Annotated in this window: 104 protein-coding genes and 8 pseudogenes (2 of these 112 cut by a window edge); 54 read left to right on the forward strand and 58 right to left on the reverse strand. The window is 72.2% G+C overall.

Annotated elements, in window-relative coordinates:
- The 3 genes from IE142_RS23550 to IE142_RS23560 form a co-directional block, all read left to right on the forward strand.
- A protein-coding gene (locus tag IE142_RS23550; protein WP_191887596.1) for an MMPL family transporter crosses the window boundary here: on the forward strand, positions 1-1,999 show its 3' portion. The gene continues 239 nt to the left of window position 1, outside the view; the window shows 1,999 of its 2,238 coding nt (coding positions 240-2,238); its start codon lies beyond the left edge, outside the window; its stop codon occupies positions 1,997-1,999.
- 94 nt (positions 2,000-2,093) lie between these two features.
- The gene (locus IE142_RS23555; RefSeq protein WP_191887698.1) at positions 2,094-3,278 is read left to right on the forward strand and encodes a sensor histidine kinase; all 1,185 of its coding nucleotides are present in this window, start codon (positions 2,094-2,096) and stop codon (positions 3,276-3,278) included.
- Positions 3,275-3,952: a response regulator gene (locus IE142_RS23560; protein WP_191887597.1), complete on the forward strand. Its 678-nt coding sequence runs from the start codon at positions 3,275-3,277 to the stop codon at positions 3,950-3,952. Before IE142_RS23555 ends, IE142_RS23560 begins: the two co-directional genes overlap by 4 nt.
- Before the next feature lie 372 nt (positions 3,953-4,324).
- Here the strand turns inward: IE142_RS23560 and IE142_RS23565 are convergent, their stop codons facing one another.
- From IE142_RS23565 to IE142_RS23575, 4 genes and pseudogenes are all read right to left on the reverse strand, one after another.
- A complete protein-coding gene (locus IE142_RS23565) occupies positions 4,325-6,181 on the reverse strand; it encodes a TolB family protein (RefSeq protein ID WP_229830815.1) in 1,857 nt (618 codons plus the stop codon).
- 253 nt (positions 6,182-6,434) lie between these two features.
- Positions 6,435-6,554, reverse strand: a pseudogene (locus tag IE142_RS36895) (WhiB family transcriptional regulator); the annotation flags it as partial.
- 160 nt (positions 6,555-6,714) lie between these two features.
- Positions 6,715-6,945: pseudogene (locus tag IE142_RS23570) on the reverse strand (zinc finger domain-containing protein); the annotation flags it as partial.
- A 421-nt stretch (positions 6,946-7,366) separates the two neighbouring features.
- Complete coding sequence (locus IE142_RS23575; protein ID WP_229830819.1) at positions 7,367-8,857, reverse strand: SulP family inorganic anion transporter; 1,491 nt, start codon at positions 8,855-8,857, stop codon at positions 7,367-7,369.
- 420 nt (positions 8,858-9,277) lie between these two features.
- Between IE142_RS23575 and IE142_RS23580 the strand changes: the two genes are divergently transcribed.
- Together IE142_RS23580 and IE142_RS23585 are read left to right on the forward strand one after the other, a co-directional pair.
- Positions 9,278-9,781: a MerR family transcriptional regulator gene (locus IE142_RS23580; RefSeq protein WP_229830820.1), complete on the forward strand. Its 504-nt coding sequence runs from the start codon at positions 9,278-9,280 to the stop codon at positions 9,779-9,781.
- Between the two features lie 483 nt (positions 9,782-10,264).
- Complete coding sequence (locus IE142_RS23585; RefSeq protein ID WP_191887599.1) at positions 10,265-12,385, forward strand: PQQ-dependent sugar dehydrogenase; 2,121 nt, start codon at positions 10,265-10,267, stop codon at positions 12,383-12,385.
- A 108-nt stretch (positions 12,386-12,493) separates the two neighbouring features.
- Here the strand turns inward: IE142_RS23585 and IE142_RS36905 are convergent.
- A pseudogene (locus IE142_RS36905) lies at positions 12,494-12,679 on the reverse strand (SDR family oxidoreductase); the annotation flags it as partial.
- A gap of 309 nt (positions 12,680-12,988) precedes the next feature.
- Between IE142_RS36905 and IE142_RS23595 the strand changes: the two are divergent.
- Positions 12,989-13,582 (forward strand): TetR/AcrR family transcriptional regulator, encoded by a 594-nt coding sequence (locus IE142_RS23595; protein WP_191887601.1) that lies wholly within the window; start codon positions 12,989-12,991, stop codon positions 13,580-13,582.
- Between the two features lie 7 nt (positions 13,583-13,589).
- Here the strand turns inward: IE142_RS23595 and IE142_RS23600 are convergent, their stop codons facing one another.
- Complete coding sequence (locus IE142_RS23600) at positions 13,590-14,615, reverse strand: SMP-30/gluconolactonase/LRE family protein (RefSeq protein WP_191887602.1); 1,026 nt, start codon at positions 14,613-14,615, stop codon at positions 13,590-13,592.
- 173 nt (positions 14,616-14,788) lie between these two features.
- Here IE142_RS23600 and IE142_RS23605 point away from each other — a divergent pair, with 173 nt between their 5' ends.
- Positions 14,789-16,591, forward strand: a complete 1,803-nt coding sequence (locus tag IE142_RS23605; protein WP_191887603.1) for a flavin-containing monooxygenase — start codon at positions 14,789-14,791, stop codon at positions 16,589-16,591.
- A 150-nt stretch (positions 16,592-16,741) separates the two neighbouring features.
- Here IE142_RS23605 and IE142_RS23610 read toward each other — a convergent pair whose 3' ends face one another.
- Entirely contained in the window at positions 16,742-17,503 is a 762-nt protein-coding gene (locus IE142_RS23610) for an SDR family NAD(P)-dependent oxidoreductase (protein WP_191887604.1), read from the reverse strand.
- Positions 17,504-17,644: 141 nt separating this feature from the next.
- Between IE142_RS23610 and IE142_RS23615 the strand changes: the two genes are divergently transcribed.
- Positions 17,645-18,271: a TetR/AcrR family transcriptional regulator gene (locus IE142_RS23615; protein ID WP_191887605.1), complete on the forward strand. Its 627-nt coding sequence runs from the start codon at positions 17,645-17,647 to the stop codon at positions 18,269-18,271.
- Positions 18,272-18,977: 706 nt separating this feature from the next.
- Here IE142_RS23615 and aztA read toward each other — a convergent pair.
- The gene (aztA, locus tag IE142_RS23620) at positions 18,978-19,721 is read right to left on the reverse strand and encodes a zinc ABC transporter ATP-binding protein AztA (RefSeq protein WP_191887606.1); all 744 of its coding nucleotides are present in this window, start codon (positions 19,719-19,721) and stop codon (positions 18,978-18,980) included.
- Between the two features lie 14 nt (positions 19,722-19,735).
- Here aztA and aztB point away from each other — a divergent pair, with 14 nt between their 5' ends.
- The 6 genes from aztB to IE142_RS23650 all read left to right on the forward strand — a co-directional run bounded on the left by aztB (position 19,736) and on the right by IE142_RS23650 (position 25,477).
- Positions 19,736-20,593: a zinc ABC transporter permease AztB gene (gene aztB, locus IE142_RS23625; RefSeq protein WP_191887607.1), complete on the forward strand. Its 858-nt coding sequence runs from the start codon at positions 19,736-19,738 to the stop codon at positions 20,591-20,593.
- Between the two features lie 15 nt (positions 20,594-20,608).
- Positions 20,609-21,853, forward strand: a complete 1,245-nt coding sequence (locus tag IE142_RS23630) for a hypothetical protein (protein WP_191887608.1) — start codon at positions 20,609-20,611, stop codon at positions 21,851-21,853.
- Positions 21,850-22,818 carry a zinc ABC transporter substrate-binding protein AztC gene (aztC, locus tag IE142_RS23635; protein WP_191887609.1) on the forward strand — a complete coding sequence of 323 codons (969 nt, stop codon included), beginning with the start codon at positions 21,850-21,852 and terminating at the stop codon, positions 22,816-22,818. Before IE142_RS23630 ends, aztC begins: the two co-directional genes overlap by 4 nt.
- Before the next feature lie 91 nt (positions 22,819-22,909).
- The gene (aztD, locus tag IE142_RS23640) at positions 22,910-24,109 is read left to right on the forward strand and encodes a zinc metallochaperone AztD (protein ID WP_191887610.1); all 1,200 of its coding nucleotides are present in this window, start codon (positions 22,910-22,912) and stop codon (positions 24,107-24,109) included.
- A gap of 123 nt (positions 24,110-24,232) precedes the next feature.
- Positions 24,233-25,174 (forward strand): TerC family protein, encoded by a 942-nt coding sequence (locus IE142_RS23645; protein WP_191887611.1) that lies wholly within the window; start codon positions 24,233-24,235, stop codon positions 25,172-25,174.
- A 105-nt stretch (positions 25,175-25,279) separates the two neighbouring features.
- A complete protein-coding gene (locus IE142_RS23650; protein ID WP_191887707.1) occupies positions 25,280-25,477 on the forward strand; it encodes a hypothetical protein in 198 nt (65 codons plus the stop codon).
- A 303-nt stretch (positions 25,478-25,780) separates the two neighbouring features.
- Here the strand turns inward: IE142_RS23650 and IE142_RS23655 are convergent, their stop codons facing one another.
- Complete coding sequence (locus tag IE142_RS23655; protein WP_191887612.1) at positions 25,781-26,137, reverse strand: DUF6479 family protein; 357 nt, start codon at positions 26,135-26,137, stop codon at positions 25,781-25,783.
- A gap of 37 nt (positions 26,138-26,174) precedes the next feature.
- Positions 26,175-26,579 (reverse strand): ChaB family protein, encoded by a 405-nt coding sequence (locus IE142_RS23660; RefSeq protein ID WP_191887613.1) that lies wholly within the window; start codon positions 26,577-26,579, stop codon positions 26,175-26,177.
- Positions 26,580-26,731: 152 nt separating this feature from the next.
- On the opposite strand from IE142_RS23660, the gene IE142_RS23665 reads away from it, so the two are divergent.
- From IE142_RS23665 to IE142_RS23685, 5 genes are all read left to right on the forward strand, one after another.
- Positions 26,732-27,109 carry a four-helix bundle copper-binding protein gene (locus IE142_RS23665; RefSeq protein ID WP_100046063.1) on the forward strand — a complete coding sequence of 126 codons (378 nt, stop codon included), beginning with the start codon at positions 26,732-26,734 and terminating at the stop codon, positions 27,107-27,109.
- 49 nt (positions 27,110-27,158) lie between these two features.
- The gene (locus tag IE142_RS23670) at positions 27,159-28,028 is read left to right on the forward strand and encodes an oxygenase MpaB family protein (protein ID WP_191887614.1); all 870 of its coding nucleotides are present in this window, start codon (positions 27,159-27,161) and stop codon (positions 28,026-28,028) included.
- Between the two features lie 70 nt (positions 28,029-28,098).
- Positions 28,099-30,354: a serine/threonine-protein kinase gene (locus IE142_RS23675; protein ID WP_191887615.1), complete on the forward strand. Its 2,256-nt coding sequence runs from the start codon at positions 28,099-28,101 to the stop codon at positions 30,352-30,354.
- 330 nt (positions 30,355-30,684) lie between these two features.
- A complete protein-coding gene (locus tag IE142_RS23680; protein WP_191887616.1) occupies positions 30,685-32,262 on the forward strand; it encodes a phytoene desaturase family protein in 1,578 nt (525 codons plus the stop codon).
- An 81-nt stretch (positions 32,263-32,343) separates the two neighbouring features.
- On the forward strand, positions 32,344-32,535 hold the full coding sequence (locus IE142_RS23685) for a DUF2795 domain-containing protein (RefSeq protein WP_043376070.1): 192 nt from the start codon (positions 32,344-32,346) through the stop codon (positions 32,533-32,535).
- A gap of 30 nt (positions 32,536-32,565) precedes the next feature.
- Here the strand turns inward: IE142_RS23685 and IE142_RS23690 are convergent, their stop codons facing one another.
- Both IE142_RS23690 and IE142_RS23695 read right to left on the reverse strand, forming a co-directional pair.
- A complete protein-coding gene (locus IE142_RS23690) occupies positions 32,566-34,341 on the reverse strand; it encodes a serine hydrolase domain-containing protein (protein WP_191887617.1) in 1,776 nt (591 codons plus the stop codon).
- Between the two features lie 163 nt (positions 34,342-34,504).
- A complete protein-coding gene (locus IE142_RS23695) occupies positions 34,505-36,922 on the reverse strand; it encodes a penicillin acylase family protein (protein ID WP_191887618.1) in 2,418 nt (805 codons plus the stop codon).
- Positions 36,923-37,062: 140 nt separating this feature from the next.
- Here IE142_RS23695 and IE142_RS23700 point away from each other — a divergent pair, with 140 nt between their 5' ends.
- The 6 genes and pseudogenes from IE142_RS23700 to IE142_RS23725 all read left to right on the forward strand — a co-directional run bounded on the left by IE142_RS23700 (position 37,063) and on the right by IE142_RS23725 (position 41,802).
- Complete coding sequence (locus IE142_RS23700; RefSeq protein WP_191887619.1) at positions 37,063-38,568, forward strand: acyl-CoA synthetase; 1,506 nt, start codon at positions 37,063-37,065, stop codon at positions 38,566-38,568.
- Positions 38,569-38,761: 193 nt separating this feature from the next.
- Positions 38,762-38,979, forward strand: a pseudogene (locus IE142_RS38800) (alpha/beta fold hydrolase); the annotation flags it as partial.
- A 140-nt stretch (positions 38,980-39,119) separates the two neighbouring features.
- On the forward strand, positions 39,120-39,362 hold the full coding sequence (locus IE142_RS23710) for a DUF397 domain-containing protein (RefSeq protein WP_191887620.1): 243 nt from the start codon (positions 39,120-39,122) through the stop codon (positions 39,360-39,362).
- Positions 39,363-39,447: 85 nt separating this feature from the next.
- A complete protein-coding gene (locus IE142_RS23715; RefSeq protein WP_191887621.1) occupies positions 39,448-40,353 on the forward strand; it encodes a universal stress protein in 906 nt (301 codons plus the stop codon).
- A gap of 294 nt (positions 40,354-40,647) precedes the next feature.
- Entirely contained in the window at positions 40,648-41,247 is a 600-nt protein-coding gene (locus IE142_RS23720) for an ABATE domain-containing protein (RefSeq protein ID WP_191887622.1), read from the forward strand.
- 57 nt (positions 41,248-41,304) lie between these two features.
- A complete protein-coding gene (locus tag IE142_RS23725) occupies positions 41,305-41,802 on the forward strand; it encodes a hypothetical protein (protein ID WP_191887623.1) in 498 nt (165 codons plus the stop codon).
- An 8-nt stretch (positions 41,803-41,810) separates the two neighbouring features.
- On the opposite strand, the gene IE142_RS23730 is transcribed toward IE142_RS23725, so the two are convergent.
- Positions 41,811-43,727, reverse strand: coding sequence for an N-acetylmuramoyl-L-alanine amidase (locus tag IE142_RS23730; RefSeq protein ID WP_191887700.1), 1,917 nt, complete (start codon positions 43,725-43,727; stop codon positions 41,811-41,813).
- A gap of 310 nt (positions 43,728-44,037) precedes the next feature.
- Entirely contained in the window at positions 44,038-45,180 is a 1,143-nt protein-coding gene (locus IE142_RS23735; protein WP_191887624.1) for an aminoglycoside phosphotransferase family protein, read from the reverse strand.
- 287 nt (positions 45,181-45,467) lie between these two features.
- On the opposite strand from IE142_RS23735, the gene IE142_RS23740 reads away from it, so the two are divergent.
- Positions 45,468-46,976, forward strand: a complete 1,509-nt coding sequence (locus IE142_RS23740) for a DNA-binding protein NsdB (RefSeq protein ID WP_191887625.1) — start codon at positions 45,468-45,470, stop codon at positions 46,974-46,976.
- Positions 46,977-46,988: 12 nt separating this feature from the next.
- Here the strand turns inward: IE142_RS23740 and IE142_RS23745 are convergent, their stop codons facing one another.
- From IE142_RS23745 to IE142_RS23760, 4 genes are all read right to left on the reverse strand, one after another.
- On the reverse strand, positions 46,989-48,323 hold the full coding sequence (locus IE142_RS23745) for a PAS domain-containing protein (RefSeq protein ID WP_191887626.1): 1,335 nt from the start codon (positions 48,321-48,323) through the stop codon (positions 46,989-46,991).
- Between the two features lie 273 nt (positions 48,324-48,596).
- Complete coding sequence (locus IE142_RS23750) at positions 48,597-49,616, reverse strand: Gfo/Idh/MocA family protein (protein WP_191887627.1); 1,020 nt, start codon at positions 49,614-49,616, stop codon at positions 48,597-48,599.
- 113 nt (positions 49,617-49,729) lie between these two features.
- Complete coding sequence (locus IE142_RS23755) at positions 49,730-50,824, reverse strand: baeRF3 domain-containing protein (protein WP_191887628.1); 1,095 nt, start codon at positions 50,822-50,824, stop codon at positions 49,730-49,732.
- Positions 50,825-50,874: 50 nt separating this feature from the next.
- Positions 50,875-52,485: an alpha/beta hydrolase gene (locus IE142_RS23760; protein ID WP_191887629.1), complete on the reverse strand. Its 1,611-nt coding sequence runs from the start codon at positions 52,483-52,485 to the stop codon at positions 50,875-50,877.
- Positions 52,486-52,745: 260 nt separating this feature from the next.
- Between IE142_RS23760 and IE142_RS23765 the strand changes: the two genes are divergently transcribed.
- A complete protein-coding gene (locus IE142_RS23765; protein ID WP_191887630.1) occupies positions 52,746-53,450 on the forward strand; it encodes a chaplin in 705 nt (234 codons plus the stop codon).
- Positions 53,451-53,779: 329 nt separating this feature from the next.
- On the opposite strand, the gene IE142_RS23770 is transcribed toward IE142_RS23765, so the two are convergent.
- A complete protein-coding gene (locus IE142_RS23770) occupies positions 53,780-54,265 on the reverse strand; it encodes a nucleoside deaminase (protein WP_191887631.1) in 486 nt (161 codons plus the stop codon).
- Positions 54,266-54,420: 155 nt separating this feature from the next.
- Between IE142_RS23770 and IE142_RS23775 the strand changes: the two genes are divergently transcribed.
- On the forward strand, positions 54,421-55,380 hold the full coding sequence (locus tag IE142_RS23775) for an NAD-dependent epimerase/dehydratase family protein (protein WP_191887632.1): 960 nt from the start codon (positions 54,421-54,423) through the stop codon (positions 55,378-55,380).
- A 31-nt stretch (positions 55,381-55,411) separates the two neighbouring features.
- Here IE142_RS23775 and IE142_RS23780 read toward each other — a convergent pair whose 3' ends face one another.
- Together IE142_RS23780 and IE142_RS23785 are read right to left on the reverse strand one after the other, a co-directional pair.
- Positions 55,412-55,681, reverse strand: coding sequence for a GlsB/YeaQ/YmgE family stress response membrane protein (locus IE142_RS23780; protein ID WP_191887633.1), 270 nt, complete (start codon positions 55,679-55,681; stop codon positions 55,412-55,414).
- Positions 55,682-55,819: 138 nt separating this feature from the next.
- Positions 55,820-56,260 carry an SPW repeat protein gene (locus tag IE142_RS23785; protein ID WP_043376102.1) on the reverse strand — a complete coding sequence of 147 codons (441 nt, stop codon included), beginning with the start codon at positions 56,258-56,260 and terminating at the stop codon, positions 55,820-55,822.
- Positions 56,261-56,464: 204 nt separating this feature from the next.
- Here IE142_RS23785 and IE142_RS23790 point away from each other — a divergent pair, with 204 nt between their 5' ends.
- The 4 genes from IE142_RS23790 (at position 56,465) to IE142_RS23805 (ending at position 60,114) form a co-directional block, all read left to right on the forward strand.
- Positions 56,465-56,632 carry a DUF8839 family protein gene (locus IE142_RS23790; RefSeq protein ID WP_167343756.1) on the forward strand — a complete coding sequence of 56 codons (168 nt, stop codon included), beginning with the start codon at positions 56,465-56,467 and terminating at the stop codon, positions 56,630-56,632.
- Between the two features lie 124 nt (positions 56,633-56,756).
- Positions 56,757-58,079 carry an aldehyde dehydrogenase family protein gene (locus tag IE142_RS23795; protein WP_191887634.1) on the forward strand — a complete coding sequence of 441 codons (1,323 nt, stop codon included), beginning with the start codon at positions 56,757-56,759 and terminating at the stop codon, positions 58,077-58,079.
- Positions 58,080-58,293: 214 nt separating this feature from the next.
- On the forward strand, positions 58,294-59,184 hold the full coding sequence (locus IE142_RS23800) for a glycoside hydrolase family 19 protein (protein ID WP_191887635.1): 891 nt from the start codon (positions 58,294-58,296) through the stop codon (positions 59,182-59,184).
- A gap of 30 nt (positions 59,185-59,214) precedes the next feature.
- The gene (locus IE142_RS23805) at positions 59,215-60,114 is read left to right on the forward strand and encodes an aldo/keto reductase (protein WP_191887636.1); all 900 of its coding nucleotides are present in this window, start codon (positions 59,215-59,217) and stop codon (positions 60,112-60,114) included.
- On the opposite strand, the pseudogene IE142_RS23810 reads toward IE142_RS23805, so the two are convergent.
- Positions 60,068-60,917, reverse strand: a pseudogene (locus IE142_RS23810) (transposase family protein). The gene IE142_RS23805 and the pseudogene IE142_RS23810 sit on opposite strands and share 47 nt — an antisense overlap.
- 126 nt (positions 60,918-61,043) lie before the next feature.
- The gene (locus IE142_RS23815) at positions 61,044-61,502 is read right to left on the reverse strand and encodes a pyridoxamine 5'-phosphate oxidase family protein (RefSeq protein ID WP_191887637.1); all 459 of its coding nucleotides are present in this window, start codon (positions 61,500-61,502) and stop codon (positions 61,044-61,046) included.
- A gap of 145 nt (positions 61,503-61,647) precedes the next feature.
- On the opposite strand from IE142_RS23815, the gene IE142_RS23820 reads away from it, so the two are divergent.
- Both IE142_RS23820 and IE142_RS23825 read left to right on the forward strand, forming a co-directional pair.
- Positions 61,648-62,040: a VOC family protein gene (locus IE142_RS23820; RefSeq protein ID WP_191887638.1), complete on the forward strand. Its 393-nt coding sequence runs from the start codon at positions 61,648-61,650 to the stop codon at positions 62,038-62,040.
- A gap of 44 nt (positions 62,041-62,084) precedes the next feature.
- Positions 62,085-63,164 carry an adenosine deaminase gene (locus tag IE142_RS23825; protein ID WP_191887639.1) on the forward strand — a complete coding sequence of 360 codons (1,080 nt, stop codon included), beginning with the start codon at positions 62,085-62,087 and terminating at the stop codon, positions 63,162-63,164.
- Here IE142_RS23825 and IE142_RS23830 read toward each other — a convergent pair.
- Positions 63,146-63,661: a mycothiol transferase gene (locus IE142_RS23830; RefSeq protein ID WP_191887640.1), complete on the reverse strand. Its 516-nt coding sequence runs from the start codon at positions 63,659-63,661 to the stop codon at positions 63,146-63,148. The genes IE142_RS23825 and IE142_RS23830 overlap by 19 nt on opposite strands.
- A 25-nt stretch (positions 63,662-63,686) precedes the next feature.
- The gene (locus IE142_RS23835; protein WP_191887641.1) at positions 63,687-64,571 is read right to left on the reverse strand and encodes a LysR family transcriptional regulator; all 885 of its coding nucleotides are present in this window, start codon (positions 64,569-64,571) and stop codon (positions 63,687-63,689) included.
- A gap of 127 nt (positions 64,572-64,698) precedes the next feature.
- Here IE142_RS23835 and mgrA point away from each other — a divergent pair, with 127 nt between their 5' ends.
- The gene (gene mgrA / locus IE142_RS23840; RefSeq protein WP_191887642.1) at positions 64,699-65,691 is read left to right on the forward strand and encodes an L-glyceraldehyde 3-phosphate reductase; all 993 of its coding nucleotides are present in this window, start codon (positions 64,699-64,701) and stop codon (positions 65,689-65,691) included.
- 56 nt (positions 65,692-65,747) lie between these two features.
- On the opposite strand, the gene IE142_RS23845 is transcribed toward mgrA, so the two are convergent.
- A complete protein-coding gene (locus IE142_RS23845; RefSeq protein WP_191887643.1) occupies positions 65,748-66,128 on the reverse strand; it encodes a nuclear transport factor 2 family protein in 381 nt (126 codons plus the stop codon).
- A 375-nt stretch (positions 66,129-66,503) separates the two neighbouring features.
- On the opposite strand from IE142_RS23845, the gene IE142_RS23850 reads away from it, so the two are divergent.
- Positions 66,504-66,914, forward strand: coding sequence for a hypothetical protein (locus IE142_RS23850; protein WP_191887644.1), 411 nt, complete (start codon positions 66,504-66,506; stop codon positions 66,912-66,914).
- A 25-nt stretch (positions 66,915-66,939) separates the two neighbouring features.
- On the opposite strand, the gene IE142_RS23855 is transcribed toward IE142_RS23850, so the two are convergent.
- The 3 genes from IE142_RS23855 to IE142_RS23865 all read right to left on the reverse strand — a co-directional run bounded on the left by IE142_RS23855 (position 66,940) and on the right by IE142_RS23865 (position 69,414).
- Complete coding sequence (locus IE142_RS23855; protein WP_191887645.1) at positions 66,940-68,226, reverse strand: streptophobe family protein; 1,287 nt, start codon at positions 68,224-68,226, stop codon at positions 66,940-66,942.
- Between the two features lie 187 nt (positions 68,227-68,413).
- Entirely contained in the window at positions 68,414-68,833 is a 420-nt protein-coding gene (locus tag IE142_RS23860; RefSeq protein ID WP_191887701.1) for a PRC-barrel domain-containing protein, read from the reverse strand.
- Positions 68,830-69,414, reverse strand: coding sequence for a PRC-barrel domain-containing protein (locus IE142_RS23865; protein WP_191887646.1), 585 nt, complete (start codon positions 69,412-69,414; stop codon positions 68,830-68,832). Before IE142_RS23865 ends, IE142_RS23860 begins: the two co-directional genes overlap by 4 nt.
- A 156-nt stretch (positions 69,415-69,570) precedes the next feature.
- On the opposite strand from IE142_RS23865, the gene IE142_RS23870 reads away from it, so the two are divergent.
- Positions 69,571-70,026 carry an ATP-binding protein gene (locus IE142_RS23870; protein WP_191887647.1) on the forward strand — a complete coding sequence of 152 codons (456 nt, stop codon included), beginning with the start codon at positions 69,571-69,573 and terminating at the stop codon, positions 70,024-70,026.
- A gap of 68 nt (positions 70,027-70,094) precedes the next feature.
- Here IE142_RS23870 and IE142_RS23875 read toward each other — a convergent pair whose 3' ends face one another.
- Positions 70,095-70,982 carry an RNA polymerase sigma factor SigF gene (locus IE142_RS23875; protein WP_191887702.1) on the reverse strand — a complete coding sequence of 296 codons (888 nt, stop codon included), beginning with the start codon at positions 70,980-70,982 and terminating at the stop codon, positions 70,095-70,097.
- 246 nt (positions 70,983-71,228) lie between these two features.
- On the opposite strand from IE142_RS23875, the gene IE142_RS23880 reads away from it, so the two are divergent.
- The gene (locus tag IE142_RS23880; protein WP_229830826.1) at positions 71,229-71,657 is read left to right on the forward strand and encodes a helix-turn-helix domain-containing protein; all 429 of its coding nucleotides are present in this window, start codon (positions 71,229-71,231) and stop codon (positions 71,655-71,657) included.
- Positions 71,658-71,706: 49 nt separating this feature from the next.
- Here IE142_RS23880 and IE142_RS23885 read toward each other — a convergent pair whose 3' ends face one another.
- Positions 71,707-72,309, reverse strand: coding sequence for a ClpP family protease (locus IE142_RS23885; protein WP_191887648.1), 603 nt, complete (start codon positions 72,307-72,309; stop codon positions 71,707-71,709).
- A complete protein-coding gene (locus tag IE142_RS23890; protein ID WP_191887649.1) occupies positions 72,309-72,965 on the reverse strand; it encodes an ATP-dependent Clp protease proteolytic subunit in 657 nt (218 codons plus the stop codon). The genes IE142_RS23885 and IE142_RS23890 overlap by 1 nt, the downstream gene beginning before the upstream one ends.
- 238 nt (positions 72,966-73,203) lie before the next feature.
- Between IE142_RS23890 and IE142_RS23895 the strand changes: the two genes are divergently transcribed.
- The 4 genes from IE142_RS23895 to IE142_RS23910 all read left to right on the forward strand — a co-directional run bounded on the left by IE142_RS23895 (position 73,204) and on the right by IE142_RS23910 (position 76,889).
- On the forward strand, positions 73,204-73,686 hold the full coding sequence (locus IE142_RS23895; RefSeq protein WP_191887650.1) for a VOC family protein: 483 nt from the start codon (positions 73,204-73,206) through the stop codon (positions 73,684-73,686).
- A gap of 124 nt (positions 73,687-73,810) precedes the next feature.
- Positions 73,811-74,506, forward strand: coding sequence for a ribonuclease H family protein (locus tag IE142_RS23900; protein ID WP_191887651.1), 696 nt, complete (start codon positions 73,811-73,813; stop codon positions 74,504-74,506).
- Between the two features lie 123 nt (positions 74,507-74,629).
- Positions 74,630-75,844, forward strand: coding sequence for an FAD-dependent monooxygenase (locus IE142_RS23905; RefSeq protein WP_191887652.1), 1,215 nt, complete (start codon positions 74,630-74,632; stop codon positions 75,842-75,844).
- A 61-nt stretch (positions 75,845-75,905) separates the two neighbouring features.
- Entirely contained in the window at positions 75,906-76,889 is a 984-nt protein-coding gene (locus IE142_RS23910) for an aldo/keto reductase (RefSeq protein WP_043376149.1), read from the forward strand.
- Between the two features lie 16 nt (positions 76,890-76,905).
- On the opposite strand, the gene IE142_RS23915 is transcribed toward IE142_RS23910, so the two are convergent.
- Entirely contained in the window at positions 76,906-77,250 is a 345-nt protein-coding gene (locus IE142_RS23915; RefSeq protein WP_043376151.1) for a hypothetical protein, read from the reverse strand.
- 153 nt (positions 77,251-77,403) lie between these two features.
- Here IE142_RS23915 and IE142_RS23920 point away from each other — a divergent pair, with 153 nt between their 5' ends.
- Positions 77,404-77,901, forward strand: a complete 498-nt coding sequence (locus IE142_RS23920; RefSeq protein WP_191887653.1) for a DUF6328 family protein — start codon at positions 77,404-77,406, stop codon at positions 77,899-77,901.
- Positions 77,902-77,911: 10 nt separating this feature from the next.
- Here the strand turns inward: IE142_RS23920 and IE142_RS23925 are convergent, their stop codons facing one another.
- The 6 genes and pseudogenes from IE142_RS23925 to IE142_RS36910 form a co-directional block, all read right to left on the reverse strand.
- On the reverse strand, positions 77,912-78,337 hold the full coding sequence (locus IE142_RS23925; RefSeq protein WP_191887654.1) for an SsgA family sporulation/cell division regulator: 426 nt from the start codon (positions 78,335-78,337) through the stop codon (positions 77,912-77,914).
- Positions 78,338-78,446: 109 nt separating this feature from the next.
- The gene (locus tag IE142_RS23930) at positions 78,447-79,424 is read right to left on the reverse strand and encodes an LLM class F420-dependent oxidoreductase (RefSeq protein WP_191887655.1); all 978 of its coding nucleotides are present in this window, start codon (positions 79,422-79,424) and stop codon (positions 78,447-78,449) included.
- A gap of 300 nt (positions 79,425-79,724) precedes the next feature.
- Positions 79,725-80,684, reverse strand: coding sequence for a threonine/serine dehydratase family protein (locus tag IE142_RS23935; RefSeq protein WP_191887656.1), 960 nt, complete (start codon positions 80,682-80,684; stop codon positions 79,725-79,727).
- A 148-nt stretch (positions 80,685-80,832) separates the two neighbouring features.
- A complete protein-coding gene (locus IE142_RS23940; RefSeq protein ID WP_191887657.1) occupies positions 80,833-81,510 on the reverse strand; it encodes an AIM24 family protein in 678 nt (225 codons plus the stop codon).
- Between the two features lie 130 nt (positions 81,511-81,640).
- Positions 81,641-81,934: pseudogene (locus tag IE142_RS23945) on the reverse strand (CAP domain-containing protein); the annotation flags it as partial.
- Positions 81,933-82,097, reverse strand: a pseudogene (locus IE142_RS36910) (VOC family protein); the annotation flags it as partial. The pseudogenes IE142_RS23945 and IE142_RS36910, both read right to left, overlap by 2 nt.
- Before the next feature lie 63 nt (positions 82,098-82,160).
- Between IE142_RS36910 and IE142_RS23955 the strand changes: the two are divergent.
- Entirely contained in the window at positions 82,161-83,036 is an 876-nt protein-coding gene (locus IE142_RS23955) for a universal stress protein (RefSeq protein ID WP_191887659.1), read from the forward strand.
- A gap of 96 nt (positions 83,037-83,132) precedes the next feature.
- On the opposite strand, the gene IE142_RS23960 is transcribed toward IE142_RS23955, so the two are convergent.
- The 3 genes from IE142_RS23960 to IE142_RS23970 form a co-directional block, all read right to left on the reverse strand.
- The gene (locus tag IE142_RS23960; protein ID WP_191887660.1) at positions 83,133-84,365 is read right to left on the reverse strand and encodes a DUF4032 domain-containing protein; all 1,233 of its coding nucleotides are present in this window, start codon (positions 84,363-84,365) and stop codon (positions 83,133-83,135) included.
- A 9-nt stretch (positions 84,366-84,374) separates the two neighbouring features.
- Entirely contained in the window at positions 84,375-85,121 is a 747-nt protein-coding gene (locus tag IE142_RS23965) for an MBL fold metallo-hydrolase (RefSeq protein ID WP_191887661.1), read from the reverse strand.
- 77 nt (positions 85,122-85,198) lie between these two features.
- Positions 85,199-85,828: an alpha-ketoglutarate-dependent dioxygenase AlkB gene (locus IE142_RS23970; protein WP_191887662.1), complete on the reverse strand. Its 630-nt coding sequence runs from the start codon at positions 85,826-85,828 to the stop codon at positions 85,199-85,201.
- Between the two features lie 125 nt (positions 85,829-85,953).
- Here IE142_RS23970 and IE142_RS23975 point away from each other — a divergent pair, with 125 nt between their 5' ends.
- Both IE142_RS23975 and IE142_RS23980 read left to right on the forward strand, forming a co-directional pair.
- Entirely contained in the window at positions 85,954-86,577 is a 624-nt protein-coding gene (locus tag IE142_RS23975; protein ID WP_191887663.1) for a TetR/AcrR family transcriptional regulator, read from the forward strand.
- A 23-nt stretch (positions 86,578-86,600) separates the two neighbouring features.
- Positions 86,601-88,274 carry an FAD-binding dehydrogenase gene (locus IE142_RS23980; protein WP_191887704.1) on the forward strand — a complete coding sequence of 558 codons (1,674 nt, stop codon included), beginning with the start codon at positions 86,601-86,603 and terminating at the stop codon, positions 88,272-88,274.
- Between the two features lie 55 nt (positions 88,275-88,329).
- Here IE142_RS23980 and IE142_RS23985 read toward each other — a convergent pair whose 3' ends face one another.
- A complete protein-coding gene (locus tag IE142_RS23985) occupies positions 88,330-88,683 on the reverse strand; it encodes a DUF488 domain-containing protein (RefSeq protein WP_191887664.1) in 354 nt (117 codons plus the stop codon).
- Positions 88,684-88,849: 166 nt separating this feature from the next.
- On the opposite strand from IE142_RS23985, the gene IE142_RS36915 reads away from it, so the two are divergent.
- Complete coding sequence (locus tag IE142_RS36915) at positions 88,850-89,143, forward strand: DUF6098 family protein (RefSeq protein WP_368857240.1); 294 nt, start codon at positions 88,850-88,852, stop codon at positions 89,141-89,143.
- Positions 89,144-89,303: 160 nt separating this feature from the next.
- Here the strand turns inward: IE142_RS36915 and IE142_RS23990 are convergent, their stop codons facing one another.
- Positions 89,304-89,555 carry a WhiB family transcriptional regulator gene (locus tag IE142_RS23990; RefSeq protein ID WP_191887665.1) on the reverse strand — a complete coding sequence of 84 codons (252 nt, stop codon included), beginning with the start codon at positions 89,553-89,555 and terminating at the stop codon, positions 89,304-89,306.
- Positions 89,556-89,668: 113 nt separating this feature from the next.
- Positions 89,669-90,568: a LysR family transcriptional regulator ArgP gene (locus tag IE142_RS23995; protein WP_043376174.1), complete on the reverse strand. Its 900-nt coding sequence runs from the start codon at positions 90,566-90,568 to the stop codon at positions 89,669-89,671.
- 84 nt (positions 90,569-90,652) lie between these two features.
- Here IE142_RS23995 and IE142_RS24000 point away from each other — a divergent pair, with 84 nt between their 5' ends.
- Both IE142_RS24000 and IE142_RS24005 read left to right on the forward strand, forming a co-directional pair.
- Complete coding sequence (locus tag IE142_RS24000; protein ID WP_191887666.1) at positions 90,653-91,267, forward strand: LysE/ArgO family amino acid transporter; 615 nt, start codon at positions 90,653-90,655, stop codon at positions 91,265-91,267.
- A 95-nt stretch (positions 91,268-91,362) separates the two neighbouring features.
- On the forward strand, positions 91,363-92,661 hold the full coding sequence (locus IE142_RS24005) for an MFS transporter (protein WP_191887667.1): 1,299 nt from the start codon (positions 91,363-91,365) through the stop codon (positions 92,659-92,661).
- A gap of 7 nt (positions 92,662-92,668) precedes the next feature.
- Here IE142_RS24005 and IE142_RS24010 read toward each other — a convergent pair whose 3' ends face one another.
- The 3 genes and pseudogenes from IE142_RS24010 to IE142_RS24020 all read right to left on the reverse strand — a co-directional run bounded on the left by IE142_RS24010 (position 92,669) and on the right by IE142_RS24020 (position 95,186).
- Positions 92,669-93,124: a cyclic nucleotide-binding domain-containing protein gene (locus IE142_RS24010; protein WP_191887668.1), complete on the reverse strand. Its 456-nt coding sequence runs from the start codon at positions 93,122-93,124 to the stop codon at positions 92,669-92,671.
- A gap of 300 nt (positions 93,125-93,424) precedes the next feature.
- A pseudogene (locus tag IE142_RS24015) lies at positions 93,425-94,922 on the reverse strand (aminotransferase class I/II-fold pyridoxal phosphate-dependent enzyme).
- A gap of 48 nt (positions 94,923-94,970) precedes the next feature.
- A complete protein-coding gene (locus IE142_RS24020) occupies positions 94,971-95,186 on the reverse strand; it encodes a hypothetical protein (RefSeq protein ID WP_191887669.1) in 216 nt (71 codons plus the stop codon).
- A 126-nt stretch (positions 95,187-95,312) separates the two neighbouring features.
- On the opposite strand from IE142_RS24020, the gene IE142_RS24025 reads away from it, so the two are divergent.
- The 5 genes from IE142_RS24025 (at position 95,313) to IE142_RS24045 (ending at position 98,613) form a co-directional block, all read left to right on the forward strand.
- Complete coding sequence (locus IE142_RS24025; RefSeq protein WP_191887670.1) at positions 95,313-95,750, forward strand: ATP-binding protein; 438 nt, start codon at positions 95,313-95,315, stop codon at positions 95,748-95,750.
- Positions 95,751-95,928: 178 nt separating this feature from the next.
- Positions 95,929-96,795: a SigB/SigF/SigG family RNA polymerase sigma factor gene (locus tag IE142_RS24030; RefSeq protein WP_191887671.1), complete on the forward strand. Its 867-nt coding sequence runs from the start codon at positions 95,929-95,931 to the stop codon at positions 96,793-96,795.
- A 31-nt stretch (positions 96,796-96,826) separates the two neighbouring features.
- A complete protein-coding gene (locus IE142_RS24035) occupies positions 96,827-97,060 on the forward strand; it encodes a DUF5133 domain-containing protein (RefSeq protein WP_043376187.1) in 234 nt (77 codons plus the stop codon).
- Positions 97,061-97,316: 256 nt separating this feature from the next.
- Positions 97,317-98,150: a DUF1206 domain-containing protein gene (locus tag IE142_RS24040; RefSeq protein WP_191887672.1), complete on the forward strand. Its 834-nt coding sequence runs from the start codon at positions 97,317-97,319 to the stop codon at positions 98,148-98,150.
- Between the two features lie 28 nt (positions 98,151-98,178).
- Complete coding sequence (locus tag IE142_RS24045) at positions 98,179-98,613, forward strand: hypothetical protein (protein WP_100048081.1); 435 nt, start codon at positions 98,179-98,181, stop codon at positions 98,611-98,613.
- 3 nt (positions 98,614-98,616) lie between these two features.
- On the opposite strand, the gene IE142_RS24050 is transcribed toward IE142_RS24045, so the two are convergent.
- The 10 genes from IE142_RS24050 to IE142_RS24095 form a co-directional block, all read right to left on the reverse strand.
- Entirely contained in the window at positions 98,617-100,863 is a 2,247-nt protein-coding gene (locus IE142_RS24050) for an FUSC family protein (protein WP_191887705.1), read from the reverse strand.
- A gap of 102 nt (positions 100,864-100,965) precedes the next feature.
- The gene (locus tag IE142_RS24055) at positions 100,966-102,342 is read right to left on the reverse strand and encodes an NAD(P)/FAD-dependent oxidoreductase (protein WP_191887673.1); all 1,377 of its coding nucleotides are present in this window, start codon (positions 102,340-102,342) and stop codon (positions 100,966-100,968) included.
- 237 nt (positions 102,343-102,579) lie between these two features.
- On the reverse strand, positions 102,580-104,319 hold the full coding sequence (locus IE142_RS24060; RefSeq protein ID WP_043376196.1) for a PP2C family protein-serine/threonine phosphatase: 1,740 nt from the start codon (positions 104,317-104,319) through the stop codon (positions 102,580-102,582).
- Positions 104,316-105,380, reverse strand: a complete 1,065-nt coding sequence (locus IE142_RS24065; RefSeq protein ID WP_191887674.1) for an ATP-binding SpoIIE family protein phosphatase — start codon at positions 105,378-105,380, stop codon at positions 104,316-104,318. The genes IE142_RS24060 and IE142_RS24065 overlap by 4 nt, the downstream gene beginning before the upstream one ends.
- A complete protein-coding gene (locus IE142_RS24070; protein WP_191887675.1) occupies positions 105,380-105,820 on the reverse strand; it encodes an anti-sigma regulatory factor in 441 nt (146 codons plus the stop codon). Before IE142_RS24070 ends, IE142_RS24065 begins: the two co-directional genes overlap by 1 nt.
- Positions 105,820-106,251 carry an STAS domain-containing protein gene (locus IE142_RS24075; RefSeq protein ID WP_052412121.1) on the reverse strand — a complete coding sequence of 144 codons (432 nt, stop codon included), beginning with the start codon at positions 106,249-106,251 and terminating at the stop codon, positions 105,820-105,822. The genes IE142_RS24070 and IE142_RS24075 overlap by 1 nt, the downstream gene beginning before the upstream one ends.
- Positions 106,248-107,144, reverse strand: a complete 897-nt coding sequence (locus tag IE142_RS24080) for an STAS domain-containing protein (protein WP_191887676.1) — start codon at positions 107,142-107,144, stop codon at positions 106,248-106,250. The genes IE142_RS24075 and IE142_RS24080 overlap by 4 nt, the downstream gene beginning before the upstream one ends.
- 157 nt (positions 107,145-107,301) lie before the next feature.
- On the reverse strand, positions 107,302-107,694 hold the full coding sequence (locus IE142_RS24085) for an STAS domain-containing protein (RefSeq protein ID WP_043376202.1): 393 nt from the start codon (positions 107,692-107,694) through the stop codon (positions 107,302-107,304).
- A 114-nt stretch (positions 107,695-107,808) separates the two neighbouring features.
- Positions 107,809-110,301 carry a SpoIIE family protein phosphatase gene (locus IE142_RS24090; RefSeq protein WP_191887677.1) on the reverse strand — a complete coding sequence of 831 codons (2,493 nt, stop codon included), beginning with the start codon at positions 110,299-110,301 and terminating at the stop codon, positions 107,809-107,811.
- 97 nt (positions 110,302-110,398) lie between these two features.
- A protein-coding gene (locus tag IE142_RS24095) for a HAMP domain-containing hybrid sensor histidine kinase/response regulator (RefSeq protein ID WP_191887678.1) crosses the window boundary here: on the reverse strand, positions 110,399-112,708 show its 3' portion. Its footprint extends 1,689 nt past the window's final position; only the last 2,310 of its 3,999 coding nucleotides appear in the window; its start codon lies beyond the right edge, outside the window — the gene reads right to left on this strand; its stop codon occupies positions 110,399-110,401.

The following is a 112,708-nucleotide window of genomic DNA, read 5'->3' on the forward strand; positions in this document are numbered from 1 at the left end:
CCCCGATGGGGAGAAGGTGACAGCCGAGGACAAGCGCGCCGCCATCGATGAGCTGGTGTCCACGGCGGCCGAGGGCTCTCAGGTGGACAGCGCCGTCAATCCCTTCAAGGCCGGCGCGGTCAGCAAGGACGCCTCGACCGCGTACGCCACGGTCAATTACAAGGTCGAGTCCGGTGACCTGACCGACACCAGCAAGGACAGCCTCGAGAAGGCCATCGAGAAGGCTCGCGGCTCGGGGCTCACTGTGGAGGTGGGCGGCACGGCTCTTGCCTCGCAGCCGGCCGCGGGAGGCTCTGCCGAGGCGATCGGCATCGCTCTGGCCGCCGTCGTCCTGTTGATCACCTTCGGCTCTCTGGCCGCGGCCGGGCTGCCGCTGCTCACCGCCGTCATCGGCGTTGGTGTCAGCATGTGCGCGATCCTTGCTCTCGGTAGCACCCTCGGCCTGTCCATGACCACCGGCACGCTCGCCTCCATGCTCGGGCTCGCGGTCGGTATCGACTACGCCCTCTTCGTCGTCTCCCGTTACCGCGAGGAGCGCGCGAACGGGCACGATCCGAGGGAAGCGGCGGGCCTCGCGGTCGGCACGGCCGGATCCGCCGTGGTCTTCGCCGGCCTGACCGTGATCATCGCGCTCGCCGGCCTGTCCGTGGTCGGCGTGCCAATGCTGACCAAGATGGGCCTGTGCGCCGCCGGAGCGGTCGCCATCGGCGTCCTGGTCGCCCTGACCCTCGTACCCGCCCTGCTCGGCATGTGGCCGAACGCCGTCCTTTCCCGGAAGGTCCGCAAGACAGGGAAGCGGGGCGGCGGCACCGGATCCCGTTCCGGGTCCGCTGTCAACGGCGGCACCCGTTGGGCTCGCTTTGTGATGAGGCGGCCCGTGGCGGTCCTTGTGCTGGGTGTGGCCGGTCTGGGAGCCCTGGCACTGCCCGCCGCTCAGCTGGAGATGGGCATGCCCGGCGCCGAGGCGAAGCCCACGTCGACGACGGAGCGACGTGCCTACGACGCGCTGGCCGACGGCTTCGGTGCGGGCTTCAACGGACCGCTGACCATCGTCGCCGACGTCAGGGGAGCCACCGACCCACAGAGGGCCGCAACCGCGATGGCCGAGCAGATCGAGGGCACTGACGGCGTCGTGTCCGTCACGCCCCCGCGGTTCAACGAGGCCGGGGACACCGCACTCTTCTCCGCTGTGCCCGCCACCGGACCGAACGAGGAGGCCACGAAGGACATCGTCCAGACCATCCGGGCGGAGCGTCCCGGTCTGGAGGGGGACACAGGTGCGACCTTCGAGGTCACCGGCAGCACCGCGATGGACATCGACGTCGCCCAGGCCCTGCAGAACGCTCTCGTGCCCTACCTGGCCGTCATCGTGCTGCTGTCCCTGCTGCTGCTCCTGGTGATCTTCCGGTCCGTACTCGTGCCCGTCAAGGCGGCTCTCGGGTTCCTGCTGTCGGTACTCGCCTCGCTCGGCTCGGTCGTCGCGGTCTTCCAGTGGGGCTGGGGTGCCGAACTGCTGGGCGTGGAGCAGACCGGCCCGATCATGAGCCTCATGCCGATCTTCCTGGTGGGCATCGTGTTCGGCCTGGCCATGGACTACGAGGTCTTCCTTGTCGCCCGCATGCGCGAGGCGTACGTCCACGGTGAGCGCCCCGGCCAGGCGGTGGTGAGTGGCTTCCGGCACAGCGCCCGGGTCGTCGTCGCCGCGGCCGTGATCATGATGGGGGTCTTCTCCGGCTTCATCGGGTCCGGAGAGTCCATGATCAAGACGATCGGGTTCGGGCTCGCCGTCGCGGTCCTCTTCGACGCCTTCGTCGTCCGCATGGCCCTGGTGCCCGCCGTACTCGCCCTGCTGGGCGACAAGGCATGGTGGCTGCCCGGGTGGCTCGACAAGGCGCTCCCCCGAGTCGACGTCGAGGGCACCGGACTCACCTCGCAGGCCCAGGCGCCGACCCCGACGGGCCCTGAGGCTCACCCGCGGGAGTCGGCCCGCACGTTCTGAGACGAATCAGGCGCAGACGCGCCGCGGTGCCGTGCATCGGTGCCGCGGCGCTTCTGTCACCCTGAACCGGCTGGTCTCACCTGGGAGTATGACGATGAGTGCACGATGGGAAAGCCGCGTCGCTGACCGTCCCTACACGGTTCAAGTGGTGACTACGGGCTTGCTGCTCGCCTTCACTGTGAGTGGTGTCTTCCTCACCCGGGCGGTCGCGGCCGAGGAGCCGCTCGTCCTCTGGCCCGGCCTAGTGCTGTCCGTCTTGGCCTGCGCGACTTTGCTGCGCCGCCGCAGGCACCCGCTTCTCGTACTTCTGGTGACCACGGTATGCATCATGACCGAGGGGTTCCTGGGGTATCTCATGACGCCGCTACTCATGGGGCCGATGCTGCTCGCGCAGTACACCGTGAGTCTGCGTCCTGATCGTAGGACCACCTGGTACACCGCCCTGGCAGCCGCCGCCGGAATCGCGCTCACCGGCTTCATCACCACGGACTGGCCGCACGAGTGGATCATCGGCTTGGTCAATCCGGCGGCCTGGGTCCTGATGGTCGCGTCCTTCGGCAGCTACGTGCGCGTGCGCCGAGAGTACGCCGTCGCCCGCGCCGACCATGCTGCCCAGGAGCGCGACGAGGAGGCGCGCCGGCGGGTGATCCAGGAGCGCATGCGCATCGCACGCGAACTGCACGACGTGGTCGCCCACCACCTCGCTCTGGCCAACGCCCAGGCCGGCACCGCCGCCCATCTGGCCCGGTCCCGTCCCGACCAGGCCATCGCCATGATCGAGAAGTTGCCGGAAGTGACCGCCTCGGCTCTCCGCGAACTCAAGGCCACCGTCGGCCTGTTGCGTCAGGAAACCGACTCGCAGGAGCTGGCTCCCGCACCGGGCCTGGATCAGCTGCCGCAGCTCGTCGAGACCTGCGCGTCAGCGGGTCTGGCCGTCTCCGTCAGCACCGAGGGCCAGCCAAAAGCACTTACGCCCGGCCTGGACCTGACGGCCTACCGGATCGTCCAGGAAGCACTGACCAATGTCACCAAGCACGCCGCCACACCCTCCGCGCGGGTGCGGCTGGACTACACCGCTCACTATTTGACACTCACCATCACCAATGAAGCCGGCTCACCTCCCTCGGCTGCTGCCGCCTCCCGTGGCTTCGGACTGCTCGGCATGCGCGAACGCGCCTTGTCGGCAGGCGGAACGTTCCACGCCGGCCCGCGGCCCGGAGGCGGTTTCGAAGTCGCCTGCGCGCTTCCCCTTCCCAGCTCCAAGGAGAGCACCTCATGACCATCCGCGTTCTGCTCGCCGACGACCAGGCGCTGCTCCGCGCCACCTTCCGCATCCTTATCGACTCCGACCCGGACATGACGGTCGTAGCAGAGGCAACTGACGGGCAGCAGGCAGTACAACTGACCCTCGAACACCACCCCGACGTCGTCCTCATGGACATCCGCATGCCCGGCACCGACGGACTGGCCGCCACGGCCGACATCTGTGCCCGGACCGAAGCGTCGAGCACCCGGGTCCTGATCCTCACCACGTTCGAGAACGACGAGAATGTCGCCGTCGCCCTGCGGTCCGGGGCGAGCGGCTTCCTCGGCAAGGACGTCGGCCCCGACGTCCTGCTGGCGGGCATCCGCACCGTGGCGGCGGGAGACTCCCTGCTCTCCCCCATGGCCACCCGGGCATTGATCACCCGCTTCCTGGCCTCCCCGGCCGACCGCATGCACCTCACCGCGCCAGAACGTCTCACCCTGCTCACCGAACGTGAACGTGAGGTCATGGCACTGGCCGCGCTGGGCAAGTCGAACCACGAGATCGCCGACCAGCTGGTCCTCAGCCATCTGACGGTACGCACCCATATCTCCCGCGCGATGACCAAGCTCAACGCACGCGACCGGGCTCAACTGGTCGTGATCGCCTACCAGAGCGGCCTTGTCCGACCGAGCCTCGGCGGTTGACCGCCCCTCGCACGTTGTTGCCCGGTCGCCCCGATGACACGGCCGTGCTGCGCTACGTGGGCCGGACTGTCCCGCTCGCCCGGGCGTCGGCCGCCGCGTTCGCGGGGGTGCGGTGCCGGGACTGTAAATCGTTCAGTGTAACTCCCGATCATGGAGGATGCATCGATGACCAGTGAGAACGTGGCTGAGCTCGAGGCCGTTGAGCCCTGATACTTCCGAGGGCCTGCAGCTGGCCGGCGAGGGCGGGCTGCTGCAGCAGTTGACCTCAACCACCCTGATTACCCCCGCTCGTTCTACAGACCCTCCCTGGTGGACCGGGGGGTGCGTGCCCGGACGGTGACTTCACAGTCCGGGCACGCTCGACTGGTGTGCTCAGGTGCCGTTGGCCGGCTGGGTGTACGTGCGGCCGTTCACGGTGGTGGTGAGGGTGCCGGTCGCTTCGAAGTAGGTTTGGAAGAGGTCGATGGTCAGATGGAATCCGTCAGGGCTTGTCTTCTTCTCCGCCTGGACGGCGCCGGTCTGGACGAGGTCGGAGTGCCAGTCCAGGCGGTGCTTGGTAAGGCTCAGATTGGTGCGCGTCACGCTCTCCTTGCCGTTGAGGAAGGTCTTGCCGTCGTCGGAGAAGTTCCGGTACGACACCGCGACGGTCCGCGGCTCGGGCCCGTCCCGCACGATCTCCACCGTCGCCTTGCCGCTCTTCACGCCGCGCATGGTGTAGGTACCCTCCGGCGGGTACGGACGATGCGGGGCCGGGGTGCCCGGCACGTGCTCCTCGCCCCAGTGGATGCGCTTCGGTGCCGGGACGACGTGCCGGGTGCGCGTCGGCTCGCGGTCCGTAAGGTGGGCGATCATGATGCGCGTGTGGCGGCCGCCCGGTTCGGTGGACTCCGGGCACGGCAAGGGGTTGATGCCGCCGCAGGACGGGGCGGACACGAGACGCTGGGCGTAGGCGACGCGGGTGCCGTCCGGTGACCACTGCGGGTTGGCGATCGCGTTCCAGTTCGGGTCACTCACGCTGCCGGGGCTCCCGTCACCGGCGTTGAGCTGCTGGCCGGCGTAGTCGCCTCGGTCGCCGTACCGGTCGATCAGATACGGCTGGAAGAAGCGCCGCTGCTGGTTGTTGCGGACGGAGGAGACCGCGCTGGTGGTCAGCAGATCGGTGACCGGCGGGACGCCGCGCATCGCTGCCAGGAACATCTGGCGGTCCGAACCGCGGGTGTCCAGCGCCACCACCCACTTGTCGTCGGGGGAGGAGTCCATGGGGTCGGTGTACTCGGGGTGCGCGGTGACCCGGCGGACCTTGCCCGTCCTGAGGTCGGCCGCGAACAGGTCGATGTGGGCCGACTCGTGGGAGTAGCCGACGTAGAACACCTCGCGGCCGTCCTTGCTGAAGCCGCGCAGCTCGCCAACGGACTGCGCCCGGGGGTCGAAGACCAGCCTGTCCGGGTGTTTGGGGTCGACGTGCACCGGCTGCTTGTCCGGAGCACGGTCGAACAGCCGGGTTACCCGGGTGACGTCGTAGCGGGGAACGCGCGGCGTGCCGGTGGCGGGCTGCGGGTTGAACTCCAGTCGCCCCAGATAGCCGTACTGGCCGAATCGCCCGCCGGTGCCGGAGACGCTGCTGAAGCCGATGTGGACGCCGTCCGGGTGCAGGCGCACCTCGCGCATGCTGCCGCCGTCGCCGGATCCGTCCGCGGCCGTGTTCCAGCGGATGGGGTACAGGTGTGTGCGCTGCGGGGTGCAGCGTGAGCTGGTGACGGGGTAACGGCCACAGTCAAGGACTGTGGAGCCGAACCTGATGCGGCGGCCGTCGGGGAAGGGCTCCGGCTCGGCCTGGTTGCTCGAGATGCCCTGCCGGTTCTCGACGGGTATGCCGCAGGTCATGCACTTCCACGAATCGCCGCCCGGGAAGGTGCGTCCGTCCGTCTTGATGAGGACGATCTGCCGGCCCTGATAGATGCTCGCCGGGTCGGGCGCCGCCGGAGCGCCGGCGAACTCCATGGACACGGTGACGTGGCGGCCGTCGCGAGTGTGCGCGCCGAGCTGCGTCGCGTCCCAGTGGGCGACGATGCAGCCGGTGCCGCGGGGGTTGACCGCCCGGCTGCATGCGCCTTCGTCCTCCGACGGCGCCGTGGGCGGCAGCGGCAGCTGCTCGACCTTGATCCGCTCGGGCGCGGGCGGCGGCGGGACCCGCTCCCCGGCCGATGAAGGCACCTGCAGCAGAGCCACAGAGGCCAATAACGCGGTGACGAGCGCGAATACACGTCTGACGGTCGTTCGCATGGTGGCCATACGGGTCGGTGCTCCTTCCATGGTTACGTCTCCGGGGCAGCCGTCCATCGTCGGCGGCGTTCCGTCATGGCCGGCTCGTAGCACACCACCATTTTCATTTTGAGAAAGCAAGAGTCTTGGCGGAGGGAAAGCCAATTCTCGGAGATGGAATCATACTTCTCCGATCCTGCCGAGAAGCACACCGCAGCCCGAACGCGGCGTCGGCGTCCTCGACGTCCATGCCGTGGCACGCTCCGCGGGTGTGCCAGCTGATGTCTCCGATGCCGCGCAGGCCGGTGGCCGGCGCGTCGTGGGTGGTGATGTGGCGCAAGGCGAGTCTCCGATGTGCTGCCACACCGGCCGGCTAGCGCGGTGCTCGGCGGGTGGGGCGTCGGGTGCCGGCTGCGGCGCGTGGGCGTGCGCCGCAGCCGGTGCGGGACGGTGATGTTGCGGCGGTGCAGTGGACGGGATGCACGCGCCGGGTGCACCGGTCAGGCCAGGGCGGGCTGCTGGGCCTGCTGGGCGGCGGCGAGGACGAGGCGGCCGGGGTGCGGGGTGGCCCGCGACGTGATGGTGCGTACCCCGTCGTTGGGGCCGATCCGACGGCGGCGACACGGCTCGCCGACCGGAACCAGACACCACTCGCATCGCACGCTCAGGGCATCGGGCAGCCCTTGCGCGACGGCGGCTTCACGTGCTGCCCGGGCGGGCCGGAACGGTGCGCGTACGGGTGGGCGCAGCGGTTCTGCCGGGCGCAAGCGCAGCTCTTCAAGAAGCTGCCCATTCCGTGGACGAGCTGGGTCGCCAAGGACATGTCTCCTGACACATGCTGGGAGTTCGGTGGCCAAGTGCCTCCGAGCATGGGCTTGACCTGCGGCCGCGCCAAACTACGAGACGTTGATGGGTATCCTCATGGGCCAGCGGTGTACCCGGCGGGGCCCCGGAGCCGATGATGACGACATCGCGACTCCGTGGTCGGTCGCCGAGGTCACGCCTCCCGCTTCGCGTCGATCTCGGTGATGAGAACCTCGGTGCGGGTTCTCGTCGCGGATGGGGCGGACGGCGTCCATCCCCTTGCCGACAGGGTCTTCGAGAGCCCAGTCGACCCCGGCCTGACCGGCCGGGGTCCTCCGGTGCTGGGTGTCAGTGGCTGCCGGCGAGTTCGCCGGTGAGCTTGCCGTGGAGGTCGGCGCTCGGGTCGTTCAGACCGATGATCTCCACACTCTTGCCGCGCTGGGCGTACTTGGTCTCGATGGCGTCCAGGGCTGCGACGGAGGAGGCGTCCCAGATGTGGGCGTCCGAGAGGTCGATGACGACCTTCTCCGGGTCGCCCGCGTAGTTGAACTGGCCGACGAGGTCGTTGGAGGAGGCGAAGAACAGCTCGCCGGTGACCCGGTAGACGACCGTGGTGTCGTCGGGGTCGGTGACGGCGGTGACGTCGGCGAGGTGAGCGACGCGCTTGGCGAAGATGACCATAGCGGTGACGGAGCCGACGACGACGCCGATGGCGAGGTTGTCGGTGGCCACCACGACGATCACCGTGATGACCATGACGGCGATCTCACCGGCGGGCATCCGCTTCAGTGTCTTGGGTGCGATGGAGTGCCAGTCGAAGGTGCCGAAGGCGACCATGACCATGACGGCGACCAGGGCGGCCATGGGGATGTCCGAGACGACGGGGCCGAAGGCGATGCAGAGCACCATGAGGAAGCTGCCGGCGAGGAAGGTGGAGACGCGGGTGCGGGCGCCTGAGACCTTCACGTTGATCATCGTCTGGCCGATCATGGCGCAGCCGCCCATGCCGCCGAAGAAGCCGGTGACGATGTTGGCGATGCCCTGGCCGATGGACTCGCGGGTCTTGGATGAGTGGGTGTCGGTGATGTCGTCGACGAGCTTGGCGGTCATCAGCGACTCCATCAGGCCGACCAGCGCCATGGCGAGGGCGTATGGAGCGATGGTGGTCAGGGTGTCGAGGGTGAAGGGTACGTCGGGCAGTCCGGGCACCGGTAGGGAGGAGGGCAGTTCGCCCTTGTCACCGACGGTGGGGACGGCGATGCCGGCGGCAACGGTGATCACGGTGAGGATGACGATGGACACCAGGGGTGCCGGAATCACCTTGGTGACCTTGGGGAAGAACACCATCAGCGCCAGGCCGCCGATGATCAGCGGGTAGACCGGCCAGGGCACGTCGTGCATCTCCGGCACCTGTGCCATGAAGATCATGATGGCGAGGGCGTTGACGAAGCCGGTCATCACCGAGCGGGGCACGAACCGCATGAGCTTGGCCACGCCCACGGCACCCAGGACGATCTGGAAGACGCCGGCCAGGATGACGGTCGCGACCAGGTAGCCCAAACCGTGTTCGCGGTTCACGGGGGCGATGACGAGCGCGACGGCGCCGGTGGCGGCGGAGATCATCGCCCGTCGGCCGCCGACGATGGAGATCGTGACGGCCATGGTGAAGGACGCGAACAGGCCGACCGCCGGGTCGACGCCGGCGATGATCGAGAAGGAGATCGCCTCGGGGATCAGGGCTAGGGCGACGACCAGGCCGGCCAGGATCTCGGTGCGCCAGACCTTCGGGTTGTTCAGCCAGTCGGGCTTGAGATCGCGCAGCCGCGCGGCAGGACTCACAGCAGCAGAAGACAAGGAGATGCGTACCTGTCGTGCTCGGGCACACCCGCCGGCAGGCCGGGCGTGCGGGAGGGACGCGCGGGAGCCGGGCCGGCGCCCCGCGGGCGACCCGCAGGGCGGGCCGGAAGTCAGGGGGAAGGAGGCAAGGCGACGCCGGCGCGGGCACGCGGAGCCGGACGCCTCACATCCAGCGGCGAAGGGTCACGGCGGGCAGGCGGCGGCGATCGGCGTCGTGGGCTCGCGCACGCTCTCTCCTGCAACGATCGAATCTTCGCCGGGGGCGTCATCGGCCCCGGAACGGCATCGGCAGGGGCAGCCGGGCCGCCCTCACCGTCGTCAACTCTACCCTAACGTTAGAGTAGACGTCGGCGGGTCGCACGGGACGCGGTTGCCACGAAGAGAAGGGCCAGGGACACAGGCGTGGACGCCAAGCACATGCAGATCGGCGAGGTCGCCACGCGGACGGAGCTGTCCCTGCGCACCATCCGGCACTACGAGGAGGCCGGCCTGGTCATCCCCTCCGCCCGGTCCCAGGGTGGCTTTCGCCTCTACACGGAGACCGACGTCGCCCGGCTCATGGTCATCCGCCGGATGAAGCCGCTCGGCTTCACCCTGGAGCAGATGCGCGACCTGCTGGACGCCACCGACCGCCTGGACTGCGACGAGGCGCTCGACTCCGGTGAGCGAGAGGCCCTGCTGGAGCGCGTCCGTACGTACCGGCAGGCCGCCGCCGAACAGGTGGAGAAACTGCGGGTCCAGTTGTCCCGCGCCGAGGACTTCGCCGCCACCCTGGGCGCCCGCCTGGAACGGAACGCTTCCCCCGCCCGCGTCCATGCGTTCGCCGGGCAGGAAGGCGAGCCCCGTCAAGTCGCGGAAGCTGAGGGGGTCCGTGCGGGGCTCGCTGCCGGTGAGCGCTTCGCGTAGCTGACGCCTTCGAGCTTCCAGCGGCTCAGAAGCAGGGGACAGGCTCTCCGGCGGCGCGTCAGGTCGGTCGGACCGCCGAACGGGTCCCGGTCGGAGTGTCGCTGTCGTCGGTGTCGGCCTTGCGGCAGCGAAGGTCACGCGCGAGAACGTCATGGGCGCACCCCGAATGTGGGTGCCTTGGTGCCAACGGCTGTTCCAGGCTCCCCGAAGCCGAACTCGATCTGATGCAGGCGCTGTCCGTCGCGGAGAACGTCAGAACCGCCACAGCTCGATGGCCGAACAGGGCTGCGCGCCCGCCCCCGACTAGCGAGCGTCACTCGCAACCCCTCCCGAAAAGGGCCGGACTCGCACTTGCACGGGAAAACTTTCTTCGAGAAAGTTGAAACTTTGTCCTTGACGAGTTGAAAGTGAACGCTCTAGCGTCCAACCGACTTACAACGCACGGGCTTTCACCTGGTTTCACCAAGGCCAAAGGAGTTTCCAGTGCGCAACAAGCGGATCGTCACCCTCGTGGGGGCGGCCACCCTGGCCGGAGCCGTCGGGCTCCTGCCTCTGTCCCCGGCCCAAGCCGCGAAATCCGACCCAGCACCACCGGCCCCGTCGGCCTTCCAGAAGGTCACCCTCAACGACCGTCCGGGCGAGCCCATGGCCCTCGCCGTCCTGCCCGACCGGCGGGTGCTGCACACCGCGCGTACCGGCGAGGTACGCATCAACGACCCGAAGAGCGGCGTGAACTTCCTCGCCGCCGACATGAAGAAGAGCCCCGCCGGGCTCTACCAGCACGACGAAGAGGGCGTGCAGGGCATCGCGGTCGACCCCGACTTCGGCAAGAACCACTGGGTCTACCTCTACTACTCGCCCCGCCTCGACACGCCCGTGGACGACCCGGCCACCCCGGGCGTCAACGAAGGGGACGCACCGGAGTACGGCACCGCCGACGACTTCGCCAAGTACAAAGGCGTCACGCGGCTGTCGAGGTTCAAGCTCGAGGGCAACAAGCTCGACTTCGCCACAGAGCAGAAGATCCTCGACGTGCCGGCCGACCGAGGCGTCTGCTGCCACGTCGGCGGCAAGATCGACTTCGACGGCAAGGGCAACCTTTTCCTGTCGACCGGTGACGACTCCAACCCGTTCGCCTCGGACGGCTACGCACCGCTCGACGACCGCCCCGACCGCAACCCGGCCTTCGACTCGCGACGCACCTCGGGCAACACCGACGACCTGCGCGGCAAGGTCCTGCGCATCAAGGTCAAGAAGGACGGGTCGTACACGGTCCCGAGAGGCAACCTCTTCGAGCCGGGCACGCCGAAGACCCGCCCCGAGATCTACGCCATGGGCCTGCGCAACCCGTTCCGCTTCTCGGTGGACGACAAGACCGGCGACGTCTACGTCGGCGACTACTCGCCCGATGCCGACGAGGCGAACCCCGACCGCGGCCCCGCCGGCCACGGCCGCTGGATGGTCATCGACCGCCCCGCCAACTACGGCTGGCCGTTCTGCGTGACCCGGGACATGCCGTACCAGGACTACGACTTCGCCACCCAGAAGTCGAGCGGCGCGTTCAACTGCGCCAAGCCGGTCAACGACTCGCGCCACAACACCGGCCTGAGCAAGCTGCCGCCGGTCACGGACGCGGAGATCGTCTACGGCTACGGCGCCTCGGAGGCGTTCCCGGAGCTCGGCACGGGTGGCATCGCCCCCATGGGCGGCCCGGCGTACGACTACGACAAGCGGAACAAGGCCGAGAACCGCTGGCCCGAGTACTTCGACGGCAAACCGCTCTTCTACGAGTGGACCCGCGACCAGATGCTCGCCCTCACCCTCGGCAAGAGGAACGAGGTCGACAGGATCGAGAACGCGATCCCCACGATCACGACGGACGGCCCGATCGACGCCGAGTTCGGCCCGGACGGCGCGCTCTACGTCCTCGAGTACGGCACCGGGTACTTCGCGGAACTGCCCGAGGCCCAGCTCTCCCGCATCGACTTCACGCGAGGCAACCGCACCCCGGAGCCCAAGGCCGCCGCGGACGTGACCAACGGCACCAGCCCGCTGACGGTCCAGTTCTCCAGCGCCGGCACGAAGGACGCCGACGGTGACGCCCTCAGCTACGCCTGGGACTTCGATGCCGACGGCACCGTGGACTCCACGGAGGCCAACCCGGAGCACACGTTCACCGAGAACGCCGTCTTCGACGCCACGCTGAAGGTCACCGACAGCACCGGCCGTTCGGCTGCCGCCTCGGTTCCCGTCGTCGTCGGCAACAAGGCGCCGGTCGTCTCACTCACCACCGACCCCGCTCCGCACGGCGGTACGGCGTTCCACTGGGGTGACACGGTCACCTGGGAGGTGACCGTCACCGACGACCAGCCGGTGGACTGTTCGAAGGTCACCGTCTCGTTCATCCTGGGCCACGACACGCACGGACATCCGCTCTCCTCGAGCACCGGCTGCTCCGGATCGTTCAAGACCTTCGTGGACGGCGGTCACGCCGGTGCGGACAATCTGAAGGCGGTCTTCAACGCCAGTTACACGGACTCTCCTCCGGACGGCCTGCCGCCCCTCTCGGGCAGCGCCGAGGTCGCGCTGACGCCGGCCGACTGACCGGCGGCGAAGCCAAGGAGGCGGAGTTACGGAGGCGGGGTGCCATCCCGGGGGGATGGCGCCCCGCCCGTCGGCCGGTTCACCGCCCGCCCGTGCCACCCCCTTCGGCGCGCCCCGACTCGTGAGGCGGCCGGAGCGGAGGGCGGCCACGACGCCGCCGTCCACCAGCAGGCCGCCGGTGATGAAGGTGGCGTCGGGGCCGAGCGGGAACGCGGCCGCGGCGGCGATGTCGTCGGGGGCGTCCACGCGTCCGGCTCCCGACACGGCGATCATGGCGCGCATCGTCTCGCGGGAGTCTGCTCGTCGAAGTCGGAAGCCGTCGCCGACGCCCTCATCGGTGCCGCCCTCTACCAACTCCTCACCCGCACCACCGAGACGTCGCCCACGCGCATGGTGAACCTGGTGGGCATCCTGCTGCGCGGGGGGCTGCGTCCGTGACGGGGCCCGCCCGGCCCGTCGGCGGGTGCGCGGGCGAGCTTGTCCTGCGTGGCGCAAGGCGGACCGCTCGGGACGCCCCGGCCGTGCCGGAGGGCGAACACGCTCGTCCGCGAGGAGCAGGGGCCGTGAACAGGGCGTGCCGTCGTCGGGCGATACGCTCAGGGGATGACTCAGCGACCCGTACCCGAGGAGCGGCGGCCCACGAACGACGGGCGCAGGGTCGCCGCCCGCAACCGGGCCGCCCTCGTCGCCGCCGCGCGCGAGATCTACGCGGAGTACGGTCTCGACGCACCGTTGTCCTCGATCGCGCGCCGCGCCGGAGTGGGTCAGGGCGTTATGTACCGGCACTTTCCCGACCGGGCGGCCGTCGCCACCGCGGTCCTGGACGAGAACGTCCGTCAGATAGAGCAGGCGGCGGCGGCGCCGGACGCGGACATCGCGGGCGTCCTCGGTGTACTGACCTGGCACCAGACCGAGTCGGCGGCCTTCATCAGCGTGTTGCACACCGACGCGGCGGCCGGCCGTACCGACATCCCCGCGTACGCCGCGGCACTGTCCGGGCGGGTCGAGCGGGCCCTGCGGGCACACCTGCCGGACGGCCATCGGCTGGCCGCGGCGAAGGACGACCTGATGATCGCTGTCGCCATGGTGTCGGGCGCCGTCACCGGCCCCACTCGCGAGCAGCGGGAACACCGGGCACGGGCGGCATGGCGGTTGCTCGGTGTCGAGGTGGGACCGGTGCGCCCCTTCGGCGAGTGAGGGGCGGTCAGCCGCCGTTGGACTGACGTACGCCTTCCGCCAGCGCGTCGAAGGTGTACAGGTACCCTCCGGCGGGCCCGCTGACGGTCATGTACGCCTTGGTCCCTCCGGGTGTGATGGCCACGTTGGTCGCCGACGCGAGCCCCTCGGCGGCGCGGGCGGGGACCTCGACGGTCGCCAGGCGCTCACCGTGCCGGTCGTACACCGCCATGGCGGGTCGGCCGTGCAGGGCCTGATAGAGGTTGCCGTCCGCGTCCACGGCGATCGAGTCGGTCTGGGCGACCCCGCCGTCCACCCTGATCGCCGTGTGCCGGGACGCGACCTGGTCCTCGCCGTCGAGGAGAAGGTAGGACACGCGGTTCTGCGTGAGCTCGCTGACCCACAGGCCGCGATACTCCGAGTCGAACGAGATGCCGTTCGGCGCCGCCAGCCCGTCGGCCAGGACGGTGGCGTTCTTCCCTTCGCGGTCGATCCGCACCACGCGCCCCTTGGCCTCGCCCTCTGACATGCCGCGCGAGTCGCTGACGTACAGGTTGCCGTCCTGGTCGAAGGCGAGGTCGTCGGGGTTCATCGCCGCTCCGACGACCTCGCCCGAGAAGAAGGTCCGCGGGTCGCTCCCGTCGGGGGCCAGGCTGACGATCTCGCCGTGGGCGAAGTCGGTCAGGTAGACGCGCCCGTCGTAGGGGCTGAACTGAGCGGAGGTGTAGGCGCCGCGGTCGTCGGTGTGGACCTGGGCCGACGTCTTCCTGCGCACATCGACGCGCAGCACCTTCGGTGCGCCGGCCGGTGCTGTGACGTCAACGACGAGCAGATTGCCGTCCGCGTCGAAGGTCGGGCCCTCGAGCAGGGTCATGCCCGTCTCGGGGTGCACCTTCGTCAGCCGCATCACCTCCTGGGCACGGACGGTTCGGTCCGCGCCACCGGGCGCCGCCTCCTCCGGGCCGCCGCTGCCCGTGTCCGTACCGCATCCGGTGAGGGTCAGCAGGCCGATCGCGGCGAGGCCGGTGAGGGATCGGATCGGGAGTCGTCGCATGGGGGTCACTCTTCCTGTCCGAAGTGTGCGGAATCTGTCTCCACCGCAACCGGACAGTGTTGTCCGGTTCTTGTTACGGTAGTGCATGCCCGCTCAAGTCCGTTGACCGCGTGCGCCTTTGCCGGACGGAGCGGCTTCCTGGCAGCGAACCGGAAGAATCGAGGTCCCCCCACATGACAAACCCGGAAGCACCCTCCTCCGAGGAACTGGCCGAGCTGAGGCGCCGTTATCGCCTGGAGAGGGAGCGACGTGTGCGCCCCGACGGCGCTCGGCAGTACTTGACCGCCGACGCCGAATTCGGCTACTACGCCGACGACCCGTACGCGGCCGAAGCAGGTGAGCGTGCGCCCGTGCGGGACAGGGTGGACGTCGCGGTCGTCGGCGGAGGGTTCGGCGGCATCCTGGCGGGCGCGCGGTTGCGTCAGCAGGGCATCGGGCGGATCCGCGTCCTGGAGAAGGGCGGCGACTTCGGAGGGACCTGGTACTGGAACCGGTACCCGGGCATCCACTGCGACATCGAGTCGCACGTGTACCTGCCGATGCTCGACGAGACCGGTTACGTTCCGGAGTGGAAGTACTCTCCCGGAGAGGAGATCCGCCGACACGCGGTACGGATCGCGGAAAAGTTCGACCTCTACGCGGATGCCCTGTTCTCCACGTCGGTCACCTCCCTGACCTGGGACGAGACCTCGCAGGCATGGATCGTCACGACCGACCGGGGCGACAAGTTCCGGGCCACGTACGTCATCACGGCGACGGGCACCCTCTCCGAACTCAAGCTCCCCGGCATCCCCGGGATCGAGAACTTCGAGGGACACACCTTCCACACGTCGCGCTGGGACTACGGCTACACCGGCGGCACGCCGGACGGCGGTCTCACCGGTCTCGCGGGCAAGCGCGTGGGCGTCGTCGGCACCGGTGCCACCGGCGTCCAGGTCATCCCGAAACTGGCCGAGGACGCGGGACACGTCTACGTCTTCCAGCGCACCCCCTCCACCGTCGACGTACGCGCCAACCGCCGTACCACTGCGCGGGACGTCGGCGCCGACCGCGACGGCTGGGCTCGGGAGCGCCGCGACAACTTCCTGCGCATCGTGTCCGGCGAGTCTGTCGAGGACGATCTCGTGGCGGACCGGTGGACGTCGTCGGCCGGCCTCCTGGAGAAGCTTCTGCCGAGCTTCCGCCGTCCGGCGGACCGGCGGGCCTTCGAAGCGGCCTACGAGATCGCGGACGCGGCGAAGATGAACGAGGTCCGTGCCCGCGTCGAGCGGATCGTCGCCGACGCGGACACGGCGGAGAAGCTCAAACCCTGGTACCGGTACGCCTGCAAGCGCCCCACCTTCTCCGACAGCTACTTGCAGGCGTTCAACCGCGACAACGTCACCCTGGTCGACACCGCGGACACCCACGGGATCGAGCGGATGACCGAGCGCGGTGTCGTGGTCGGCGACAGCGAGTACGAACTCGACTGCCTGGTCTTCGCGACCGGGTTCTCCGTCGGAGTCTCCGGCGTCCATTCCGGGAAGCTGTCCGTCCGCGGCCGGGACGGCGTCCAGTTGCTGGACGCGGTGCGGCAGCGGGGACCGCGGTCCCTGCACGGCTTCACCAGCAACGGCTTCCCGAATCTGATCCGGTTGGGGGCCATGCAGAGCGCACCCAGCGTCAACTTCACGCACGTGCTCGACGAGCACGCCGTGCACGCGGCGGCGCTCGTCGCGGCCGCCGAGGCCGAGGGCGCCGTCATCGAACCGTCCCGAGAGGCCGAGGACGCCTGGATCGCGGTCCTGGCCGAGGGCGCGCCCGACCACGAGTGGTTCCACGCCGAGTGCACCCCCGGGTATTACAACGGTGAGGGACGTGGCCGCCCGAACGCGCCGAGCGCCTACCCGCATGGCGCGGCTGCCTTCCACGACCTGCTGAAGCGCTGGCGCGAGGAATCCATGGACGAAGTCCTGAAGGCCGGTCAGGCTTCCTGAGCCGGGCGTACCGACCGCGAGTCGGTTCGGTTCGGGGGTCCGGTCGTCGTCGACCGGGCCCCGAACGGCTTCGCTTCGGCCGTAGCCGAGTGAGGTGCCGTGCGCTCTGACGGGGCGGCGGAGCCTCGCCGGAAGCGGCCGACGGCCGAGTCAGACGGCGGACCAGCCGTCGTCGACGGGCAGAATCGCGCCGTTGATGTTGTTCGCGGCGTCCGAGGCGAGGAACAGGATCGCGGCCGCCTGCTCCTCCGGCTGCGACACGCGGCCGAGGTTGACGAAGTGCGGGCCGATCGCCGTCGGCCCGTGCGCCGTGCGGTCGGCTTCCACCGCGATGGCGGTGGCGGTGCCGCCCGGGCAGATGGCGTTGGTGCGGATGCCGTTCTTGCGGTACATCACCGCCAGCGACTTCGTCAGTCCCACCACACCGTGCTTGGAAGCCGTGTAAGCGGCGCCTGCCGCGCTGCCGCGCAGGGCTGCCTCGGAGGCGGTGTTCACAATGACACCGCGGCCCGCGGCCAGCATGTGGGGCAGCACCGCGCGGGTGAGCATGAACGGCGCGGTCAGGTTGACCCGGAGGACCCGGTTCCACTCGGCGTCGCTCACGTCGGCCGGTGCCGACATGCTGTCCATGATGCCGGCGTTGTTCACCAGGACGTCCACGCCGCCGAACCGCTCCACCGCCGTCGCCGTCACCCGGTCCACGACGTCCTGCTCGCCCAGGTCGCCCGTGACGGTCACCGCGGTGCCGCCGGCCTGCTCGATCTCCGTGACGATCGCGTCGGCTCCGTCGGCGTTGAGGTCCGCCACCACGACACGGTCGCCCTGAGCGGCGAAGGCGAGGGCCGCAGCGCGCCCTATGCCCGATCCCGCGCCGGTGACGATCACGCTGCGTCCGTTCAGGTCGCCGGTCATGAAGTGCTCCGTCCAGGAAGTGCTGACGCGGCGGACCGGTGTCGCACCGCACCGACACCCTACTAGTTTATGTCTCCGAGTGACATAAAGTCGTGTGAGGGAGAATGCCCATGGCATTGATCGCCGGCGCCGGAGGGGCAGATGACCGCAGCTCGCGGACGGACGGGGCGGCCACCCCTGACCGAAGAGCGCAAGACCGCCATCAGGCTGGAGATCGCACGGGCCGCGGTCGACCTGTTCATCGCCCAGGGCGTCGCCGCGACGACGGGGGAGCAGATCGGACAGGCGGTCGGCGTCTCGGCGCGCACGGTGTGGCGCTACTTCCCGACCAAGGAGAGCTGCGTACGGCCGCTCTTCTCCACCGGCATCGACACGATCGCCGACGCACTGCGGCAGTGGCGTCCCGGCCGGCCCCTCGAGGAAGCCCTCGACGAACTCTGGACCCTCGACGCGCCCCTGCCCGGCCCGGACGTGGGCGCCCTGCTGCGGCTGACCCGGACCGAACCGGGGCTGCGCGCGGTCTGGCTGCAGACCCACGACGAGGCGGAACCCGCCTTCGCGCGCGCCCTCGCCGAGCGGGCGGGGCTGCCCGCCGACGACGTACGGCCCGCGATCTGGGCCGCCATGCTCAACGCGGCGCTCCGCGCGGCGGTCGAGCACCACGCCTACCGGTCGACCGAGCCGGGCACCGACCCCGCGACCGCCCGGGCCGCCCTCGCGGATACCTTGCGCACCGCCCTGGCCGTCACGGCGGCCGGCCTCGCCTGAGCCACCGCGGTGGCCCTTCGCTCCGCGCGGTGGAGAGGCTGTCAACCGGTGGCTGGAGGCGGCGACGTCATGAGGGGCGATGGCCCGACACCAGCCGGGTGGTGTGCCGAGCGACGTCGAGGAGCGTCCGCTCCTCGTGGGGGCGGGCCACGATCTGATGACCGAGGGGTGCCCTTGCGCGGTGCTCCCCGCGGGCGGACTGAGCGCCGGATGCCCGCTGATGTTGAACGCCCACGCCAGGGCGACGCTCATCCGATCCCCAGGGCCGTCGTGGCCGTGCGGCGGATGCGGGTCGTGGGGGGTGAGGATCAGGTCGGCTTCCTCGAAGCACCGACGCAGCAGCCTGTCGTTGGTGTCGCTGTCGTCCACTCCGGTGGGGCTGGACGCCTCCGCGCGGAGCGAGGTCCACGCATCCGCGCGGTCGACGAGTACGAGGCAGGTGGAGCTAGTCAGGGTGATCAACCGGCCACGGGCCAGTCGCAGAGCCGCCTGACGGGCGACGGCGGTGACCGCCGGGTCGGTGTCCGCGTAGCCCAGGTCGGCGGACCGGACGGCGACGAGTGGGTACGCCGGGCGGCCGCTCCGCGCGGGCGCCCCGTCGACCGCCCGGAGGTGGGTGAGGGCGTCGGCCGGGTCGCGGACGAGGACGCCGGGCGGGCACTGATCGGTGGCGCGTCAAGCGGTCGGTGCCGTGAGGCGTCGTGTGTCAGGCGGGCTGCCAGGCCTCGGCGAGCGCCGCCGTGGTCAGCACGCCGTCGGGGTGGCCCTGTCCCGCCAGGCTGCCGTCGCGGAGCAGGAGGCACGCGTCCGCCGAGCGCGCTGCCTCCAGGTCGTGGGTGGCCTGGACGACGGTCACCCCGTCGGCGACCAGCTCCGTCAGCAGCGTCGAGATGCGCTCCCTGGCCTCGGGGTCGAGCCCCGTGGTCGGTTCGTCCAGCAGCAGGAGATCCGACTCCTGGGCCAACCCCTGAGCGATGAGGGCGCGTTGACGCTGACCGCCCGACAACTCCCCGAGCTGGCGCCGGGCGAGGTCGGCGATGTGCAGCCGGTCGAGGGCCGAGTCCACGGTCGCGCGGTCCCGGCGGGTCGGCCGGCGCCACGGGCCGCGCTCTCCCCAGCGCCCCATCTCCACGGTCTGCCGGACGGTCAGCGGCAGGGTGTCCGCGACGGCGCCGCGCTGCGGCACGAAGGCGGGCGGCCGGCCCCCGTCGTGGTGCAGGTCTCCCGCCGTCGGCCGGATCACGCCGGCCAGGACGCCGAGCAGCGTCGACTTCCCGCTGCCGTTCGGGCCGACGAGGGCCGTGGTGGCCGACGCCGGTATCTCCGCGGTCAGTTGGTGGAGCACCGGCCGCCCGGGGTAGCCGGCGCTCAGCCGGGTGAATCGGACGCGCGCCGTCCGGTGGGTGGGAGCAGGCGGCGAGGGGAGCGGTTTATTGAACATGATTTTCATTGTAGTGTCCTCGCATGGAGTGGTTGACAGCCCCGTTCGAAGTGACGTTCGTCCAGCGCGCCCTGTGGGGCGGCATCCTCGTGTCCGCGATCTGCGCGCTGGCCGGTACCTGGGTGGTGCTCAGGGGGATGGCCTTCCTCGGGGACGCCATGTCCCACGGGCTGCTGCCGGGGGTCGCGCTGGCCGCGCTCCTCGGCGGCAACCTGCTGGTGGGCGCGGTGGCGAGCGCGGCCGTCATGACGGTGGGCGTCACGGCGCTCGGGCGCGCGCCGAGGCTGTCCCAGGACACCGGGATCGGGCTGCTGTTCGTGGGGATGCTGTCGCTGGGTGTGATCATCGTCTCCCGGTCGCAGTCCTTCGCCGTGGACCTGACCGGTTTCCTCTTCGGTGACGTCCTCGCCGTCCGGGAACAGGACCTGCTCCTGCTGGGTGTCGCCCTGCTGGTGTCTCTGGTCGTCTCGGTCCTCGGCCACCGGGCCTTCCTGGCCCTCGCGTTCGACCCGCGCAAGGCCCGCACCCTCGGCCTGCGCCCCCGGCTCGCACACGCGGTGCTGCTCGGCCTGCTGGGCCTGGCGATCGTCGCCTCGTTCCACATCGTGGGGACCCTGCTGGTCCTGGGACTGCTCATCGCCCCGCCGGCGGCGGCGCTGCCCTGGGCGCGCGGCGTTCGCGGCGTCATGGCACTGGCCGCGCTCCTCGGCGCCACCGCCACCTTCGGCGGGCTGCTTCTGTCCTGGCACCTGAGCACCGCCGCCGGCGCGACCGTCTCGGCGCTCGCGGTGAGCCTCTTCTTCGTCTCGCACGTGGCGTCCGGTCTCCTCCGCCACCACCGGGCCCGCCCCGCCGCCCCCACCCCGACACCGGTCAACTGAAGGAATACAGACGCGATGGTCCTGACCGTCCGAACGAACACGACGACCTCACGGGCATCGGCCGTACTCGTCCTCACCGCGCTGCTCGCCGCCGGCTGCGCCGGGGGAGCCGACGACACGTCCGGCCCGGCCGAGGACCCACCGTCCGCCACCCCCCACGGATACGTCGAGGGGGCGAAGGAGGCCGCCGAGCAGCAGACCCGTCTGCTGCTCGGCGACCCCGGCAGCGGCCACAGCCGGGTCCTCGACCTCATCACCGGCAAGGTGCACAGGACGGCGGACACGGCGGGTGCGACCCGGCTGACCAACGACGGCCGTTTCGGCTACTTCGACACCCCCCGCGGTACGCACGTGGTCGACACCGGTGCCTGGATGGTCGACCACGGCGACCACGTGCACTACTACCGGGCGGCGATACGCGACGTCGGCGACCTCCCCGTGGGCCCGCACGCCGAGGTCCGCAGCGACGCCACCGTGACCGCGGTGACCGACCGGGACGGCCGGACCAGGCTGTACGACCGGACGGGACTGGAGGACGGCGGGGTCCCGGCCGCCCGGACCCTCGACGGGGTGCACTCCGGCGCCGTCGTGCCCTACGAGGAACACCTGCTCGCGCTCACCGGTGACGACGGCTCCGCGAAGGTCACGGTGTACGACCGCGAGGGCAAGCGCGTCGCTTCGCCGGACGCGGAGTGCGACGAACCCCGGGGCGACGCGGTCACCCGGCGCGGAGTCGTCCTCGGTTGCGCCGACGGTGCCCTGCTCGTCAGCGCGGACGACGGCGTGTTCACCGCGCTAAAGATCCCGTACGGCGAAGAGACACCCGCGAAGGAACGCGCCACGGCCTTCCGTCACCGGGCCGGCAGCGACACCCTCGCGGCACCGGCCGGTGACCGCGCCGTGTGGGTCCTGGACGTCACCGACCGCACGTGGACCCGGGTGGAGACCGGGCCGGTCGTCGCCGCCAACACGGCGGGGGAGGGCTCCGCGCTGCTCGTCCTGGAGACCGACGGCGCGCTGCACGGGTACGACATCACCACCGGGAAGGAAGTCGCCGCGACCGAACCCCTCCTGGTTGCGCCCGGCAGGACCGGCACCGGCGGCAGCGGCCCCGTCATCGAGGTGGACCGCAGCCGCGCCTATGTCAACGACCCCGAGGGCCGGCGGGTGTACGAGGTCGACTACAACGACGACCTGCGCGTCGCCCGCACCTTCGGCCTGGACATCGAGCCCGGCCTGATGACGGAGACCGGCCGATGAGGGGCACGACGCGCGCACGGGTGCGGATGGCCCGGCTGCGCAGTCTGCTGATGGGCCTGCTCGCCCTGACCACGGCCGCGGCCGCCACGGCGTGCGCCACCACCGACGACAAGGCCGGCATCGTCGTCACCACCAACATCCTCGGGGACGTCACCCGGCAGATCGTCGGCGACGAGGCCGAGGTAACCGTCCTGATGAAGCCGAACGCGGACCCGCACTCCTTCGGCCTGTCCGCCGTACAGGCAGCCGAACTGGAGGGAGCCGACCTGGTGGTCCTCAACGGCCTGGGACTGGAGGAGAACGTACTGCGGCACGTGGACGCGGCCCGTGAGGCCGGCGTGGCCACCTTCGAGGTGGGCAAGGCCGTCGGCCCCATCAGCTTCCACACGAGTGACGACGGCGGTCCCGCCGACGAGGCCGGCCGGCCCGACCCGCACTTCTGGACCGACCCCGACCGGGTGCGCAAGGCGACCGGCCTCATAGCCGACCAGGTGGTGAAGCACGTCGACGGCGTGGACGAGACCGCGATACGCGCCAACACCGCCCGCTACGACGGGCGACTCGCGGAGCTGTCCACTTGGATGGCCGACTCCTTCGACCGCGTCCCCAACGACAAGCGCGCCCTGGTCACCAACCACCACGTCTTCGGCTACCTCGCCGAACGGTTCGGCTTCCGCGTCATCGGCGCCGTGATCCCCAGCGGTACGACGCTGGCCTCGCCCAGCTCCTCCGACCTGCGCTCGCTCACCCGGGCCATGGAACGGGCCGGAGTGCGTACCGTCTTCGCCGACTCCTCCCGGCCCAAGCGGCTCGCCGAGGTGCTGCGCACGGAGATGGGCGGCGACGTACGGGTCATCGAGCTGTACTCGGAGTCGCTTACGGCGAAGGGCGAGGGCGCCGACACCTATCTGCGGATGATGCGCGCCAACACCACCGCCATGACCGACGGACTCGCCGGCGGCTGATGCCGCTCCCGGCTCTCCAGTTTCCGGCCGACCGGCCGGCACCCTTCCTCATCACACGCCGCCGCACCGCGGCCCGGAAAGGAACACACCGGTGAACAAATCGATACGCAACAGGACGCTCACGGGGACGGCACTCGCCCTGGCGGTGTCCACGGTGCTGACCGCCTGCGGCGGCGACAGCTCCTCGTCCGACGCGAAGACGCGGGACACCGCGAGCGCCACCCCCGCCGCCACGGTCACGGACCCGCTGGTGGCCACCTTCGACGGCGGGCTGTACATCCTGGACGGCAAGAGCCTGAAGCCGGCCAGGACCATCGAGCTGCCCGGCTTCAACCGGGTCAACCCCGCCGGGGACGAGGACCACGTCATCGTCTCCACCGACAGCGGCTTCCGCGTCCTGAACGCCGCAGGCCAGACCCTCACCGACATCGAGTACCCGGGGGCCAAGCCCGGCCACGTCGTGCGCCACGCCGGGAAGACGGCGCTCTTCACCGACGGCACCGGCGAGGTCAACGTCTTCGACCCCGCCGACCTGAGCACCGGCAAGAAGCCGAAGGGCCGCACCTACACCTCGGCCGAGGCCCACCACGGGGTCGCCATCGAACTGGCGAACGGCGAACTCCTCAGCACGATCGGCAACGAGGAGAGGCGCACCGGCGCCCTCGTCCTGGACGAGAACGGCGAGGAGATCGTCCGCAACGAGGACTGCCCCGGCGTGCACGGCGAAGCGGCGGCCGAGGGCGAGGCGATCGCGGTCGGCTGCGAGGACGGGGTGCTGCTCTACAAGGACGGGAAGTTCACCAAGGTGGACGCTCCCGACGACTACGGCCGGATCGGCAACCAGGCCGGCAGCGATGCCTCGCCCGTCCTGCTGGGCGACTACAAGACCGACCCGGACGCGGAGCTGGAGCGGCCCACGCGGGTGTCGCTGATCGACACGGAGAAGGCGGAACTGCGCCTGGTCGACCTCGGCACCAGCTACTCCTTCCGCTCGCTCGCCCGCGGACCGCACGGCGAGGCACTCGTCCTCGGCACGGACGGCGCGATCCACGTCATCGACCCGGTCAGCGCCAAGGTCACCGAGAAGATCCCCGCCGTGGGTGAGTGGCAGGAGCCGCTGGACTGGCAGCAGCCGAGGCCCACGCTCTTCGTCCGTGACCACACCGCCTACGTCTCCGATCCGAGCACGCGCGGCCTGCACGCCATCGACCTGGAGTCGGGGAAGAAGGTCACGTCCGTGACGCTCCCGAAGGGCACCAACGAACTGTCGGGCGTCGTCGCCGGTCACTGACCCGGCACTCCCGCGCGGTGACGAACGCGGGTGGGTCGCCCGGTCTCCGGGCGACCCACCCGCTTGCGTAGGGCACACTCGGATGGAGGGGGGCCGTCCCAAGCGGATCACTGCGAGGCCCGCATGTTCGATGTGCCGTTCTGGCTCTGGGCGGTTTTCGCCGCCACGGTGGTCGTGTCACTCGTCGTCGACCTGCTGGCCCACCGCAGCGCCCACGTCATCGGCTTCAAAGAAGCCGCCGCCTGGAGCGGACTGTGGGTGGGACTCGCCCTCGTCTTCGGCGCGGTCGTCTTCCTCGTCCTCGGCGGGACGGCGGGAACGGAGTACACCACCGCGTGGCTGCTGGAGAAGAGCCTCTCCGTCGACAACCTCTTCGTCTTCGCCCTGATCTTCGCCTATTTCAAAGTGCCCCGCGAATACCAGCATCGCGTCCTGTTCTTCGGAGTCATGGGCGCACTGGTGTTCCGCGGCATTTTCCTGGCCGCAGGCGTGGCCGTGGTCAGCCGGTTCACCGCCGTCCTCTTCGTCTTCGCGGCGATCCTCTTCTACAGCGTATACAAGATCCTCAAGGGTGAGGAGGAGAGTTTCGACCCGGGCCGGAGCTTCGCCGTCCGCCTGCTGCGCCGGTTTGTTCCCGTACGGGAGGAGTACGCGGGCCACAAGTTCTTCGTCAAGGAGGCGGGAAAGCGGGTGGCGACGCCCCTGCTGGCCGTCGTCGCCGCGATCGAGGCGGCCGACCTGATCTTCGCCGTGGACAGCGTGCCCGCCGTGCTCGCCGTCAGCGACGACACCTTTATCGTCTACACCAGCAACGCCTTCGCCATCCTCGGCCTGCGGGCCCTGTACTTCATGCTGTCGGGCCTGCTGGACCGCTTCCACTACCTGAGCACGGGACTGGCGGTCATCCTCGGCTTCATCGGCGTCAAGCTCATCCTCCAGGCGAGCCACAAGATGATCAGCCCCTCCGTGCCGGAGATCCCGTCCACGGTGAGTCTTGCGGTCATCGTCGTGATCCTGACGATCTCGGTGATCATGAGCCTGCGGCGCCCTGAGAAATCCCGGTGAGGCCGGATCGGCGCTCCGCTGTCCCCGTCGCACATTTGACCGTAAAGTGGGGGCAAAGGCTTTTCAGAACTCTCGCTGGTGTCGGTGAGCATCATGGCCAGTCACATGCAGAAGACGAAAACCCAAGGCGCGAAAGCGCAGCACACGAAATCGCCGCGCGAGGACATCTGCCCCCACTGCGGCCACCATGTGCCCCCGGAGGTCACGCGCCACAAGACACTCGGCATCTACGTCCCGGTCTGGCACCCGGGCACCTGCCTGAACCCCGACTGCGGCGCGTCCGACGAGGAGCGGCGCCGCTAGGGACCCGGGGGCCGCAAACGTTCCGCGCGGTCCCGGCGCCGTCCGGCCCGCAGCCGCGGGCACGCGGAGCAGGTCATTCGTGAGAGATCCGCGGGACGCGCACCATCACGCCATGCCCGTTGACACCACGCTCACCGACCACGGGGCAGACAGCACGGCGGCCCTCGAAGGGCTGCGGATCGCCGACTTCTCCCGCGTGCTCGCCGGACCGTACGCGACGATGCGACCTCGCCGACCCGGCATGGTGTTGCGAGCAGGGCCGGCCACGGTCCTCTTTCCCTCTGTACGGCTTCCTCGGGGGCGTCAGCGTCCGCCCGGCCCGCCGCTGCCGAACGAGCCGCTGCTCCCCTCGTCCCAGCGGGGCCGCTCCTGCCCGGGGGCGGTGCGGCTGCCCTGGTGGCCGAGATCGTGCGGCAGCGTCCGGTCGTCGCTGCGGGGCATCGCGTCGGGTTCCCGCCGCTCACGCACCTCGCGGACGGGCCCCTCGTCGGGCATGCGGGGCTGCTCCTCCGGGGTCGGCGGCGGCGACTCCTTGCGCTTCTGCCTGCTGCCGAAGGCGAACGCCCCGATCAGCAGGGCCACGACCACGACCGCTGCGACACCGATGCCGATGCCGATGCCGCCGCCACCGGCGGCCAGGTCCATCCATGCGTTCGTCATGGAGCGCGGGTACCCTCGGTCCACGCCACCAACCAGCTCAGCTCGACCGGGCGGACCGCGTCCGGGAGCGGTTCGCCTTCCGGATCGCCGCGAGCAGATCCGCCTTCGACATCCGCGACCGGCCCTCCACCCCGAGCTCCTTGGCGATGCCGTACAGGTGCTCCTTGGAGGCCTTCTCGTCGACGCCCTCACCACTGCGCCCGCCCTGTCCGCGGGGCTGCCCGGACTGCGGGTCGGACGGGCCCTTGCGACCGCCTTCCTTGCGCTGCCAGTGATCGCCGACCTTCTCGAACTTGTGCTTCAGCGCCCCGTACGCCACCCGGTGCGCCCGCTCGCCCTCGCCGTACTCCTCCACGGCCGAGTCGTGCGCCTTGATCCAGGTCCGCTGGGCCTCCCGGGGCGAGCGCTCCAGCGTCGACGGCAGTTCCTGTCGTCCCGGCATGTCCTGCACCTCCGCAAGTCGTGGACGGTCTCGCTGTCACCAGCGTCGGGAGAGCGCCCGGGTGCCCGCCGGGCCACCTGGAAAACGGCCGGAACCCTTGGGAACACCGGGCCCGGCGGTTTGGCGCCGTCCACAGCGGCAACCCGCGCGGTGTGACATCGACGACGACTTCCCAGCAGGAGCTGTTCCGCTTCCTCGAGGACCGCTTCGCCTGCGCACAGGCGTGCACCGAGTGCGCGCGGGCCTGCGCCCTGCGGGCGAGCCTCGTGGACCCGGACGGGACCGAGAACCAGGAACTCGTACGACGCAAGGGCATCATGTGCGCGGAGGTCTGCGACGCGACCTGCCGGGTGCTGTCCGAACAGAACCAGGTGGACGAGACCGCCATCCGCGTCCAGCTGGAGTGGTGCCGGCAGGTGTGCCTGGAGAGCGCCCACGTCTTCGACGCCCACCCGGGCGCCGAGGAGAGCGCCGAGGCCTGCCGCGCCTGCGCCCGTGCCTGCGGAGAGTTCCTGGCCACTCTGCGCTGACCACCGCCGCACCCTGGGGCCGCGGCGCGCGGGGCGTTAGCCTGCCGGTATGACGCTCACGCGGGCGGGCGATCCGGCGGGCGACCCGGGACTGTTCGGCCCCGGGTCGGTGACCTGGCAGGCGCACGGCGACCCGATGATGTGGATCGCCGGAATCCGCGCCCTGTACCTCCAGGCGCTGCACCCGCGCGCCGTGCGCGGCGTCATGCAGAACAGCGACTTCCGGCGCGACGCCTGGGGCCGCCTGATGCGCACCGCGGGTTTCGTCGGCACGACGACGTACGGCACCACCGAGGCAGCCGAGCGGGCCGGGGCCCGCGTACGGAAGATCCACCGCATGCTGGGCGCGACGGACCCCGACACGGGGGAGCGCTACGGCGTCGACGAACCCGCACTGCTGCTGTGGGTGCACTGCGCCGAGATCGACTCCTACCTGCACGTCCTGCGCCGATCGGGACTCCCGCTCACCGACGCCCACGCCGACCGCTACCTCGCCGAACACCGGCACAGCGCCCGCCTGGTCGGCCTCGACCCCGCCACCGTGCCCGCGGACCGCGCCGCACTGGCCGCCTACTTCGCGGGCGTCCGGCCCGAGCTGGCCGCCGACGACGACGCGCACGAGGTCGACGACTTCCTGCGCCGCCCGCCCGTGCACCCCCTCCTGGTCCCCGCACGCGCGCTGCTGTGGCACCGGGTGGCGCAACTGGCGTACGACTCCCTACCGCCGTACGCGCACGAGCTGTACGGCAGACCGGCCCCCGATCCCGCCACCGTCACCCGGCGACTGCGCGCCACCGGCACCGCGCTGCGCACGATCCCCGCACGTCTGCGCTGGCAGCTGCCGCCCAAACACATCCTGCGCGCCGTGACACGACTCGGACCGGCCGCGCGCCCGGCACCGTACAAATTCGGACCATGAACAGCCATACTGGACCCGCCAGGGGAGGGCGCAGCTGACGGGACGCATCACTACGGGGGCGGGCGTAGTCATGGGGGACAGCACGCTGATCCAGGGCCGGTACCGGCTGCTGGAGCGGATCGGGCGCGGCGGCATGGGCGAGGTGTGGCGGGCGCGGGACGAGTCACTGGGGCGCCGCGTCGCCGTCAAGTGCCTCAAACCGCTGGGCGCGCAGCACGACCACGCCTGCACCCGTGTCCTGCGGGAGAGGTTCCGGCGCGAGGCCCGGGTGGCCGCCGCGCTCCAGCACCGGGGAGTGACCGTCGTGCACGACTTCGGCGAGAGCGACGGCGTGCTCTTCCTGGTCATGGAGCTGCTGGAGGGGCGCGACCTGAGCCGGCTGCTGGAGGACAACAAGCACCATCCGCTGCCGGTCGCGGACGTCGTCGACATCGCCGAACAGGTCGCTGCCGCGCTCGCGTACACCCACGACCAGGGCATCGTGCACCGTGACCTGAAGCCCGCGAACATCGTGCGGCTCGCCGACGGCACCGTGAAGATCTGCGACTTCGGCATCGCGAGGCTCGGCCACGACGTCGGGTTCACCGCCCGGCTGACCGGCACCGGCATCGCCATGGGCACCCCGCACTACATGTCGCCGGAGCAGATCGGCGGCGACGAGGTGGACCGGCGCAGCGACCTGTACTCGCTGGGCTGCGTGCTCTACGAGATCGCCACCGGGGTGCCGCCGTTCGACCTCGACGACGCCTGGGCGATCCTCGTCGGCCACCGCGACACCGAGCCTGAGCCACCTCGCACCCACCGTCCCGAACTGCCCGCCTACCTGGACCGGATCATCCTGGACCTCCTGGCCAAGCGGCCGGACCGGCGTCCGGACGACGCCCGGGAACTGGGCCGGAGGATCGCCGCCGGCCGCACGTCACCGGCGTACGCGCCGGCCGTGGTGGCGCCCCGGACCCGGACGCTCCAGCCGGTCGGCGGTGGCCGGGCCGTGCTGCCGTCCTGGACCGGCGGCATGACCACCGGCCACAAGGCGACCGACACCGGCCTGCGCACCACGCCGCCGGACCCCGCCTCCGGGCTGTCCGCCGACTGGGTGCCGCGGCCCGTCGGTTCCGGGGCCGCCCCGCCCGCTCCCGCAGTCCGCCCAAGCCCGGCACCCGAGGCGGCCGCCGCGCTGGCCGGGCGGCACAAAGCCGGACTGAGCCTGGGACGGCTCGGCCGCTGGGAGGAGGCCGGCGAGATCCACCGCGCGGTGGCCGAGGAACGCGAGCGCCTGCTCGGCCCCGACCACCCGGACACGCTCGCCAGCCGCTACGAGACCGCCTTCACCCTCAGCCGCACCGGTCACGCGGCCGACGCACTGCGCGCCTACAAGCGCGTCGCAGAGGCCCGCATCAGGGTGCTGGGCGCCGACCACGCCGACACCCTCGCCGTCCGTCAGGAGATGGCCTACACCCTCGGTCGGCTGGGCCGGCACGCCGACGCCCACCAGATCTACGCGTCGGTCCTCGCGGCCCGCGAGCGCGTCATGGGCCCCGACCACCCCGACACCCTCCGCTGCCGGCACAACCTGGCCTTCAACCTCGGCCGGCTGGGCCGGACGGAAGACGCCCACCGCATGGCGCGTGAGGTCGCCGAGGCCCGCGCCCGGGTGCTCGGCCCCGACCATCCCGACACTCTGGTCACCCGCTACGAGGTGGCCTACGAACTCGGCCGGCTGGGCCGCTGGCAGGAGGCCCTCGCCACCTACCGGGAGGTCGCCGAGGCCCGCGAGAGGGCGCTCGGCCCCGACCACCCCGACACCCTCGCCGCCCGCTATGAGATCGGCATCAGTCTCGGGCGTCTCGGCCGCAGCGCGGAAGCGCTGACCCTGTACGAGGGGCTGATCGACGACCGGACCCGCGCCCAGGGATCCGAGCACCCCGAGACCCTGCGCGCCCGCCACGGCCTGGGAGTCAACCTCGGCCGCCTCGGCCGCTGGGAGGAGGCCTTCGCCGAGTCCCGCGAGGTGTGCGCGATCCGTGCCCGCGTCCTCGGCCCGGATCACCCGGACACCCTCGTCAGCCGCCGCGAGATCGCCGTCGCCCTCGGCTGGCTGGGCCGCTGGTCCGCCGCCCTCACCGAGTACCGCGCAGTCGCCACCGCCCGCGAGCGCGTCCTGGGCCCCGACCACCCCGACACCCTGGCCGGCCGCGACGACGAGGCCCACTGCCTCGAACAACTCGGCCGCGCGGCCGAGGCCGTGGAGCTGTACCGCAGGGTGGCGGTCCTGCGCAGGTCGGGAGCGCACCGGTCCGGGACGGCACACGCGGCCGGTCACTGAAGCCCGCAGCGCCGGCCGACGACGCGGCGCGCGTCGGTCCCGGGCGCGGACGTGTGACGTGGTGTTGCGGCCGTACGGGGACGGGACGGCCGTCGCCCCGCGGCGCCTGCTGGGGAAGGTGCGGACACGTGACGGGACGCCGCGACCGGGCGCGAGGGTGCCGCGTCGGTAACCGGGCGGTACGCCGTCCCCGGGCCGGGCAGGGCGTATCGACGCCCGGCGACCGCTCATGCGGCCGGGCTGCCGACCGGCGGCGGGCTGCCGGCAGCGTACCGCCCGGGTGACGGACCGCCTCTGGCAGCCCGCCGCAGCACCGTGCTAACAAGAGCCATGACGTCGCCCACGCCGCCCCCCGCCTCCCGTACATACGACGCCGTCATCGTCGGCGGTGGCCACAACGGGCTGGTCGCCGCCGCCTACCTGGCCCGCGCCGGGTGCTCCGTGCTGGTGCTGGAGCGGCTCGACCACACGGGCGGGGCCGCCGTGTCCACCCGGCCGTTCGCCGGGGTCGACGCGCGGCTGTCGCGGTACTCGTACCTGGTCAGCCTGCTGCCCGAGAAGATCGTGCGGGATCTGGACCTGGACTTCCGGGTGCGCGGGCGCACCGTCTCCTCGTACACGCCCGTGGAGCGGAACGGCCGGCCCACCGGCCTCCTCGTCGGCGGGGGCGAGCGGCGGACCCGGGAGTCCTTCGCCCGGCTCACCGGCTCGGACCGGGAGTACGCGGCCTGGCAGCGGTTCTACGGCATGACCGGACGCGTCGCCCGGCGGGTCTTCCCGACCCTCACCGAACCGCTGCCCACCCGGGAGGAACTGCGCCGCAGGATCGACGACGAGGCGGCCTGGCGTGCCCTGTTCGAGGAGCCGATCGGCGTCGCGATCGAGGAGCACTTCGCGGACGACCTGGTACGCGGAGTGACCCTCACCGACGCGCTGATCGGCACCTTCGCCGACGCCCACGACCCCTCCCTGAGCCAGAACCGCTGCTTCCTCTACCACGTGATCGGCGGCGGCACCGGCGCCTGGGACGTTCCGGTCGGCGGCATGGGAGCCCTCACCGACGCCCTGGCCGGCGCGGCACGCTCGGCGGGCGCCGTCCTCGCCACCGGACACGAGGCCGTGCGCATCGACACCGACGGACGAGCCGCCGAGGTCACCTACCGCTCGGCCGACGGCGAGGGCGTCGCCGCCGCACACCACGTCCTGGTGAACGCCTCCCCGCAGGACCTGGCCGCGCTCACCGGTCGGACACCGCCACCGCCCGCCGAGGGCGCCCAGCTCAAGGTGAACATGCTGCTGTCCCGGCTCCCCGCCCTCCGCGACCCCGCCGCTGACCCCCGCGAGGCCTTCGCCGGGACCTTCCACATCGCCGAGGGCTACGCGCAACTGGCCGCCGCGCACGCCAGTGCCGCCGCGGGCGAGCTGCCCGCCGCCCCGCCCTCCGAGATCTACTGCCACTCCCTGACCGACCCCACCGTCCTGGGTCCGGAACTCGCTGCCGAGGGCATGCACACCCTCACCCTGTTCGGCCTGCACACCCCCGCCCGTCTGTTCGCGCGGGACAACGAAGCCGTACGCGACGAACTGTTGAAGTCGACCCTCGCCCAGCTCGACGCCCACCTGGCCGAACCCCTCGAGGACTGCCTGGCGACCGACGCCGACGGACGACCCTGCATCGAGGCCAGGTCGCCGCTGGACCTGGAGCGCGACCTGCGCCTGCCCGGCGGCAACATCTTCCACCGCGAGCTGTCCTGGCCCCACACCCAGCACGGCACCGGCCGCTGGGGCGTGGAGACCGGGCAGGCGAACGTCCTGCTGTGCGGAGCGGGCGCGGTGCGCGGCGGCGGGGTCAGCGGGGTGCCGGGGCACAACGCGGCGATGGCGGTGCTGGAGCGGACGCGGAGCTGACGCACGCATGTGCCGGACGGGGCTGGGTACCGCGACATAACAGACATTCCGTACGCGCGATCAGTACACAAGGAGCCTGCCATGGCGGACCTCAGCCCCATCGACCTGCAGAAGGCCCTCAGCGGCATGGACTACCCGACGGACAAGAAGTCGCTCGTCGAGTGCGCCCGCAAGAACAAGGCCGACGACAAGGTCGTGAGCCGTCTCGACGGCCTCAAGGAGAACAGCTTCGACGGCCCGAACGAGGTGCAGAAGGCCGTCTTCAGCGACTAGCGGGACACCCCCGGACGCGTGTACGGCCCGTCAGTCGGCCGACATCGTCCACCCCACCGCCTCGATCCGCGCCGCGTCCGCCGGGCGCGCGTCGTGGAACAGCACGTCGCCCGCGGCCTCGGCGCGCAGCCGGTCGACGTACGCCCCGCGGCCCACGTACAGCCGGTCGGTCGTGTACCGCCAGCGCAGGGTGAGGCCGCGGGCGGCCGGCAGTGCTGCCGTCAGTGCGTGCCAGACGCGGCCCGACCAGCCGGTGACCGAACCCGCCGGGTGCTCCCGCGGCTCCTCGCCGGGGCTCTGGGTCGTGAACGGCACCGGCGTCCACGTGGTGCCGCCGTCGGCGGAGGCCTGCAGGACGAGGGCGTCCGAACCGGGCTCCGTGTCCCACCACAGCGCGCAGCGCAGCCGCGCCGCGCCGCCGGACGTGTCCAGGGCGGGCAGGGTCAGCGTGGCCGTGGTGGAGCCCGCCGTTCCGGAGAACCACGCCGTACGCCCGTGCGCGGGACGGACCGGTACGGCCCGCGCCATGTTCGTTCCCGCGGCGACCCGGGGGGCCGACCCCGAGCGCCAGCCGCGCACCGGGTGCACCGAGTTGCCCAGCACCACCAGAAACGAGTCGGTCGTCGGGTCGAGCACCAGCGAGGTCCCGGTGAAGCCGGTGTGCCCGGCCGTGCGCGGAGTGGCCATCGCGCCCATGTACCAGTGCTGGTACAGCTCGAAGCCGAGGCCGTGCTCGTCGCCCGGGAAGTCGGTGTTGAAGTCGGTGAACATCAGCTCCACCGACTCCGGCCGCAGGATGCGCGCCCGCCCGTAGGATCCGCCGTTGAGCAGCGTCCGGCCGAGCACCGCCAGGTCCCAGGCGCAGGAGAACACCCCCGCGTGGCCGGCGACGCCGCCCAGGCTGAACGCGTTCTCGTCGTGCACCTCGCCCCACACCAGCCCCCGGTCCAGACCCGACCAGGGCTGCCGGGCGTCTTCGGTGGCCGCGATCCGCGGTCTCCAGGAGGCGGGCGGGTTGTAGCGGGTGCGGTCGAGACCGAGCGGGGCGGTGATCTCGTCACGCAGCAGGACGTCCAGGGTGCGGCCGGTGACCTCCTCCAGCAACAGCTGGAGGGAGATCATGTTCAGATCCGAGTACAGGTACGCCGTGCCGGGCGGGCTGACGGGCGCCTCGTCGTAGACGAGCTGGACCTTCCCCTCGTACGTGGGCACCCGGTACAGCGGGATCCACGCCCGGAAGCCGGAGGTGTGCGTCAGGAGCTGCCGGACCGTCACGTCCTGCTTGCCGGAGCGGCCGAAGTCCGGCAGGTACGAGGCGACCGGCGCCTCCAGCTCCAGCGCGCCGCGCTCCAGTTGCTGCACGACGAGGATCGACGTGAACAGCTTCGAGATCGACGCGAGGTCGAACACCGTGTCCCCGGCCATGGGGATCTGCTCCCCGGCCGGGAACTCGATCCCGGTGTCGGTCACCTCGTCGTACGCCCGGTAACGCACCGCCATGCCGATCGGCTCGTGCAGCGCCACCGTCCCGCCCCGGCCGGCGAGCAGCACGGCGCCCGCGTACCAAGGGTGCTTCGGCGAGGGGGCCAGGAACGCCTCCGCGTCGGTGACCAGCCGGCGCAGATGGCCGGGCAGGAGGCCGGCGCGCTCGGCGGAACCGCGCCGCAGGGTGGGGCGGCGACCCCGGTCCGCGACGGCCTCGGCCGGTCCGGCCGCGAACGGGGCGATGGCCAGGGCACCGCCCAGGGCCAGGGCACCGGCGCCCAGTTGACGTCGTGTGAATCCGCTCGTCACCTGACCGGCCATCTAAGAGCCTCCCGCCGTCGAAGCTGAAAGTATCTTTCCTGGATCGCCGTGCGGGGTGAAACTTTCCTGTCAGGATGCGGGTCGTGTCAATGGGGCGTACGGAGTCGACGGAGCGCCGGAAGCCGCCCGGCAGAGCGCCGGGCGGCTCGCGGGGCGGCGTGGTTCAGCGTTCGCGTACCCGGACGACGCGGAGATCGGGAGACGACCGGATGTCGCGCTCACAGAAGCGGGACGTCACCCACCTTTCGCCGGAGAACAGCCGGGTCTGGTCGGCGTGGTGCGGCGAGGCGGGGTTGGACGACTGGGAGTAGGTCAGCAGCGTACGCGCCACGGGGCAGCGGCTGCCGTCCCAGCCCACGGCCTGGATGTAACTGGAGCCGGTGGTCACCTCCGTGTACCCGCCCCCGGCCGGGTCCCACACCGGCTCGATCTTGTTCCACACACCCAGCGACTCCGTACCCCCGCCCACGGGTACGCGCTCGCCGCCCCGCACCACGAACTGGTGCTCGCCGAGACGGGCGTCGAGCGGGATGCCCGCTGCCCGCAGTTCGCCGACCGTGTCCGCCAGTGCGGTGGCGAAGCCCGGCGCGCCGGTGTTCAGCGTGTTCGGCGTGCCGACCGGGTCCGCGGCCGAGAACGGCATCTTCCACAACTGCCCGGCGGGCACCCTCCTATTGAGCGCCCGCCAGAACCGGTCGAAGAGCAGTGCCCCGCTGCTGTCGGTGTCGACCGTGCGGTCCCAGCCGGCGATCACGTCGCAGGCCTCCCGCACGTCCACGGGCCTGCCCTCGCCGTCCTTCGCCGTGCCGCCCGGCAGCGCGGCACAGGCCCGTGCCACATCCTCCGCGGCCAGGTCACCGGCGGGCACGCGATCGGCGAACTGCTGCCGTTCCAGGTCGCGTACGGTCAGCCCGCCCCGGTCCGCCATGGCCGCCACGTCCTCGATCGCGCCCCGCGTCCGCATCGACCGCTGGGTGCCGACCGTGCCGAAGACCCGCTCGTAGCCGGTCAGCGGCCGGTCCGCGTTGGTCAGCCAGGCACTGTCGTTGGAGTTCTCCGCGTACGGCGCGTCCTTCAGCGTCGGCATGTGCGAGGGGCCGAAGATCCCGGGCCGTACGGCGTCCCGGTCACTGCCGAGCGCGCACTCGCCGCGCGAGCCGTCGAGCACCGCGAGCCCGGAGGACGGGTAGGTGACCTTGCCGAGCTCCGTCGAACAGCGTTCGGCGAGCTCGTCGGTGATGCGGGGGAGCACCTGCGACTGCGTGAACAGCGTCCGGCCCCGCGAGTCGGAGGCGATGGTGTTCACCCACGGCAGCCCCTGCGTGCGGCGCAGCGATTCCAGTACGTGGTCCGTGCCGCGGGCCCGGCTGAAGCCGAGCGCGGTGTCGGAGGCGCGCAGGTTGGCGGCGTTGGGGTCGTTGAGGGCGTATGCCGTGGTGGACGTCCAGGGCAGCGGCAGCGAGGTGCCGAGCGAGGTCACCACCGGGCCGTACCGGGTCCACCACTGGCTCCTCGTCACAGGGGCGCCGTTCCGCACCGGGACGGTGACGGACCGTTTCGTCATCCGTTCGCGCCGGCCGTCCACCAGGTAGACCGTCGGGTCGGCCCGATCCAGCGTCAGCCGGTGGAGGTTGAGGGTGACGCCGGTGGCCACGGTGTGGCTCCAGGCGACGTGCGCGTTGTGGCCTATGGAGATCGTGGCGGAGCCGAGCAGGGAGCCGCCCGCCACGTTCAGCCGTCCCGGAATCGTCTGCTGCGACTGCCAGAAGCGGCGCCCGCCGTGCCACGGGTAGTGCGGGTTGCCCAGCAGCAGGCCGCGGCCGTTCGCGGTGGTGCGCCCGCCGAAGGCGACTGCATTGGAGCCCATGTCGGCGTCGTCGGCGGCGAAGAGCTCCCGTGCGGCGCGCGCGACCGCGTCGGCGCCGGGCTCCGGCACCTGCCCGGATCCGTCGGCCGGCGGCTGTGCGGCCGTGATGCCGTCGACGGCGCGGCCCTGCCCGCCGAGCACGGAGAGGGCGAACCCGCGCGCGGCCACGTCCAGCGCGGTGACCGGGCGCACCCACGCGGCGCCCCGGCACGCCGGGTCGGTGATCCGGTTCTGCTCCAACCAGGCGTTGTAGCCCGCCGCGAAGCCCCGCATCAGCTCCTTCGCGTCCCGGCTGGGGCCGCGCGGCGCCGGCTCGGCGAGCAGCTTCTCGACGGTGCCGGCCCGGCGCACGCCCCGGAAGTACAGGTCGCTGGAGAGGTTGGTGCCGGCCGACGAGAGCGAGAGGTCGGACGCCGCGTCGGCGCCGAAGAAGCGGGAACGCTCGCCGCGCACGGTCACGAAACCGTCGGCCAGCGTGCAGACCTGGTCCGCGGCCTGCGCCCAGCCGGTGCCGAAGCCGAGGTCGGCGTAGTCATTGCCGACGATGTGCGGGATGCCGTACTCGGTGTAGCGGATGACGGCGGACAGTCCGCCGTGGGACGGCCGTTCGTGCCGGCCGCGGGCGGGTCCGTCGGCGGCGGCCGCGGGCAGTGCGGTCGCCGCGGTCAGCAGCGCGACGGCCACGGCGACGAGCCGTCTCGGGCGGATGCGCATCGTGCCTCCCGACGTCTTCGTGGGAAAGGGGCGGCCGAGCGTACCAGTCGGTATGTGTAGGTGTCAGTGGCATGACATGACGGTCTTCGGTGTCACGCACATGACTTGACCCGCCCCGCCCACCGGCCGAGGATCGGGCCATGACGCTGACGCCCGGACACGACAGCACGGTCGACGGGGTGCTGCGGCGCAGTGCCCGGCGCACTCCGGCCCGCGTCGCGGTGGAGTACCGCGACCGTGCCTGGACGTACGACGAACTCGACACCGCGGTCTCCCGCGCGGCGAGCGTCCTGCTTGCCGAGGGCCTGTCCCCGGGCGACCGGGTCGGCGCCTACGGGCACAACTCCGACGCCTACCTCATCGCCTTCCTGGCCTGCGCCCGCGCGGGCCTGGTGCACGTCCCGGTCAACCAGAACCTGACCGGCGACGACCTCGCCTACATCGTCGGCCAGTCCGGCAGCGCCCTCGTCCTCACCGACCCGGACCTGGCGGCGAGGCTCCCACGGGGCGTGCGCACACTGCCCCTGCGCGACGCCGACGGCTCACTGCTCGCCCGGCTGGCCGAGGCGCCCCCGTACGACGGCCCCGAGCCGGGCGGCGAGGATCTGGTGCAGCTCCTCTACACCTCGGGAACCACCGCCCTGCCCAAGGGCGCGATGATGACCCACCGGGCGCTGGTGCACGAGTACCTGAGCGCCATCACCGCCCTCGACCTGCGCGTCGGCGACCGCCCCGTGCACGCCCTGCCGCTCTACCACTCGGCGCAGATGCACGTCTTCCTGCTGCCCTACCTCGCCGTCGGGGCGACGAACATCGTCCTCGACGCACCCGACGGCGACCGCCTCCTCGACCTCATCGAGGCCGGCCGCGCCGACAGCCTGTTCGCACCGCCCACCGTGTGGATCGGCCTCGCGAACCGCGCCGACTTCACCACCCGCGACCTCGGCGGCCTGCGCAAGGCCTACTACGGCGCGTCGATCATGCCCGTCCCCGTCCTGGAGCGACTGCGCGCCCACCTGCCCGAGCTCGCGTTCTTCAACTGCTTCGGCCAGAGCGAGATCGGCCCCCTCGCCACCGTCCTCGGCCCGGACGAGCACGAGGGCCGCATGGACTCCTGCGGCCGGCCCGTCCTCTTCGTCGAGGCACGGATCGTCGACGAGGGCGGCAAGGACGCCCTCGACGGCACCCCCGGCGAAGTCGTCTACCGCTCCCCGCAGTTGTGCCAGGGCTACTGGGACAAACCCGAGGAGACCGAAGCCGCCTTCCGCGACGGCTGGTTCCACTCCGGCGACCTCGCCGTACGGGACGCGGACGGCTACTTCACGATCGTCGACCGGGTCAAGGACGTCATCAACTCCGGCGGCGTACTGGTCGCCTCCCGCCAGGTCGAGGACGCCCTCTACACTCACGAGGCGGTCGCCGAGGCCGCCGTCATCGGCCTGCCCGACGAACGGTGGATCGAGGCGGTCACGGCGGTCGTCGTCCCGCGCGGCGACGTGACCGAGCGCGAGCTGATCGCCCACGCCCGCGAGAAGCTCGCCCCGTTCAAGGCACCCAAGCGGGTGCGCTTCGTGGACGCGCTGCCGCGCAACGCCAGCGGAAAGATCCTCAAGCGGGAGCTGCGCGACCGGTTCACCGCTTCGTGACCCGGCAATCGCGTTGCGACGCCGGTCACCCGCGTCGATGACCGGCGCCATACCGACCCTCACCGCGAACGACGGGACCGAACTCGCCTGCCACGTCAGGGGCGACGGCCCGCCGTTGGTCGTCCTGCCGGGCGGCCCCATGCGGGCCTTCGCCTACGCACTGTCGGCCCACCGCACCCTCGACCTGCTCGCCCCGCCCGCCACCCGCACCGCTTCGGCCGGCCTCGCCGCCCCGGTCCTCGTCCTCGCCTGCGCGCTCCACGGAGGCCCCCGCCCGCCCTCGCCCGCCGCTGCGCCGACGCCTTCCCGCGCGCCGAGGCGGTCGTCCAGCCCGGCGCCGGGCACTGTGCGTGGCTGGACGACCCTCGTTGGTTCGTACGGCGTGTCGCCGCTCTCCTCGGACAGGGCTGAGGCCACCGGATGACGATCACCGTGCGGGGCCCGTGGCAACCGCCGAACCGATCTCCGGGAAGGCCCCCCGCGTGGCCTGTCGGTGGTCGGAACCGATCGCTAGGCTGACCGCGGACGACGACATCGGGAGGAGCACGGACGTGGCCGAGAGCACCACCCACCAGCGCCCGCTCATGGGCTGGGACAAGCCGGAGCTGGACCTCAGCAACGCGCAGTGGCAGTCCAGCAGCCGAGGCCTGGGGGATGTCCAGATCGCCTTCGTCGACGGGTTCATCGCCATGCGCAACAGCGGCAGCCCGGAAAGCCCCTCCCTGATCTTCACCCCCGCGGAATGGGGCGCGTTCGTGTCGGGGGCACGCGAAGGGGAGTTCGACCTCACCTGAGCCGCCGGAAGCTGGGCCGACCGGCCGAACCGGGGTGTTCCCTCCGTCCACGGGGGGAAGTCGGTCCTGCGGAGGTGAGGCACCCATGAGCACCCTGCCGGTCATCGCGGCGGTCGACGGATCGGACGACAGCCTGCGCGCCCTGGACTGGGCGCTGGAGGCCGCCCACCGGCGCGAAGCACCCCTGCGGGTGGTGCACGTACGCCAGTACGCCTCCTGGGCCCAGACCGACGTCCTGGTCGCGGGCCCGCCGGACACCGGCGACAACCCGGTACTCGACCGGGCCCGCGGGCACCTGGCGGGGCGGTCCTACGCGGTCTCCACGGAGTACGTCGGCATGGAGGGCGTGCCGGGTGCCGTACTGCCGGAACTCGGAGCCGACGCCCAACTGCTCGTGCTCGGCTCCCGGGGCCGGGGCGGCTTCGCCAGTCTGCTGCTCGGCTCCAACGGAATGGCCGCGGCCCGCGATGCCGAGTGCCCCGTCGTCGTGGTGCCGCGCCCCGGCCGCGAGGCCAACGGCGAGACCTCGGACGAGCCCGGCGCCCGGGTGGTCGTCGGCCTTCACGTGGACAGTCCCGACGACGCCACCCTGTCCTTCGCCTTCGCCGAGGCCGCCCGGCTGGGCGCCCGCCTCCAGGTGGTCGCCGCCTACCCGTGGCCCGTTCACACCTGGGCCGCGGCGGGGCAGATGATGCCGTTGGTGATCGACGAGGTCTCCGTCGAGAGCGAGACCCGCGTACTGGCGGACGGTCACCTGGCCCCGTACCGGGGGCGCCACCCCGACGTCCGGGCCGACTCGCACGTCCTGCCCGGCGACGCCGCCGGACACCTGGTCGCCGCCTCGCGCGACGCCGCCCTGGTCGTCGTCGGCCGACACCGCCGGCGCCTGCTGGCTCCCGCCCGCATGATGGGCTCCGTCGCCCACGCTGTCCTGCTGCACGCGGCCGCCCCGGTCGCGGTCGTACCGCCGGCCCCGCCGGACGAGGGCTGAGGGACGCGGGGCGACGGGCCCGAGCGCGGAACGCCCGCCCCATGTCCGGGAAGTGTTCGCCGCGCGGGCGATCGCGGCGGTGGCTCCACCGGACGGTGCGAGGGGTCGAACCGGACGGGCGCCGGTCGGATCGTCGCTCGCCGCGTACGAGTCCGCGCCGCCAGGGGGGACCGGTGCCGTCGTGCTCGCCGCCCGGGGAGAAGGACTGGACCGACGAGTGGCCGGCACCGGTCCCGTCGCGAGGCGTGACGCACCCCGGCCGCCGGGCCGGGCCGCCTGCCTATCATCGGCCCCATGCAGCAGGACTCCACCAGCAAGGACAGCCGGATCGCCCTCGACCTCGCGCTGACCGTCCGGCACGACGGACACGGCGGGGTCGCCGACGACCTGGCCGACCTCGCCGGGCTCGGCGCCTGGCTCCGCGCGCACCCCGGCACCGTGCCGGACACCGAGCGGTACCGCGCCGACGAGCCGGACCTGGCCGCCGTCCGCGCGGTGCGTGCCGCGGCCCGAGCCCTCTTCGCCCGCGCCGTGCGACCCGGTGAACCGAGCCCCGCGGACGCAGCCCGGCTGCTGCCCGTTCCCGAGGCCCTGCGGTGTCTCAACCAGGCAGCCGCGCGCACGCCGACCGTCCCCGTGCTGGACTGGGCCGATGCCGGTCCCGTGCTGCGCAGGGAGCCCGCCGACGACCGGGCCGACCTCGCCGCGGCGCTCGCCCACGCCGTGATCGGCTTCCTCGCGGGCCCTGACCGGCCACGGCTGCGGGCCTGCCACGCACCGCGCTGCGTGCGCTACTTCCTCAAGGAGCACCCGCGCCAGGAGTGGTGCAAGCCGTCCTGCGGCAACCGGGCCCGGGTGGCCCGCCACCACGAACGGCAGAAGCGGACCGCGTAGCTTGGCCGGACACCGCCCGCACGCCGTTCGCGGGCCCGGGCCACGTACCATGGCGGCATGTCGTTCCTCCGCCGCCGCAGCGCCACGCCCGCCGGGCCCGACTTCGACGTACTGGCCATGGACCCGGGCGACTGGCCCGGCAATCTGGGCGCCGGCCTGCTGCCCGCGCCCGACGGCACCTGCCAGGGCGTCTTCCTGCGCTACGACCTGTTCGGCGGCCGCGGCCCCGCGATGATCATCGGCAATCTGCCGGAGGGCTCCCCGGCCCGCGAGGTCCCCGAGGGCGAGATCCCCTTCGAGGTGGCCCAGCTGCTGCTGGCCCTGGAGAACGACGAGGAGGTGAAGGTCGTCGGCGCCGAGGACGTGCCGGTGATGCAGGGCGACAACCTGCTCGTCGTTCGTCGCCTCAAGCTCTCCGAGGGCCGGATCTCCTGCGTGCAGTTCGACCGCAGCGACGGCGTCCTGGTGACCATCGCCGCCTGGGACCGCCCCATCACCGACGACCTGTACGCCCTGCTGAAGCCGCTCCCGGCGGAGCTTTTCCAGCAGGGCTGACCCGGCGGCTACCGCACGGTGGAGAGCGTGACGTCGGCGGCGCGCACGTACCCGACCCGGTGGCCGTACTGGATCTGGTAGTACATGTCCCGCCCGGTCACCACCCTGTGGGAGGCCTCGTCGAAGGTCACCGCGTAGTAGTACTCGCCGGGCACCTTCTCACCGACCACGTACTCCTGGCCCGCGAGCACCCGGTAGGGCAGTGGTGAGACCGCCTGGGCCGGTACGCCCGCCGGGTAGGCCGCCTGCTCGGGGTAAGCGCGGCCGTAGACCGGGACGCTGTCCAGGCCCTTCCTCGGCGTGATCACCCGGCCCGAGGCGGGGACCGCCGCCGGGCTGTTCTTCGAGTTCCGGAACCAGGCCTTCTGTCCCAGGTACCAGATGGCCGTCCAGTCGCCCCACCGGTCGGCCACCGCGTACTGCTGGCCCGTGGAGGCCCGGGAGGACAGGTCGTTCACACCGGTCGTCGGGGCGGTACCCAGACCGATGTCCCGGATCAAGGGCGCGTTCACGTCGTGGTCCGAGTACAGCCGGACCGCGCTGGAACCGTGCGCCGCGCAGGGCTCGCCCCTCGTCTCGCAGCCCGTGTACTCCGGGCGGTTGGCGGCGTACTCGGGGCGGATCGTCACCAGGCCGGACCTGCCGCCGGCGGTCGGCTCGAAGGGGCGGCCCAGCAGCTCGAAGTAGTGGCTCCAGTCCCAGTACGGGCCGGGGTCGGTGTGCATGCCGGGGATCGTCGCGGTGGTCGTGCCGGGGACGTTGTCGTGACCCAGGATGTGCTGCCGGTCCAGCGGGATGTCGTACTTCTTCGCCAGGTACTTCACCAGCCGCGCCGACGAGCGGTACATCGCCTCCGTGTACCAGGCGTCCGGCTCCGCCAGGAAACCCTCGTGCTCCAGGCCGATCGACTTCGCGTTGACGTACCAGTTGCCCGCGTGCCAGGCCACGTCCTTTGCCTTCACGTGCTGGGCGATGTGGCCGTCGGTGGAGCGCAGGGTGTAGTTCCAGGAGACGTAGGTGGGGTCCTGGACCATGTTGAGCACGCCGTTCCAGGCGCCCTCCGTGTCGTGCACGACGATGTACCGGATGCGCTGGGAGGCCGGCCGGTTCCCCAGGTCGTGGTTGCCGTAGTCGCCGTCGCCGAGCTCCTCGTACGGCGCCGGGATCCACTCGCAGGACACCGACTTCGGGCACTCGGTGCCGGCGGCCTTAGCGGGCCGCAGACCCGCGCCGTTCAATTGCGAGGCGTCGGGGGCCACGTCGGGGCGGGCCGCCAGGGTGACCCGCTGCCCGGCGTCCGTGGTCCGCCGCTCGCCCGCGCGGATCACCTCGAACACGTCGTTCGCGTACGCCGCCGCCGTCGTGGAGTCCTCGGCGCCCGAGAAGCGGGCCACCGCCCCGTACCAGTCCGCCGGGTCCGAACTGAGCGGCTCGCCCAGGTCCCGCTGGGCGGCGGCGAGCAGTGCGGCGCCGCCGGACACGTTCGCCGCCGGATCGGTGCGCAGCGTCTCCTCGCTCAGACCGGTCAGCTCGGCCGCCCTCGACAGCGTGGTGAGCCGCGCCGGCAGCTCGGCGGGCGGGGAGGCCTCCGCCTTCGGGTGGAGCGGGGCGCGGGCGTCGTCGCCGCGTGGGTCCTCGGTGCCCTCGCCGTGATGCGTCGCCCCGGCCAGGGCCGTGCGCGCGTCGGTGAGGTGCAGCGGGCCGTAGCCACCGGTCACGCTCGGCGCGCCGCCGTGTGCGTCCCAGCGCGACTGGAGGTAGGACACGCCGAGCAGGACGCTCTGCGGCACGTGGTACTCGGCCGCCGCGTCGGCGAACGCCCGCTGCAGGCGGTCCGGGGCGGGCGGCGCGTCCGGCGGCCGGGCGGTGGACGGCGCCGCGCCGAGCAGCGGCAGCAGCAGGGCCGCGGTGGCCAGGGCGGGCACGACGGGGGAGCGGCGCAAAGCGGCCTCCTGTGTCGGTCGGACGTGGCGGGGACGTGTCGGAGCGTGAGCGACGGGACGTGCGGGGCCGGGCGTGGGTCAGTGGTACCCGTCGGTCGGACGATCCGTCAATCATGCCGCCACAGTGGCGATTGCCCACGTCAGCAGGGGGCCGGGCGAGTTTCGGGGCGGCGGCTCACGGGCCTGCGCGGCGTCAGTGGCGTACACCAATGACCACCCTGAGCGGTCCGGGCACACGAAATCCGCGGTGCACCCTCGTCGAAGGGCGCACCGCGGACCGTCGTCCTGTTCCTCAGCGCGTGCCGACCGCCGCGCGCACGGCCCTGCGGGCCATCTGGCAGTCGTCGTGCAGCCGGCGCAGCAGCAGCCGCTGCTCCTCGCCGGACGGCACGGCACCCGGCTGGGCGGGCACCGGCTGCGCCGGAACCGTGTCCTGCATCGAGCGATGCACGGCCGTCTCGTACGTACGGATCTCCCGGGTGAGCACCAGCATCAGGTTCACCAGGAAGGCGTCCCGTGCCGCGGTGCCGCCCGACTGGGCGATCTGGCTGATCTGGCGGCGGGCCACCGGCGCGTCGCCGAGGACCGCCCACAGGGTCGCCAGGTCGTAGCCGGGCAGGTACCAGCCCGCGTGCTCCCAGTCCACGAGCACCGGACCGGCCGGGGACATGAGGATGTTGGACAGCAGCGCGTCACCGTGGCAGAACTGGCCCGTGCCCTGGCGCCCGCCCGCGTGGGCGATGCCGTGCAGCAGCTTCTGCAGGTCCCCCAGATCCCGGTCGGTGAGCAGCCCCAGCTCGTGGAACCGGGAGATCCGGGCCGCGTAGTCCAGCGGGGCGTCGAAGGTGCCGGTCGGCGGCCGCCAGGCGTTGAGCCGGCAGACCGCGCCGAGCGCCGCCCTGATGTCCGCCCGGGGCGGAGCCTCCAGCGGGTGCCGCTGGAGCGCCGCCGACCGTCCCGGCATCCGCTCGATCACCAGCGTGCAGTTGTCCGGGTCCGCCGCGATCAGCCTCGGCACCCGCACCGGGGGGCGATGCCGGACGAACGAGCGGTATGCCCCTATCTCGTGCCGGATGCGCTCCGCCCACGTGGGGGAGTGGTCCAGTAAACACTTGGCGACCGCGGTGCTGCGCCCGGTCGTGCCGACCAGGAGCACGGACCGACCGCTGCGGCGCAGCACCTGCACCGGGGAGAACTCCGGGCAGATCCGGTGCACGGAGGCGATGGCCGTGCGCAGTTGCGCGCCCTGCGGGCCGGACAGGTCGATTCTTCCGCTGAGCGGCTGGGTGCCGGGGCCCGCGCCGCGCCGCGTCTTGCCCGCCCCGAGCACCGGGGCCGCCGGACGCGCGGGGGCGAGATAGGGGCCACCGCCCGCCGCCGGGCGGGGGTGCAGCGAGCGCTGCGGGGCGGACACGGGGGACGATGCTGCGTACATGGGCGAGACAGATCCCTTCGTGTGCCTGCTGTGCCTGCCTGAAGAGGTGTGCCCGTCCGTTCAGGAGGCGGGATCCTCTTCCGAAAGCCGTCGCGCTGCCCGACCGGCCGCCTGGAGCCACCCTGGGGAGTAACCCCGCGGCGACCGGGTCGGGGTGGCGCATTCCTACCTGACACCCCACCGCCCGTGGCACACCATCTGGCGCACCCTGGCGAACGGTGGCGAATAGTCACCCGGCCACCCGCACGGGGCTACTGTCAACTCAGCCGAGAACCTGGGGGCTTGACGTGAGCAAAGAACCCAACACCCGTCTGTCGGACCTGTTCGGCCTGGCCGGCTGGTCCAAGGGCGAGCTCGCGAGGCTGGTCAACCGGCAGGCGGCGGCCATGGGCCACCCCCAGCTGGCGACCGACACCTCGCGGGTGCGGCGGTGGATCGACATGGGAGAGATCCCGCGCGATCCGGTGCCGCGGGTGCTGGCGGTTCTGTTCACCGAGCGTCTCGGCCGTGTCGTGACCATCGAGGACCTCGGTCTGGTCCGGCACGGGCGTGCGGGGAAACGGCAGGGCGGCGGGAGCGAGGAGCATCCCGACGGAGTGCCGTGGGCGCCCGAGCGGACCGCGGCGGTCCTCACCGAATTCACGGGAATGGACCTCATGCTCAACCGACGCGGCTTGGTGGGCGCGGGCGCCGCGCTCGCCGCGGGCTCCGCACTCAGCAGCGCCATGCACGACTGGCTGCACACCGACCCGGCCCTGGCTGCCGACGCTCCCGACCTCCGCCAACCCCTGCACGCCGACCCCGCTGGGTTCGACCGCTACGAGGCAGCCCCCATCGGGTCGCAGGAAGTGGAGGAACTGGAGCGCTCGGTCGAAGTGTTCCGCGCCTGGGACGCCGCTCGTGGCGGCGGCCTCCAGCGCAAGGCCGTGGTGGGCCAGCTCAACGAGGTGGGCGGCATGCTCGCCTACCACCACCCACCCCACCTCCAGCGGCGCCTGTGGGGGGTCGCCGCGAACCTCGCCGTCCTGGCGGGCTGGATGTCGCACGACGTGGGCCTGGAACCCACGGCCCAGAAGTACTTCGTCATCGCCGCCCACGCCGCGCGTGAGGGCGGTGACCGGCCGCGGGCCGGCGAGGCGCTCTCCCGGGCCGCCCGCCAGATGGTGCACCTGGGCCGGCCCGACGAGGCGATGGACCTGATGAAGCTCGCCCAGTCGGGCTCCGGCGAGCAGGTGTTGCCGCGCACCAAGGCCATGCTCTACACCATCGAGGCCTGGGCACAGGCGTCCATGGGCAAGGGCCAGGCTATGCGCCGCACCCTGGGCCGGGCCGAGGACCTCTTCGTCTCCGACAAGGCCGACGCGCCGCCGCCGGACTGGATGCAGACGTTCAAGGAGGAGGACCTGTACGGCATGCAGGCCCTGGCCTACCGGACGCTCGCCGAGTTCGAGCCGGGGGCCGCCGCGCACGCCCAGCACTACGCGGAGAAGGCCCTGGCCCTCAGGATCGACGGCCGGCAGCGGTCGAAGATCTTCGACTACCTGTCGATGGCCTCCGCCTGCTTCATCGCCGACGACCCCGAACAGGCGGACCGGTACGCCCGACTCGCCCTGGTGTCGATGGGCTCCAACTCCTCCCAGCGGACCTGGGACCGGCTGCGGCAGATGTACCGGCTCACCGCGCAGTACGCCGAATACCCGAAGATCCAGGAGCTGCGCGAGGAGATCGAACTGGCGCTGCCCAAGGGGAAGGCGGCCAAGGACAGGGGGAACGGCGGCAGGACCGCTCAGGCGTAGGGCACGACGCCCCTACTGCGGAGTCACCCGGGCCACCAGCACGCACGCGTCCTCCCGGCGCAGCGGCTCGCCGATCTCCGCCGCCACGAGCCGCAGGACCTCCTGAGCCGAGCGCGCCCCGGTCAGACGGGGGGCCAGGGAGAGGAGGCGTTGCCGGCCCGCCGGTAGGAGTCCGCCGGTGTGCAACAGCAGCAGGTCGCCGGCTTCCAGGGTGATCCCGGCGTGTCCGTCCTGCCCGATCGGCCCGCGCCCCGTCCCGTCGCGGAACAGCAGCGGGGCGGGGCTCTCGCCGTGTGCCCACGTCAGGGTGCGGGTGCCGGGCCGGTAGCCGCAGTACACGCCGCCGCGCACGGGCGGCAGTGCGGTGGACCGGAGCAACCGGGCGAGCCGGTCCGGAAGTTCCGCCGGGCCGATGCCCGCCGTCGCCAGGCCGCGCAGCGCACCGATCACCACCGCCGGGCCCTGCGCCGGGTCGGTGTCGGCGCAGGGGAGTTCGCCGACACCCATCAGGGTCTCGTCACCGGCGAGCGAGCACGCGTCGTACCAGACGCCGCACCGGGGCGTGTCCGCAGCGGCGGGCAGGTACCCGGCCGCCAGGTCCAGGCCGGGCCTCCCCTGGTGCGGGAACCGCAGGAGGCCGTGCCAGGGTGGCAACACGGCTTCCCGCGGTTCGACCGCGGCCCGTTGCCCGGTGTCCGCGGGCAGCGGATGGTGCCGGGACGAGTCACGGGTCTCGTCCACGGCCCGCTGACTGCGGCGCAGTTCGCTGACGTCCCGCAGTACCGCCCACATCGAGGCGGTGCTGCCGTCGGCGTCGAGCACGGGCTCGCCCATCATGTGCACGGTCCGTACGGTGCCTTCGGGGCGCACGATGCGGAACTCCCCGTCGATGGGACGGCCGTCGACGAGGCAGTCCGTGACCATCGCGGTCAGTTTCGGCCGGTCCTCGGTGGGGACCAGGGACGGGAACTCGTCGAGGCTGAGCGGGACGGAGGCGGGATCGCGGCCGAGGATCTGGAAGAGTTCCCCGGACCACTCGGCCTCGTCCGTCAGCAGGTTCCACTCCGCGCTGCCGACCCTGCTGAGCAGCGAACCGGCGCGGGGCGCGGGCGCCGGCCCGTCCCGCAGCTGCGCCAAGTGCTCGTCGAGATCGCTGAGGTGGTGCAGCGCCAGGTCGTACAGGGCGCGCTGCCAGCGTCCGCGGGGATCCGTTCGGTCGGCCTGGCTGTCGCGTCGTACGGCGTCCACGTCGCCCTTGAGCCGCCGCGCCTGCGATATGAGCGCCTCGACCGAGCCGCGTCCTGGCGGCTGGGCGGCTGGGTGGTCCGCGGAGAGATGGGACGACATGACGCACTCCGATGTGCAGACGGTACGAACCAAGGCGGGACCCAGGCCGGCGGGAGGGCCGTTACGACTCTTGCACAGCCCACGACGCCCCGTAAGGGATTTGGCAAGACACGATACGGTGGTACTTCCGGCATATGCCACCGTCTTCCCGGAGTGACTTCGACGCCCGAAGGGCGCACGCGCATCCTCCGTCAAGTCGGAACGCCTCTTCGGGACTTGACGGGTCATCGGGCCTACCGAAGTCATCGTGCTGGTGTTCGGCGGACCCGTGTTCTACGACGCGTCGTACAGCGCGGGGCGAGGTGCCGGATCGACGGGCGTGCGCGACTCCGTCTCCAGCGCCCGCACGCCGGCCTCGGCGACCACGGACGCCGTGTACCCGTCCCAGGCGCCCGGACCGGTGACCCGCCCCTGCCGGGTGGCGTCGACCCAGCCCTGCACCTCGCGGTCGTAGGCGTCCGAGAACCGCGCGAGGTAGTCCTGGGGCACCTCCTCCCGGGCACCGCCCGCCGCCGTCACCACCATGGAGCGCGCGTCCCCGATCCGGGCGCTGCCCGCCTCGCAGACGGCCTCGCAGCGCACCTCGTAGCCGAAGCCGCAGTTGACGAAGATCTCCACGTCGACCAGGGCGCCCCCGTCGGTCTCGAAGAGCACCAACTGCGGGTCGAGCAGGCCCTCGGGTGCCCCCGTCGACGGACGCGGCCGGAGCACGGTCACCGCGGTCAGCTCCTGCCCGAGCAGCCAGCGGGCCGCGTCTATCTCGTGCGAGACGGAGTCGGTGACCAGCATCGAGGAGGTGAAGTGCGGCGGGGAGGACACGTTGCGGTGGACGCAGTGCAGCATCAGCGGCCGGCCCAGCCGCCCGCCGTCCAGCAGCGACTTCAACTGCCGGTACTCCGCGTCGTAGCGCCGCATGAACCCGATCTGCGCCAGCCTGCGGCCCAGCCGCGCCTCCGCCTCCACCACGCGCAGGGCGCCCGCGGAGTCCGGCACCATCGGCTTCTCGCACAGCACCGGCAGCCCTCTCGCGAAGGCGGCGAGCAGCGCCTCCTCGTGCGCCTCGCCGGGCGAGGCGATCAGCACGGCCTCCACGCCCGGCGCGTCCAGCGCGGCCTCGACGTCCGTGTGCACGACGACCCCGTCGGCCGCGCCCACGGCCGCCTTCGCCCGCTCGACGTCGGGGTCCGCCACGGCGGCGACCCTGGCTCCGCTCACCACCCGGTCGAGGCGCCGTATGTGGTCGGCGCCCATGTGTCCCGCGCCCAGGACCGCCACACCCAGAAGTTCGCTCACGCTCCGCCGGCTCCTTCCCCGTCCGCCGTGCACCCGCGGTAGGCGGGTACGCGTACCGCGAACAGGGTTTCACGGTCGTCAAGAGGGGCGGGCCGCAGGGCACGGCGCCGGTGTCAGTACCGCAGGACGCCCGCGATGCCCTCCACCTCACCGAGCGCGCCGTCGGGGACGAAGCGGACGTCGGCACCGGTCTCCAGGCACTGTTCGACGATCTCGTCCACGATGTCCTCACGGGCCTCAAGGTCGCCGTCGTGCGCCGGGAGCAGGTGCTCGCCGTCGTCGCGCATCGTCACCTTGAAGTTCTCCTCGACGGCCAGCAGCCGGACCCGGCCGGTGTGCGCGCTCTCCCACAGCTCGTCGACGCCGGCCGCGAAGTCCTTGCGCCCGCGGGCGGCGTCCAGTTCCCTGGCGACGGCCTCGATCCAGCCGCGCGCCTCGTCGTCGAGGACGGGCGCCACGGCCTGCCACACGGCGTCGGCCGTGCCGTGCGCGAGTCCCCCGTGCGGGACGAGCACCGCGTCGCGGACGGTGTTCCCGGTCTCCTCCAGCACGGACAGCGCGGGCTGCGGGCCGGTGACGTACAGCGGCCGGGGGCGCGCGCGCAGGACCCGGCCCATCTCGGTGTCGGCGTCGCGCAGGAACCGGCGGGTGGTCTCGTCCCGGAAGGTGCTCGGCGAGTCGCCGATCCGCTCCATGCGTTCGGGGTCGAAGTCCAGCGGCGGGCGGTCCATGGGGAAGCCGCCGGTGCGGTCCTCGACGACCCGGCCGGCTCCGCCGCTCCACAGCGTGACCCGGTCGGCGGCGACCGACAGCACCCAGAACGGGCGCTCGGCGGCCTGGGCGGCGACGAGATTGCGCGTCAGGAAGGTGTCCGAGAGGAGGACGCGCTCCGGGACGGAGCGGGCGAGCGTCCAGACTTGGTGCTCGCCCGGCGCGGCGAAGATCGCCAGGCCGTCCTCGGCGTGCGACAGGTCGACCTCGGCGAGGGCCCGGTCGAGTTCCCGGGACACCTCCATGCGCCGCTCACGGCTGACCGCCGGGTCGTCCTGCAACTGCTTCTTGGCCTCGGCGACGGCGTTGCGCAGCCGGACGGGGTCGCCTGCGTTGTCCGGCTCGCGGCGGTGCGTCGGCGTCAGTACCGACACGGCCGGGTAAGGGCGGGGGCGCCGGAGTTCGGCGAGGACAGCGGGACTCAGATCGTGCTCCATGTCAGCACGATAGGACGAACGGGCGTGTCGGGCATTCGGAGCAATTCATCTCATCGTCCCCGGCCGCGGGGTGTCTCGGAGCCACAGGAGCTGCCGTCGGGCGGCAGGGAGCCGTACAGCAGGAAGTCGTCGACCTTGCGGTGCACGCACTCGGAGGACGCGTAGCCGGTGTGTCCCTCACCCTTGTTGTCGAGGACCACGGCCGAGGGCCCGATCCGGTCGGCCGTCTCCTCGGTCCAGCGGTACGGGGTGGCCGGGTCGCCCCGGGTGCCGACGAGCAGCATCTTCGCGGTGTCGAGGTCCTTCACGTCCTCACGGATGTAGTCGGTGCCCTTGGGGCGGCCGTGGCACATCAGCACCTGCGTGAGCCGGTACCGGCCGAAGACCGGCGAGGCCTCCTCGTACCGGGCGCGCAGCCGGCCCAGCGACTCCGCGACCTGGGCGGCGGAGGGCCGGTCGGGGTCGTCCGCGCAGTTGATCGCCATCAGCGCGGCCGGCAGGTTGTCCATCGGGATGTCCTCCGGGTCGGTGAGGCCGCCACCGGCCTTCTCCTCGCTCCCGGCACGTGCCTGTGCGCGGACCGGGAAGGTCACGCCGCCGGACACGAAGGCCTCCAGCCCGCTGGTGTCGCCGCTCTCCATCAGCTGCGCGAGCGCCCGCTCCAGCGACGGCCACAGCTCCTCGCTGTAGAGGGCCTGGCCCATGGCGCCCACCATGTCCTGACCGGAGAACGGCTCACCGAAGCCCGTAGGAACCGGATCGGCGTCGAGCGACGCCACGACCTGCTCGACCAGGCGCCGGGCCTGCCGGGCGTCCTGCCCGAACGGACAGGCGATGTCCTCCACACACCAGCCGAGGAAGTTCTCCAGCGCGGTCTGCTGTCCGCGCGCGCCGGCCAGCCCCTGCTCGGTCAGCGGTTCCGTCAGGGTGTCCACGCCGTCCAGCACCACCCGCCCGACCTTGTCCGGGAAACGGGCCGCGTAGACCGCGCCCAGCCGGGTCCCGTAGGAGAAGCCGAGGTAGTTGAGCCGGTCGTCGCCGAGCGCCTGGCGCATCACGTCCATGTCGCGCGCGGCCTCGACCGTGCCTATGCGGGGCAGCACGGGGCCGGAGTGTTTCGCGCACTCGGCCGCAGCGTCCCGCAGCCGCCGCAGCACGTCCCGGGGGTCGACGAGCTTCTCGTCCCCGTCCGTCGCCTCGATGATGTCTACGGTGGCCGGGCCGCAGGTGACCGGTGAGGACCGGCCGACGCCCCGCGGATCGAAGGCGACCACGTCGTAGCCGTTGGTCAGGCGCATGAAGTCCTTGCCGCCGCCGACGAGTTCGTCGACGCCGGAGCCGCCGGGCCCGCCGAAGTTCAGCAGCACCGAGCCGCGCTTGTCACCGGTCGCCCGGTACCGGGCGAGGGCGAGATCGAGCGTCCCGCCCTCGGGCCGGTCGTAGTCGAGGGGGACGGTGACCTTCCCGCACTGCAGGTCCTTAGGTGCCTCCATGTCCTCGCACGCCGACCACTTGACCCTCTGGTCGTAGAACCGGGACAGGTCCGGGCCGCTGTCCCCGGCGGTCGCGGCGGGAAGCCCCGCGAGCAGCAGGGTCAACCCGAGCGCGCCGGTGACCGCGCAGCGCCGGAGCGAGGGCCGAGACGACGGCTTGGCCAGCATCGATGCCTCCCGGGCGCCGGGTCGCGGACCAGTGGTCGGCGCCCTCGCCCACCATAAGCGGCCCCCGGACGGCTCGCCTCCGGGCGGTGCCGCCGCCCGTACGGTGCGTCACGGCGGCCGTAGGGACGCTTTGCCGTTCGTTCGACGAAACGGTCACTCGATGGGGTGAAAGACCTATTAGCCATAACTCGGATGGTTCGCCCGCGTTTCAACCGGTGCGGGCGACTGCCCGCGACCAAGTCTGGAAGGCAGGGAAGCTCATGAGAAGGGTTACCCGAAACGGTGTTCTCGCCGTCGCCGCCTCCGGCGCGCTGGCCGTGACGATGCCCGGGTACGCGGCGTTCGCGTCCGACGGCGCCGCCGCGGACGGTTCCGCGGCGGGCTCACCGGGACTGATCTCGGGCAACACCGTCCAGCTCCCGGTGGACGTCCCGGTGAACGTGTGCGGGAACACCTTGAACGTGGTGGGGCTTCTCAGCCCGGCCGCGGGGAACAGCTGCGCCGACAGCGGTGAGCGCGGTACGGCGGGCAAGGGGAAGTACTCCTCCGAGGGATCTGGTGCGTCGGGAGGAGCGGTCGCCGAGGGCGGCGCACAGGACTCCCCGGGCGTGCTCTCCGGCAACGGCGTGCAGCTGCCGGTCCACCTTCCGGTGAACGTGAGCGGCAACAGCGTCAACGTCGTCGGCATCGGCAACCCGGCCGTCGGCAACGAGTCGACGAACACCTCCGGTGACAGGCCCGAAACCGTCCGGCCCCCCGCGGAGCCGGAGCCCGAGCCGTCGGCGCCCGAGAAGGAACGCGCCCAGCCGAAGCCGTCCCCGCACGTCGCGGCCCCGCCGCACGAGTCGGCGTCCCTGGCCCACACCGGTGCGGACCAGACTGCGCCCATCCTGGCCGGGGGCGCCGCTCTGGTGCTGGGCGGGGCAGTCATCTACCGGCGGTTCCACCCGGGGGCCGGGTCCTGACCTGTGGCGGCCGGCCGTCCCGGGGCGCCGGACAGAAGACCATCGGGGCGCGCCGGGTCCGCGCCCGGCGTGCCCACTCCGCCGGGCGTGCCGCCACTCCCGTCAGACGTGCCGCCTCCGCCCGGACGCACCGTCCGACCGGGCTCCTCGGCTCACTGGGAGGAAGGGGCTGCCCCCGCTGCGGCGCGCCGGTTCGCCGGGCGGGTCGACCGGCCGCGACGTACGCTGCCCGGTCGGCGACTGCTAGGGTGCGCCTCCCGGTCGGCGGGCGCCCCGGGCCGCCGGGCGTGCCGGGCCGCCGGGTGACGCGGTCCCCGGCCCGCTGCCGCTCAAGCCCGCCCTGTGTGGAACCGGCGGTGCAACGCGTGGATCTCCTGGGTCAGTTCCGGAACCGGGCCGTCCACCGTCACCCCGGGCGCCACCTCGCGCACCGCCAGCGTCCGCACCGGTGGTGCGGGGACGCCCAACTCCGCCAGCCAGCCGCCGAGCTGCTCCGACGAGGCGACGTACACGATGCGCCCCAGGCCGACCCACGCGTGGGCGGCCGCGCACATCGGGCAGTGCTCGCCGGACGTGTACACCGTGGCGGCGGCCCGCTCCTCAGGGGCGAGGTGGGCGGCGGACCAGCGCGCGAGCTCGAACTCCGGATGACGGGTGCGGTCACCGGATGCCACGCGGTTGTGGTCCTCGGCCAGCACCCCGCCGTCCGAGCCGACCAGCACTGATCCGAACGGCTCGTCACCCGCCTCCAGCGCCTCGGCCGCCAGCTCCACGCAGCGACGCAGGTACGGCAGTTCGGCGTCCTTCACGGCCATCGGGCAGTCCTCCTCGGCGATGTGATCCTCACCGGCAGCTTATGCCCTCACCTTGCTACGGGGCATCGCGAGAGTTACAGTCTCTAACAACAGCTAGTTGCCATTGCGTGCTGCTCCCGTCGACTTTCCATAGCAACCGAGAGAAGGGGACCACCATGTCCGCCGCCACCCCGCAGTCGCCCAGTCCGCACACCGTCCTCGGGTCGGGCCCCGCCGGCACCGAACTCGCCCGTGAGCTGGTGCGCCGGGGGCACCCCGTCCGGCTCGTCGACAGGAAGGGCGACGGTCCCGCGATGGAGGGCGTCGAGCGGTTCGCCGCCGATGTGAGAACCGTCGAGGGCGCGCGGGCGGCGATAGGGGGAGCCGCCGTCGTCCACCACTGCGTCAACGTCGCCTATCACCTCCAGGCCGAGGTGATGCCGCGGGTCCAGGAGGCAGTCCTCGCCGCCGTGGCGGCGACCGGCGCCCGCCTGGTCGTGCTCGACACCCTCTATCCGTACGGCGAGACCGGCGGAGCGGTGATGACCGAGGCCGCCCCCTGGCAGGCGACCAGCCGCAAGGGCCGGATGCGCGCCGAACTCGACGAGCGCTATCTGTCCGCCCACCGGGCCGGTCGGGCCCGCGTCGCCCTCGGCCGGAGCGCCGACTTCGTCGGTCCGGGGGTGCTCGACTCGTCCCTCGGGGCCGCCGTCTTCCCGGGCGCCCTCACCGGAGGCGAGGTCGTGGGCCTCGGCGACATCGATCTGCCGCACAGCTACACCGACATCCGGGACGTCGCGGCCGGCCTCGCCACGCTCGGCGAGCGGCCCGACGGCGACGGTCGCGTCTGGCACCTGCCCACCGCGCCCGCCGTCAGCACGCGTGAGGTCCACACGATGATCGAGAAGCGCGTGGGCCGACCGCTGAACGTCGTGACGCTGTCCGAGCCCCGCCCCTTCGGCCCGTTCGACGAGCGGTTCATGGCCGAGTTCGCGGAGATGTTCTACCAGTACACGGAGCCGCAGATCATGGACTCCACCGCCTTCGAGCGGACCTTCGGTGCGGCACCCACCCCGCTCACGGACACCGTGGACGCCACCGTGACCTGGTACGAGGAGTGGCTCGGCAGCCGCTGACGGCCGGCCCGTCGGTCCCGGGCCCGCGCGCTCAGCGCCGGGTGCGGGACCTCGACCGGTCCAGCGCGGCCACGCCGAGGGCGGCGAGACCGATCTGGATGAGCCACTCGACCCAGTCGACGCCGTCGGTGTCGGCCACGTCGAACGCCGTCGCGATCCACGATCCGATCAGTGCGGCCACGATGCCGACGAGGATCGTCCACAGGATTCCGATGCGCTGACGGCCCGGGATCACGAGTCGTCCCAGGACGCCGACGACGATCCCGATGACGATGGCACTGATGATGCCGTCGATTTCCATTTCCGCCCCTTCGTGTCAGACCCCCGCGGTAGGGCGTGTGCCCGTCGCGGGGACGCGTAGTCCGCGGCGTGCGTCGCCAGGGGCGTGCGAGGGCCGGCCCGCGGGAGCGGGCCGGCCCTCGGTGTTCCCTTCTCGTGTCTAGGGCCTGCGCATGCTCTTCGCCGCCGTGGCGGCGCACACCGTCCCCAGGGCCAGGGTCAGAGCACCGATGATGATGTTGTTCCAGATGACGCCGGCGTCCGGGTTCCTGCCGACGATCCACGGCGAGATGATCATCCAGATCCCCATCGCGCACATCGCACCGCTGAGGCCGTACATGCGTTCCGGAGCGCGGGTGAATCCCAGGGCCAGCAGGCCGATGGCGATTCCTATGATCAAGTTGTGGGCCACGAGTGCGGGCTGGCTGGTGGTGAAGTGGACTATCCACGGGGACACGGCACAGTACAGGCCGAGCAGGAACACCGGCCCGTCCACGAGTGCCACATCACGGCCGCCGAGCATGCGGGCGTAGCGCTCCTGCATTTCCGGGGCGTCGGGGTGGCTGGCGATGTCACCTCGGGGGTGCGAGACATTGGCCATGATTCGTCTCCTTTGACTGACCTGGCCGTCCGGTGCGGTTTCCGGGTACGCCGCACGCGTCCATTCTGCTCTTATTTTTCCCTTATGTGTAGTCGGGGAGTGGCCTGTCGTGCGGGGCGGGCCGGACATGTCCACGCGGATCGCGGGCAAGCGAACGGGCGAGAGACGTGAACGGACACGACGACAGCGGAGGTGGCCGCCGCTATGGGTGCGAAGGTGTTGGAGCGGTTCCCCGCGGGTTCGCCGCGCGGGTCGTGGCCGGCGGAGGAGTGCGCCGCGCGTCGTCGCGCTCGGGGCGAGCCCGCGACCGTCGTGATGGACCTGGACTCGGACGCCTTCCTGGTGGTCGTTCCGGTCCGAGAGGAGAAGTAGGCGCACCCTGGTCGCGGGGCGGGGCCACGGAGAGCAAGGGGGCGCCGGGGGGAATGTATTTCGGCACCTGAAAGGTTGGCAATTACATCCACTGTCAAGCTCTCCCCCACCAGCGAGGCACCCCGTGAACCACCCCGGCCCCGAGCAGCCCGCCGACGTCGTCGCCCGCCTGCGCGCCACCTTCCGTACCGGTCGTACCAAGCCCGTCGAGTGGCGCACCGCCCAGCTGCGCCGCCTGCGCGCCCTGCTCACGGAGAACGGCGAGGACCTGGAGGCGGCCCTCCACGCCGACCTCGGCAAGAGCGCCACCGAGACCCAGCGGACGGAGATCGGCTTCACCGTGCGCGAGATCGACCACACCCTCGACCACCTCGCCGACTGGCTGCGGCCCGCGCCCGCCCCGGTCCCGGCCCACCTCGGCACCGACGCCACCGCCTGGACGCAGTACGATCCGCTCGGCGTCGTCCTCGTCATCGCGCCCTGGAACTACCCGGTCCAGTTGCTGCTCGCCCCGGTCGTAGGAGCCCTGGCCGCGGGCAACGCGGTGGTCGCCAAGCCGAGCGAGCTGGCCCCGGCCACCTCCGCCGCGCTGGCCTGCCTGCTGCCGCGGTACCTGGACACCGACGCGGTGGCCGTCGTCGAGGGCGGCGTCCCCGAGACCACGGCCCTGCTCGCCGAGCGCTTCGACCACATCTTCTACACCGGCAACGGCACCGTCGGCCGCATCGTCATGCGCGCCGCGGCCGAGCACCTCACCCCGGTCACCCTCGAACTCGGCGGCAAGTCACCGGCGTTCGTCGACCGCGACGCCGATCTCGACGCGGTGGCCGCCCGGCTGGCCGGCGGCAAGTTCCTCAACGCGGGCCAGACCTGCGTGGCTCCCGACTACGTGCTCACCGACCCCGGGACCGCGGCCGCCCTGGAGCCGGCGCTGGTCCGCGCCGTCGAGGCGTTGTACGGCGCCGACCCGGGGCAGTCCACCGAGTACGCACGGATCGTCAACGAGCGCCACTTCGACCGGCTGACCGGCCTTCTGGACTCCGGTCGGGTGGTCGTCGGCGGCGACAGTGACCGGTCGCGGAAGTACATCGCGCCGACCGTGCTCGCCGACGTCGCGCCCGACGCGCCGGTGATGCGGGAGGAGATCTTCGGCCCGATCCTGCCGATCGTCACCGTGTCAGGCCTGGACGAGGCGATCGATTTCGTCAACGACCGTGACAAGCCGCTGGCCCTCTACGTCTTCAGCGAGTCCGACGCGACCCGGGAGCGGATCGCCGCCGACACGTCCTCCGGGGGCCTCGGCCACGGCCTGCCGCTCGCCCATCTCACCGTCTCCGACCTGCCGTTCGGTGGTGTGGGGGAGAGCGGCATGGGCAACTACCACGGCCGGTACTCCATCGAGACGTTCAGCCACCGCAAGGCGGTCCTGAAGAAGCCGCTGGGCTGACCGGCACCACGACTCCACGCCAACCGGCCGATATTCGGCCGGGTTGAACTGGTCTACACCCTTGACTGGTACAGACCAACGCGGTTGAGTGTGCCTCCACACCCCCACCACGGCCGCCCCCGACGCCGTGGCCGGTACGGCCGGCCCATGCGCAGGGCTCGCTCCTCCCTTCCCTGACACGGGAGCGGCCGTGCTCCGCCGAAGGAGGCAGTCCGTGTCGAGGCGCCGTATGTCCGCCGTGGTCACCGCAGTCGCCCTCGCGGGAGCCGTTCCCGCCTTCCTGCCCGCCACCGAGGCGTCCGCCGCCTCCTGCTCCAGCTACCCCGTCTGGTCGGCCGACGCGAACTACAACGCCGGCGACATCGTCCGCTACGCGGACGGCAAGGCCTACATCGCCGAGCACGCCAATCCGGGCTACGACCCGCTGATCAGCACCTGGTACTGGGAGCCGTACGCCTGCGACGGCGGTTCCGAGACGCCGGTCGGCAACTTCGTGGTGACCGAGGCGCAGTTCAACCAGATGTTCCCGGGCAGGAACTCGTTCTACAGCTACAGCGGCCTCACCGCAGCGCTCAGCGCCTACCCGGGCTTCGCCAACACCGGTAGCGACACGGTGAAGAAGCAGGAGGCCGCCGCCTTCCTCGCCAACGTCAGCCACGAGACCGGCGGACTCGTGCACATCGTCGAACAGAACACCGCCAACTACCCGCACTACTGCGACTGGAGCCAGCCCTACGGCTGCCCGGCCGGCCAGGCCGCCTACTACGGGCGCGGCCCCATCCAGCTCAGCTGGAACTTCAACTACAAGGCGGCGGGCGACGCCCTCGGCATCGACCTGCTGAACAACCCCTGGCTGGTGCAGAACGACTCGGCCGTCGCCTGGAAGACCGCCCTGTGGTACTGGAACACCCAGTCCGGGCCGGGCAGCATGACCGCGCACAACGCCATGGTGAGCGGCGCCGGCTTCGGCCACACGATCCGCGCTATCAACGGCTCCCTGGAATGTGACGGCAAGAACCCCGCGCAGGTCCAGAGCCGCGTCACCAAGTACCAACAGTTCAGCCAGATCCTCGGCGTCTCACCGGGCGGCAACCTGTACTGCTGACCTCGGCCGGGCGTGTGCGAGACTCCGCCGATGACCTCGGAAACGATCACGGCGGAGTCCTCCGGCACCTGGCACCTCGGCGACCTGCCCGTCCGCCGCGTCGGCCTCGGCGCGATGCGGCTGACGGGCAGCGCCGCCTTCCACCTCGGCACCCCGAGCGGCCGCGAGCGCTCCCTGGCCGTGCTGCGCAAGGCGGTCGAACTCGGCGTCAACCACATCGACACCGCCGCCTTCTACTTCTCGTCCCTGCGCTCCGCCAACGAAATGATCAACAGCGCGCTGGCCCCGTACGCCGACGACCTCGTGATCGCCGTCAAGGTCGGCCCGTACCGCGAGTGGTCGGGGGAGTGGGGCGCCTCCGCCCACCCCGGGGACCTGCGGGCCCATGTCGAGGAGAACCTGCGCCAGCTCGGCCGCGACCACCTCGACGTCGTCTACCTGCGCCGCATGCGGCAGGACTCGATCGCCGACCACTTCGGCGCCCTCGCGGAACTGCGCGAGGCGGGCCTGATCCGCCACCTCGGCATCTCCGACGTGGAACCGCGCCACCTCGCCGAGGCCCAGGCCATCGCGCCCGTCGTCTGCGTCCAGAACCGCTACGGCCTGGGTTTCCACGACCCCGCCACCGACGAACTGCTCGCCCGGTGCCGCGAACAGGGCATCGCCTTCGTGCCGTTCTACGCCGTCGCAGGCGAGGCCGGTCCGCAGGGCGCCGGCACCGCGCACGAGGACGAGGTCCGCGCGGTCGCCCGGGCGCACGGTGCGAGCGCCGTGCAGGTCCGGATCGCCTGGACCCTCCACCGAGGCCCGCACGTCCTCGCCATCCCCGGTACCGGCAACCCCGAGCACCTCGCCGAGAACGTCGCCGCGGGCGCCCTGCGGCTCACCGACGAGGAACTGGCCCTGCTGGACGCTGCCAGGACGGGCTGACCCCCCGGAGCCTGTCTGTGTCCCGGCTCGGGCTGAAGGTTGTCCCGTATGAGGTGGGAGTTGTCCAGAGCGGGCCAGGTCGTGCGGCGATGCCGGGCATGGCCTGGTGAACTCTCCGCCGCCCTTGAGCCGGCAGTCCCGCAGGACCTTCCAGTTCTTCGACGGCGACAGGGCATGCTCCACGTGCGCTCGTACCCGGCTATGGACAGCGTCCCCGCCTCCTGCGACGGGCTGAGGTGGTTCTGGCCTGGTGGTTTGCGGTGCGGGATGAGGAGACCAGTGCCTTGGTAGCCGCCGTCGGCGAGGGTCGGGGTGCCCCGGCAGGCCCGGTCGATGCCGGACTCGGTGAAGGCCCGGCAGTCGTTGCGGCTGCCGGGCAGTGTGAGACCGATGGCCACCGCCAGGCGGCTGTTGGCGTCGATGACGACCTGCAGGTTTGGTCGAGTACCGGTAGTTCTTGCTGGACGCGGCGACACTGCAGTCGCGGGTGGGCGCCAGGGTGCCGTCGACGATGCAGACGGCGCCCTCGCGCGGCCGGCGCGCGGGTGAGATGGCCAGCAGCGGTGCGAGATGGTCCGCGATGCGGTCGGCCGCGGACTCGAGACTCCGAACAACGGCGCCACCTGCCGCAACGTGAGGTTCGTGCGCCAGTGAGCCGCCACCAGTAACACCCGGTCCGCAAGCGACAGCCGCCATGGCCGGCCACGCTGAACGTCGTCACCTCGGCACCGCTTCAGGGCGCCGGCGCCCCGTCCGTACGCTCCGCACGGCGACCCCCGCCAGGCGTGGGGGACCTCCGCCAGGCATCGCCGACGCCCACCACCTGGCGTGCGCCGCGCCCACTCCACGCGGGCCGGCCTCGTAATCCGCCGCGCCACTGCTGCGACCACCCCCCGGGGCCGCCCTGGGGCCTCGCGAGCGGGCAGGCCTCAACAGGTCCAGGCACCGTCCCGCATGATGTGCCGCTGCTTCAGTTCGTGCACCTCGTGCCACGCCTGGACCGCACGCGGGCGCACCCGGAACCAGGCGTACGACGCGCTGTCCTCGCGCGGGTCCCAGCCGGTCTTCGCGGCGAACGCGCCGGCCGCGGCGGAGGGGGCCTCCCGGAGGGCGAACGTGTCCACCTCGCCGTCGATCAGCACGACGTCCCGGGTGTGCCCGAGCGCCAGCCGCGTCCGGCCGCCGTCCCGCAGGTTGCGGCCGGTCGGGTTGGTGAGCCGTGTGCACAGCCAGACCGACTCCTCGTGCCACACGAACCACAGCGGGACCATGCACGGCGTCCCGTCGGCGTCCGCCGTGGCCACCCAGATGTCCAGCTCCCGTTCCAGACGGTCGAGCACGTCCTGCCTGCGCTGTCCGGGTTCGCGCGGCGATGCGGTGATCTTCATGGCCGCGACGGTAGGGGACGGGTCGCTCCCGCGCCTCCGCCCCGAGACCCAGGAGCGGGAGTCCCTGGGCGTAGGCCCAGGGACTGGCGTCCCGCGCGTTTTACGTATAACCTCTCCCGTCAATCGCCCGTCCCGAAAGGTTCCGATGCCGTACATCGCCCTGGTCACGCTCGTCGTCGACGACTACGACGAGGCGATCCGCTTCTACACCGAGGCCCTAGGCTTCCACCTCGTCGAGGACACCCCCCGGCCCGACGGCTCCCGCTGGGTCGTCGTCGAACCCGGCGCCGGGAGCGGAGGTGCCGCCCTCCTGCTGGCCCGGGCCAAGGGTGAGGTGCAGCGGGCCAGGATCGGCGACCAGACGGGCGGACGCGTCGGCTTCTTCCTGTACACCGACGACTTCGCCCGCGACCACGCCCGTATGACGGCAGCCGGCGTGACCTTCCTGGAAGAGCCCCGGCACGAGCCCTACGGCTCGGTCGCCGTCTTCCGTGACCTCTACGGCAACCGCTGGGACCTGCTCCAGCCCGCCGCCTGACGTCCTCACCCTTCGCCCACCGACCCGACGAGGAACGCCCAGCCATGTCATCTACGCGCATAGACGCGCAACTCATCCGCCGCCTCCCCAAGGCGGTCCTGCACGACCACCTCGACGGCGGCCTGCGCCCCGCGACCGTCGTGGAACTGGCCGAGACCGTCGGCCACACCCTGCCCACCACCGACCCCGACGAACTGGCCGCCTGGTACTACGAGGCCGCCAACTCCGGGGACCTGGTGCGCTACATCGCGACCTTCGAGCACACCCTCGCCGTGATGCAGAGCCGCGAGGGTCTGCTGCGCACCGCCGAGGAGTACGTCCTCGACCTCGCCGCCGACGGCGTCGTCTACGGCGAGGTCCGCTACGCCCCCGAGCTGATGCTGAAGGGCGGTCTGGCCCTTGCGGAGGTCGTCGAGACCGTCCAGGAGGGGCTGGCCGCCGGCATGGCCAAGGCGAAGGCGGCCGGCACGCCGGTGCGAGTCGGCACCCTGCTGTGCGGCATGCGCATGTTCGACCGCACCCGCGAGACCGCCGACCTCGCGGTGGCCTTCCGGGACGCGGGCGTCGTCGGCTTCGACATCGCGGGCGCCGAGGACGGCTTCCCGCCCGCCGACCACCTCGACGCCTTCGAGTACCTGCGCCGCGAGAACGTGCCGTTCACCGTCCACGCCGGCGAGGCGCACGGGCTGCCCAGCATCCACCAGGCTCTCCAGGTGTGCGGAGCCCAGCGCATCGGGCACGGCGTGCGCATCACCGACGACATCCCCGACCTCGCGGCCGGCAAGCTCGGCCGTCTCGCCGGTTGGGTGCGCGACCGCCGGATCGCCCTGGAGATGTGCCCGACCTCCAACCTCCAGACCGGTGCCGCCACCTCGATCGCCGAGCACCCCGTCACCGCGCTCAAGGACCTCGGTTTCCGTGTCACCCTCAACACGGACAACCGCCTCGTCTCCGGCACGACGATGACCCGCGAGATGTCCCTGCTCGTCGAGCAGGCGGGCTGGACCGTCGAGGATCTGCGCACGGTCACGGTGAACGCGGTGAAGAGCGCCTTCATCCCGTTCGACGAGCGCAGGGCCCTGATCGAGGACGTCGTCCTGCCGGGTTACGAAGCCGCGCTCTGAAGGAGCCCGCGCGCATAGGCGGCCTGTCCCACGTGCTGGAGATCGTCGGACAGGACGCTGACCAGGCGCGCGCCGAGCGTGACCGGCGGGTCCCAGTTCTCGTCCACGATCCGCTCCAGGTCCTTGGCGGCCAGGGAGCGCAGAGCCCCGAGCGTCTGCTCGTGCACCGCGTCGTAGTAGCCGGTCAGCAGGTCGGGGGAGTCGACCCGGACCTTCGTGACCTTCGCCGGGCTGTGGCCGTACCCGGTGTCGAGGCGGGGCAGGCCGAGCCCGAAGCGCTTCTCCCACTCCCCGGTCAGCCACACCTGATCGAGCCCGAAGGCGTCCGCGACGTGGTCGTCCTGAACCCGGGTGAGGTGCCAGACCAGCCACGCGACGGAGTTGGTGTCGTCGGCCGGGCGGGCGTTCAGGTCGTCGGGGTCCAGGCCCTCGACGGCGGCGTGGACTTCTTCCTGGATGCGGCCGTAGGCCTCGATGAGGATGTCCTTCGCATGCATGCGTCCACCATCGCGCAGTCCGTACTCAGCCGCTCGCCGTTTCCAGCAGCCCCATGAGCGCCCGCGCCGCCGGGCTGGTGGACTGGGCCGGCGGCAGCAGCGCGATGGTCTCGTACGCGCACTCGTCGCCGTACGAAAGGGGCAGCGAGGTCAGGGAGGCCCGCTTGTGCCGGAAATGGCGCGGCACGACCGCGATGCCGAGGTTCTCGTCGAGCAGGTCCAGCAGACCGTGCACGTCGTTCACCTCCAGCGCGACGGTCCGACGCACCCCCGCCTCCGCGAACGCGGTGTCCGTGACGCGGCGCGGGCCCCAGTCGGGGTGGAAGTCGACGAACACCTCGTCGGCCAGGTCCCGCGGGGTCAGCACCGCCCCGTGCGCCGCCAGGCGGTGCTCGGGGTGGCAGAGCACCGTCATCGGCTCGCCGGCCAGCGACACGGATCGCAACTGGTCCGAGTCCGCCTGCGTCCGGTAGGCGAAGGCCAGGTCGAGCCGCCCCGCCGCGACCTCCTCCGCCAGCTCGCCCGAGCCCGCCTGCCGCAGTCGGATCTCCACGTCCGGATGCCGGCGCCGGAACGCGGCCAGCAATCCGGCGACCGGCACCCCGGCGACGCACTGCTCGGAGCCCAGCGACAATGTGCCGCGCAACACGCCCTGCACCGCGGCGACGGCCTCGTGCGCCGAGCGCACCTGCGCGAGGATGCGCTGCGCCTCGCCCAGCAGCGCCCGCCCCGCCTCCGTCAGCGTCACCCGGCGGGTCGTGCGCACGAACAGCGGCGCCCGCAGCTCCCGTTCCAGCGCCCGGATGGAAGCGGACAGACCGGACTGGGACACCAGCAGCCGTTCGGCCGCACGGGTGAAGTGCTGGTCCTCGGCGACGGCCACGAAGTGCTGGAGATGACGCAGTTCCATGACTCAGAAGCGTAGCCGCACAATCCCATCGGATTCTTCTGTTGGACCACTGCTCGCAGGTCACGCCAGAGTGGGAGGCGGTTACGCACAAGCCCCGTACCCGGGTGCCAACCCCTCTGGAGTCGCGTTGTACACCGCACACCCCGACCGCTACGCGGAGATGCCCTACCGGCGCACCGGACGCAGCGGCCTGAAGCTGCCCGCGCTCTCGCTCGGCCTGTGGCACAACTTCGGCCCCGACCGCCCCGTAGAGACCCAGCGCGCCATCCTCCGCCGCGCCTTCGACCTCGGCGTCACCCACTTCGACCTCGCCAACAACTACGGCCCGCCGCCAGGCTCCGCCGAGTCCGCTCTCGGCGAGGCGCTGCGGGCCGACTTCGCGCCGTACCGCGACGAGCTGGTCATCTCCACCAAGGCCGGCTATCTGATGTGGCCCGGCCCGTACGGCGAGTGGGGTTCGCGCAAGTACCTGCTCTCCTCCCTCGACCAGAGCCTGTCCCGCATGGGCCTGGAGTACGTCGACGTCTTCTACTCGCACCGCCCCGACCCGGACACTCCCCTGGAGGAGACGATGGGCGCCCTGCACACGGCGGTGCAGCAGGGCAAGGCGCTGTACGTCGGCGTCTCCAACTACTCGCCGGAGCAGACCCGCGAGGCCGCCCGCATCCTCGCCGAGCTGGGCACCCCGCTGCTGATCCACCAGCCGCGCTACTCGATGCTCGACCGCCGCCCCGAGACCAGCGGCCTCCTGGACGCCCTCGACGAGCTCCGGGTCGGCTCCATCGCCTACTCCCCGTTGGAGCAGGGTCTGCTGACGGGCCGTTACCTCGACGGCATCCCGGAGGACTCGCGCGCCGCGAGCGACAGCCCCTTCCTGAACTCCGACGCGGTCACCGGGGAACTGGTGGGCAAGCTGCGCGCCCTGGACGAGATCGCCAAGTCCCGCGGCCAGTCGCTGGCCCAGATGGCATTGGCGTGGGTGCTGCGCGGGGGCCGCGTGACCTCCGCCCTGGTCGGTGCGAGCAGCCCGCGGCAGCTGGAGGACAGCGTGTCGGCCATCGGGAACCTGGACTTCGACGCCGACGAACTGGCCGGCATCGACGAGATCGTCACGCGGTAGGGACGCTCGGCCGAGCCGTTCCTCGAGTAAGCGTCGGAACCGATCGCCGACGACGGTCACGCTCCGGCGGGCACCCGGTCGAGGAAGCCGAACACGGACCGGATCCGGTCCTCGCCGTCCAGCGTGACCACGTCGGATCCGGCCACGGGTGCCGAGCCGTCGGCCTCGCTCACCAGTTCCCAGGAGAAGCGCGCCGTGTCGTGGTGCCCGTCCACGGCACTCGAGAGCCGGAAGACGAAGCCCGGGAACTGCTCGTGCGCCGCCGTGATCACGGCCGCGATCTGCTCGTGGCCGCGGACGTCCGCCAGGGGGTCGGTGTAGCCGCCGTCATTGGTCCAGGCCGCGGCGACCGCCTTGGCCAGGGTGTCCGGCCCGGCGTTCCAGGCCTCGAAGTAGCGGGCGACGGCGTCCTCGTAGCGGCGAGTGGTTGCGGACATGTCGATCAGCCTCCATCGGTGTGAACACGCAGGTCGGGAACCGGATGCCGGTCGCGGCGACCCGGCACATCGACCATGCCCGCACCCGTACGCACCGTCGATTACCCCGGAGGTCATGCGGGTGCGCCTCCGAGACCGGGAAGAGGGCGCGCCCGGGGTGATGAAGACAGGATTGCGCGCCGCGAGTTTTCGGCCATCAAGTGCCGTGAATATGCCAGGAGACTGGCCGGAAATTCATGGTGACAGTGGTTCAGTAGTGAACATACTCACCCTTAGGGCGTCTCACACCACGCGACAGCGCCCTCACGCACAGCACACGAGCCGCACGGACGCCATGCCCGACCGGCAGGGGCAGGCGACGGGGGGAGGGGAGCAGTGCACGACGAGTTCCTGTGCCATGTCACCGCCTACGGTGTCTGTGACGGCCGGCGCATCGGTGTACCCCTGGGAACCTACCGGGCTCCCACCCTCGCCCTCGCCCTGTGGTGGCTGCGCGACCGCGCGTCCTGGATCGCGGAGCGGCTCGATCCGCAACCCGACACCCCCCACTTACCGCGCGGTGCCCTGACTCCGGTCGCCGACGACGCACCCGACGTGCCGCGCGCCATGCGCGCCTGGTGCGCAGACGACGTCCAACAGGAGAGGGCCGCAGACGAGCTGGCCGCGGGGCGCTTGGTGCGCATCGCCACCAGCGACGACACCACCGAGTACGAACTCATGGCGGAGTCCGTGGACGCGCTGCGCATGCAGCGGGCGTCCCCGCCCCTGGCCGTACCCGTCGCCTGAGCCGCCCGAGCGCCTTCCGACGGTGTCACCCGGACCGAGCAGGGCTCCTGCCGCCCCGCCGACCCGCCCACCGCGCGAGCGACGCACCGAGGAACCCGGTGACGAACCCCCACGCCAGTGCGAGACCTACCGCACCCCACAGACGCGGCCGCAGGAAGAGCCGCCCGGACAGTCCGCCGCCCAGGTCGCCGATGCCGAGCACCGACAGGCCGTAGTGCGCGGAGATCCGGCCGACGAGCCCGATCACGAGAACCGTCAGCGCCAGCGCCACGGCCATGTGTACGGCGTGCAGCCAGGCCGGCATTCGGGTCCGGGAGCGGGACGCGAGGACGACCCCGGCCGCCAGGAGCAGGACCGCCGCGACGACCACGAGCCACCACATCCGCCCGTCGTGCTCGGCGAGCGTGCCCACGTTCAGCGTCGAGACGTCCGGCCCGCGCAGCACCTCGTCGAGCACCTGCGGCATCGGCAGCCCGAACGGCCCCTCCACGCGCCCGTCCCAGGTGGCACCGAGGCCGATCGTCAGCGCGAGCCACGCCAGGTTCGGCAGACCGAGCAGCAGGACGGCGAAGGTGTCGGCGGGGTGCCCCCGCGTCGCCGCGACGACGAGTCCGACGACGACGCCGACGACGACGTACGCGAGCAGCAACGCGACCATCGCGTACGCCGCCGGCCGCACCGACGTCCGCAGGCGCAGCAGCCGCCCGGGCAACGGGGCCCCGCGCGAGACCAGTAGAGCCGTCACGAGCACCCCGGCCAGCCACAGCAGCCCGAAGAGGACGGTCAGCGGCACGTCCGTGGTGAAGCCGACCGTCGGAGTGACGCCGAACAGGTCGCCGAGGTCGTCCAGGACGCCTTCGCCGAGGGAGACCTCGAACGTCCAGCGGGCGGCGAAGGCCGAGCCGAGGAGGGCGAGCAGCCACAACACGGCGATGCGTCCGGCCCACCCGGCCAGTTCCGGGGCGCCGGCGACGGCCCGGTGGCGCAGCGGTCGCAGAAAGCCCTGGGCCACCACCAGCGCGCCGGTCAGGGTGACGGACAGCGGGAGCACGGTCAGCCCCGCGTCGGTGTCGGCGAACCCTCCTGCGTCACCGGACAGTTCCAGCGCGCCGCCCACGGCGGTGACGACGGTCGCCGTGACGACCCGGGGGAAGGCGTTGTCGGGCAGGTTCGCGGCGCCGGCCGCCCACAGCCCGAGCGCGGCCACCACCCACATGGCGACCAGCCCGGCCACCACCGTGACCAGGGCGTGCGGCCAGCCATGACGGGCGACCGCCTGTCCCGTCGTGCCGGGTGGGGTTCGCGAACTCACGTTGCCACGCTAAGCAGCACCGGCCGCGGGCGCGCGCCGGCAGGACCGTCCGCGTCCGTCGGCCGCACCATCGGGCAGCCCCCGGTCGGCTGGTCGACGCACCGCACGGCCCACCTGGGGCCACGTGCGCCGTGCGTCAGTCCGGCCGGACCTCAGCCGGTAACCGGGGGTCGCCCGGCGCCGTGGCTCAGCCCGCCCGGACGACGAGGGCGTGGTCGCCGAGGCCCAGCAACCGGTCGACCGGCACCTCGCCCCGGGTCGTGAGGACCGCGAGGAGACGTCCCGTCTCCGTGTCGAACGCCACGTCCAGCACCGTGCCGTGTTCGGTGCCCGCGTCGGTCAGGACCCGACGGTCCAGCAGGTCGTGGCACGGCGGGTCGGCGCCCGGGACGGCGTAGGCGGACTCGACCCGGAGGGCGCCCGGGCCGATCGAGCGCACCGCATCCCAGGGCAGCACCGTCTCCCCGCGCAGGCGGCCCCCGCGGAACCGGACGTGGCTCACCGTGCCGGACGCGGCGTCGGCGGCCAGGGACGTCACGGTGCCGAGCGGCCCGGCCCGGGTCGGCGCCAGGACCGGTAGCCCCCGCACCTCGGTGAACAGCATCACGGCAGGGAGCCCTTCCACGGGCCGGGACCACCACCCACCAGGGCGGTGAAACCGGGGAGGTCGTCGGCGACGTGCCGGAGGGCCGCCCCGGGCAGGACGAGGGACCGGCCGGCGACCGTGAGCGACTCGCCGCGCGGCACGTACACCCGGCGCCGATGCCGGGTCCTGCCCGGAACGAACCGTCTGCTCGCCGCCACCCGGAAACCGACGACCCACCCACCGGTGCCGCCCTCCACCACGACATCGAGCACGGTGCCGACCTCGTCACCGGCCTCCGTAAGGACCCGCGCCCCCAGGACCCGGGCCCGGAGCGTCTGCTGCTGCGCCGTCATGGCCGCGGCGCTCACCAGGCCCCGCCGGTCGCGGATCATCACCGCGTCGTGCCCCAGCGCCCACACGGCCGACCAGGGCAATCCTTCCTTCAGCGGGCCCGACAGCAGCCCCCGCCCGCTCAGGGTGAAACCGGTGATCCGGCTCGTGTCGGAGTCGCATACGGTGTCCTTGACGTGAGCCACGGCGTCGCCGCCGAGGGTGACCACCGGCCGGGTGCTGATGCTTCGCGCGGCCATCAGTTCGTTCATCGCACGCCCTTCCAGTACCCTCTCCCGGCACCCGGGTTCCCCGCGCCACTGTGACGATGCCCGCAGTACGAGCCCACGGGGACTGCGACGCCGGGACCGGGGTACGTGGACAGGTGCAGCAGCGTCCGGCCAGTCCGGCTTTCGAGAGAGAAACGCATGACCGAGTACCTGGACGGGGCAGTGATACCGACTGGTTTCGACGTACCCGTTGAACCGCTGAGGCGGGCGGCACACTACTCCGGTGAACCGGGGTGCATAGCGCAGGCACGTTCCTTTGCCTCGCTCTTCCTCGACCGGCTCAGGACCGAGTGGTGCGCCAGGATCGGCCCGCGGGCCGACGGCGCGGTGCTGCTGGTGGTGAGCGAGCTGATCACCAACGCGGACCGGCACAGCAAGGGGCCGTACATCTTGGAGCTGGAGGGCACGCCCGCCTCGGTGGCCGTCACCGTCTACGACAGCAGCGGCGCCGTGCCCGAGCGTTACCCCCGTGATCCCGAGCGCGTCGGTCGGCACGGCCTGGAGATCGTCCACGCCCTGGCGGAGGCGGTCGTCGTCGAACGCGTACCGGTCGGGAAGCGGGTCAAGGCCCTGGTGCCCCTCACCGAGGCGTGAACGCATTGCCCCACTTCCAATGCATGGGGCGGCTTTCGCGTCCGCTTTCCCGGGTTGCCGGGTTTTCCTCAGGCGCAGCCCAGCTCGCCCAGCATGCCCTCGCGCAGCCGGGTGATGATCCGCTTGATCAGCCGGGACACGTGCATCTGTGAGCAGCCGAGCTGTTCGCCGATCTCCGCCTGGGTGGCCTCCTCGACGAACCGCATGTGGATGATCTGCCGGTCCCGCTCACTGAGCTCGGCCATCAGCGGGGCGAGCGAGTGGAAGTCCTCGACGAGCCGCAGCCCGTCCTCCTCCACGCCGATGAAGTCGGCCAGCACCGACTCGCCGCTCTCGGGCCCGTCGCCGGTCAGTGCGGCGTCCAGCGAGGAGGAGTTGTAGCCGTTGGACGCGATCTGGCCCTCGATCACCTGGTTCTCGCTGATGTTCATCAGCGTGGCGAGTTCGGCGACGGTGGGTTCGCGGTCCAGACGGGAGGAGAGCTCCTCGCGGGCCTTGGCGAGCTCCACGCGAAGCTCCTGAAGCCGCCGCGGCACGTGCACCGCCCACGTGGTGTCCCGGAAGAACCGCTTGATCTCGCCGACGATGTACGGCAGCGCGAACGACGTGAACTCCACCTCGCGCGACAGCTCGAACCGGTCGATGGCCTTGATCAGGCCGATCATGCCGGTCTGGACGATGTCCTCCATGTCGTCCCCGCGACCGCTGAAGCGGCCGGCGGCGAACCGCACGAGCGACATGTTCATCTCGATCAGAGTGTTGCGCGCGTACTGGTACTCGTGCGTGCCCTCTTCGAGTTCCGTCAGGCGCTGGAAGAACTGACGCGACAGCTGTCGTGCGTCACGCGGAGCCACGGTGCGGGGGTCCACGCCACCCGGCAGTGATCCGTCATCCGTCCCGCTCCCGGTGGTCTCCTCGACGACCTGCGCTTCCGGCCGGATCACGGCGGTCTCCATTACCTCTCCCACGAAAGTCACGGTTGGGCGTCTCCCTAGGCTCTACCCGCTTCCGGGTACCCGGGTCACCGCGGCACATGCCTCTCGCTTTCACGGGTGGCGGAAATCGGGGTGCCGCGGCGCCTTCGCGGAGTGATGTGTCAGTCCCCAGGGTAGCCCCGGGCGCCGCGACCGGCGCCCGGGGATTTCCCTCTGGGCTGAACGCCGCCCCCTTCCCCCGCCCGGCCGGGCTCCTACGCTGAGGAGGTGACCAGCTACGTGCCGAACGAAGCCCGCGTCGTTCCCATGCGCCCCCGGGCCCCGCGCCCCCAGGCCCGCCCCGCCGCTCCGCCGACGGCTCCGGAACAGGGGCGGCCCGCCGTCCGTGAGCCCTTGTGGCGCGATCTCGTGGGCGACATCCTGCGGCGGGAACGCCTTGCTCAGGAACGCACATTGAAGGAGGTCGCGGAGACCGCCCGGATCTCCATGCCGTACCTCTCCGAGGTGGAGCGAGGCCGCAAGGAGGCGTCCTCGGAGGTGCTGGCCGCCGCCGCGGGCGCCCTCGGGCTGGGCCTCGGCGCCCTGCTGGCGCGGGCTCAGGAGGAGCTGGTCCGGCTCGCCTCCCGGCACGCCGGTCCCGGCCGGGGGCCCGGTGCGTCCGGTGCCCGGTACGACGGGATGTGCCTGGCCGCCTGACCGCCGCACGGGACGGCGCCCCGCGGACCGCGCGGCGCCGTCCCGACGCTCACCCCCGCACCAGTCGTCGGCTGAGCACCTCGTCGGCCAGCCCGTACGCCACCGCCTCCTCGGCGGTGAACACCTTGTCGCGGTCCATGTCCGCGCGCAGTGTCGCCGTGTCGTGGTGCGTGTGCCGGGCCAGCACCTCCTCGACCTGCGCCCGGATCCGCACCATCTCCTTGGCCCGGAGCGCCAGGTCGGAGGCCGTGCCGCGCTGTCCGCCGGAGGCCGGCTGGCCGAGCAGGACCCGCGCGTGCTCCAGCACGAACCGACGCCCCGGATCTCCGCCGGCCAGCAGCACCGCCGCCGTGGAGGCCGCCTGCCCGACGCAGAACGTGGAGATCGGCGCCTGGACGAACGTCATCGTGTCGTAGATGGCCATCAGCGACGTGAAGGAGCCACCGGGGGAGTTGATGTAGACGGCGATCTCGCTCTCCGGGGCCGCCGACTCCAGATGGAGGAGTTGCGCGATGACCACGTTGGCGACGCCGTCGTCGATCTCGGTGCCCAGGAAGATGATCCTCTCGTTCAGCAGCCGGCTGAAGACGTCGAAGGACCGCTCGCCCTGCGGGGTCCGCTCGACGACGTTCGGAATCGTGTAGCTCCCCATCACCGCAGTCCCATCCTCGGTCGCGCCGCGGCCGGGCGGACGTCCGCGAGGGACTCCAGGACCCGGTCCACCATCCCGTACTCCCTGGCCTCCTCGGCCGTGAACCAGCGGTCCCGGTCGCCGTCCCGGGAGATGGTCTCCGGACTCTGGCCGGTGTGCTCCGCGGTGATCCGCTCGATGGTCCGCTTGGTGAACTCCAGGCTCTCCGCCTGGATCTCGATGTCGGCGGTGGTGCCGCCGATGCCCCCCGACGGCTGGTGCATCATGATGCGCGCGTTCGGCAGCGCGTACCGCTTGCCGGGGGTACCGACGCTCAGCAGGAACTGTCCCATGCTGGCGGCGAACCCCATGGCGAGGGTCGACACGGCGTTGGGGATCAGCCGCATGGTGTCGTAGATGGCGAGCCCCGCGTGCACCGAGCCGCCGGGGCTGTTGACGTACAGGCTGATGTCGGTGCGCGGGTCCTCCGCGGAGAGGATCAGCAGTTGGGCGCAGACCCGGTTCGCTGAGACCTCGTCGACCTGGGTGCCCAGCAGCACGATCCGCTGCGCGAGCAACTGCGCGGCCAGGTGGTCGTCGAACCGGGAGGGAGGGGTGTCGCCCTCCTCCGCCCGGGGCAGTGCGGCCGGCGCGCGGCCGGTGACGAGTGGAGACATCGGCGTTCCTTGTCGAGTCGTCGGGCGAGTCGTACGCGGCGGTTGCCGCGGCTCTTCCTCCACTCTTGGCCCGCCGCGGCGGAGAAGGGCCCTTTCTCTGCCCGCGGCAGATTCGCCACGGGCAGAGCGTCCGGGCGGCCCGTGCCGGGCTGCCCGCGACGGGGCGCGCACGACCGATGAGTTCTCCGTGTCCCGACGGTCGACAGTGGTGACCGTGTTCCGCGCCCGGGAGGTACTCATGAACACCGAAGGATTCACCACGTGTCTCTGGTTCGACGGTCAGGCGGAGGAGGCCGCCCACTTCTACGTCTCCCTCTTCAAGAACTCCGGCATCGGTGCCGTCACCCGCTACCCCGAAGGAGCGCACCATCCCGCCGGCACCGTGCTCACCGTCGACTTCACGGCCAACGGCCAGCGGTTCGTCGCCCTCAACGGCGGCTCGGAGTTCCGGTTCAACGAGGCGATCTCCTTCCAGATCACCTGCGACGACCAGGAGGAGGTCGACCACTACTGGACCAGGCTCACGGAGAACGGCGGCGAGGAGGGCCCCTGCGGCTGGGTCAAGGACCGGTTCGGCGTCTCCTGGCAGGTCGTCCCGGGCCGGCTCGAGGAGATGTTCCGCGATTCCGACGCCACGAAGGTCGCGCGGGCCAACCAGGCCATGATGTCGATGCGCAAGCTCGACATCGCCGCACTCGAGAAGGCTTACGCCGGGGAGTGAACCCTCGCGCACCACGGCGACTGCGCTTGGTTCCGGTGATCGGCATCACGCGGACCGAGGGGGGAGACGCCGCAGTGCACGGCCGTCTCCGGAGCCCGGTCCGGGCGCCCCGCCGCGCCATGGCATGATCGGGCGCATGCTTGAACGTGTTGTGGCCGCGTGCGACGGGGCTTCGAAGGGAAACCCGGGCCCGGCCGGCTGGGCCTGGGTCGTCGCCGACGCGTCGGAGACCCCGGTGCGCTGGGAGGCCGGGCCGCTGGGCCGGGCCACCAACAACATCGCCGAACTCACGGCGCTGGAGCGCCTGCTGGTTGCGACCGACCCCTGCGTGCCCCTCGAGGTCCGCATGGACTCGCAGTACGCCATGAAGGCCGTCACCACCTGGCTGCCCGGCTGGAAGCGCAACGGCTGGAAGACGGCGGCCGGCAAGCCGGTCGCCAACCAGGAACTGGTCGTGCGCATCGACGAGCTGCTCGACGGCCGCTCGGTCGACTTCCGCTACGTGCCCGCCCACCAGGTCGACGGCGACCGGCTCAACGACTTCGCCGACCGTGCCGCCAGCCAGGCGGCCGTCGTGCAGGAGCCCGCGGGCAGCGAACTCGGCTCCCCCGAGCCGCCGCCCGCACCGGACGTCCCGGCGAAGAAGGCACCGCGCCGGGGAGCGGGCACCGCCCGCAAGAGCGGCGGCTCGGCGCGCACCATCAAGGCGAAGTTTCCCGGGCGCTGCCTGTGCGGCCGTTCGTACGCGGCCGGTGAGTCCATCGCGAAGAACGACCAGGGCTGGGGCCACCCGGAGTGCCGCACGGCCGCGGCGGGCTAGCGACAGGACCGTCGGACGGCCGCCCGGCGCGCGACCCGCGCCGGGCGGGTCACGTGACACCGGCCCACTCCTCTGTACTCTGCGTAGCGATATGCCCATTTTGAGTGCATTCCAGGGGTGAATGTGAAGGTCGCCTGCGTCGGCGGCGGGCCCGCCGGCCTGTACCTGTCGATCCTGCTGAAGCGGCAGGACCCGTCCCACGACATCACCGTCCACGAGCGCAGTCCCGAGGGGTCCACCTACGGCTGGGGCGTGACCTACTGGCGCGGACTGCTCGACCGGCTCCACGAGCACGACCCGCACTTCGCGCGGGCCGTCGAGGAGCACTCCGTCCGCTGGCGCGACGGCGTCGCCCACGTGGGCGACCGGGCCGTCCGGCACCGTGGCGACGAGGGCTTCGGCATCGGCCGCCACCGGCTCCTGGAGATCCTCGCGGCCCGCGCCCGATCGCTGGGCGTGCGCCTGGAGCACGAGCACGAGATCACCGCCGACCGGCTCCCCGAAGCCGACCTCGTCGTGGCGGCCGACGGAGTGGGCAGCGCCGTGCGCACCCGGTACGCGGGGCACTTCGGCACCGAGGTCCGGGCCGGGCGCAACCACTACATCTGGCTCGGCACCACCAAGGTCTTCGACGCCTTCACCTTCGCCTTCACCGAGACCGAGCACGGCTGGATCTGGGCGTACGGCTACGGCTACGGCCCCGAGGGCAGCACCTGCGTCGTCGAGTGCGCGCCCGAGACCTGGACCGGGCTCGGGCTGGACCGGGCCGACGAGGCCGAGGGACTGACCCTGCTGGAGAAGCTGTTCACCGACGTCCTGGACGGCCACCCGCTCACCGGCCGCCGGTCCGGTTCCGGCGCCAATGCCTCGTGGCTCACCTTCCGCACCCTCACCAACCGAACCTGGTCCCGCGACAACCTCGTCCTGCTCGGCGACGCCGCCCACACCACGCACTACTCCATCGGCGCCGGCACCACCCTCGCCCTGGAGGACGCCATGGCCCTTGCCACCGCACTCCGCGAGCCGGCCACCCTCCAGGACGCCCTCGCCCGCTACGAACGGGAACGCAGAGCGGCCCTGCTGCCGGTGCAGAGCGCGGCCCGCTACAGCGCCCGGTGGTACGAGAACCTGCCCCGCTACATCGGGCTTCCCCCGCAGGAGATGTTCGCCCTGCTCGGCCAGCGCCACTCGCCGCTGCTGCCGTATGTCCCGCCCAGGTTGTACTACCGGATCGACCGCGCGGCCGGACAGTCGCAGGCGCTGCGGCGCCTCAAGCGCACGCTGGGTTCCAGGATCGCGCGGACGGTGCAGGCACGGAACCTGAGCGCCCGCGGCTGAACCACCTTCCCGCACCGTCCCGGGGCGGTGCGGAATGGCGCCGGATGACAGACTGGCGCGCATGGACGAGCGCACATTCGACAGGTCGGACCAGCACGCCTCGGTGATCGGCCTCGGCACCTGGCAACTCGGCGCGGACTGGGGAGACGTCGATGACAAGGAAGCACTCACGGTGCTGGAGACGGCGGCCGAATCCGGGGTGACCTTCTTCGACACCGCCGACGTCTACGGTGACGGACGCAGCGAGGAGACCATCGCCACGTTCCTGCGCGGCCGGCCCGACCTGCACGTGCTGGTCGCCACCAAGATGGGCCGCCGGGTCGAGCAGATCCCGCAGAACTACGTTCTCGACAACTTCCGGGAGTGGAACGACCGTTCGCGCCGCAATCTCGGCGTCGACGTCATCGACCTGGTGCAGCTCCACTGCCCGCCCACCCCCGTCTACTCCAGCGACGAGGTCTTCGACGCCCTGGACACCCTGGTCGAGGAGGAGCGCGTCGCCGCATACGGCGTCAGCGTGGAGACCTGCGAGGAGGCGCTGACCGCGATCGCCCGGCCGAACGTGGCGAGCGTGCAGATCATCCTCAACCCGTTCCGGATGAAGCCGCTGCGCGAGGTCCTTCCGGCGGCCCGCGAGGCCGGCGTCGGCATCATCGCGCGGGTGCCGCTGGCCTCCGGTCTGCTGTCCGGCAAGTACGCACGGGACACGGTCTTCGCCGCCAATGACCACCGCAACTTCAACCGGCACGGCGAGGCCTTCGACCAGGGCGAGACCTTCTCCGGCGTCGACTTCGCCACCGGCGTGGAGGCCGCGGCGGAGTTCGCCGCGCTCGCCCCCGAGGGATACACCCCGGCCCAGCTGGCGCTGCGCTGGATCATCCAGCAGCCCGGCGTGACCACCGTGATTCCCGGCGCCCGTTCACCGGAGCAGGCCCGCGCCAACTCGGACGCCGCCCGGCTGCCGGAGTTGTCCGAGGGGACCCTCACGGCCGTCCGGGACCTCTACGACCGCCGGATCAAGGATCAGGTCGAGGGCCGCTGGTAGCGGTCGGTCACTCGCCTCACGGCACCAGGAGCAACTGCCGTTCCTGCTCCTGGTCGCCGGAGGCCGCACCCTCGTTCCGTGTGCTGAAGGCGTGGGCCAGGGTTCGACTCGCCGCCTCGACGGCCTGCGGCGTCCCCTGCACGGTGACCGTCACCGGCGCGGACAGCGGGGCGCCCGCCCGGGACTGCGTGGACGCCTCCGGAGTGTCCGGGGAGTCGAAGGTCGCGGTGCGCACCGTCGCGCGCTCGTCGGCCGGCATGGCGTCGGGCGCCCCGAAGACATCCTCCAGTGCGCGGACGACCGCCCGCGCGTCGTCCACGCCGCCGCCGCTGAGCGTCACGGTGAGCTGAGTGTCGGACATCCTTCGCCATCCTCCCGGCAGCCTGCTTCGGTCCCGGCCCGTGTAACCGTCTCCCGATCACTCAAACCGTGAGCCGCCGCGCCGACAGGGCGCCTGAGGGTGGGGAACCCGGGAAGAGGCAACAGGACGCAGGCCACGGCAACGGGAGGAAACGTGACGGACGCGGCTGAGGGGTCGGTGCGGCGCCGGGGGCGCAACGAGACCGAGGAGGAGCGGGCGGACCGGATGTGGACGGAGCTGATCCAGGAGGTCCGCGTCGCGCAGATGGGCGTACAGATCCTGTTCGGCTTCCTGCTCACCGTCGTGTTCCAGCCCAAGTACGACGACCTCTCGGACGCCGACCAGACGATCTACCTGATCACGGTCGTCCTCGGTGCCGTGACGACCGGCGCACTGATCGGGCCGGTTGCCCTGCACCGTCTCGTCTCGGGGCGGCGCGTGAAGCCGCAGGCGGTGCGGTGGGCATCCCGGCTGACCGTGCTCGGTCTCGTGCTGCTGCTCGCGACGACGGCCTGCTCGCTCCTGCTGATCCTGCGCGTCGCGACCGACGACGGTTTCGTGCCCTACCTCGTGGTCGGCGTCGTCTTCTGGTACCTGCTGTGCTGGTTCGGGATCCCGCTGTGGACCCGGTACCACCACACGTCCCGCTGAGGGCGGACGGTCAGCCCTCGGCCATCAGCTCCGCGAGGAAGTCGTCGACACACACTTCCTCCCGCCCCGGCCGGACCACGTCGTACGTCTCGCGGAGGAAGGCCTCGACCGCCGCCGCCCACACGAACACCACGGCGCGGTGGCGCTCGCCGTCCGGCCGGGCGTCGCCGAGCAGTTCGATGCGCAACTCGTCCCACACGCCCCGCGACTCGGGCCGCAGCCGCACGTCCCCCACGCCGACCGGACGGGTCAGCCCGTCGCCCACCATCTCCCGGTCCAGCGTCCAGCGGGCGAGCACACGGCCGTCGTGGCTGAACACCACGGTGAGCGCGAACGGGTCCGCCGCGTCGTAGCCGAGGTGGGCGAGCACCGGGCAGCGTTCGGCGTCGCCCGCCTGGAGCTGTACGACGAGCGTCTTGTGCACGGGGGAGTTCACGACAGGAGCCTCCAGGGAAACGGACGTAGAGCCCTCTAGTACCCCGCAGGTCCGCAAGATGCTCCGTCGGACGGGTGAATCGTCGCCGGCCGGGTTCCCCGGCCGGGTGTCACGAGCCGCCCAGCGCGTCGCGGAGTGCGGGCAGCAGGGTCTTCTCCGACCAGTCCAGGAATGCGGGTTGGGTCTCGCCGCCGATCTGCACCAGGGCGATCTCCGTGAACCCGGCCTCTGCATAGGGGCGTACGGCCGCCACGAAGGCGTCCGGGTCGTCGCCGCACGGGATCGACTCGGCGACGTCGTCCGGGGTGACGAACTGGGTGGCCGCCTCGAAGGCATCCGGGTGCGGAAGTTCCGAGTTGACCTTCCAGCCGCTGCCGAACCAGCGGAACTGCGCGTGGGCGCGCTTGATCGCCGTGTCCCGGTCGGGGTCGTAGGACACCGGCAGCTGACCGACGCGTGGCTTGCCGCTGCCGCCGTGCCGGTCGAAGGACTCCAGCAGCCCCTGCTTGGGCTCGGTGGCGATCACCAGATCGGCGTGCTCGCCCGCGAGCTTGCAGGAGCGCTCCCCGGAGACGGCGATGCCGATGGGCGGCGGGCTGTCCGGCACGTCCCACAGCCGCGCCGACTCCACGTCGAAGTGCGTGCCGCGGTGGTTCACGTGGCCGCCCTCGAACAGCGCCCGAATGATCTCCACGGCCTCCTGGAGCATCTCGTGGCGCACGTCGACCGACGGCCAGCCGCCGCCCACCACGTGCTCGTTGAGGTTCTCGCCCGAGCCCAGTCCCAGCCGGAACCGGCCCTCGGACAGCAACTGCACCGTCGCCGCCTTCTGCGCCACCACCGCCGGGTGGTAGCGGAACGTCGGGCACGTCACGTAGGTCATCAGCGGGATGCGGGAGGTCGCCTGTGCCGCCGCGCCCAGCACGCTCCACGCGTACGGCGAGTGGCCCTGCTCGCGCAGCCACGGGAAGTAGTGGTCCGAGGTCACCGAGAAGTCGAACCCCACCTGCTCGGCGCGCACCACATGGCCGACGAGCTCACGGGGGCCGGCCTGCTCGGTCATCATCGTGTATCCGATTTGCACCATAACCGGCGAGTCCCCGGCGGGACGGAGCGAAAACGGCCCTGGTGCTCACGCGCGCCGGTCCGTGCCCTCCCGGAACGTGTCTAGGACGGCGGCGAGCGCTCCGGTCCTTCTCCGAGGCGGCCGACAGTCGCGCGGGCGCGAATGCGTGAAAAGCGACATGCGGGCGTGCACCGCCTCTGCACTGGGCGGCTCGCGCGTGTGTTCGGCAACGGAATTCCCGCAACCGGTGCGCACTCCGGAAATGCGGGACCGACCTGCTGGTAACCCGCGGCAAATGCGGATCTCGCGCGGGGAAGGCCGTCAGCGCAGCCCGAAGCGGTCCGCCCAACCCGCCATGTCGGCGGTCGTGGCGTTACCGCCGCAGACCACCAGCCCGATCCTGGCGCCCTTCCCCACCCGCTCCACCACCCGCCGGGCCGCGGGCAGCAGACATCCGGCGGCCGGCTCGGTCCAGACCTTCCCGTGTTCGGCGAGCGCCAGCGAACCCTCGACCGCCTCCCGGTCCGGCACCACGAACACATCGGTGACCAGCGCGGACACATGCTCGTACGTCAGCTGCGAGACGGCTGGAGCGCTGAGCGTCGTGACGATCGACGACAGGGGCACGGACAGCGGACCGCCCGCCGCCAGGGCCTGGGACATGGCCTCGGCGCCCTCGGTCTCCACGCCCCAGATCCGCACGTCCGGCAGCCGCGCCCGCAGCGCCGCCGCCACCCCCGCGACCAGCCCGCCGCCCCCGATGCTCACGAGGACGTCGGTGAGCTCCCCGGCGTCCTCGGCGAACTCCAGCCCCACGGTGCCCTGTCCGGCGACCACCACGGGGTCGTCGAAGGGGTGCACCAGGGTCAGCCCCTCCTCGCGCAGCCGGGACACGAGCGCGAAGGCGCTGTCCATGCCGTCGGTGAGCCGCACCAGCGCACCCGCCTCCTCGGCGGTCTCCACGGAACGGGCCGGTGCCGTACGCGGCATGACCACGGTGGCCTTCACGTCGAGCGCGGCGGCCATGACCGCCACCGCGATGCCGTGGTTGCCGCCGCTGACCGCGACGACCCCGGCGGCCCGCTCGGCCTCGGTGAGTGACAGCAGCTTCGCCGTGGCACCGCGCGCCTTGAACGAGCCGGTGCGCTGGAGCAGCTCCAACTTCGCGGTGACCGGTGCCCCGAGCAGCGCGGACAGCCCGGGGCTGGGCACGGTCGGGGTGCGTACGACGTGTCCGGCGATCCGCTCGGCCGCGGCTTCGATGTCCGTGATTCCGATCAAGGCAGTCTTCCTTCCGGCCCGGGCGTCCGTGCGCGCCCCCTGGAACCCTTTCGCGCGAGGTGCCCCAGGTCAACACGGTCCCGCGGCCTCACGGGTCTCGGTGCGGCAGGCCGCCCGGCACGGGTCTGCCGGTGACGACCGGGTTCCCTCAGTGCTGCTGCGTCTTCTGCGGCGTCGCCTCGCTCGGCCGCACGACGACGAACCCCTCGCCCTGGAGCACCAGCTGCACGGCCTCCCCGGAACCGCCGCGCAGCATCGAGCCGATGGACTGCGAGCGGTGCAGCGAGGTCGTCAGCCCCGCGGACCAGCCGACGATCGCGTCCGTGTCGACGTGGACCGGGTACTGGGGCGAGACCGGGATCACCAGCGGGCTGCCCTCGCAGATCAGGCCCAGCCTGCCCTGACCGGTGAAGACGCTGTTGAACAGCCCGCCGCCGGCGATGCCGGAGCCCTTGACCGTGGAGATGCTGTACGACAACGACGAGTCGAAACACAGGACGTTGCGGCCGTTGACCGTGAATTCGTCACCGGGCTCCACGTCCACGACGAAGCAGTTCTGCGCCTCGTGCGCGAACCAGGCCTCGCCCTGGCCGCGCACCGCCATCAGGGGTAGCCCCTCTCCGGTGACCGCGCGCTTGAGCATGCCGCCCACGCCCTGGCCCTTGCGCTCGAACTGGAGGTTGCCGCGGTAGGCGACCATCGCGCCCTGCCGCGCCAGCATCTCGCCGTTCACCGTGTAACGGATGCATTTGGAGTTCTCGACGGTCATGCCCGGCGCGGTGGCGGGCTGCACCATGTGCTCGCTGGAAAAGAGGTCACCCTTCATGCATGCATCCTGGCCCGGAGTGCCCCGTTCCGCCAAGATCGCGAGGTGCCCGGGCCGGCGCGGCCGGTGTCGGCCGCGCTCAGCCGCCGAAGAGCTGGGTCCAGTACGTGCCCGCCCCGCCGCCGGCGGTGTACCCCGCGGAGACGACGCGCTGGTGCACGGAGACGCCGTCGCGGTTCTCGACGCTCAGCGCGCCGGCGGCGGCCATGGCGGCGGCGTGTGCCCGGGCCGCCGACACCAGGCGGGTATCAGCGGAGACGGGACGGGACTTGGAATTGACCAGGGTCAGGAAACCGTCGGAGTCGGCGGCCGGTGCCCGACCGGCCGGCTCCTCGGGCGCCTCGTCGACGACGTCCACCCCGAAGTCCCGGGCGAGCCCGGCGAGTCCGTCGGCGTACCCCTGTCCCAGGGCGCGCAGCTTCCACAGGGACGAAGAGCAGCCCCGGCAGCCGGTCCGGATCCGGACGGATCTCGTACTCGTCGGGGACGTCGTTCACCACCGCCCAGCCGAGCGCCTCGGTCCACCAGCGCCCGAGCGCCGCGGGATCGGCCGCGTCGACGTTCACCTGCTTCCACTCCGAGGTCATGCGGACGGCGTAGGGAAGACTGGTCCCATGGACGACGTGACCGCGACACAGGGAGGGACCCGCATGACGCGCCCGATCACGGCAGGGGTGGACGGTTCGCAGGAGAGCCTGGCGGCGCTGGCCTGGGCCGCCAGGGAGGCGGTCCGGCGCGAGGCACCGCTGCGTGTCGTGCACGCCTGGCGGTTCCAGCCGCAGGACACGGCGGGCGTGGGGGACCGGGACGCGCAGGAGCGGTCGGTGCGGGACGCGGTCGCCGAGTATGTCCGTACCGTGACCGAGCGGCACCCGGGACTCACGGTGGACACGGATGTCCGTGAGGCCGACGACGCCGTCGCCGCGTTGCTCGCCGCCGGGGCCGACGCCGAGGCGCTGGTGCTCGGCTCGCGCGGCCACGGGGCGGTCGTCGGATTCCTGCTCGGCTCCGTCGGCCAGCGGGTGATCGCCGAGGCCACCCGGCCGGTGGTCCTCGTGCGCGACGGGGACGAGGCCGCCACGGAGGCCGCCGGCCGCGAGGTCGTCGTGGGCCAACAGGGGGAGCCCGAGGACAGTGCCGACGTGATCGGGTTCGCCTTCGAGGCCGCCGCCGCTCGCGACGCCACGGTGCGCGCCGTGCGGGCCTGGACCTTGCCGACGGTGTTCACCTACAGCCCGGGTTCCATGGCGCTCGCCGACGAGGCCGGGGGACTGGAGCAGTACGAGCGCAAGGCGCTCGGCGAGGCGCTGGGGCCGTGGCGCGAGCGCTTCCCCGACGTCCCGGTGATCGAGCACGTGGAGATGGGCAGCGCCGGCCAGGTACTGCTGTCGGTGGCCGGTGGCGCCCAGCTGGTGGTAGTCGGCCGCCGCGCCCGCCGCACGGCCGTCGGTGCCCGCATCGGCTCCGTGGCGCACGGCGTGCTGCACCACGCGGACTGCCCGGTCGCGGTGGTACCGCACACCTGAGGGTCCCCGCACCGCCCGGCACCGCCCGGAGGCCCGTCCGGCCCCGCCCACCCGTCGGTCGGCCCGGCACGGTACCCCCGAAGGCCCGTGGGCCGCTCAGTCCGCCGTCGGCTGCAGCGTCTCTCGGGCCTTCGGCAGGATGTTGGCGATGTAGTCCGCGACGGCGGTCTCCAGGCCGATGTCGTGCTGTGCCCGCTCCGACAGGTACCAGCGGTGCTCCAGCAGCTCGTGGTAGATCTCGGCCGGGTCCATCGCGCCGCGCAGCTCCACCGGCACCGCCCGCACGGTGGGCCGGAACACCTCCCGCACCCAGCGGTGTGCGAGGACTTCGGGGCGGGCGCCGAGGGGATCGCCCGGGGCGTAGTCGTCCTGGGTCGCCATCCAGCTCTCCAGATCGTTCAGCAGCCGCCGGGCCTGGTTCTCCTCGGCGTCCAGCCCGGTCAGGCGCAGCAACTGGCGCTGGTGGTGGCCGGCGTCGACGACCTTGGGCACGAAGGTGACCGTGTCGCCGTTGGAGGCGTGCTCGATCTGCATCTCGGCCACGTCGAAGCCGAGATCGTTGAGGCGCCGGATGCGGCGCTCGATGTAGTGGTACTTGCCCGCCGGATAGACGGAGGTGCGGGTCAGCTCGTCCCACAGGCTTCGGTAGCGGGCGCAGATCTCGGTGCCGAAGTCGATGGGGTCGACGGAGGGGTGCAGCGCCCCCGACGCCTCGAGGTCGAGGAGTTCCCCGCTGATGTTCACCCGCGCGAGGTCGAGGTCGTAGTCGCGCTGGCCGTCGCTGAGCCGCTGGTGCAGCTCACCGGTCTCGGCGTCCACCAGGTAGGCGGCGTAGGCGCCCGCGTCACGGCGGAAGAGGGTGTTGGACAGCGAGCAGTCGCCCCAGGCGAACCCGGCGAGGTGCAGCCGGACCAGCAGCACAGCCAGGGCGTCCATCAGGCGGTGCATGGTGGCGGGGCGCAGCGTCGTCTCGAACATCGACCGGTACGGCATGGAGCCGCCCAGGTGCCGGGTGATCAGCACCGGTTCCAGCGGAACGCCCGAGGCGCCGGTGCGGCCGGTGACCACGGCCAGCGCGTCGACCGCGGGGATCGCGAGGCGGTCCAGGTCGCGCAGCAGCTGGTACTCGCGCAGCGCGGGCCGTTCGGCCAGCTCCTTGACGGCGATCACCTCGTCGCCGGCCCGGGCATAGCGGACGACGTGCCGGGAGATGCCGCGCGGCAGCGGCACGAGGTATTCCTCGGGCCACTCCTCCAGCGGCGTCTGCCAGGGCAGTTCGAGCAGGAGCGCGGGGTGCTCCGGGTTGGTGGCGCTGATCTGCAAGGCCATGCCCCGACTCTAGAACGCCCGTTCCCGGGCCTGGCGCGCGGCTTCCTTCACGAGGCCGCGGTGGACCGGCCCGTGCCCGGGGAGCAGGACGTCGGCATCGAGTTCCGCGATGACGTCGAGGGAGGCCAGGACACGCGGCCGGTCGTGATGGAACATGCCTGGCAGCAACTGCGGTCCGGCGATCCGCGAGGTGGCGTGCGCGCTCACCAGCGCGTCGCCGGAGACGACCACCCCGGCATCGGGGAGGTGGTAGACGCAGTGCCCGTCCGTGTGTCCGGGCGTGTGCACCGGCACGGGCCGTCCGGGCAGGTCCAGGGCGCCGTCGCCGGTGAAGGGCTCCGGCGAGAGCACCGGGTGCCGCTCGGTGCCCCCGGACCGCAGCACGTGCAGCGCCCACGGCAGTACCCCCGGCCGCCGGGCGTTGCGCAGTACGGTGCGGACGGACACCTGCTGCAGGAAGTCCCGCCGGGCGTGGGGTACTTCGGCCGGGTGGAGGAGGACCGGGATACCGTGGGCGGCGCGCAGGTACTGGGCCGAGCCCAGGTGGTCGTTGTGGGCGTGGGTGATCAGCACGGCCGCCACCGCCTCCGGAGAACCCCCCACGGCGGCCAGCGAGTCCAGCAGCAGTCGCCGGTCGCCGGGGTAGCCGGTGTCGATCAGGGTGACCGCGTCCCCGTCGGTGAGGATCACCCAGTTGGTGTGGCCGCCGTGCACCAGGTAGGTGCCGTCGGCGACCTGCCGTACGTCCGCGTGCATGGGGCCTCCCGTGTGCCAGTCGCTGCCCGTCGGGCGACAGCCAACCAGACGCGGCGGCCGCGAAGGGCGCGCGGCCCTCAGCGCACGCCGTGCGGGCGGAACTGGACGCTGATGCGGGGTCCGACGGCGCGGGTGCTCTTGGGAACGCAGTGCTCCCAGGTGCGCTGGCAGGAGCCGCCCATCACGATCAGGTCGCCGTGGCCCAGCGGCCGGCGCACCGTGTCACCGCCCCCGGCCGTCGGACGCAGCAGCAGATCGCGGGGCGCGCCCACCGAGAGGATCGCGACCATCGTGTCCTGGCGTGCGCCCCGGCCGATCCGGTCCCCGTGCCAGGCGACGCTGTCCCGGCCGTCGCGGTAGTGGCACAGCCCGGCGGTGGTGAACGGCTCGCCCAGCTCATCGGCGTAGTGGGCGGTCAGTGCGGAGCGCGCCTCGGTCAGGAGCGGGTGGGGGAGGGCGTCGCCCGCACCGTAGAAGGCGAGCAGTCGGGGCACGTCCACCACCTGGTCGTACATGGCCCGCCGCTCGGCCCGCCACGGAACCTCGGTGGCCAGCCGCTCGAACAGCGCGTCGGCACCGCTCAGCCAGCCGGGGAGCAGGTCGATCCAGGCGCCGGCGCCCAGGTCGGTGCGGCGCAGTCCACCGAGCGGGCCGAGCCGGACCTCGTCGGCCTGGTCGAAGAGCGAGCCCTGGAGGTGCGTGGTCATGGAGCCAGCCTACCTCTGTTCGAAAGTCTGTTCTATCCGCCTCGTGGTCCTGCCTCCTGCCGCGGCCCTTTCGATACGTCGGTGTATCCGATACATTCGCGCATCGGACGCAGGGGAGGGCCCGGATGGCGGTGAGGGCGACGACCGGGCGCGTGACCAGGCGGCGCGTGCGCACCCGCGCGAACCTCCTGGAGGCCGCGTTCGGCGTGTTCGCCGCCAAGGGGTTCGGGCGGGTGTCGATCGAGGAGGTCTGCGAGGCGGCCGGGTACAGCCGGGGCGCCTTCTACTCCAACTTCGACAGCCTCGACGAGCTGTTCTTCGCCCTCTACCGGCAGCGGGCCGACCTGATCGCCGAGCAGGTGTCCGGCGCCCTCGCCTCCGACGGTCCCGACCTCGACGTACCGGGCGCCGTGGACCGGGTCACCGAGGTACTGCTCCTGGACCGGGACTGGCTCCTGGTGAAGACGGACTTCCTGGTGCACGCCGCTCGCGACCGCGCCGTGTCCCGGTCCCTGCTGGAACACCGGGCACGCCTGAGGCGGGCGATCGCCGGCCGGCTCGTCAGGGCGCGGGGGCACACCCCCCTGCCCGCCGTGCTGGGCGACGCGGAGGGCGCCGCGCACGCCGTGGTGGCCGCGTACGACGGCGTCACCACCCAACTGCTGCTGGACCGGGACGTCGAGCACGCCCGGGACTGGCTGCGACAGCTGCTCACCGCATTGCTCACCGACGGCAGCACTCGTCAATGACGGAACAGGAAGGGACGGTCGCCATGGATGCCGACGTCATCGTGGTCGGAGCGGGACTTGCGGGCCTGGTCGCGGCGCACGAGCTGACCAGCCGCGGCAGGAGGGTCGCCCTGGTCGACCAGGAGAACGCGGCCAACCTCGGCGGGCAGGCCTTCTGGTCCTTCGGCGGCCTCTTCCTCGTCGACTCCCCCGAGCAGCGACGCCTCGGCGTCAAGGACTCCTTCGACCTGGCCTGGAGCGACTGGCAGGGCAGCGCGGGCTTCGACCGGGCCGAGGACGAGGACTCCTGGGCGGTGCGCTGGGCGCGTGCCTACGTCGAGTGGGCGGCGGGGGAGAAGCGCTCCTGGCTCGCCGGGCACGGCATCACCTTCCTGCCCACCGTCGGCTGGGCCGAGCGCGGCGACCTCCGGGCGGGCGGGCACGGCAACTCCGTGCCGCGCTTCCACATCGCCTGGGGCACCGGCACCGGAGTCGTCGAGCCGTTCGTCCGGTACGCGAAGCAGGCGGCCCGCGACGGGCTGCTCACCTTCCACCACCGCCACCGCGTCGACCACCTGGTCGTCGAGGACGGCACGGCGCGCGGCGTTCGGGGCACGGTCCTCGCCGAGGACCACTCGTCCCGCGGTGTCGCCTCCAACCGCGACGCGATCGGCGAGTTCGAGCTCACCGCCCGGGCCGTGATCGTCACCTCCGGCGGCATCGGCGGCGACCACGACGTCGTCCGCCGCCACTGGCCCGAGCGCCTCGGCACCCCGCCCGCCGAGATGGTCACCGGCGTCCCCGCCTACGTCGACGGGCGGATGCTCGACATCAGCGCCGAGGCGGGCGCCCGCCTCGTCAACCGCGACCGGATGTGGCACTACACCGAGGGCGTGCGCAACTGGGACCCCATCTGGCCGGGCCACGGCATCCGCATCCTGCCCGGCCCGTCCTCGATGTGGTTCGACGCCCTCGGCCGCCGGCTGCCCGAGCCCTGCCTGCCCGGCTACGACACCCTCGGCACCCTGCGGCACTTGCGCACCGCCGACGGCCTCGCGGGTCTCGACCACTCCTGGTTCATCCTCACCCAGAAGATCATCGAGAAGGAGTTCGCGCTCTCCGGCTCCGAGCAGAACCCCGACATCACCGCCAAGGACCGTGCCGGCTTCCTGCGCGAACGCGTCCTCGGCAAGGGGGCCCCGGGCCCGGTGGACGCCTTCCTGCGCGAGGGCGCCGACTTCGTGAGCGCGCCCGACCTGGAGCAGCTGGTCGACCGGATGAACGCGCTGACCGAGAAGCCGCTCCTGGACGCCGCCTCGATCAGGCGCCAGATAGCGGCCCGTGACCTCCAGACGGCCAACCCGTACGCCAAGGACGCCCAGGTGCAGGGCATCCGCAACGCCCGCCGCTACATAGGCGACCGCCTCGGCCGGGTCGCCGTGCCGCACCGCATCCTCGACCCGGCGGCGGGCCCGCTGATCGGCGTCAAGCTGCACATCCTCACCCGCAAGACCCTCGGCGGCATCCAGACCGACCTCGACTCCCGCGCCCTCGGCGCCGACGGCACGCCCGTCGACGGTCTGTACGCGGCCGGCGAGGTGGCCGGGTTCGGCGGAGGAGGGGTGCACGGGTACAACGCGCTCGAGGGCACCTTCCTCGGCGGCTGCCTGTTCTCGGGACGCGCGGCGGGCCGGGCCGCGGCACGGCAGACGGCCTGATCGAGACACGCCTCCCACCCGCCCTCGGGGGCGTCCGGCGCATGCCGCTCCGGTCTCACTCCTCGCCGAGGAGCCGGAGCAGCACGGAAGCGTGGCTCTCCTCGGGGGACCTGGACGCCGTCAGCAGCGTCACGTCGCCCTCGCCCGCCAAGTCCCGCACGCGGTCGAGGAGTGCCACCGCCTCCGGGGCCGCCAGCTCGGCCTCGTACCGCTCGGCGAACTCCTCGTACGACCCCTCGCCCGCGTGGTACCAGCGGCGCAGCTCCGACGACGGGGTAAGACCCTTGGGCCACTCGTCCACGTGGGCCACGTCCTTGGCCACGCCCCGCGGCCACAGCCGGTCGACCAGGACCCGCACGCCGTCGTCCGGCTCGGGCGCATCGTAGATGCGGCGCACCCGCACGCTCATGGCCGGTCCCCTCTCGACGGCACCAGTGCTGTCGTGAGCCTACGTCGGGTGCCCACGGGGCGGCGGGGACGCGTGCGCCGTTCGGGAACGGCCCGGTTCCCCTGCCACGTCTTCCGGGTAGTCCGTCGCCCCGGCGGTGTGACGAGGGAGGTCGGCGCATGCGCCCATCGGACGGGTTGCCGGTGGTGCGGTCACTCCACGAACTGACCGACCTCGTCCGGCGGACCGGGGCCGGTACGTACGCTGGTCGCGCGGCCCCGGCACCGACCTCACCGACGTCTCCGGCACCGGCGGACTCACCGGCGTGCCCATGCCGGGCCTCCGCCAAACCCCTCGAGGTGGAGGCTTGGTGGGCGTACCGCCCGTGCGGGTGTGGGCGGCCCGGCGGCTGCACGACTACGCGCATCTGCCGCACGACAAGGGACCCCGGCGCCCAGGCCTGGGTGTTCACCGGCCGTGAGGCGGGCCGCGGTCCGGGCAACGAACCGCTGGTGGCCGACGCCCGGCCGCTGTGCTGGATCGACCCGGGCGTCATCGAGGAGGCCCGGGCCGAGGTGGAAGGCCAGGAGCGCCCTGGGGACACCTGCGCCGCACCGGCCGCTGAGAGGAGCCGACGGGACTCAGCCGGACCTCCTGCGCACGGCCTCGCGGCGCTTGAGCGCCCGGCGCTCCATTTCACTGGTCCCGCCCCACACGCCGATGGACTGCCCGGTGTCGAGCGCCCATCGCAGACACTGCTCCCGCACCGGACAACGCCGGCAGACCGCCTTGGCCTGCTCGGCCTGCAAAGCGGCCGGTCCGGTGGTGCCGATCGGGAAGAACAGGTCGGGGTCCTCCGTGCGGCACTCGGCGTGCTCTCGCCAGTCGTCCATCAATGTCACCTGCGATCGGTATCGTTCGCGCCCTCGTGTATGCCTTGCTCCGTTCCGGGTGGCCTGTCGATCCGGGGCGAAACCGGCGCGGCGCCTTCGATCGCGTCCCGTGTCTACCGGCGCAGCGCCTCCGCAGCCGCCGACGCCACCGCCTCGGCCACCGTGGCCAGCGCCGGGGAGTCGAGCTTCCACTGCTGCCAGTACAGCGGGACGTCCACCGACCGGTCCGGCGCGAAGTCGACGAGCCGGCCGGCGCCGAGCAGGGGTCCGGCCTGTGGTTCGGGCACCATGCCCCAGCCGAGACCGGCGGCGACCGCGTCGACGAAGCCCTCCGAGGTCGGCACGTAGTGCCGCGCGGGTCCCGCGTCGCGGTGACCGAGCCGGCGCGCGAAGCCGTCCTGGAAGTCGTCCCGCCGGTCGAAGAGCACCACCGGCGCCCCGGCGAGCGTCTCGGCGGGCGGTCCGTCGAGGTGGCGCGCGGCGAAGTCCGGGGCGGCGCAGGGGAGATACCGCATCCGCCCCAGGTACCGGACGGTGCAGCCGGGGACCGGGTCGGGCGACGAGGTCACCGCGGCCATCACCACGCCCTCCCGCAGCAGGGCTGCCGTATGGTCCTCGTCCTCGCGGCGCAGCTCGAAACAGAGCGCGTGCTCCCGGGGGACCCGCGTCAGCGCTCCCAGGAACCAGGTCGCGAGCGAGTCGGCGTTCACGGCCACCGAGACCCGGGTCGGCTCCCCGGCCCCGCTCAGCCCCAGTTCGGCGTAGGCGTCCCGTTCCAGCCGGGCCACCTGGCGGGCGAGGCGCACCAGCACCGCCCCGGATTCCGTGGGCCGCACCGGCTTGGTGCGCAGCAGCAACACCCTGCCGGTGCGCTGCTCCAGCGCCTTCACCCGCTGGCTGACCGCGGACGGCGTCACGTGCAGCGCCGCGGCGGCCGCGTCGAAGGTGCCTTCGTCCACCACGGCCAGAAGGGTGCGCACCTGGTCCAGGGGGAGGTCCGCCGGTGCCGGCATGCTCGGTCCCGTCATCACAATGGCTAAGGATACGTAAGAACCTTTAGCTGTACGGGCGCTGATCGCGCGCTTAGCGTCGAAGTCATGACCAACGCCCTCACCGCCGCGGCCGCCGGCTTCGGCACCGGCCTCTCGCTCATCGTCGCCATCGGCGCACAGAACGCCTTCGTCCTGCGCCAGGGCGTCCGCCGCGACGCGGTTCTCGCCGTGGTCGGCATCTGCGCGCTGTCCGACGCCCTGCTCATCGCCCTGGGCGTCGGCGGGGTCGGCGCGGTGGTGGTGGCGTGGCCGGACGCCCTGACCGTGATCGGCTGGATCGGCGGCGCCTTCCTGCTCTGCTACGGCGCCCTGGCCGCCCGGCGGGTGTTCCGGCCGGCCGGCGGACTGCGGGCGGAGGGCGACGCGGCCGGCTCGCGCCGCCGGGCGGTCCTCACCTGCCTGGCGCTGACCTGGCTCAACCCGCACGTCTACCTCGACACCGTGTTCCTGCTGGGCTCGGTCGCCGCCGACCGGGGGCCGCTGCGCTGGACCTTCGGTCTGGGCGCCGTGGTCGCCAGCCTGTGCTGGTTCGCCGCGCTGGGCTTCGGCGCCCGCTACCTGGGCCGCTTCCTGGCCCGCCCCGCGGCCTGGCGGGTGCTCGACGCGCTGGTCGCCGCCACCATGATCATCCTTGGGGTCACTCTCATCGCCGGGGCCTGAGCGGGCCCCGAGCGGCCGGGCGGGGCCCTGGAGCTCGAACGGAGCTGCGATAGTAAGCCCGCAGCGCGAAAGATGTTCGAGCACGTAGGAAGCGCGTGGACACCAGCGAGAGCAGTACCGAACCCGGGTCGGAGGGCCCCGCCCCCGACGGAGCACCACGGCGTGGCCTGCGCCGCTGGGCCATGGACACCCGGCCCCTGCGCCGCCCGGCCTACCGCAGGCTGTGGTCCTCGACCATCGTCACGGCGGTCGGCAGTCAGCTCACCGCCGTCGCCGTGCCCAAACAGATCTACGACATCACCGGCTCCTCGGCCTGGGTCGGCGCCGCGAGCCTCGCGGGCCTGCTGCCGCTGATCGTGTTCGCGCTGTGGGGCGGCGCGGTCGCCGACACCATGGACCGCCGCAAACTGCTGCTGATCACCAACACCGGCATCGCCGTGACCTCGGTCCTGTTCTGGCTGCAGGCGGTCACCGGCCTCGAGTCGGTGGCCGCCCTCATGCTCCTGCTCGCGCTCCAGCAGGCCTTCTGGGGCCTGAACGCGCCGACCCGCAACGCCTCCATCGCCCGTCTGGTCCCCGAGGACGAGCTGCCCGCCGCCAACGCGCTCGGCTCGACCGTCATGCAGACCGGACAGGTGGTCGGCCCGCTGCTCGCCGGCGCCCTCATCCCGGTCGTCGGCCTGGCCGAGCTGTACCTGATCGACGCCTTGGCCCTGTGCGTCACCGTGTGGGCGGTCCACAAGCTGCCCGCGCTGCCGCCGCTCGCGGGCACGGCGGCCCGGCGCGCCGGCGTCCGGGAGGTCGTGGCGGGCTTCCGTTACATCGCCGGGCACAAGGTGCTGCTGCTGTCCTTCCTGGCCGACATCGTGGCCATGGTCCTCGGGATGCCCCGCGCCCTGTTCCCGCAGCTCGCCTCCGAGACCTACGCCGGCTACGGCGAAGGGCTCGCCCTCGGGCTGCTGTTCGCGGCGATCCCCATCGGCGCGGTGGTCGGCGGGCTGTTCTCCGGCGCCTACTCCCGGGCCCGCCGGCACGGCTGGATGGTGATCGGCGCGGTCGTGGTCTGGGGTGCCGCCGTCGCCGGCTTCGGGCTGAGTTCCAGCCTCTGGCTCGCGGTGGCGTTCCTGGCGGTGGCCGGAGTCGCGGACATGGTCTCCATGGTGTTCCGCGGGGCGATCCTGCTGTCCGCCGCGACCGACGAGATGCGCGGACGCATGCAGGGCGTCTTCACCGTGGTCGTCGCGGGCGGTCCCCGCCTCGCCGACGTCCTGCACGGCGGCGCGGGCTCGGCCTTCGGCGCGCGCGAGGCGGCGGCCGGCGGCGGGGTCCTCGTCGTCGTGGTGATGCTGGCCCTGGCGGCCGCGATGCCGGCGCTGCGCCGCTACCGGGTCTGACGGCACCTCACAGCGAACCGCGCCCGTGCAGCGCGTAGTGCTCCATGAGCCGGCCCCTGGTGGTCTCCAGCCGGTGCGCGAGGATCTCGGCGACCGAGCGCACCAGCACGATGCCCAGCTGCGGGTCCTCCTCGCACAGGCGGAGCACCGAGGCCGCGTCGAACTCGTAGGCGCGCACCGGGCTGAAGGCCTCGGCGCCGAAGTCCCACTCGTAGGGCGGGAACAGCCAGGACCAGCCGAGCAGGTCGCCCGCGCCGAGACTGGCGACCGTGACCCGCTGCACGGAGGTCACCTCCTGGGTCAGGGAGACCGCGCCGGATCGGATGACCCAGAAGCGGTCGGCCCGGCCGCCCGCCTCGAAGATCCGGGCGTCCTCCGCGAAGGAGACCTCCCGGGCGAGCGCCGTCAGGCGTGCGCGCTGCGGCTGGGGGAGCGCGGTCAGCAGTTTGATCGCTTTGGTCATGGCACGGGGCTCCTCGCCGGCGATTCGGTTCCGGGGCTTTCCCTATGCCCATTTCAGACGCTGTCGGCGCCCCGGGCACCTCGGCGGACGGCGGATTCCGGCCGGATCCATGCGCGACAGGGCATGAAAAAGCCCTGGCTGGTCGGGGGAAACCAGCCAGGGCCGTGTGCGGTGGCGTACGAAGGACGCTGCGTCGACCTCGTCGCCACGTATGGATGAACGCTAAACCATCTCCGGACGCTCTGCGAACCCCGAACCGGGGCACGTGACCCGTTTCACTCGGCGCTGACTCCCGGAGCCTCAGCCCCCGCTCCCCGCGACGACCCTGATCGTCCGCAGCGCGGGATCGCTCGGGTCCGGAAGGTACATTCCGGCGTCCAGGCCGCTGCGCAGATACCGCAGGACCGGTTCGGCCAGCCGTTCACCCGGCAGGACGGCGGGAATGCCGGGCGGGTACGGCGTGATCATCTCCGCGGCGACCCGACCGGCCGCCCGGTCGAGCGGCACGTCCTCGGCCGGCCCGAAGAACGCGTCCCGGGGGAGCGCCACCTGCGGCATCCGCAGTCCGGCCGGCGAGGACACCTCGACGCGCGGCGCGGGGTCCAGACCCGGGGCGGCGCGCGCGAGGTCCTTGAGCGCGGCGAGCAGCTCCCCGGCCGTCTCCCGGTCGTCGCCGTGGGTGACCTGCATGCCGATGCGGCGGTGGTCGGTCAGGTGCGCGACCACGCTCCGGTGCTCCCGCAGCCAGTCCGCGGCCTGGAAGCCGGTCACGCCCAGCCCGTCGAGGTCGATGACGACGGGCAGCGGGTCGAAGCCGTGGGCCCGTCCAGGGCCGCAGAAATCCTCCCGGTCGTTCACGTGCATGCCGTCGATCTCCTCGACGGCCGCCCGCACCTCGGCCGCCAGCTCCAGCGCGCCGCCCATCAGCTCCCGGCCGCGCAGTGCCATCTGCCGCCGCCAGCCGTCCAGCCCGGCGAAGATCAGCGCCGACGGGCTGGTGGTGGCGAGCAGGTCCGCGCGCATGCCGAGCAGCTTCGGCGGCACCAGGTCACCGCGCAGATGGAACACGGAGCCCTGCTCCAGACCGCTGCCCATCTTGTGGATGCTGGTCACGCAGATGTCGGCGCCCGCGTCCATCGCCCACGAGGGCAGATCCGGGTGGAATGGCAGATGCGCCCCCCACGCCTCGTCCACGATCAACGGCGCCGACCGCCGGTGGCACACCTCGGCCACGGCCCGCAGGTCGGCGCTCGCACCGTACGGCGTCGGGCTGGTGATCAGCGCGCCCTTGGCATCGGGGTGCGCGGCGAACGCCCGCTCGAACTCCTCGGCCGACGGTGGATGGGCCAGGTGGAGCCGCGCGTCCCAGCTGGGTTCCACCCAGACCGGCTCGATGCCGGGCAGGATCAGCCTCGACACGACGGACTTGTGCGCGTCCCGGCCGATCAGCAGCTTCTCGTGCGGGCCCGCGACCGCCAGCATGGCCGCCTTCACCGACAGGGAACTCCCGCACGTCGAGAAGAACGTGTGTTCCGCGTGCACCGCGTCGGCCATCAGCTCCTGGGCGCGCCGGAGCACCCGCCCGCGGGTGAGCCGGTCGTCCAGTCCGCCGGTCGCCAGGACGTCGCCGTAGAAGACGGCGTCGCCCAGCACCTGGCGCACCTCCGGGTCGGCTCCCCGGGCCTGCTTGTGCCCCGGCGGGGTGAATGACAGCCGGCCCTCGTGGCGGCAGCCGGCCCTCGCGGCGGTAGTCGACGAGGGCCTCCAGCACGGGCGCACGGGTGTGATCGGCTGTCATGCCGACCCGGTCTCCCGGCCGGCCGTCGGCGATCCGCCCCGCGACCGGTCACCGGGTGCTCCGCCCAGGAGTCAGCACCTCGTCCAGCACCCGAAGAACGGCTTCATACGCCACCGTCCGTACGGCGGCCTCCCGGGAGCCCTCCGGATCGGTCGGCCGCAGCTCCTCGCTCCGGGCCCGCCAGGACCGCTGCTGCTGCACCGCACAGGCCCTCGCCCGGTGCATGCGGCGCAGCAGTTCGTCCGAGTCCACAACATCCGTCATGTCTTCCGCGTACCCCCGACGGCCGCCCGGATGGCCCCTGAGCCGTAAGGGGGGCCGGAGGTTGGGGGGTACCGGCAGAGGTCAGCCGGAAGTAACGGCTAGTCCCACCGACCAGGGAGCTGACGGATGAGTGAAAGGCACCCGACCCGACCTGCCGTCGCCCAGCCCGGTGCCGACCGGCACCGGCCGTGCAAACCCGCCGAGGCGCGCCGGACCGTCGAACGGGTGGTCACCGAGTGCTGCGGCACCGGCGACCACGCGTCCTGCGACGCGGCCGCCCTCTCGGACGCCGTGCTGGTCGCCTCGGAACTGACCACCAACGCGATACTGCACGGCGGCGGCGTCACCGACTTCCGCGTCGACGTCGTCGGACCCGGCGTCGAGCTGTCGGTCTGCGACCGCAGCCACGACCTTCCGGTGGCCGTGCCGCAGACCGACCCCGAGGGACGCCGCCGCGTCGGCGGCCGGGGCTGGCCCATCGTCTGCCGGCTGGCCCGTGACGTACGCGTGGCAGACCTTCCGTCGGGAGGCAAGTGCATCACCGTGGTCGTTCCGCTGTCCTGAGTACTTTTGCGAAAGCGGAGTTTGTTCCACCGGGGGCAGGGCAGTCGCAAGTTCGTGCTTCGGACCGGAGGCGCAGCAGCGGGAGCGGTATGGCTGCTCGGGCCCTCCGGGTGAGTGACCCGGCCGGCGCCGTTCCCGCGGAAAGTTCCCCTGAGACCACCGTTCAGGAGCGATCCGCATGCTCATCGAAACATCCACTGCCCGTCCCGCTACGCCCGAGTCCACCGACACCGCCGCCCCCGCCCGTCGTCGGCACGACGACGCCCCCGACACCACGGCCCTCTTCAGCCGGCTGGCCGGCCTCGAGGAGGGGCCCGAGCGGGATGCCGTCCGCGACGAACTCGTCACCGCGTGGCTGCCCATGGCCCACCGGATCGCCGGACGCTTCCGCGACCGCGGCGAGTCCATCGAGGACCTGCGCCAGGTAGCGGCGCTCGGCCTGGTCAAGGCCATCGACCGCTTCGACCCGGAGCGCGGCGCCTTCGAGAGCTACGCCGTGCCCACCATCACCGGCGAGGTCAAGCGACACTTCCGGGACCGGATGTGGGCCCTGCGGGTGCCCCGCCGGGTCCAGGAACTGCGCAACAAGGTGCGGGTGGCGCGGCGCGAGCTCACGCAGAGCCCCGGCAGCCCCGAACCGTCGGTGGCCGACCTCGCCGCCCACACCGGGCTGACCGAGGAAGAGGTCGGCGCCGGGATGGAGGCGCTGGAGAGCTTCAGCACCCTGTCGCTGGACGCCGAACTCTCGGCCGGCGACGACGGCTACAGCCTGGCGGACACCCTCGGCGCGGCCGACACCTCGTACGACACCGTGATCGACCGCGAATCCGCGAAGGAAGGCCTGCGCAGGCTGCCCGAACGCGAGCGGGCCATCCTCTACATGCGCTTCTTCGAGGACATGACACAAAGCCGGATAGCCGACCGCCTGGGCATCTCGCAGATGCACGTCTCACGGCTCATCAGCCGCAGCTGCGCCCGCGTGCGGGACGAGGCGATGGGACAGCGGACCGGCCACCGGGGCACAGGACGGCCGGTGCGGACCTGACGACCGGGCGACGAAGGAGGAACGGGAACGGATGCTGATGCCCCACCCCGCGGTGCTGCGCGGACTCCTCGACGAGTACGAGGCGACGGCCCTGCACGAACCCGCCGACGACACGGGCGGACCCGGTCCCCGGACACGGGATCTGGCGTACACGCTGTGCGTGTCGACCGGCACGCGCGACGTGCGGCATGCCCTGGCGGTCGCCAGGCGGCAACTCGCGGCCCGTCCGGTCCCGGCGCCCGAGCCCGCGGTCGCGGCGGACTGAACAACGACGAGGACGGCTGGTGGCCCGGCTGCCCGCACACCGCCCGGCGGATGTGCGGGCAGCCGGGCTATGTGACGGCATGCCCGGCCTCGGGCGGCCGGCGGTAGGCGAGGCATCAGGGGGGGGGCGAGGCATCAGGGGGGCGAGGCATCGGGGGGCGACGGCATGCCGGGCACCGGGCGGCCGGAGATGGCCGAACACCGGGGTGTGCGGCCGGTGAGCCGGGGCATTCGCTGTCCCGGAGGGGAGGCTCACGATGAACGCACGTGTTCTCGCACATGCCGGCCGCGGCCGGGCCCGCCGGGCCGCGAACGGCTCGACCGCCGAGGGGGCCGCCCGGGCGGGACTCACCGCCCGCGGCGTCATCTACCTGCTGGTGGGTGTCCTGGCGCTGCAGATAGCCTTCGGCACCGGCGACCGGCAGGCGGACCGGGGCGGTGCCCTGGCCGAGCTGGCGGACAAGCCGTTCGGCGCCGTACTGCTGTGGGCGCTGGGCATCGGGCTCGTCGGCATGGCCCTGTGGCGGTTGTCCGAGGCGCTCTTCGGGGTCACGGGCAAGGACGGGCGCACCGCGAGGAAGCGGCTGCCGGCCGCCGCCCGGTGCGTGTTCTACGCGTTCGTCGCCTATTCCGTCCTGGCCTTCGCGGCGGGCTCCGGCGGCGGCGGGTCCAGCGACCGGCAGTCCCGGGACGTCACGGCCAAGGTGATGGAGATGCCCGCCGGGCAGTGGCTCGTGGGCCTGGCCGGTACCGGCGTAGTGGTCGCCGGCGTCGTGATCGCCGTACAGGCACTGCGCCGCAGCTACCACAAGAAGCTGAAGCTCGGCGAGCTGAACCCCCGGACCCGGAGGCTGGTCGACGTCGCCGGCGTCGGCGGGGGAGCGGCACGCGGAATCGTCTTCGCCGTGGCGGGCGGCTTCGCCGTACGCGCCGCCGTCGACTACGAACCCGACAAGACCAAAGGCCTCGACGACACCCTGCGCTCCTTCGCCGATACCCCGCTCGGCCCCTGGCTGCTGGTCCTCGTCGCCGCGGGTCTCGTGCTGTTCGGCGTCTTCTCCTTCGCCCTCGCACGCTGGCGCCGGGTCTGAGCCGCGCTGCACGGGGAACACGGGGCGAATGAACGAACACGAGATTCCTCCGCCGGACGGACGTCCCGTGGACGTCTACCTCGACCTCCTGCGAGTGCGCATGGAGAACGACGACTACCAGCTGCTGCTCAGCGTGGTCGAACCGGTCCTCCAGGCCATCGACGAGCACCAGATGCCCACCATCGACTTCTCCCTGGACGGGGACAACGCCGAGGCGCTGCCCCAGGAGATCAGGGACGAGGCCGCCCTGGTCATCGCCACCGCGGTCACCGGCCGGCTGGACAACGAGGTCGTCGAGATCAGTACCGACGAGACCGGCCCGGTCCGGGTCGTCACCGACGCGGCCACCGCCTCCGATCCCGAGCGCCTCGGCGAGATCGCCGACTACCTCAAGGAACGCCACAAGCAGAACGAGGAACTGCGCGGCATAGCCGAGGCGAGCGGCCTGCCCAGCGACTTCTGACCGTCACCGCTCGGGCGTCGCCACGGGCACGCCGAGCGGCCGGGCCAAGCCGACCACCGCCTCGTCCAGACGCTCCAGGTGCCGCAGTACCCGCCCGGTGATCCTGCCGTACCGCGGCACCCCGCCCGCCTCGAACTGCAGCAGCGAGGCGATGCTGGGCCCGGTCTCCACGCCCTTGTCGGCGTCCTCGTCGGCGACGTGCGCGGCGATCGCCTCGATGTTGCGCACCGTGCGCCGCACCGCGCCGCGCAGCCGCGGGTCCGCCGCGATCGAGGGGTGGGTGGGCAGCAGCTCGGCGGTCGCGGCCAGGGACCGGGCGTGGTACGCGCACGTCTCCAGCAGCGCCACCACGTACTGGGCGGTGTCGCGGCGGGCCCGCAGCGGGGTGATCGGATGCGTCAGCGGCTGGGTGGCGGCCCGCAGGTCGCCCAGCGCCTGGTCCAGGTCCCGCGCCTTGTCAAGCAGATCGGCCGCCGGCCCGCCGCTGAGCTGGTCCACGGCCCCCTCGGTGACGTCGGTGAGCCGTTCCAGCACCGTACCGAGCAGTTCGTTCGTGCGGCGGTCGGTCCGTATCGGGAGCACCAGCGCCGCCGCTACGATCCCGCAGGCCGCGCCGAGCGCCGTCTCCTCGATGCGCAGCAGCAGCACCGACAGGCTGTAGGTGTGCAGCAGCGTGTACAGGAGCCCGAGCATCGCGGTCACGAAGAACGACATCAGCGTGTAGGACAGCGGCGCCGTGTAGAACATCGCGAAAATCAGCAGCAGCACCAGCCCGAACGCGACCCAGGTGTGGTCGCCCACCACGCCGGCCAGCCCGATACCGGCCACCGCCCCGAGCAGGGTGCCCAGCACCCGGCGGTAGCCCTTGACGAGGATCTCACCGGTGGACGCCGTGTTCAGGAAGACGATCCAGCACGCGAGCACCGCCCAGTACCAGCGCTGCGAGGACAGGAACTCACCGCCGACGATGGCCAGCGAGGACCCCACCGAGACCTGCACCGCGGCCCGCGTGGTGGGGCGCCGCAGCCCGGTCGGCTCGTCCTTCTCCGCTTCCTCCTCACCGGCGTCGATGGCGGCGTCCTCGGCGTCCAGCTCCTCCCGGGACCTGGTGGTCGCGGGCGTGTCGTCGGACTCGTCCTGCGGCCCGTCCAGGGCGATTCGTAGGCCCATGACCGCTCGCGCGGTCTCACCGATGCCGCGGAACACGTCCTGGACGGCCGGGATCGCCTCCGGCAGGTTCTCCTCGTCGCGATAACCGAGCAGCCGGTTGCGCAGGTGGGACAGTGCCGTGCCGCGCGCCTCGGCGGGCGGCCGCAGCACCAGGGTGCGCAGCGCCCCCAAGTCCCGGCGCAGGATTTCCGTGGCTTCGCCGGGCGCCGGTGAGCTGCCCACGGACGGCGCCGGCGCCCCCGGCAGGTGCAGGGTCAGGGTGTCCGCCCGCTCGGCGCTGCGCGCGGTCAGCAGCAGCAGGCCCAGCCGCTCGGCGGCGATCTCGGCGTCCGCGATGCGCCGCTGCACCAGCCGCGCCGTGGACGCGTCCGGGGTGCCGTCCTCCAGCCGGGACTGGATCATCAGGGCCGTCTCGTGCAGGCGCGCGGTGCCGTCCCGCAGGTGCTCCAGCGTCCGGTCGATCCCGCCCGGCCCCGCGTCGAGCAGCTCGATCTGCGTGGCCATCAGCTGGGCCAGCCGCGCGCGAAAGGCCTGCCGCAGCCGCTGGAGGATGCCCGCCGGTGTCGCGGGCACCACGGCGAAGCGCACCACCGCACTGCACACGAACGCCACCGCTATGGCGCCCAGCAGCCCCGGCAGCACCGACGGGTCGGCGCCGACGAACAGGGAGACGAAGTAGACCTGGAAACCGATCAGCCCGAGCGCCGTGCCGCGGTCGCCGAACCGCCTCACGAAAACGGCGAAGAAGATGAGGACGACGAAGAAGACGTCGCCGATGACCATCCGTGAGGTGAGCAGCGAACTGACCGACACCGAGGCCAGGGCGACGGGCAGGCCCAGGGCCAGGGTGACCGCTTGCGCACCGAGCTCCTTCTCCCGGATGGCGAAGGTGGCGACCATCGCCGCCATGGCGCCCGCCACCAGGTGGGGGACGTCCGCGCCGAACACGGCGAGCACACCCAGTGCCAGCGCGATGGCCCCGACCGTCCGCAGGCCCGCCGTGAGCCGCAGCAGCCCGGGGTCGGACGCGGCGACGCGGTCCCGCAGCCGTGTCCGCACCGAGCGCCCCGCCGCCTTCACGCCGCCGTACACTCTCCCGACTCACACGCCCGACTCCCGGCCGGTTCACGCCGAGATCCACTTCTCAGGATGTCATGCCGCGCGCCCGTCCCCTCCATGGGGTCACAGCCGGGCCGCGCCCGCCTCCCCGACGCGCTCCCGCACCTGTTCCGGCGTCAGATAGGCGTCGGTGTACTCGAAGTCCCTCAGCTTGGCCGGCTTGCGGGCCTGGAAGCCGGTGCGCACGAAATCGTCGCCCGCGAGCGCGTTGAGCGCCCAGTTGGTCGCCACCCGGGCCTTCGCCACGCCCGTGCGCAGCGCCGACCAATGGTAGCCGCGGGCCACGGCCTGGGCCGGCAGGCCCCTCAGCTCGACGCCGAGAGGCTTGGAGACCGCGTCGGCGCCGCCGAGGTCGACGACGAGACCCAGGTCCTTGTGGACGTAGGGCCGCATCGGCTGGTTGCGCAGGGTGGCGATGATGTTCTCGGCGACGTGCCGGCCCTGCCGCATGGCGTGCTGGGCGGTGGGCGGGCAGACGGCGCCCTCCTGGCCCTGGGCGAGGTCGGGCACGGCGGCGGAGTCGCCGAGTGCGAACACCCCGTCGTGGTCGGGCAGGCACATCTCGGCGGTGACCGCCAGCCGTCCCTTGACGGTCTCCGCGCCGAGCGTGGCGATCAGCGGGCTCGCCACCACCCCGGCGGTCCAGATCAGCGTGCGGGTGGGCACGACGCGGCCGTTGGTGAAGGTGACCTCCTCGGGCCCGGCCTTCTCGATGGAGACGCCCAGCGAGATCTCGATGCCGCGCCGGGTGAGCACCTCCTGCGCGTCGCGTCCGAGCTTCTCGCCGAGCTCCGGCATCAGCTTCGGCGCGATGTCGATCAGGTGCCACTTGATCAGGCCCGGGTCGAGCCGGTTGTAGCGCTTGACGGCCGCGTGCGTCAGCCGCTGCAGACAGGCCGCGGTCTCGGTGCCCGCGTAACCGCCGCCGACCACCACGAACTGCAGTCGCGAGGCGCGCTCCACCGGGTCCTGGCTGGCGTCGGCGAGGTCGAGCTGGGCGATGACGTGGTCGCGGATGTACGCGGCCTCCGCCAGCGTCTTCATGCCGAACGCGTGGTCGGTCAGGCCCGGGATGTCGAAGGTACGGGTGATGCTCCCGGGTGCCAGCACGATGTAGTCGTAGGGCTCGTTGACGATCTGGTCGGTGATGGTGCGCACCACGCACACCTTCGCCTTGAGGTCCACTCCGATGGCGCCGCCCGGGATGATCCGGGTCCGGTACTTGCTGCTGCGGCGCAGGGACAGCGCGATCGACTGGGGAGTCAGCACACCGGAGGCCACCTGGGGCAGCAGCGGCAGATAAAGCTGGTAGGAGAACGGTGTCACCAGAGTGATCTCGGCCTCCCCGGGCGAGAGCCTGCGCTCCAGACGACGGACGCACTCCACGCCGGCGAAACCTGCGCCGACCACCAGGATCCTGGGTCGTGTCACGGTGTTCATCCCTTTCTGCGGCTCCAGGCGGTCTGCCGCGAACGCCGTTCGCCTGCCCCTGGATCGCTGTTTCGCACCTCGTCGATCCCATCGCGCCCGCCCTGATTCGGCCAGCCGGGCGCGGCAGGCAGGCGACACATCATGATCACCACCATGCCCCGCCCCGGCCCGGAGCGCACCGGGCGGAAGTGAACGGGCGGGAACTTTCCCGTGGGCGAGTGGTGCCCGGCCGAGCCGGGAACGGCGTCAGCGGGTGCCGCGGAGGTGGCAGAGCAGCAGGCAGACGTCGTCGTCCCGCTCCGAGTCGCTGAGCAACGGACTCAGGATGCCGTCCGCCGCACCCTCCAGGTCCGCCTCCAGCGCCGCCGGACCGAACGACCCGAGCGTCTCGGCCAGCCGCGCGATGCCTGGGTCTATGCCGAGGGCGCGCCGCTCCACCAGGCCGTCCGTGTACAGGGCGAGCGTCGAACCCGGCGCCAAGGGCACCGTGTGGTCGGCGATCTCCTGCTTCAACGGGATGCCGAGCATCGCGCCCGGCTTGGCGTCCAGGGTCTGGACCCGTCCGTCCGGGGTACGCAGCACAGGCGGCGGATGGCCGGCGGCGGCCCACGTCAGTGTGGGTTCGTCGGGGTGGAAGCGGGCGATGACGGCCGTGGCGAACAGGTCGGGCTGGAGGTGGTGCAGGAACGTGTGGAGCCGGGTCAGGAGCCGGCCGGGGCTGCCGCCGTCCACGGCGTAGGCCCGCAGCGCCGTACGCAACTGACTCATCATCACAGCCGCGCGCAGTCCGTGCCCGGTCACGTCGCCGACCACGGCGATGACGCCGCCGTCGGGCTGGCGGAACGCGTCGTACCAGTCGCCGCCGATGTTCAGCCCGTGGGTGGCCGGGAGATAACGCGCCGCCATGGCGAGTCCCGGCGGGGCGGGCAGCTCCGTGAGCAGGGCCCGCTGCAGCGTCTCCGCGATGTCGCGGTTGTGCTGGTATCGCTGGGCGTGGTCGATCGCGATGCTCGCCCGCCGGGTCAGCTCGATCAGCATCACCGCGTCGTCCGGGTCCCAGCGCTCCCCGGGCGGGGAGAGGGTCACCACGCCCAGCGGAGCCTGCCGCGTGGGCAGCGGGATGCAGAACAGGGGGCGCTCCGGGTCCAGCGCCGAGGGCGGCTGGTCGTCGACTCCGGGCAGGTTGCCCGGATGCGGGGCGGCGTACTGCGGCCGGCCGGTGCGGGCGGCGACCACGGCGGCGGCCGGGTGGGCGGGGCCCGGCCGGTCGCCGTCCTGGTCGAACAGCCAGACGTCGACGCTCCTGGCGTACTCGGGCACCAGCAGCTCCGGCAGCCGGCGCACGATCTCGTGATGGTCCAGGGACGCGGTCAGCACGGCGCTCGCGTCCGCCAGGAAGGTCAGCCTGCGCCGGGCGTTCTCCGCCTCCGTGCGCGCCTTGCGTTCGGCGGCGAACGCCTCCCGCTGGGCACGCCCGGCGGCGTCCAGCTCGGCGTGCAGGGCCACGACGCCCTGGTTGGTCTGCTGCAGCTCCTCGCGGTGGAAGTCGACCAGGTGCTCCTGCTCGGTGAGCCGGTCCAGGACCAGCACCGTGTCCTCGTCGGCCCCCAACAGGGCCTCGGCCAGCGCGGCCGGGTCGTCCGGCGTGACGTCCGCGTCGGCCGTGGGCACCGCTTCCGGGCAGGGCACCGTCACCCGCCACGGCGGCTGACCGGCGGCCGCGGCGTCGCGCGACGGCGTCACCACGGCGTGCAGCACCCCTTGTCCGGCCTCCACCTCAGCGGTGGCGGGGGAGGCCGTGCCCGCCTCCAGCGTGAGCCGCCAGGTACCGCCCTTGGTCAGGCACAGCCGCAGCTGCGCGCCGAGCGAGGACAGCAGCCGGGCGCGCTCCAGGGGCGGCACGCCGTAGGCCGCGGCCAGACGCGCGGTGGCGATGCGCGCCCGCGCCGCGTCGGTGATGTCGGTGATCTGCCAGGTGCGGGTCATGGCCCGTCCGGCGAGGTCGAGGTCAGTACGGCCACGGCGGTGTCGTCCCGCACCGGCCGTGCCGGACTGCTGGCGTCCCGGACCGTCACGGCCGCTATGACGGCCGGATCGACCGCCGTGCGGCAGGTGCCGTCCGTCGGCGTCCAGCGGCTCGGCAGGCCGTCGCTGTGCAGGACCAGCACCCGGTCGTGCGCCCAAGTCGTCTCCTCCTCGCGCAGGGTGCCGGGCCGGTGGGTGCCGACGATGCCCGGCCGGGACACCAGGTGCCGCCAGGTGCCCTCCTCGCACAGGCGCGCCCCGACATTGCCGACGCCGGCGAACCGGAGCACTGCGGCACCGGTGTCCACCTGGGCCACCGCGACAGCCGCGCCGCGGGTACCGGACAACGCCGTGTCGAGCCGCCGAAGCGCCTCGACTGGCGGCAGATGGGCCGCACCGCGCAGCGCCTCGACGGCTGCGGTGGAGGCGCGGGACGCCTCCGGGCCGTGGCCCAGCCCGTCGGCGAGCATCAGCGTCACCCGGTCCCCGGACCGGGCCCACGCCCAGGCGTCGCCCGAGTACTCAGCGCCGCCGAACGGCACGTTCACACCGCCTGCCCGCACCCGGGCCGCCGGCCCGCGATCGCGGGCCGTGACGCCGAGCGCGGGGCCGATCCGGGCGACCACCACCGTGCCCCGGCCGGGGACGCTGTGCAGGTCGAAGTCGTCGGACAGACGCGCGCAGGTGCCCAGACCCGCGCCGAGGGAGTCCGACGTGGTGAAACCGTCGCTCAGCGCGGCGGACACGTCGGCGATACCGGGGCCGTGGTCGACCGTCGCGACCTGCACGAGCAGGTTCGCCTCCCGGCCGGCGGCGAGGACCGCGGGGGCGACCACGTCGATCAGCACCTGACCGCCCCCGGCGTGCTTGAGCAGATTGGTCGCCAGCTCGGTCGCCACCAGCGCCGCCGTGGCGGTGCGCTGCTCGTTCAGCCCGGCGGCGGCCGCCGCGTGCTCCGCGGCCACCCGGGCGTCGCGCACCCGGGTGGAGTCGTGCACCGGCACGTCCCACACGCGTGGCATCAGGACTCCTCACGCGGGCGAGGTGCCCGTCCCACCCAGGAGGTGACCCGTACGGTCGTCCCGGTACCCGGGTCGCTCTCGATCGAGAAATCGTGCACCAGGCGGCGCGCCCCGCCCAGCCCCATGCCCAACCCGCCGCCCGAGGTGAAACCGTCGCTGAGCGCCTGCTCCAGGTCCGCGATGCCCGGCCCCTCGTCGCTGAAGGTCAGCCGGAGCCCCTGTGTGCCGCTCTCGGTGACCGTCTCCGTCTCCATCGTCCCGCCACCGCCGTACACCAGCGTGTTGCGGGCCAGTTCGCTGGCCGCCGTGACCAGTTTGGTCTGGTCCACCAGACCGAAGCCGAGCTGTGCGGCCGCCTGCCGCACGTGCTGACGTACCCACACCAGATCCATGTCCGAACGGATCGGCAGGCGGGCCTGGGCGCCCGCGGTGGTGGGCATCACAAACTCTCCCGGCGCAGCCCGCCGTAGCGGTGCGACGGGGCGTGCTCGGCGAGCAGCTCCATGGCCACCTCGGTACTGAGTGCCGTGTGCACCCCGGGCAGCGTCAGGCCCAGCTCCACCAGGGTGATGGCCACCGCCGGCCGCATGCCGACGACCACGGTCCGCGCGGCCAGCAGCTCGGTCTGCCCGGCGATCTCGGCCAGCACCCGGCCGAGGAAGGAGTCGACGATCTCCACCCCGGAGATGTCGATGACCACGCCCCTGGCCCCGCTGCTGGAGATCGTCTCGGCGAGGTCCTGCTGGAGCTGCTGGGCCGTGCTGTCGTGCAGGTCCCCCTGAAGGGTGACCAACAGCACGTCGCCGAGCCGGAGCACTGGGACATGACCTGTCACGGGCCCTTGGTGAGGCCCCGGGAATGCTCCGTTCACCGCGTGACCGTGCCGTTCGTGCCAGGGTTCACGATCCCGACCCCGAGCTGGTGCAGCACGTATCCCAGCGCGTCGGCGAGGCTCGCCCGGGTCACCACGGTGCCCAGGTCCAGGCCGAGGTGGACCATCGTCTGTGCGATCGCGGGCCGGATGCCGGAGACGATGCACTCGGCGCCCATCAGCCGGGCCGCCGCGACCGTCTTCATCAGGTGCTGGGCCACCAGCGAGTCGACGGTCGGGACCCCGGTGATGTCCAGGATCGCGTACCGTGCCTGCTGCTCCACGATGGACTCCAGCAAGGTTTCCATCACGACCTGGCTGCGGGCGCTGTCCAGCGTGCCGATCAGCGGAACGGCCACGATGCCGTCCCAGAGTTTGATCACCGGAGTGGCCACCTCCAGCAATTGCAGCCGTTGGCGGTCGATGAGCGCCTGCCCCTCGCTGAGCGCCGTCTGCATGACCACGACCCGCAGGGTGCCCATCAGCACGCTCAGCGTGGTGACACACGCCCGGGAGTGCTCGGCGGAGGCGTCCGGCAGATCGGCCAGCAGCAGGTTCTCCACCGGCGGGCGCAGCGCGGCCATTTCACCCGACACCTGGGCGGTGCTCAGGCCCGCCCGGGAACGGGCCGCGCCCATCCGCGCCAACTGCTCGCGCACCGTGGTGAACCCGGCGGCGTCCGGGTCCTCGACCCGCGCCGCGTCGGCGACTTGGGCCAGGGCGTCGACCACGGCCTTGCCCGCCTCCACCGCCTCGTCGCGAGAGACGGTGAACACAGCCCGGAACAAGGGCTCGTCCGCCCATCGCTGGGCGATCTGCTCACGGCGGCGCCGCAGAAAGTCCCTGACCTCGTGCGTCGGCGATCCCGCCGTTCCCTCCGCCTGATCCGGCACCTGTTCCACTCCTCATCCGCGTTGCGCCGCACAGCGCCCAGGAGGCAATGTGGCGGCGACGTGTCTCTGCCGGGCGTCAACTGTAACCACCCGCCGACCTCGTACGACACCTGCTCCCGCGTGAACGGTCCGGATGGGCGTCGAGCAGGACAGGAACTCAGGCCTCGGGTATCCGCGGCCCCTCCGGTTGCGCGTCGACGCGGGAGAGCGCCTCGTCGACGCTCTCGGAGACCGGCACCGTGATGCTCACGCCTGTGAGGTCCAGCACCCGCCGCACCGCCGCGGTGGGGGAGATGATGTGCACGCTGCCCGGCAGCTCGCGGGCCTCCTGGTAGACGCGCAGAATGATGTTCATGCCGGAGGAGTCCATGAACGGGACCTCCGACAGATCCAGCAGGAAGTGCCGCCGCCCGTGGTGCAGTTGGTTGGCCAGATGGTGCTGGAACTCGGTCGCGGTGTCGACGTCCAGGTATCCCGTCACCTTGAGCAGCGCGACCTCCTCCCGCTCCAGCGTCACCTCGACGGACAGCGGGTTCTGGGCTATGGGCACGTGTACCTCCAACAATGTGGCCGGGCGGCGGTCCGTGATGTCCCACCGCGCCCGCGATTACCCGCGAATCCGTCGGTCACACCCACCGCCCGGACCGGACGAGCGTGCCCTGCGTCACCCGACCCGGATGCCCACGAGACACGTGTCGTCGTCCGTGTCCGACCTGCTGTAGGTGAGCAGCCGGTCCAGGTGCTGGTCGAGCGAGTCCGGCGCCGGACGGACCGTGCTCAGCAACTGTGCCAGAGCCTCCTCCACCGAGCGGTCCCGGCGTTCGATCAGACCGTCCGTGTACATCAGCAGCGTGTCCTCGGCCGCCAGCTGCACCTCGTCCTCCTCGTACGACGCCTCGGCCACCGCGCCCAGCAGCATGCCCTTGACCAGCGGCAGCGGCCCCGCCTGCGCACCCCGGACCAGCACCGGCGGCAGATGGCCCGCCCTGGCCCAGCGCAGCGTGCGCCGGGCCGGGTCGTACAGCCCGCACACCGCCGTGGCGGTGACTCCGCCGGTCAGGTGGTGCGCCACGATGTTGAGCCAGGACAGCAGCTGACCCGGACCGGCACCGGTCACCGCCAGGCCGCGCAGCGCGTTGCGCAGCACCACCATGCTCGTCGCCGCCTCTATGCCGTGCCCGGAGATGTCGCCCACGCACAGCAGCACCAGCCCGTTCGGCAGCCGTACGGCGTCGTACCAGTCGCCGCCGACCAGCTGCTCGGTCTCCGCGGGCCGGTACCGGACGGCCACCTGGAGGTCCGGCACCTTGAGCGGGGCCTGGGCCGGCGGCATGATCGCGTGCTGCAGCTGCAGGGTCAGCCGGGCTCGCTCGATGGCCTGCTGCTCGGTGTGCGCCAACTGGTCGCGGGTGGCGGCGAGCGCCACCTCGGTCCAGTGCTGGGCCGAGATGTCCTGGTAGGCCCCGCGTACGACGAGCAGCCGGTCGTCGGTGTCCAGGACGGGTTCGGCCACCACCCGCACGTGCCGGGTCACCCCGTCGGGCCGCTGCAGCCGGAACGCCGCCGACGCCGGCCGCCGGTGGTGCAGCAGCGTGCGCAGGAACCGGCCGATGGCGACCGCGTCGTCCGGGTGGGCGTGCGAGGTCAGCTCCTCGAGCGGCACGGGCGTACTCGTCTGCGGACGCCCGTACAGGTCGAACAGTTGTCCGTTCCAGGTGATCTCGCCGGTGAGCAGGTTCTCCTCGAAGCCGCCGATGCGGCCGAGGCGCTGGGCGTGCTGGAGGAGGCTGGCCAGCCGGGCCGTCTCGTCCTCGATGCGCCAGATGAGCAGGACGGCGTTGCCGTGCCGGCTGATGCTTATGTCCGCGACCGCCGAGAGCGGCACCTGGTCCACCAGCGCGGTGAGGTTGATGCGCCGGGCCCGGAAGGGCTCGCCGGTGGCGTACACCCGCTCCACGTTCTGGAACAGCTCGCTGTCCCCGGCGGCCATCGGGTACGCCTCGAGCAGCAGCGCGCCGCCCACGACGGCACGCGGCCGTCCGGCGGGGTCCAGGAAGCTCTTGTTCACGTGCTGGATGCGGAAGTCCGCCAGGTGCCCGGCGGCGTCCAGGTGCGGCACCAGGACCAGCGCGGGATCGTACAGACCGTCGGCCAGGTCCATCAGCTCCACCGCGTCCGGCATGACCCGTGGCTCCTGCCCGGCGCCGTGCGGCGGCACGTACGACTCCAGCGTGTGCGCGCACAGCTCCGCCAGGGCCTCCACCTGGCGCACCACCTGCGGCGGCTGCGGGGCCAGCGGCACCGGCCAGACGATCTCCAGCACGCCGTGGATGCGACCCCCGGTGCCGGCGGGCAAGGCGACCCTGCCGCCGTCCGGGTACTGGTGCCGGCCCACGCTGGGCAGCCCCGTCTCACCCAGGGAGGTGAACCACTGGCCCGTGCGCTCGGTCAGCCCGCACCGGGCCACCGTCGTCACGTCCGGCGGCACGTAGCGCCAGCGGGTGGCCTCGGCCGCGGAGAACCCCGCGCTGCCGGCCAGCGTCAGCGACCCGTCGTACCCGGCCGCCCATATGGCCACGGCGGCCGCGCCCAGCGGACGCAGCGCCTGCTCCAGCAGGGCGTCGGCGACGGCCTGGGTGTCGCCGGCCGCCAGCGCACCGCTCTCGGCCGCCCGCAGGCGCACGGCGGCCGACCCGGCTCCCGCCTCCCCGGCGTCCGCGCCGTCGCCGGCGTCCGTGCTCCGCACGGCGGCCGCGAGGAACGCGTCCGTCACCTCCGACACCCGGTCCCGGGCGGCTTGGTTGATCACGTCGACCGCGAACTCCAGGGGCGTCACCCGCGACTGCTCGGCCAGTTCGGCCAGCTGCCGGGCGGCCTGCGCCGGGCCGCACCCCAGCCGGGCGACCAGGATGCCCTTGGCCAGTTCGATCAGGGCCCGGCCCTCGGCCTCCGCCTGCGCGGCCCGCACCTCGCGGCTGAGCCGGTCCACCGTGGCCGCCAGCCGGCCCACGGGCGACAGCGGGGTCATGCCGCGCAGATCGGCCGCGGGCCCGTCCACCGCGCAGGACCGCGGCGGCCCGGACGGTCGGGGCGGCGCGGCGGGCGCCTCCCCGGGCGCGCCGCCGGCCGGTTCACGAGGCTGTTCGGACGTGCTCACGTGTGCGTCGCTCCTCGGCTGGAGACCGCCACGGGGCGCGACGGGGAGCGCCGCGCACCGCCCGGCCCACCGGAACAGGGGACGTGGACCGGCGCGCTCATGCGGGCAGCCACCGTCGGACACAGGCGATGAGGTCCTGGGTGTCGACCGGCTTGGTGACGTAGTCGCTGGCACCCGAGGCGAGGCTCTTCTCCCGGTCGCCGGGCATGGCCTTCGCCGTGACCGCGATGATCGGCAGCTCGGCGTACCGGGGCATCCGGCGGATCTCCTCCGTCGCCGCGTAGCCGTCCATCTCCGGCATCATCACGTCCATCAGGACCAGCGCGACCTCCGGATGGTCCACCAGGGCCTCGATGCCCCGGCGCCCGTTCTCCGCGTGCAGGACCCGGAAACCGTGGAGTTCCAGGATGCCGCTGAGCGCGAAGAGGTTGCGTGCGTCGTCGTCGACGACGAGGACGGTGCGCCCGGTCGGCGCGTCGTCCACCGTGTGCGGGGCGAGATGCTGCGGTTCCTCGGACCGGACCAGCGAGAGCACGTCCCCGGGCTCTTCCGCGGCCAGGTGCAGGGCGATGCGTTCGCGCAGCTCGTCGAGGCTGGACAGGAACTCCAGCGCCCCGCCCCCCGCGCCGGAGCGCACTTCCTCCTCGAGGGCGGCGTCCGCCCGGTGACCGCTGTGCACGAGCACCGGCACGCTCGCCAGCGCCGAGTCGCCCCGCAGGGCCCGAAGGAAGCGGGACGCCTCGTTGTCCGGCATGCCCAGTTCCAGGACGACGCAGTGGCACGGCTCGGCGGCCAGCGCACCGGCGGCCTCCTGGGCGCCCACGGCCGTGATGACGTCGAGCGGGGGCCGGTCGGCCGCGTCGTCCCGCCCGTGCGTCAGGTCCGCGATCACGCTCTCCGCGACCAGGGTGAGCAGGCCCCGCGGGCGCTCCTCCACGACGAGCAGCCGCCGGGGGCGCTGCCGGTGGCCGCCGCCGGTGAGCTCGGGTGCCGGAACCGGGCGGGTGAGCACGTCGGCGGTCGACTCGGCGGAAGCCTGCTCCGGGCCGCGGGCCGCCAGATCCTCGAAGTCGGGCCGGGCCACGGGCAGGAACAGCGTGAAGGTGCTGCCCCGGTCGGGCGTGCTGTCCACGGTGACGGCGCCGCCCAGCAGCTGGGCGATCTCCCGGGTGATGGACAGGCCGAGCCCGGTGCCGCCGTACTTGCGGCTCGTGGTGCCGTCCGCCTGCTGGAAGGCGCCGAAGATCGACTCCAGGTTCTGCTCGGGAATCCCGATGCCCGTGTCCTTCACCCGGAAGGCCACCACCGCGCCGCCCCGGATCACACCGGCGGGCACCTCGCCGTCCGGCGCCGGCTCGACGGCCAGCTCCACGCCGCCCCGCTCGGTGAACTTCACCGCGTTGGACAGCAGATTGCGCAGCACCTGGCGCAGCCGCGAGTCGTCGGTCAGCAGGTCCGCCGGTGCCCCGGGGGCCGTCGTCACCGTGAACTCCAGGCCCTTCTGCGTCGTCATCGGCCGGAAGGTGGCCTCGACGTACTCGATGAGCTGCCGCAGCGTCACGCGCTCGGGGGAGACGTCCATCTTCCCGGCCTCGACCTTCGACAGGTCCAGGATGTCGTTGATCAGCTGGAGCAGGTCCGAGCCCGCGGAATGGATGATGCCCGCGTACTCGACCTGCTTCGGCGTGAGGTTGCGCGACGGGTTCTGCGCCAGCAGCTGGGCGAGGATGAGCAGGCTGTTGAGCGGGGTGCGCAGTTCGTGGCTCATGTTGGCCAGGAACTCCGACTTGTACTTCGAGGCCAGTGACAGTTGCTGGGCACGGGCCTCCAGCTCCTGCCGCGCCTGCTCGATCTGCAGGTTCTTCGCCTCGATGTCCCGGTTCTGCGTCGCGAGCAGGGACGCCTTGTCCTCCAGCTCGGCGTTGGAGCGCTGCAGCTCTTCCTGCTGCACCTGGAGCTCCGCCGAGCGGGCCTGGAGCTCGACGGTCAGCCGCTGTGACTCGGCGAGCAGCTCGTCGGTGCGGGCGTTGGCCACGATCGTGTTGACGTTCACGCCGATGGACTCCATCAGCAGTTCCAAAAAGTCCCGGTTGATCTGGGTGAACGGCGCGACGGACGCCAGCTCGATGACACCGAGGACCTGTCCCTCGACCACGATGGGCACCAGTACCAGGGCGGTCGGCACCACCTCGCCGAGCCCGGAGGAGATGGTCACGTAGCCCGGCGGCAGCTCGTCCACCACGATGGTGCGCCGGCTGCGCGCGGCTTGGCCGACCAGGGTGCGCCCGAAGGCGATGCGGGAGGGTCTGGTCGAGTCCTCGGGGTAGCCGTAGGAGCCGACGAGCCGCAGCTCGGGGCCGGCCTCGCCGTCCTCCGCCAGGTAGAAGGCGCCGTACTGGGCGGACAC

The sequence above is a fragment of the Streptomyces mutabilis genome, from assembly GCF_014649815.1.
GTDB lineage: Bacteria > Actinomycetota > Actinomycetes > Streptomycetales > Streptomycetaceae > Streptomyces > Streptomyces mutabilis.

Coding starts and splice junctions, on each gene's coding strand:
- aztC (WP_191887609.1), top strand. CDS start 21,850: ATGAGGGGCACGACGCGCGCACGGGTGCGGATGGCCCGGCTGCGCAGT.
- IE142_RS23805 (WP_191887636.1), top strand. CDS start 59,215: ATGACCTCGGAAACGATCACGGCGGAGTCCTCCGGCACCTGGCACCTC.
- IE142_RS23770 (WP_191887631.1), bottom strand. CDS start 54,265: ATGGCCGTGAAGGACGCCGAACTGCCGTACCTGCGTCGCTGCGTGGAG.
- IE142_RS23990 (WP_191887665.1), bottom strand. CDS start 89,555: ATGGACGACTGGCGAGAGCACGCCGAGTGCCGCACGGAGGACCCCGAC.
- IE142_RS24040 (WP_191887672.1), top strand. CDS start 97,317: ATGAACGCACGTGTTCTCGCACATGCCGGCCGCGGCCGGGCCCGCCGG.
- IE142_RS23725 (WP_191887623.1), top strand. CDS start 41,305: ATGTCGTTCCTCCGCCGCCGCAGCGCCACGCCCGCCGGGCCCGACTTC.
- IE142_RS23820 (WP_191887638.1), top strand. CDS start 61,648: ATGCCGTACATCGCCCTGGTCACGCTCGTCGTCGACGACTACGACGAG.
- IE142_RS23560 (WP_191887597.1), top strand. CDS start 3,275: ATGACCATCCGCGTTCTGCTCGCCGACGACCAGGCGCTGCTCCGCGCC.
- IE142_RS23755 (WP_191887628.1), bottom strand. CDS start 50,824: ATGGAGCACGATCTGAGTCCCGCTGTCCTCGCCGAACTCCGGCGCCCC.
- IE142_RS23890 (WP_191887649.1), bottom strand. CDS start 72,965: ATGTCTCCACTCGTCACCGGCCGCGCGCCGGCCGCACTGCCCCGGGCG.
- IE142_RS23600 (WP_191887602.1), bottom strand. CDS start 14,615: ATGCGACGACTCCCGATCCGATCCCTCACCGGCCTCGCCGCGATCGGC.
- IE142_RS24025 (WP_191887670.1), top strand. CDS start 95,313: ATGAGTGAAAGGCACCCGACCCGACCTGCCGTCGCCCAGCCCGGTGCC.
- IE142_RS23765 (WP_191887630.1), top strand. CDS start 52,746: ATGAGAAGGGTTACCCGAAACGGTGTTCTCGCCGTCGCCGCCTCCGGC.
- IE142_RS23835 (WP_191887641.1), bottom strand. CDS start 64,571: ATGGAACTGCGTCATCTCCAGCACTTCGTGGCCGTCGCCGAGGACCAG.
- IE142_RS23645 (WP_191887611.1), top strand. CDS start 24,233: ATGTTCGATGTGCCGTTCTGGCTCTGGGCGGTTTTCGCCGCCACGGTG.
- IE142_RS23980 (WP_191887704.1), top strand. CDS start 86,601: ATGGATGCCGACGTCATCGTGGTCGGAGCGGGACTTGCGGGCCTGGTC.
- IE142_RS23985 (WP_191887664.1), bottom strand. CDS start 88,683: ATGAGCGTGCGGGTGCGCCGCATCTACGATGCGCCCGAGCCGGACGAC.
- IE142_RS23610 (WP_191887604.1), bottom strand. CDS start 17,503: ATGACCGGCGACCTGAACGGACGCAGCGTGATCGTCACCGGCGCGGGA.
- IE142_RS23775 (WP_191887632.1), top strand. CDS start 54,421: ATGTCCGCCGCCACCCCGCAGTCGCCCAGTCCGCACACCGTCCTCGGG.
- IE142_RS23675 (WP_191887615.1), top strand. CDS start 28,099: ATGGGGGACAGCACGCTGATCCAGGGCCGGTACCGGCTGCTGGAGCGG.
- IE142_RS23995 (WP_043376174.1), bottom strand. CDS start 90,568: ATGCCGGCACCGGCGGACCTCCCCCTGGACCAGGTGCGCACCCTTCTG.
- IE142_RS23670 (WP_191887614.1), top strand. CDS start 27,159: ATGACGCTCACGCGGGCGGGCGATCCGGCGGGCGACCCGGGACTGTTC.
- IE142_RS23940 (WP_191887657.1), bottom strand. CDS start 81,510: ATGAAGGGTGACCTCTTTTCCAGCGAGCACATGGTGCAGCCCGCCACC.
- IE142_RS23695 (WP_191887618.1), bottom strand. CDS start 36,922: ATGCGCATCCGCCCGAGACGGCTCGTCGCCGTGGCCGTCGCGCTGCTG.
- IE142_RS24010 (WP_191887668.1), bottom strand. CDS start 93,124: ATGACCAAAGCGATCAAACTGCTGACCGCGCTCCCCCAGCCGCAGCGC.
- IE142_RS23735 (WP_191887624.1), bottom strand. CDS start 45,180: ATGTACGCAGCATCGTCCCCCGTGTCCGCCCCGCAGCGCTCGCTGCAC.
- IE142_RS24070 (WP_191887675.1), bottom strand. CDS start 105,820: ATGCCCACCACCGCGGGCGCCCAGGCCCGCCTGCCGATCCGTTCGGAC.
- IE142_RS23910 (WP_043376149.1), top strand. CDS start 75,906: ATGGACGAGCGCACATTCGACAGGTCGGACCAGCACGCCTCGGTGATC.
- IE142_RS23660 (WP_191887613.1), bottom strand. CDS start 26,579: ATGCCGGGACGACAGGAACTGCCGTCGACGCTGGAGCGCTCGCCCCGG.
- IE142_RS23865 (WP_191887646.1), bottom strand. CDS start 69,414: ATGAACGAACTGATGGCCGCGCGAAGCATCAGCACCCGGCCGGTGGTC.
- IE142_RS23615 (WP_191887605.1), top strand. CDS start 17,645: ATGACCGCAGCTCGCGGACGGACGGGGCGGCCACCCCTGACCGAAGAG.
- IE142_RS23825 (WP_191887639.1), top strand. CDS start 62,085: ATGTCATCTACGCGCATAGACGCGCAACTCATCCGCCGCCTCCCCAAG.
- IE142_RS24045 (WP_100048081.1), top strand. CDS start 98,179: ATGAACGAACACGAGATTCCTCCGCCGGACGGACGTCCCGTGGACGTC.
- IE142_RS24030 (WP_191887671.1), top strand. CDS start 95,929: ATGCTCATCGAAACATCCACTGCCCGTCCCGCTACGCCCGAGTCCACC.
- IE142_RS23690 (WP_191887617.1), bottom strand. CDS start 34,341: ATGGCCGGTCAGGTGACGAGCGGATTCACACGACGTCAACTGGGCGCC.
- IE142_RS23930 (WP_191887655.1), bottom strand. CDS start 79,424: ATGGTGCAAATCGGATACACGATGATGACCGAGCAGGCCGGCCCCCGT.
- IE142_RS23955 (WP_191887659.1), top strand. CDS start 82,161: ATGACGCGCCCGATCACGGCAGGGGTGGACGGTTCGCAGGAGAGCCTG.
- IE142_RS23700 (WP_191887619.1), top strand. CDS start 37,063: ATGACGCTGACGCCCGGACACGACAGCACGGTCGACGGGGTGCTGCGG.
- IE142_RS23815 (WP_191887637.1), bottom strand. CDS start 61,502: ATGAAGATCACCGCATCGCCGCGCGAACCCGGACAGCGCAGGCAGGAC.
- IE142_RS23975 (WP_191887663.1), top strand. CDS start 85,954: ATGGCGGTGAGGGCGACGACCGGGCGCGTGACCAGGCGGCGCGTGCGC.
- IE142_RS23780 (WP_191887633.1), bottom strand. CDS start 55,681: ATGGAAATCGACGGCATCATCAGTGCCATCGTCATCGGGATCGTCGTC.
- IE142_RS23900 (WP_191887651.1), top strand. CDS start 73,811: ATGATCGGGCGCATGCTTGAACGTGTTGTGGCCGCGTGCGACGGGGCT.
- IE142_RS23875 (WP_191887702.1), bottom strand. CDS start 70,982: ATGGAGACCGCCGTGATCCGGCCGGAAGCGCAGGTCGTCGAGGAGACC.
- aztB (WP_191887607.1), top strand. CDS start 19,736: ATGGAGTGGTTGACAGCCCCGTTCGAAGTGACGTTCGTCCAGCGCGCC.
- IE142_RS23630 (WP_191887608.1), top strand. CDS start 20,609: ATGGTCCTGACCGTCCGAACGAACACGACGACCTCACGGGCATCGGCC.
- IE142_RS23895 (WP_191887650.1), top strand. CDS start 73,204: ATGAACACCGAAGGATTCACCACGTGTCTCTGGTTCGACGGTCAGGCG.
- IE142_RS23650 (WP_191887707.1), top strand. CDS start 25,280: ATGCAGAAGACGAAAACCCAAGGCGCGAAAGCGCAGCACACGAAATCG.
- IE142_RS23605 (WP_191887603.1), top strand. CDS start 14,789: ATGACAAACCCGGAAGCACCCTCCTCCGAGGAACTGGCCGAGCTGAGG.
- IE142_RS23655 (WP_191887612.1), bottom strand. CDS start 26,137: ATGACGAACGCATGGATGGACCTGGCCGCCGGTGGCGGCGGCATCGGC.
- IE142_RS23960 (WP_191887660.1), bottom strand. CDS start 84,365: ATGGCCTTGCAGATCAGCGCCACCAACCCGGAGCACCCCGCGCTCCTG.
- IE142_RS24065 (WP_191887674.1), bottom strand. CDS start 105,380: ATGCCACGCGTGTGGGACGTGCCGGTGCACGACTCCACCCGGGTGCGC.
- IE142_RS23680 (WP_191887616.1), top strand. CDS start 30,685: ATGACGTCGCCCACGCCGCCCCCCGCCTCCCGTACATACGACGCCGTC.
- IE142_RS23870 (WP_191887647.1), top strand. CDS start 69,571: ATGACCGAGTACCTGGACGGGGCAGTGATACCGACTGGTTTCGACGTA.
- IE142_RS23885 (WP_191887648.1), bottom strand. CDS start 72,309: ATGGGGAGCTACACGATTCCGAACGTCGTCGAGCGGACCCCGCAGGGC.
- IE142_RS23970 (WP_191887662.1), bottom strand. CDS start 85,828: ATGACCACGCACCTCCAGGGCTCGCTCTTCGACCAGGCCGACGAGGTC.
- aztA (WP_191887606.1), bottom strand. CDS start 19,721: ATGAAAATCATGTTCAATAAACCGCTCCCCTCGCCGCCTGCTCCCACC.
- IE142_RS23915 (WP_043376151.1), bottom strand. CDS start 77,250: ATGTCCGACACTCAGCTCACCGTGACGCTCAGCGGCGGCGGCGTGGAC.
- IE142_RS23720 (WP_191887622.1), top strand. CDS start 40,648: ATGCAGCAGGACTCCACCAGCAAGGACAGCCGGATCGCCCTCGACCTC.
- IE142_RS23555 (WP_191887698.1), top strand. CDS start 2,094: ATGAGTGCACGATGGGAAAGCCGCGTCGCTGACCGTCCCTACACGGTT.
- IE142_RS23745 (WP_191887626.1), bottom strand. CDS start 48,323: ATGTCGTCCCATCTCTCCGCGGACCACCCAGCCGCCCAGCCGCCAGGA.
- IE142_RS23715 (WP_191887621.1), top strand. CDS start 39,448: ATGAGCACCCTGCCGGTCATCGCGGCGGTCGACGGATCGGACGACAGC.
- IE142_RS23685 (WP_043376070.1), top strand. CDS start 32,344: ATGGCGGACCTCAGCCCCATCGACCTGCAGAAGGCCCTCAGCGGCATG.
- IE142_RS23595 (WP_191887601.1), top strand. CDS start 12,989: ATGACTCAGCGACCCGTACCCGAGGAGCGGCGGCCCACGAACGACGGG.
- IE142_RS23760 (WP_191887629.1), bottom strand. CDS start 52,485: ATGCTGGCCAAGCCGTCGTCTCGGCCCTCGCTCCGGCGCTGCGCGGTC.
- IE142_RS23845 (WP_191887643.1), bottom strand. CDS start 66,128: ATGTCCGCAACCACTCGCCGCTACGAGGACGCCGTCGCCCGCTACTTC.
- IE142_RS24020 (WP_191887669.1), bottom strand. CDS start 95,186: ATGACGGATGTTGTGGACTCGGACGAACTGCTGCGCCGCATGCACCGG.
- IE142_RS24035 (WP_043376187.1), top strand. CDS start 96,827: ATGCTGATGCCCCACCCCGCGGTGCTGCGCGGACTCCTCGACGAGTAC.
- IE142_RS23790 (WP_167343756.1), top strand. CDS start 56,465: ATGGGTGCGAAGGTGTTGGAGCGGTTCCCCGCGGGTTCGCCGCGCGGG.
- IE142_RS23830 (WP_191887640.1), bottom strand. CDS start 63,661: ATGCATGCGAAGGACATCCTCATCGAGGCCTACGGCCGCATCCAGGAA.
- IE142_RS24055 (WP_191887673.1), bottom strand. CDS start 102,342: ATGAACACCGTGACACGACCCAGGATCCTGGTGGTCGGCGCAGGTTTC.
- IE142_RS23965 (WP_191887661.1), bottom strand. CDS start 85,121: ATGCACGCGGACGTACGGCAGGTCGCCGACGGCACCTACCTGGTGCAC.
- IE142_RS23785 (WP_043376102.1), bottom strand. CDS start 56,260: ATGGCCAATGTCTCGCACCCCCGAGGTGACATCGCCAGCCACCCCGAC.
- IE142_RS24000 (WP_191887666.1), top strand. CDS start 90,653: ATGACCAACGCCCTCACCGCCGCGGCCGCCGGCTTCGGCACCGGCCTC.
- IE142_RS24060 (WP_043376196.1), bottom strand. CDS start 104,319: ATGACCCGCACCTGGCAGATCACCGACATCACCGACGCGGCGCGGGCG.